This window comes from Sorangiineae bacterium MSr12523 (assembly GCA_037157775.1).
Taxonomy (GTDB): domain Bacteria; phylum Myxococcota_A; class Polyangia; order Polyangiales; family Polyangiaceae; genus Pendulispora; species Pendulispora brunnea.
Window position 1 is genome coordinate 1 of record CP089982.1, and the last position, 115343, is coordinate 115343.

The 115343-nt window shown below is 63.9% G+C and carries 92 protein-coding genes; 42 read left to right on the forward strand and 50 right to left on the reverse strand.

Annotation, left to right across the window (positions count from 1 at the left end; all coding sequences use genetic code 11):
* Window positions 1–1440, forward strand: a complete 1440-nt coding sequence (gene dnaA / locus LZC95_00005; GenBank protein ID WXA95221.1) for a chromosomal replication initiator protein DnaA — start codon at window positions 1–3, stop codon at window positions 1438–1440.
* Window positions 1441–1521: 81 nt separating this feature from the next.
* Here dnaA and LZC95_00010 read toward each other — a convergent pair whose 3' ends face one another.
* From LZC95_00010 to cysS, 4 genes are all read right to left on the reverse strand, one after another.
* Complete coding sequence (locus LZC95_00010; protein ID WXA95222.1) at window positions 1522–2289, reverse strand: ABC transporter permease; 768 nt, start codon at window positions 2287–2289, stop codon at window positions 1522–1524.
* A complete protein-coding gene (locus tag LZC95_00015) occupies window positions 2286–3215 on the reverse strand; it encodes an ABC transporter ATP-binding protein (protein WXA95223.1) in 930 nt (309 codons plus the stop codon). The genes LZC95_00010 and LZC95_00015 overlap by 4 nt, the downstream gene beginning before the upstream one ends.
* Window positions 3216–3218: 3 nt before the next feature.
* Window positions 3219–3827, reverse strand: a complete 609-nt coding sequence (locus tag LZC95_00020; protein WXA95224.1) for a glutathione S-transferase family protein — start codon at window positions 3825–3827, stop codon at window positions 3219–3221.
* Between the two features lie 80 nt (window positions 3828–3907).
* A complete protein-coding gene (gene cysS, locus LZC95_00025; GenBank protein WXA95225.1) occupies window positions 3908–5443 on the reverse strand; it encodes a cysteine--tRNA ligase in 1536 nt (511 codons plus the stop codon).
* Window positions 5444–5506: 63 nt separating this feature from the next.
* Between cysS and LZC95_00030 the strand changes: the two genes are divergently transcribed.
* The 6 genes from LZC95_00030 to LZC95_00055 are packed head-to-tail and all read left to right on the forward strand — an operon-like array spanning window position 5507 to window position 9059.
* Entirely contained in the window at window positions 5507–6055 is a 549-nt protein-coding gene (locus LZC95_00030; GenBank protein ID WXA95226.1) for a hypothetical protein, read from the forward strand.
* Window positions 6052–6948, forward strand: coding sequence for an ABC transporter permease (locus LZC95_00035; protein WXA95227.1), 897 nt, complete (start codon window positions 6052–6054; stop codon window positions 6946–6948). The genes LZC95_00030 and LZC95_00035 overlap by 4 nt, the downstream gene beginning before the upstream one ends.
* Before the next feature lie 15 nt (window positions 6949–6963).
* Window positions 6964–7437 carry a DUF2203 domain-containing protein gene (locus LZC95_00040; protein WXA95228.1) on the forward strand — a complete coding sequence of 158 codons (474 nt, stop codon included), beginning with the start codon at window positions 6964–6966 and terminating at the stop codon, window positions 7435–7437.
* Window positions 7438–7450: 13 nt separating this feature from the next.
* The gene (locus LZC95_00045; GenBank protein ID WXA95229.1) at window positions 7451–8032 is read left to right on the forward strand and encodes a GTP cyclohydrolase I; all 582 of its coding nucleotides are present in this window, start codon (window positions 7451–7453) and stop codon (window positions 8030–8032) included.
* Entirely contained in the window at window positions 8029–8721 is a 693-nt protein-coding gene (locus tag LZC95_00050; protein ID WXA95230.1) for an LON peptidase substrate-binding domain-containing protein, read from the forward strand. Before LZC95_00045 ends, LZC95_00050 begins: the two co-directional genes overlap by 4 nt.
* Window positions 8718–9059: a Rieske 2Fe-2S domain-containing protein gene (locus LZC95_00055; protein ID WXA95231.1), complete on the forward strand. Its 342-nt coding sequence runs from the start codon at window positions 8718–8720 to the stop codon at window positions 9057–9059. Before LZC95_00050 ends, LZC95_00055 begins: the two co-directional genes overlap by 4 nt.
* A 145-nt stretch (window positions 9060–9204) precedes the next feature.
* Here the strand turns inward: LZC95_00055 and LZC95_00060 are convergent, their stop codons facing one another.
* Both LZC95_00060 and pdxH read right to left on the reverse strand, forming a co-directional pair.
* Window positions 9205–12432, reverse strand: a complete 3228-nt coding sequence (locus tag LZC95_00060) for a hypothetical protein (protein ID WXA95232.1) — start codon at window positions 12430–12432, stop codon at window positions 9205–9207.
* Window positions 12405–13061, reverse strand: coding sequence for a pyridoxamine 5'-phosphate oxidase (pdxH, locus tag LZC95_00065; GenBank protein ID WXA95233.1), 657 nt, complete (start codon window positions 13059–13061; stop codon window positions 12405–12407). The genes LZC95_00060 and pdxH overlap by 28 nt, the downstream gene beginning before the upstream one ends.
* Window positions 13062–13200: 139 nt before the next feature.
* Between pdxH and LZC95_00070 the strand changes: the two genes are divergently transcribed.
* The gene (locus tag LZC95_00070; protein ID WXA95234.1) at window positions 13201–14145 is read left to right on the forward strand and encodes an aspartate-semialdehyde dehydrogenase; all 945 of its coding nucleotides are present in this window, start codon (window positions 13201–13203) and stop codon (window positions 14143–14145) included.
* Window positions 14146–14480: 335 nt separating this feature from the next.
* Window positions 14481–14768 carry a hypothetical protein gene (locus tag LZC95_00075; protein ID WXA95235.1) on the forward strand — a complete coding sequence of 96 codons (288 nt, stop codon included), beginning with the start codon at window positions 14481–14483 and terminating at the stop codon, window positions 14766–14768.
* An 82-nt stretch (window positions 14769–14850) separates the two neighbouring features.
* Here LZC95_00075 and LZC95_00080 read toward each other — a convergent pair whose 3' ends face one another.
* On the reverse strand, window positions 14851–15690 hold the full coding sequence (locus LZC95_00080) for a hypothetical protein (protein ID WXA95236.1): 840 nt from the start codon (window positions 15688–15690) through the stop codon (window positions 14851–14853).
* Between the two features lie 60 nt (window positions 15691–15750).
* Between LZC95_00080 and LZC95_00085 the strand changes: the two genes are divergently transcribed.
* The 5 genes from LZC95_00085 to LZC95_00105 all read left to right on the forward strand — a co-directional run bounded on the left by LZC95_00085 (window position 15751) and on the right by LZC95_00105 (window position 25590).
* Window positions 15751–17298, forward strand: coding sequence for a prolipoprotein diacylglyceryl transferase (locus LZC95_00085; protein WXA95237.1), 1548 nt, complete (start codon window positions 15751–15753; stop codon window positions 17296–17298).
* A gap of 3 nt (window positions 17299–17301) precedes the next feature.
* Entirely contained in the window at window positions 17302–18384 is a 1083-nt protein-coding gene (locus LZC95_00090; GenBank protein ID WXA95238.1) for a hypothetical protein, read from the forward strand.
* The gene (tsaE, locus tag LZC95_00095; GenBank protein WXA95239.1) at window positions 18381–18851 is read left to right on the forward strand and encodes a tRNA (adenosine(37)-N6)-threonylcarbamoyltransferase complex ATPase subunit type 1 TsaE; all 471 of its coding nucleotides are present in this window, start codon (window positions 18381–18383) and stop codon (window positions 18849–18851) included. Before LZC95_00090 ends, tsaE begins: the two co-directional genes overlap by 4 nt.
* Entirely contained in the window at window positions 18848–21442 is a 2595-nt protein-coding gene (locus tag LZC95_00100; GenBank protein ID WXA95240.1) for a CehA/McbA family metallohydrolase, read from the forward strand. The genes tsaE and LZC95_00100 overlap by 4 nt, the downstream gene beginning before the upstream one ends.
* Before the next feature lie 95 nt (window positions 21443–21537).
* Window positions 21538–25590, forward strand: a complete 4053-nt coding sequence (locus LZC95_00105; GenBank protein ID WXA95241.1) for a protein kinase — start codon at window positions 21538–21540, stop codon at window positions 25588–25590.
* Window positions 25591–25761: 171 nt separating this feature from the next.
* On the opposite strand, the gene LZC95_00110 is transcribed toward LZC95_00105, so the two are convergent.
* The 4 genes from LZC95_00110 to LZC95_00125 form a co-directional block, all read right to left on the reverse strand.
* Entirely contained in the window at window positions 25762–27201 is a 1440-nt protein-coding gene (locus tag LZC95_00110; GenBank protein WXA95242.1) for a hypothetical protein, read from the reverse strand.
* A gap of 72 nt (window positions 27202–27273) precedes the next feature.
* The gene (locus LZC95_00115; protein ID WXA95243.1) at window positions 27274–28119 is read right to left on the reverse strand and encodes a metallophosphoesterase; all 846 of its coding nucleotides are present in this window, start codon (window positions 28117–28119) and stop codon (window positions 27274–27276) included.
* A 66-nt stretch (window positions 28120–28185) separates the two neighbouring features.
* Window positions 28186–29847 carry a transglutaminase-like domain-containing protein gene (locus LZC95_00120; protein WXA95244.1) on the reverse strand — a complete coding sequence of 554 codons (1662 nt, stop codon included), beginning with the start codon at window positions 29845–29847 and terminating at the stop codon, window positions 28186–28188.
* A 13-nt stretch (window positions 29848–29860) separates the two neighbouring features.
* Window positions 29861–30190, reverse strand: coding sequence for a hypothetical protein (locus tag LZC95_00125; protein ID WXA95245.1), 330 nt, complete (start codon window positions 30188–30190; stop codon window positions 29861–29863).
* Between the two features lie 63 nt (window positions 30191–30253).
* Here LZC95_00125 and LZC95_00130 point away from each other — a divergent pair, with 63 nt between their 5' ends.
* From LZC95_00130 to LZC95_00140, 3 genes are read left to right on the forward strand one after another with little or no spacing between them, the layout of a single operon-like run.
* Window positions 30254–31432, forward strand: a complete 1179-nt coding sequence (locus LZC95_00130; protein WXA95246.1) for a UTP--glucose-1-phosphate uridylyltransferase — start codon at window positions 30254–30256, stop codon at window positions 31430–31432.
* A gap of 18 nt (window positions 31433–31450) precedes the next feature.
* Window positions 31451–32473, forward strand: a complete 1023-nt coding sequence (locus LZC95_00135; GenBank protein ID WXA95247.1) for a PhoH family protein — start codon at window positions 31451–31453, stop codon at window positions 32471–32473.
* A gap of 10 nt (window positions 32474–32483) precedes the next feature.
* A complete protein-coding gene (locus LZC95_00140; GenBank protein WXA95248.1) occupies window positions 32484–34493 on the forward strand; it encodes a GAF domain-containing protein in 2010 nt (669 codons plus the stop codon).
* A 21-nt stretch (window positions 34494–34514) separates the two neighbouring features.
* On the opposite strand, the gene LZC95_00145 is transcribed toward LZC95_00140, so the two are convergent.
* Window positions 34515–35117, reverse strand: coding sequence for a hypothetical protein (locus LZC95_00145; GenBank protein ID WXA95249.1), 603 nt, complete (start codon window positions 35115–35117; stop codon window positions 34515–34517).
* Between the two features lie 382 nt (window positions 35118–35499).
* On the opposite strand from LZC95_00145, the gene LZC95_00150 reads away from it, so the two are divergent.
* A complete protein-coding gene (locus tag LZC95_00150) occupies window positions 35500–36960 on the forward strand; it encodes an OprO/OprP family phosphate-selective porin (protein WXA95250.1) in 1461 nt (486 codons plus the stop codon).
* A gap of 161 nt (window positions 36961–37121) precedes the next feature.
* On the opposite strand, the gene LZC95_00155 is transcribed toward LZC95_00150, so the two are convergent.
* The 4 genes from LZC95_00155 to LZC95_00170 all read right to left on the reverse strand — a co-directional run bounded on the left by LZC95_00155 (window position 37122) and on the right by LZC95_00170 (window position 43915).
* Window positions 37122–38810, reverse strand: a complete 1689-nt coding sequence (locus LZC95_00155) for an NPCBM/NEW2 domain-containing protein (GenBank protein ID WXA95251.1) — start codon at window positions 38808–38810, stop codon at window positions 37122–37124.
* A 36-nt stretch (window positions 38811–38846) separates the two neighbouring features.
* On the reverse strand, window positions 38847–42188 hold the full coding sequence (locus LZC95_00160) for a DUF2961 domain-containing protein (protein WXA95252.1): 3342 nt from the start codon (window positions 42186–42188) through the stop codon (window positions 38847–38849).
* Between the two features lie 56 nt (window positions 42189–42244).
* Window positions 42245–42874 (reverse strand): hypothetical protein, encoded by a 630-nt coding sequence (locus tag LZC95_00165; protein ID WXA95253.1) that lies wholly within the window; start codon window positions 42872–42874, stop codon window positions 42245–42247.
* A gap of 195 nt (window positions 42875–43069) precedes the next feature.
* Window positions 43070–43915: a hypothetical protein gene (locus LZC95_00170; protein WXA95254.1), complete on the reverse strand. Its 846-nt coding sequence runs from the start codon at window positions 43913–43915 to the stop codon at window positions 43070–43072.
* A gap of 81 nt (window positions 43916–43996) precedes the next feature.
* Here LZC95_00170 and LZC95_00175 point away from each other — a divergent pair, with 81 nt between their 5' ends.
* From LZC95_00175 to LZC95_00200, 6 genes are all read left to right on the forward strand, one after another.
* Window positions 43997–45412 (forward strand): M20/M25/M40 family metallo-hydrolase, encoded by a 1416-nt coding sequence (locus LZC95_00175; protein ID WXA95255.1) that lies wholly within the window; start codon window positions 43997–43999, stop codon window positions 45410–45412.
* A 309-nt stretch (window positions 45413–45721) separates the two neighbouring features.
* Entirely contained in the window at window positions 45722–46204 is a 483-nt protein-coding gene (locus LZC95_00180; GenBank protein ID WXA95256.1) for a roadblock/LC7 domain-containing protein, read from the forward strand.
* A 66-nt stretch (window positions 46205–46270) separates the two neighbouring features.
* Window positions 46271–46858, forward strand: a complete 588-nt coding sequence (locus tag LZC95_00185) for an ADP-ribosylation factor-like protein (protein ID WXA95257.1) — start codon at window positions 46271–46273, stop codon at window positions 46856–46858.
* 70 nt (window positions 46859–46928) lie between these two features.
* Window positions 46929–47738: a metallophosphoesterase gene (locus LZC95_00190; protein WXA95258.1), complete on the forward strand. Its 810-nt coding sequence runs from the start codon at window positions 46929–46931 to the stop codon at window positions 47736–47738.
* A gap of 524 nt (window positions 47739–48262) precedes the next feature.
* Window positions 48263–50395: a hypothetical protein gene (locus LZC95_00195; GenBank protein WXA95259.1), complete on the forward strand. Its 2133-nt coding sequence runs from the start codon at window positions 48263–48265 to the stop codon at window positions 50393–50395.
* 46 nt (window positions 50396–50441) lie between these two features.
* Complete coding sequence (locus tag LZC95_00200) at window positions 50442–50738, forward strand: (2Fe-2S)-binding protein (GenBank protein ID WXA95260.1); 297 nt, start codon at window positions 50442–50444, stop codon at window positions 50736–50738.
* Window positions 50739–50746: 8 nt separating this feature from the next.
* Here the strand turns inward: LZC95_00200 and LZC95_00205 are convergent, their stop codons facing one another.
* The 3 genes from LZC95_00205 to LZC95_00215 all read right to left on the reverse strand — a co-directional run bounded on the left by LZC95_00205 (window position 50747) and on the right by LZC95_00215 (window position 52973).
* Window positions 50747–50950, reverse strand: a complete 204-nt coding sequence (locus LZC95_00205) for a hypothetical protein (protein WXA95261.1) — start codon at window positions 50948–50950, stop codon at window positions 50747–50749.
* Between the two features lie 108 nt (window positions 50951–51058).
* On the reverse strand, window positions 51059–52015 hold the full coding sequence (locus LZC95_00210) for a COX15/CtaA family protein (protein ID WXA95262.1): 957 nt from the start codon (window positions 52013–52015) through the stop codon (window positions 51059–51061).
* 31 nt (window positions 52016–52046) lie between these two features.
* Window positions 52047–52973, reverse strand: a complete 927-nt coding sequence (locus LZC95_00215) for a GGDEF domain-containing protein (GenBank protein WXA95263.1) — start codon at window positions 52971–52973, stop codon at window positions 52047–52049.
* A gap of 148 nt (window positions 52974–53121) precedes the next feature.
* On the opposite strand from LZC95_00215, the gene LZC95_00220 reads away from it, so the two are divergent.
* Together LZC95_00220 and LZC95_00225 are read left to right on the forward strand one after the other, a co-directional pair.
* A complete protein-coding gene (locus tag LZC95_00220; GenBank protein ID WXA95264.1) occupies window positions 53122–54564 on the forward strand; it encodes an MHS family MFS transporter in 1443 nt (480 codons plus the stop codon).
* Between the two features lie 64 nt (window positions 54565–54628).
* Entirely contained in the window at window positions 54629–58645 is a 4017-nt protein-coding gene (locus LZC95_00225; GenBank protein ID WXA95265.1) for a DUF3857 domain-containing protein, read from the forward strand.
* Between the two features lie 13 nt (window positions 58646–58658).
* Here LZC95_00225 and LZC95_00230 read toward each other — a convergent pair whose 3' ends face one another.
* A complete protein-coding gene (locus LZC95_00230) occupies window positions 58659–60194 on the reverse strand; it encodes a HEAT repeat domain-containing protein (protein ID WXA95266.1) in 1536 nt (511 codons plus the stop codon).
* Window positions 60195–60325: 131 nt separating this feature from the next.
* Here LZC95_00230 and LZC95_00235 point away from each other — a divergent pair, with 131 nt between their 5' ends.
* Window positions 60326–61042 carry an E3 ubiquitin ligase family protein gene (locus tag LZC95_00235; protein ID WXA95267.1) on the forward strand — a complete coding sequence of 239 codons (717 nt, stop codon included), beginning with the start codon at window positions 60326–60328 and terminating at the stop codon, window positions 61040–61042.
* Between the two features lies 1 nt (window position 61043).
* On the opposite strand, the gene LZC95_00240 is transcribed toward LZC95_00235, so the two are convergent.
* Entirely contained in the window at window positions 61044–61856 is an 813-nt protein-coding gene (locus tag LZC95_00240; protein WXA95268.1) for a helix-turn-helix transcriptional regulator, read from the reverse strand.
* A 137-nt stretch (window positions 61857–61993) separates the two neighbouring features.
* Between LZC95_00240 and LZC95_00245 the strand changes: the two genes are divergently transcribed.
* From LZC95_00245 to LZC95_00255, 3 genes are all read left to right on the forward strand, one after another.
* Window positions 61994–62758, forward strand: coding sequence for an SDR family oxidoreductase (locus LZC95_00245; protein ID WXA95269.1), 765 nt, complete (start codon window positions 61994–61996; stop codon window positions 62756–62758).
* A gap of 37 nt (window positions 62759–62795) precedes the next feature.
* Entirely contained in the window at window positions 62796–64517 is a 1722-nt protein-coding gene (locus LZC95_00250; GenBank protein ID WXA95270.1) for a hypothetical protein, read from the forward strand.
* An 84-nt stretch (window positions 64518–64601) separates the two neighbouring features.
* The gene (locus LZC95_00255; GenBank protein ID WXA95271.1) at window positions 64602–66467 is read left to right on the forward strand and encodes a PhoX family phosphatase; all 1866 of its coding nucleotides are present in this window, start codon (window positions 64602–64604) and stop codon (window positions 66465–66467) included.
* A gap of 69 nt (window positions 66468–66536) precedes the next feature.
* Here LZC95_00255 and nagE read toward each other — a convergent pair whose 3' ends face one another.
* From nagE to LZC95_00280, 5 genes are all read right to left on the reverse strand, one after another.
* Window positions 66537–68261: an N-acetylglucosamine-specific PTS transporter subunit IIBC gene (nagE, locus tag LZC95_00260; protein WXA95272.1), complete on the reverse strand. Its 1725-nt coding sequence runs from the start codon at window positions 68259–68261 to the stop codon at window positions 66537–66539.
* 19 nt (window positions 68262–68280) lie between these two features.
* Window positions 68281–70869 carry a phosphoenolpyruvate--protein phosphotransferase gene (gene ptsP, locus LZC95_00265; GenBank protein ID WXA95273.1) on the reverse strand — a complete coding sequence of 863 codons (2589 nt, stop codon included), beginning with the start codon at window positions 70867–70869 and terminating at the stop codon, window positions 68281–68283.
* A gap of 81 nt (window positions 70870–70950) precedes the next feature.
* The gene (locus tag LZC95_00270) at window positions 70951–71973 is read right to left on the reverse strand and encodes an SIS domain-containing protein (protein WXA95274.1); all 1023 of its coding nucleotides are present in this window, start codon (window positions 71971–71973) and stop codon (window positions 70951–70953) included.
* A complete protein-coding gene (nagA, locus tag LZC95_00275) occupies window positions 71961–73106 on the reverse strand; it encodes an N-acetylglucosamine-6-phosphate deacetylase (protein WXA95275.1) in 1146 nt (381 codons plus the stop codon). The genes LZC95_00270 and nagA overlap by 13 nt, the downstream gene beginning before the upstream one ends.
* On the reverse strand, window positions 73103–73837 hold the full coding sequence (locus tag LZC95_00280; GenBank protein WXA95276.1) for a GntR family transcriptional regulator: 735 nt from the start codon (window positions 73835–73837) through the stop codon (window positions 73103–73105). Before LZC95_00280 ends, nagA begins: the two co-directional genes overlap by 4 nt.
* A 411-nt stretch (window positions 73838–74248) precedes the next feature.
* On the opposite strand from LZC95_00280, the gene LZC95_00285 reads away from it, so the two are divergent.
* A complete protein-coding gene (locus tag LZC95_00285; GenBank protein WXA95277.1) occupies window positions 74249–75727 on the forward strand; it encodes a carbohydrate porin in 1479 nt (492 codons plus the stop codon).
* A gap of 93 nt (window positions 75728–75820) precedes the next feature.
* Here LZC95_00285 and LZC95_00290 read toward each other — a convergent pair whose 3' ends face one another.
* Window positions 75821–76300, reverse strand: coding sequence for a hypothetical protein (locus LZC95_00290; protein ID WXA95278.1), 480 nt, complete (start codon window positions 76298–76300; stop codon window positions 75821–75823).
* Between the two features lie 278 nt (window positions 76301–76578).
* On the opposite strand from LZC95_00290, the gene LZC95_00295 reads away from it, so the two are divergent.
* From LZC95_00295 to LZC95_00305, 3 genes are read left to right on the forward strand one after another with little or no spacing between them, the layout of a single operon-like run.
* A complete protein-coding gene (locus LZC95_00295; protein WXA95279.1) occupies window positions 76579–77565 on the forward strand; it encodes a chitinase in 987 nt (328 codons plus the stop codon).
* Between the two features lie 60 nt (window positions 77566–77625).
* Window positions 77626–78165 (forward strand): hypothetical protein, encoded by a 540-nt coding sequence (locus tag LZC95_00300; protein WXA95280.1) that lies wholly within the window; start codon window positions 77626–77628, stop codon window positions 78163–78165.
* Between the two features lie 35 nt (window positions 78166–78200).
* On the forward strand, window positions 78201–78974 hold the full coding sequence (locus LZC95_00305; protein ID WXA95281.1) for a DUF1223 domain-containing protein: 774 nt from the start codon (window positions 78201–78203) through the stop codon (window positions 78972–78974).
* A gap of 6 nt (window positions 78975–78980) precedes the next feature.
* Here the strand turns inward: LZC95_00305 and LZC95_00310 are convergent, their stop codons facing one another.
* Complete coding sequence (locus LZC95_00310) at window positions 78981–79922, reverse strand: MBL fold metallo-hydrolase (GenBank protein WXA95282.1); 942 nt, start codon at window positions 79920–79922, stop codon at window positions 78981–78983.
* A gap of 2 nt (window positions 79923–79924) precedes the next feature.
* Window positions 79925–80494, reverse strand: a complete 570-nt coding sequence (locus LZC95_00315) for a hypothetical protein (protein WXA95283.1) — start codon at window positions 80492–80494, stop codon at window positions 79925–79927.
* Window positions 80495–80626: 132 nt separating this feature from the next.
* Between LZC95_00315 and LZC95_00320 the strand changes: the two genes are divergently transcribed.
* The 3 genes from LZC95_00320 (at window position 80627) to LZC95_00330 (ending at window position 82398) form a co-directional block, all read left to right on the forward strand.
* Window positions 80627–81361 (forward strand): MBL fold metallo-hydrolase, encoded by a 735-nt coding sequence (locus tag LZC95_00320; GenBank protein ID WXA95284.1) that lies wholly within the window; start codon window positions 80627–80629, stop codon window positions 81359–81361.
* Window positions 81358–81660, forward strand: coding sequence for an EthD family reductase (locus LZC95_00325; GenBank protein ID WXA95285.1), 303 nt, complete (start codon window positions 81358–81360; stop codon window positions 81658–81660). Before LZC95_00320 ends, LZC95_00325 begins: the two co-directional genes overlap by 4 nt.
* Window positions 81661–81780: 120 nt before the next feature.
* The gene (locus LZC95_00330) at window positions 81781–82398 is read left to right on the forward strand and encodes a hypothetical protein (GenBank protein WXA95286.1); all 618 of its coding nucleotides are present in this window, start codon (window positions 81781–81783) and stop codon (window positions 82396–82398) included.
* On the opposite strand, the gene LZC95_00335 is transcribed toward LZC95_00330, so the two are convergent.
* The 5 genes from LZC95_00335 to LZC95_00355 all read right to left on the reverse strand — a co-directional run bounded on the left by LZC95_00335 (window position 82395) and on the right by LZC95_00355 (window position 86273).
* Window positions 82395–83015: a hypothetical protein gene (locus LZC95_00335; protein WXA95287.1), complete on the reverse strand. Its 621-nt coding sequence runs from the start codon at window positions 83013–83015 to the stop codon at window positions 82395–82397. The genes LZC95_00330 and LZC95_00335 overlap by 4 nt on opposite strands.
* 49 nt (window positions 83016–83064) lie before the next feature.
* Window positions 83065–83817: a DUF4142 domain-containing protein gene (locus LZC95_00340; GenBank protein WXA95288.1), complete on the reverse strand. Its 753-nt coding sequence runs from the start codon at window positions 83815–83817 to the stop codon at window positions 83065–83067.
* A gap of 320 nt (window positions 83818–84137) precedes the next feature.
* Complete coding sequence (locus LZC95_00345; GenBank protein WXA95289.1) at window positions 84138–85151, reverse strand: hypothetical protein; 1014 nt, start codon at window positions 85149–85151, stop codon at window positions 84138–84140.
* A complete protein-coding gene (locus LZC95_00350) occupies window positions 85148–85582 on the reverse strand; it encodes a DoxX family protein (GenBank protein ID WXA95290.1) in 435 nt (144 codons plus the stop codon). Before LZC95_00350 ends, LZC95_00345 begins: the two co-directional genes overlap by 4 nt.
* A 76-nt stretch (window positions 85583–85658) precedes the next feature.
* Complete coding sequence (locus LZC95_00355; protein WXA95291.1) at window positions 85659–86273, reverse strand: hypothetical protein; 615 nt, start codon at window positions 86271–86273, stop codon at window positions 85659–85661.
* Window positions 86274–86349: 76 nt separating this feature from the next.
* On the opposite strand from LZC95_00355, the gene LZC95_00360 reads away from it, so the two are divergent.
* The gene (locus tag LZC95_00360) at window positions 86350–87678 is read left to right on the forward strand and encodes a hypothetical protein (protein ID WXA95292.1); all 1329 of its coding nucleotides are present in this window, start codon (window positions 86350–86352) and stop codon (window positions 87676–87678) included.
* Between the two features lie 10 nt (window positions 87679–87688).
* Here the strand turns inward: LZC95_00360 and LZC95_00365 are convergent, their stop codons facing one another.
* The 6 genes from LZC95_00365 to vgrG all read right to left on the reverse strand — a co-directional run bounded on the left by LZC95_00365 (window position 87689) and on the right by vgrG (window position 97064).
* Window positions 87689–88150, reverse strand: coding sequence for a hypothetical protein (locus tag LZC95_00365; protein WXA95293.1), 462 nt, complete (start codon window positions 88148–88150; stop codon window positions 87689–87691).
* Window positions 88147–88461, reverse strand: coding sequence for a hypothetical protein (locus tag LZC95_00370; GenBank protein WXA95294.1), 315 nt, complete (start codon window positions 88459–88461; stop codon window positions 88147–88149). Before LZC95_00370 ends, LZC95_00365 begins: the two co-directional genes overlap by 4 nt.
* 481 nt (window positions 88462–88942) lie before the next feature.
* Complete coding sequence (locus tag LZC95_00375; GenBank protein ID WXA95295.1) at window positions 88943–92566, reverse strand: DUF6531 domain-containing protein; 3624 nt, start codon at window positions 92564–92566, stop codon at window positions 88943–88945.
* Window positions 92557–93534: a PAAR domain-containing protein gene (locus LZC95_00380; GenBank protein ID WXB00291.1), complete on the reverse strand. Its 978-nt coding sequence runs from the start codon at window positions 93532–93534 to the stop codon at window positions 92557–92559. Before LZC95_00380 ends, LZC95_00375 begins: the two co-directional genes overlap by 10 nt.
* 5 nt (window positions 93535–93539) lie before the next feature.
* On the reverse strand, window positions 93540–94784 hold the full coding sequence (locus LZC95_00385; protein ID WXA95296.1) for a hypothetical protein: 1245 nt from the start codon (window positions 94782–94784) through the stop codon (window positions 93540–93542).
* Window positions 94785–94793: 9 nt separating this feature from the next.
* Window positions 94794–97064, reverse strand: a complete 2271-nt coding sequence (gene vgrG / locus LZC95_00390; GenBank protein ID WXA95297.1) for a type VI secretion system tip protein VgrG — start codon at window positions 97062–97064, stop codon at window positions 94794–94796.
* Window positions 97065–97266: 202 nt separating this feature from the next.
* Between vgrG and LZC95_00395 the strand changes: the two genes are divergently transcribed.
* The gene (locus LZC95_00395; GenBank protein ID WXA95298.1) at window positions 97267–97779 is read left to right on the forward strand and encodes a hypothetical protein; all 513 of its coding nucleotides are present in this window, start codon (window positions 97267–97269) and stop codon (window positions 97777–97779) included.
* A 16-nt stretch (window positions 97780–97795) separates the two neighbouring features.
* Here the strand turns inward: LZC95_00395 and LZC95_00400 are convergent, their stop codons facing one another.
* The 4 genes from LZC95_00400 to LZC95_00415 form a co-directional block, all read right to left on the reverse strand.
* The gene (locus tag LZC95_00400) at window positions 97796–98773 is read right to left on the reverse strand and encodes a hypothetical protein (GenBank protein ID WXA95299.1); all 978 of its coding nucleotides are present in this window, start codon (window positions 98771–98773) and stop codon (window positions 97796–97798) included.
* Window positions 98770–99963 (reverse strand): hypothetical protein, encoded by a 1194-nt coding sequence (locus LZC95_00405; protein ID WXA95300.1) that lies wholly within the window; start codon window positions 99961–99963, stop codon window positions 98770–98772. Before LZC95_00405 ends, LZC95_00400 begins: the two co-directional genes overlap by 4 nt.
* Window positions 99964–100045: 82 nt before the next feature.
* Window positions 100046–100561 (reverse strand): peptidoglycan-binding protein, encoded by a 516-nt coding sequence (locus tag LZC95_00410; GenBank protein WXA95301.1) that lies wholly within the window; start codon window positions 100559–100561, stop codon window positions 100046–100048.
* 21 nt (window positions 100562–100582) lie between these two features.
* On the reverse strand, window positions 100583–101224 hold the full coding sequence (locus LZC95_00415; protein WXA95302.1) for a peptidoglycan-binding protein: 642 nt from the start codon (window positions 101222–101224) through the stop codon (window positions 100583–100585).
* A 405-nt stretch (window positions 101225–101629) separates the two neighbouring features.
* Between LZC95_00415 and LZC95_00420 the strand changes: the two genes are divergently transcribed.
* On the forward strand, window positions 101630–102946 hold the full coding sequence (locus LZC95_00420) for an FG-GAP-like repeat-containing protein (protein WXA95303.1): 1317 nt from the start codon (window positions 101630–101632) through the stop codon (window positions 102944–102946).
* A gap of 78 nt (window positions 102947–103024) precedes the next feature.
* Here LZC95_00420 and LZC95_00425 read toward each other — a convergent pair whose 3' ends face one another.
* Window positions 103025–103549 carry a hypothetical protein gene (locus LZC95_00425; protein ID WXA95304.1) on the reverse strand — a complete coding sequence of 175 codons (525 nt, stop codon included), beginning with the start codon at window positions 103547–103549 and terminating at the stop codon, window positions 103025–103027.
* A gap of 160 nt (window positions 103550–103709) precedes the next feature.
* Window positions 103710–106304 carry a hypothetical protein gene (locus tag LZC95_00430; protein WXA95305.1) on the reverse strand — a complete coding sequence of 865 codons (2595 nt, stop codon included), beginning with the start codon at window positions 106302–106304 and terminating at the stop codon, window positions 103710–103712.
* A 188-nt stretch (window positions 106305–106492) separates the two neighbouring features.
* Between LZC95_00430 and LZC95_00435 the strand changes: the two genes are divergently transcribed.
* Window positions 106493–107734 carry an outer membrane protein assembly factor gene (locus LZC95_00435; GenBank protein WXA95306.1) on the forward strand — a complete coding sequence of 414 codons (1242 nt, stop codon included), beginning with the start codon at window positions 106493–106495 and terminating at the stop codon, window positions 107732–107734.
* Here LZC95_00435 and LZC95_00440 read toward each other — a convergent pair.
* Window positions 107707–109818: a peptidylprolyl isomerase gene (locus LZC95_00440; protein WXA95307.1), complete on the reverse strand. Its 2112-nt coding sequence runs from the start codon at window positions 109816–109818 to the stop codon at window positions 107707–107709. The two genes, LZC95_00435 and LZC95_00440, sit on opposite strands and share 28 nt — an antisense overlap.
* A 127-nt stretch (window positions 109819–109945) precedes the next feature.
* Between LZC95_00440 and LZC95_00445 the strand changes: the two genes are divergently transcribed.
* Window positions 109946–111880, forward strand: coding sequence for an ATP-binding protein (locus LZC95_00445; protein WXA95308.1), 1935 nt, complete (start codon window positions 109946–109948; stop codon window positions 111878–111880).
* On the opposite strand, the gene LZC95_00450 is transcribed toward LZC95_00445, so the two are convergent.
* The 3 genes from LZC95_00450 to LZC95_00460 all read right to left on the reverse strand — a co-directional run bounded on the left by LZC95_00450 (window position 111867) and on the right by LZC95_00460 (window position 115311).
* Complete coding sequence (locus tag LZC95_00450; protein ID WXA95309.1) at window positions 111867–112952, reverse strand: MFS transporter; 1086 nt, start codon at window positions 112950–112952, stop codon at window positions 111867–111869. The two genes, LZC95_00445 and LZC95_00450, sit on opposite strands and share 14 nt — an antisense overlap.
* A gap of 215 nt (window positions 112953–113167) precedes the next feature.
* Complete coding sequence (locus LZC95_00455; GenBank protein ID WXA95310.1) at window positions 113168–114007, reverse strand: siderophore-interacting protein; 840 nt, start codon at window positions 114005–114007, stop codon at window positions 113168–113170.
* A gap of 101 nt (window positions 114008–114108) precedes the next feature.
* Entirely contained in the window at window positions 114109–115311 is a 1203-nt protein-coding gene (locus LZC95_00460; protein ID WXA95311.1) for a lytic transglycosylase domain-containing protein, read from the reverse strand.
* Window positions 115312–115343: the final 32 nt, after the last annotated feature.

Genomic DNA, 115343 nt, shown 5'->3' on the forward strand with positions numbered 1-115343 from the left:
ATGGAGACGAATCCGACCGAGAAGCAACTTTGGGACGAGGCTGTCGCCTTCACGCGCGACAAGTCGCCCGGAAGCTTCGATCAGTGGTTCTGCGGAGTTCAGTTCGATGGTCTGACGGACGGGGTTCTTTGTCTTCGGGCTCGCAACGAATTCGTGCGCGACTGGGTCGATCAGTTCTTCATGCCGACGCTGACCGATCACATTCGCAGTCGCACTGGGTGGAGCATTCAGGTGGCCTGGACCGTGGGGGGAGAATTGGACCGACCTGCTATCAATCCGCCTCCGGAGCGGAGCGTTCGTGAAGATGCGAGCCGCATCACCGGACCGAACTGGCCGTCGGCGAACGAAGAAGCTCCGTGGAGCGAGCGCCGCGTGGCACGGCCGGCTCCTGTCCAAGCCGTCGCACCGCCGCTCGAAGGTCTGAACCCGAAGTACACGTTCTCCAACTTCGTCATCGGCCCGTCCAACCAGCTCGCGCACGCCGCGGCCATCGGTGCGGCGGGTGGTGGTGGACCGCGCCACAATCCGCTCTTTTTGTGCGGTGGCACCGGGCTCGGGAAGACGCACTTGGTGCACGCGGTAGCCCATCGGGTCCGCGCCGAGCGCCCGTCCACGCGCATCGTGTACGTGTCGGCGGAGAAGTTCCTGAACGAGTTCCTGCAGGCCTTGCAGGAGCAGCGCATGAACGAGTTCCGCGCGCGCTTCCGCGACCGGTGCGATCTGCTCCTGGTCGACGACATCCAGTTCCTCGCCTCGAAGACGCAGACGCAGGAAGAGTTCTTCCACGTCTTCAACACGCTCCACCAAGCGGACAAGCAGATCATCGTCACGAGCGACAAGTACCCGCAGCAACTCGAGCGCATGGAGGAGCGCCTCATCTCGCGCTTCACGTGGGGCCTCGTGGCCGACATCCAGGTGCCCGAGCTCGAGACGCGCGTGGCCATCGTGCGCAAGAAGGCGCAGATCGAAGGCATCGAAATCGCCGACGACGTGCTCCTCTACATCGCGCAAGTCGTCCGGAGCAACGTGCGCGAGCTCGAGGGCACGCTCATCCGCCTCGCGGCGAAAGCCTCGCTCACCTCGCGCATCATCGATCTGGACTTCGCGCGCGCCGAGATAGCGCTTTCCTCGAACGCCCGCGCCAACGAGGCCAGCGTCGAGGACGTGCAGCGCGTCGTCTGCCACCACTTCAAACTGAAGAGCGGCGATCTGCTCTCGAAGGATCGCCACAAGAGCGTGGCCTTCGCCCGCCACGTGGCCATGTACTTGTGCCGCGAGCGCCTCAAGTGCAGCCTCCCCGAACTGGGCCGCGCCTTCGGCAACCGCGATCACACCACGGTCATGAGCGCCGTGCGCAAGGTCAAAGCCCTCCGCGGCGCCGACCCCGAGGTCCGCGCCCACCTCGAAGCCCTCGAGCGCAAACTCGGCACCGCCGATTGAGTTTGAACCGCCAAGACGCCAAGAACGCCAAGGATTTTTGTATAAATCCTTCTTGGCGTCCTTGGCGCCTTGGCGGTTCGATTAGTTTTTCAGCTTGTAGCCCGTTTTGAAGATCCAGCGGACGACGACGATACAGGCGGCCATGAAGACGAGGGGCATGAGGATGCTCACCTCGACGCTCACGTCGGAGATGCCGTAGAAGCTCCAGCGAAAGCCGCTGATCAGGTAGACCACCGGGTTGAACAAGGTGAGCTTCTGCCAGATCGGCGGCAGCATGTGGATCGAGTAGAAGCTGCCTCCGAGAAAGGTCAGCGGCGTCACGATCATCAGCGGAACGATTTGCAGCTTCTCGAAGCCGTCGGCCCAGATGCCGATGATGAAGCCGAAAAGGCTGAAGGTGGCTGCCGTGAGCAAGAGGAAAAAGATCATCCACACCGGGTGCGCGATCTCGTAGTCCACGAAAAGCCGCGCGGTGAGCAAGATCAACGAGCCCAAAATGACCGACTTGGAGGCCGCCGCGCCCACGTAGCCGATGACCACCTCGAGGTACGAAATGGGCGCGGAGAGCACCTCGTAGATCGTGCCGGACCACTTCGGCATGTAGATCCCGAACGACGCGTTGGAGATGCTCTCGCTCAAGAGCGACAGCATGACCAGGCCCGGAATGATGAACGCCGCGTAGCTCACGCCGCCGATGTCCCCCACGCGTGAGCCGATGGCGCTGCCGAACACCACGAAGTACAGCGATGTCGAGAGCACGGGCGAGGCGATGCTCTGCATCAACGTGCGCCCGGTGCGGGCCATCTCGAAGCGGTAGATCGCCTTGATGGCGTGGAGATTCACGATCACGGCCGCGCTCCTTTCACGAGGCTGACGAAAATCTCCTCCAGGGAGCTCTGCGAGGACTCGAGACCCTTGAAGTCGATCCCGTGCTCGCCCAGCTTGCGCAGCAACTGCGCGATGCCCGTCTCGTCGCCGCGCGTGTCGAAGGTGTAGACGAGCTCACACTTGTCGGCGGAGAGCTCCAGCGGGTAGCCGGAAAGCTCGCTGGGAATGGCCTCCAGCGGGCTTTTGAGGTGCAGCTTCAACTGCTTTCGGCCGAGCTTCTCCATGAGCACGGCCTTGTCCTCGACCAAAATGATTTCGCCTTTGTTGATCACGCCGATGCGGTCGGCCATCTCCTCGGCCTCTTCGATGTAGTGCGTCGTCAGGATGATGGTCACCCCGCTTTCGCGCAGCCCGCGAACCATCGCCCACATGTCGCGGCGCAGCTCGACGTCGACGCCCGCGGTGGGCTCGTCGAGGAACAGGATCTGTGGCTCGTGGGAGAGCGCCTTCGCGATCATCACGCGCCGCTTCATGCCGCCGGACAGCGTCATGATCTTCGAATCGCGCTTGTCCCAGAGCGACAGATCGCGCAGCAGCTTCTCGAGCAGCGCCGCGTCCGGTGGCTTGCCGAACAGGCCGCGGCTGAATCGCACCGTGGCCATCACGCTCTCGAAGGCGTCGGTGGTCAGCTCCTGGGGGACCAGCCCGATCTTCGTGCGCGCCGCGCGGTAGTCCCGCACGATGTCGTGCCCATCGGCGCGCACGGTGCCCGACGTCGGGTTGACGATGCCGCAGACGATGTTGATCAGCGTGGTCTTGCCCGCGCCATTCGGTCCCAAGAGCGCCAGAATTTCCCCGCGGCGAATCTCGAGGTCGACCTTTTTCAGCGCATGGAAGCCGGACGCGTATGTCTTGGTGAGGCCCTGGATGGAGATGATCGATTGCACGTGTTAGGCATTGAAGCTAGGGCGCTCGCGGAGCCGGTCAATCCAGCGGCGAACGTGGGGCAGGTCCGGGATGGGGATCTTGAACGCGTCCGCCGCCCCACAGGCCACCATGCCCGTGATGTCGGCAACGGAAAAAGCCTTGCCCGCAACGAAGGGGCGCCCGTCCGCGAGCTCGCCGTCGAGCCATGCCCATTTCTCGGGGTTGTCCAGCTTTGCCGCCTCCGCCATGGCGGGAACTTGGCGGATGCTGTCCTTGAAGAACGGATCGGAGTGGAACACACACGTGCTGATGGTGTTGAAGATTTGAAGCTCCATGCGGCGGTTCCACATCTCGACCTGGGCCCGTTCGACCGCCGTGCTGCCGAACAGCGCGGGCGTGGGGTGGAGCTCCTCGAGGTAGCGGCAGATGGCGATGCTTTCGGTGATGATCGTGCCATCGTCGAGTTCGAGCGCCGGGACCTTCTGGAGCGAGTTGATCTTGGTGTAGGCCGCGCTCAGGTGCTCTTTCTCCATGAGGTTCACGTGCACACGCGGCACATCGATGCCCTTTTCCGCCAGGAAGATACGCACGCGCCGCGGGTTGGGGGCGTAGGGGAATTCGTAGAGCTTCATCGCAGGATCTCCTTTGTGAACAGTGTCCACAATGGCACGCGCACCGACCCCTGTCGATGTGAAGATCGCGCCGTTTCGGATTAGACGAGGATGCGCCAGCGGCTCGTGTCGCCGGCGTCGAGGATTTCGACGCCCAGTGCGGCGAGCTCCGTGCGGATTTCGTCCGCGCGCTTCCAGTCCTTGGCCAGGCGCGCCTCGGTGCGCAGGGCCACCTTCGCGTCGATGTCGGGGGCCGAGAGGCCGCGAAGGCGCAGCCGGCGGGTCAAGGTGCGCTGTTCGTACTCGGCGCCCGTCGTCCGCAGAAGGCCGAGCGGCGCGCACGCGGATTCCAGCGCGGCCAGCGCCTTTCGCACGAGCCCATAGGCTTGCGCCTGCGCCGCCGGATCTTTTTTCAGCTTGGCGAGCTGCTTCACCAGCTCGTTGCTCACCTTGCAGAGCTCTCCCACCTCGGCGAGGGCCACCGTCGTGTTCAAGTCTTTGTCGAGCGCCGCGAGCACCTTCTCGGGCGCCTCGTCGATGACCTTCGCCTCGTTCTTGAAGCGCGACCCCGCCGCGGCCTCTTCTGCGGGCGCCGACGCCAACGCGGCTTGCAGTGCATCCCGTGTATTGTACAAATAATCCACGCGGCGTTCGCCTTCGTCGATGCCCGGGAAGATGACCCGGCCGTCGTCCTTCTTCTCGACGTCGAACGACAGCGGCCCGCGGTAGTGCGTGCCGAGCAAATAATAGCGGAAGGCTTCGGGATCGTTTCGCTCGAGGACGTCACGAATGGTGACGAAGTTGCCGAGCGACTTGCTCATCTTCTCGCTGTCCACGTTGAGAAAGCCCGCGTGCAGCCAGTAGCGTGCGAAGGGCGCGCCCCACACGGCCTCCGCTTGCGCGATCTCGTTCTCGTGGTGCGGGAAGATCAGATCCATCCCGCCGCAGTGGATGTCGAAGTGCGCACCCAAGTAACGCTGGGCCATGGCCGAGCACTCGATGTGCCAGCCGGGGCGACCTTTGCCCCACGGGCTGGGCCAGCCCCACGCGTCCTCGGGCTCGCCCTTCCAGAGCGCAAAGTCCAAGGGATCGCGCTTGATGTCTCCCAGCTCGACGCGCTCGCTCGCACCGGCGAGCAAATCCTCGAGGTGGCGGTGCGAGAGCTTGCCGTAGTCCGGAAAGCTTCGAACGGCGAAGTACACATCCTTGCCCTTCGGCGTCGTCGCGACATAGGCCGCGCCCTTCTCGATGAGCGCTTCGATGAGCGCAATGATCTCCGGGATGTGCCCCGAGACGCGCGGCTCTTCATCGGGCGGCACGCATCCGATGGCCTCCAGATCGGCATTGGCCAGCTTCGACATCTCCGCGGAGAAGGCCGTCGGCTCCACGTTGCGCTCCTGCGCGCGTTTGAGAATCTTGTCGTCCACGTCCGTGACGTTGCGCACGTGGGTCACCTCGTAACCGCGCGCTTTCAGAAAACGCACCAAGACGTCGAACGTCGTGTAGGTGCGCCCGTGGCCGGCGTGGGCCAGGTCGTACGTGGTCATCCCGCAGACGTAGACGCGCGCCCTTTTGGGCTCCAGCGGTTCGAAAGTCTCGAGCTTCTGCGTCAGGGTGTTGTAAAGCCGTATCGTCATCCCACATCGCGATATAGCGGAAGACGCGCCAGAGCGCGCTTGTGTTATCAACGTCCCACGCGAATGCGCGCCCCTACCGTTCTGCCTTCGTTGGCCTCGTTGGCCTGCCTAGCCCTGACCTGCAGCGCCCTCGGCTGCGGGGGCTCGCAGAAATCTTTCGACGGTTCCGTTTATCGAAGCGGCCAGGTCGCCTTTCGGGTCGAGTCGCCCCCCGCCGGATGGCGGCAAATTCAGCTCGATGACGCTGCGCTCGCCTACCGAGACGACGCCCACGATGCCGTCATCCTCGTAAACGGGCGCTGTGGCGGCAAGGACGACGACACCCCACTTCCTGCACTCACAGGGCACCTCATCATGGGGACAACCGAGCGCGAGTTCCTCAAAGAGGAAACCATCCCCTTCGACGGCCGCGAAGCGCGTCATACGGTCCTCCGCGCTAAGCTCGACGGCGTGCCGAGGGTCTACGACATCTACGTCGCGAAGAAAGACGGCTGCGTGTACGACTTCGTCCACGTCGCGCCTTCTCGTGACAGAGGCGAGGGGCGCGAGGCCGACGCCGACTTCGCGCGCTTCGTCGGCGGCTTCCGCACCATCGGTTCGGGGGCGCTATGAGCGGGGGCAGCGGGACGGAGCTCTCGCCGCCGTCCCAATCGGGACCGGGTGGAGGCCCGCCGAGCACCTCACGGGTCTCGCTTCCGTCCATCGCGCCGCCCCCGCCGCAGCCCTCGTTTTTCGCGCACCACCAAGAGCGCGTTCTTCACCTGATCGAGCACCTCGGTGAGGTGTCGCTGCTCATCGTGCGCATGTTCCGCGCTCTCTTGCGGCGCCCGCTCGAGTGGAAAGCCACGCTCCATCAGATGGAATCGCTGGGCGTGCGCTCGATGGGCATCGTCACCGTGACCAGCATCTTCATCGGCATGGTCATGACCATCCAGTTTGCCTTCGGCCTGCGCCGCTTCGGTGGATTGGAGTACATCCCGCGCGTCATCGTGCTCTCGTTCGCGCGCGAGCTCGCGCCCACGCTCACCGCGGTCATCGTGGGCGGGCGCATCGGCAGCGGTATGGCCGCCGAGGTGGGCGCCATGAACGTCACCGAGCAGGTGGATGCCATCCGCGCCCTCGGGGCCGATCCCGCGAAGAAACTCGTGCTTCCGCGCACCGTGGCGGCGGTGATCGTCATGCCGCTGCTCAGCATCTTCGCCTTCTCGCTGGGCACGTTGGGCGCCATCCTCATCTGCTACTCGCAGTTCGACATCAGCCCCTCGTTCTTCATGCAGTCGTCGCTCGAGTCGGTGCAGATGGGCGACTTCCTCAGCGGATTGTTCAAGACGCCGATCTTCGGCTTCATCATCGCCATCGTGGGCTGCCACTTCGGTCTGCGCACGCGCGGCGGCACCGAGGGCGTCGGTCTCAGCACCACGCGAACCGTGGTCGTCGTCTCGATTTCCATCCTCATTGCCGACTTTTTTCTCACCAAGATTTTCATCGGCATCATGGGCTCGTGAAGCCTTAGAGTACCGATGCGAGGGCCGCACCACATGAAGAATGGCGAGCGCGAACGCGAACGAGAGGTATTCACGATCGAGGCGGCCAACGCGCTCCTGCCTACGCTCAGCGCGCTGGTGACGCGCCAATTCGGCCGTCGCACCGAAATCGAGGACCGGCTCAAGTCGCTGAGCGCCCTGGTGGGCGAGGTGCCGAGCGATCTCACGCCGCAAGACACCGACGCCGAACACGTGCGCGAAGTGAAGCGCGACCTCGTGCAGCGCATCAACGAATACCAAGAGGGCTGGCGTGACGTGGAAGCGCTCGGCGCCGTGGTGAAGGATCCGCGCATCGGCCTTCTCGACTTCTTCGGCGAGGTGGACGGTCGCGCAGTTTGGCTTTGCTGGAAATATGGGGAGCCCGAGGTGGGTCATTACCACGCGCTCGACGAGGGCTTTGCCGGTCGCCGTGCCATCCGCACGAGCCTTCGCCAGCGCATGCTCAACTAGCTAGCGGGAAAACATGGCTGATCTCAAAGCGGCTGCGGCCGCCATCGATGCCTTTCTCCGTGCCCTCGGGCGCGATGCTGCGCGCGAGCCCGAGCTGGTCGGTACACCGGATCGCGTGGCCGAAATGTTCGCGCGCGATCTCTGCGAGGGCTACGACACCGATCCGGCCGCGCTCTTGGCGGGCGAAGCGCTCGCTGCGGAGACGAGCTCGCGCGGCGGGGACGTGGTGGTCGTTCGCGACCTGGCGGTGGCCACCACCTGCCCGCACCACTTGATGCCCGCCACGGGCCTGGCCACGGTGGCCTTCGCGCCGCGCGAGCGCCTGGTCGGAATTGGGGCCTTGGGGCGAGCGCTGGATGCCCTTTCCCGAAGGCTGACCCTGCAGGAAGAGATTGGCGAAAAGATGGCTCGAGCGATCTTCGACGGGCTTTCCCCCGCCTGGGCCGGCTGTCGCCTGGTGATGACGCACACATGCATGACCGCACGTGGGCATCGCCGCCACGGAGCTCGAGTGGAAACGGTGAGCATCCTGCCCGTCAGCGAGCGCCCGGTGGCGTATCATGTGCTCCTGTCGCCGAACCCGGGGTCGCCATGAGTCAGACGCACGACAAGAAGCTGCTCGCCGCGCTCGAGGAGTTGCCGCTCTTTCCATTGCCCAAAGTGGTGCTGTTCCCGCGCGCCCTTCTGCCGCTTCACGTCTTCGAGCCGCGCTACCAGACGATGCTGCGCGATTGCTTGGAGACGCATCGGGCGATGGCGGTCGTGCTCATGGCAGGAGCGGCCTCGCAAGCTCGGCCTGGGGCCGAGCCCCACGCGACGGACATCCACGGCCACCCGCCGATTTCCACGGTGGCGAGCGTGGGAACGGTGGTGGAGCACCAGCCGCTGGAAGACGGCCGCTCGAACATCTTGCTGAGCGGCATCGCCCGCGTGCGCCTCGAGGAGCTGCCTTTCGTTCCGCCGTATCGCCGCGCGCGCGCGACCATTTTGGAGGAGCACGGCGAGGAGGTGTCCTCCACGGATCGCACGGCGCTGGTGGGGCAGGCCACGGCCTTTGCCGCCGAGGTGAAGAAGGCCGATCCCATGTTTCATTTCCGCCTGCCGCCGGATGCGCAAATCGGCACCATCGCCGATTTGTGCGCGCACCACTTGGTGGTGGACGCGTCAGCGCGGCAAGCCATCCTCGAGGAACTCGACATCGCGGCGCGCGTCCAGCGCGTCATTCGCGAGCTCGCCCTTCAGCAGCGCCTGCTCGGCACGCCCCATGGAGGTGTCACGAATTGATCGTCGCGCGCATCCCGCGCACGCAGATCGCGGAGGGGGAGCTTCTTCGCGTGCCGTACCCACCTTATGACGTTCTCGTCACGCTGATCGACGGCAAGCCCTACGCCGTGGAGGACGCGTGCAACCATTCGGGCGCGAGCCTCGCCGAGGGTTGGCTCGAGGGCAAGGACCGCATCGTGTGCCCGATGCACGGATACGTCTTCTGCATGAAAACCGGCGCACTCCTCGCCCCCCGCGGTGTCTGCGACGCCCAGCGCACCTACCGCGCCGAAATCGAGGGCGAAGAGATCGTCGTGCACGACGACTTCGCGGTGAGCATCATCGGTTTGAACCGCTAGATTTTCATCCAAAGAAGAAGGAAACCGCCAAGGCGCCAAGGCCGCCAGGATCGCCAGCGGAAACGGCAATAAACCCAAAATGAGGGTTTATTGTTGGTTCACCAGGCGATCCTGGCGCCTCTTTTTTGGCGTCCTGGCGGTTTTCTCATTTCTTCGTGCAACGAAGCGGAAATCGCGTGCGCGCGTTGTAGGCGGCGACGTCGATGGATGCGCCGGCGTCCTTGGGGCCCGCCGGCCGAACTGGCGGTGCTTTGCCACCGCGGGTGAGTGCGTCGGGCGTGCCGTCGAGTGAGCCGGACATGCGCTCGATGCAGAGGCGGTCGCTCGAGATGCGCACCCGCGCGGTCGCACTGCGAAGCTGCGAGCCGAGGCCCGAGGTCATCTGCACGTGCACCGTGCTCGTCACCGGTACGTCGACGAGCCAGCCGGGTTCGTCGCCGCTGCACGCGGTGATGGCATCGCGATCGGCGAAATCGGTCGAGCCCAATGGCTCCAGCTCCCCGATGGCACCGCTCGAAAGATCGATGGGCAAAAGCCACCGAAGCGGCACGCTGCGATCCGGATCCGGCTGCCCATCGACCACCAGCCCGATGCTGCGCCCATCGGGCCGCCGCGCCAGACGCACCGGCGGCACCGAGCTGTCCGCCGCGCGCGGAACGCGCACCAGCTCGCGGGCCGTTCCGCCCTCCACCTCCCACACCACGGTGGCCGGCAGCTCGGACCCGCTTTGCGGGCCGGCGAGAATCCAGCGCCCGCCCACGCGCTCCGCGGCGTCGATCACGCCGAAGGCTTCCCCGTCGTTGCGGCGGATCTCCAGCGGCGGCTTGTCCGCCTCCAGCTCGATGGGCACCGCCTCCACCGGAGAATGCCGTCGCGCCACCAGCAGCGCGTGTGCGCCGTCGTCCGCCGATGCGAACTGCCATGATGACACCGGCCGCGGAATACCGCCGCCCGTGGCAAAGCGCGACGAGTCGATGACCACACGCGGCGTGGGCGTCGGCAGCGTCGTCAGGATCTCCTGCGAGCCCGCGTAGGGCGACGTGAAGCGCACCATCCAGCGGCTCGTGCGCTCCCACTCCGAGCCTTTCGCGCCCCACGCATAAAGCCGGAGCAGCGGTCCCGTTCGCGGTGTGCGATCCAGCGCCTCGCTCGTCTCGATGCTCAGGCCGAGCTCCTCGGCGGGCAGCTTGGGCGCGGGCATCGCAAAGAAGGGCGACCAATCCAAGTTGGACAGCGGCAGGGGCCGCGCACCCGTCGCCGTGCCGGGGTTCCACGTGACCGAGTGCGGCAGCACCACCTCGGGCATCACGATGGGCCCGCGCGGGGGCGGCGACGTCGGTGCGGTGGGCGCCGTGTGGCGCGTGGCCTCGCACGAAAGCTCCAGAATGGGCACCGGACGGCGCACCGTGCGCGACGTCGGAGACTGCTCCATCGACGCCATCTTGGGTGGCCCCCACCCGACGCGCACCCATCCCGCGGCAAGGCAGCCCGCGGGCCCGCACGCGCGCGACGTTGGATTGCGCGTGAGCGCCGAGCTGCCCTGCGCGATGGGCTCGGGAAGATCGATGGGCTCCCAGGTCATGCCCCCGTCGGTCGTCTCGTAGCCACGTCGCGCGGCCGACCAGCCGAGGCCATAGCGCCCCGACACGATGGGCGAACCCGCATCGCGCACGAAGGCGCCCGCGCGCGCCTGGCCATCGAGCTGGATCTGCACGCCGACGAACGTGCCGCCTGCCTCCACCCAGCCGCCGACCACGTTGCGCCCGCGCTCCTCGAAGCCGTCGAGCCACAGCCCCGCGCGCAGCACGCGCAGTGCCTCCGGCGACGCCGTCGAGAACACGATGGGAACGGTGCTCACCTTCTTCGACGCGTCGAGCACGGTCAACCGCGCCGCCGCCATGTTTCCGTGCGGCGGCGAGATGACCACGACGCGCCCGTCCGCGAGCGCCACCACGCGATCGCCGGAAAGGCGTCCGTGGATCTGCACCTCGCGCCAGGGGCCGCCCTCGGGCCGGATGCAGTAGCCCACCTGGATCTCGTTGCCCGGCGAGGGCGAGCTCCGCACCGGTGGCATCGTGTTCTCGTCGTCCGAGGGCGCGTCCTCCGCGCACCCGCCGCGCACGGCGATGGCACCGGTCCCCGAGGCGAGTACCACGCGCGGGCGCTCGAAGTGCCGCAGCTCCACGAGCCGCCCGTGCGCCGCATCGTAGGCGTAAATCACCGTCTTTCCGCGCGGCTCGCCGCAGACGAAGCCGAACTCGCCCCGGCTGGAGAGCGCAATCGGATGGCACCGCGACGGCTTCAGCGCGTACGCATCCGGCGCGAAATCGACCAGCGCCCCGTCTTGAAGGCGCACCCGCGCCAGCGCCCCATCGCGGGCCAACACCGCGGTTTGATCCGCCATGGGCCAGCCATCCTCGATGGCCGCCACGAGCGGGCGCTTGCCCAACGATTTGGCAATGGCGCCGTTCATGCTGGCCTTGGCCCCAGCCTGCGCGGTGGAGCCCGAGAAATCCGTGAGCGCCGTTTGGCTCGAGACCGTTTGCCAGCTTTGGTTGCCGTCGCGCCGTTCGGGCTTGTTGGCCAGCTTGGAGACTTGTCCGTCGGGGTGCACCAGGTACCACGACGAGGTGCGCGAGGCGTCCGCCCCGCCCACGGCAATGCCGTCTTCGACGGGGATCACCTCCTTGGCATCGATGGGTAGACCGAGCGGCTTCCACGAGGCGCCCGCGTCGAAGGTGGCCATGGCGCCGCGCAGATCGGTCACCGCCACCGCGCGCCAGCCATCGAGCGCGCCGAAGGCGCCCACGTACGGCGCGCCGGGGAAGGCGCCCGCATCGACGGGGGTGCCGGTGCGCGGATCGATGGCGCGGTAAGCACCGTTCGAGCCCTTCAAGTACACGCGGTCGAGCCCCACCACGACGCGCGAGATGGCCGACCACGGCGCGGCGTAAATCGGCTTGGCCCGGTCGAGCCATTTGGTCGCGCGCCAGACCGCGTTGTCGATCACGAAGAGAAAGCCGCCGCCCATGCGCTCGGGAACCCCGATGGTGAACGTGGGGCCCTTGGGAAGCCGATCGTCGGCGGCGAGCAATGCGCCATTGGCCTGGCTGACCACGCGCACGCCGGAGACGATGGCGCGCACCCCTCCGCCGGGTTCGACCCCGAACGAGCGCTCGTCCTCGACGACCTCCGGGATGAGGCGGGCCCCCAACACCGTGGGATCGCTCTTGGTGGGGGCGGTCGCGGCTCGGAGATTCCCGCGCGGTTCAGCGACCGACAATCCGCCGTGCCGGCCGCACGCGCCCAGCAAGGCCATTGCGGCCCCTACACCGGCAAATAGGCCTAGGGCGCGAGGCGCACGCGACGCCATGTGCCCTCCGCCGCATCCTCACGCTCGTAGACGAGTCGATCGTGCATGCGACTCGACCGGCCCTGCCAGAACTCGATGGTCGACGGCACCACCCGATAGCCGCCCCACGTCTCGGGCAGCGGCACCTCCTGGCCCTCGTACCGCGCGCGCAGCTCTTCGTAGCGCGCATCGAGCCACTCGCGCGAAGCGACCACTTGGCTCTGCGGCGAGGCGAGCGCGCCGAGCTGGCTCCCGCGCGGACGGGAGTGGAAGTACGCCTCCGATTCCTCGCGCGTGATCTTGGCAGCCGTCCCGCGGATGCGCACCTGCCGCTCGAGCTCCTTCCAGAAGAACAGAAGCGCCACGTGCGGGTTGTTCGCGATGTCGTTGCCCTTCGCACTCGCGTAGTTCGTGAAGAAAACGAACCCGTCGTGGTCGACCCTGCGGAGCAATACGATGCGGGCCGAAGGGTGTCCGTTGGCATCCACCGTCGCCAGGCTCATCGCGTGGGGTTCGAGGAGTGCGGCGGACACGGCAGCAGCTAGCCACGTCTCGAATTGGAGGATCGGATCCGGAAGGACGTCGGCCTCGTCGAGCGTTGCCTGCGTGTAGTCGGCGCGAAGCGATTCAATGGACGGAAGTTTGGACAAGACTTTTCCTTGTTGTGCAGTATGTCAAAGCAGTCCTAGCCAGACAAACTGGCCATTGAATTAGGACGATACGAGAGAGAGGACAATTATGGCGTTTGTGGTCGCAGTCGTCGGTGCAACAGGGGCAGTGGGTCGGGAAATGGTGCGCACACTGGAGCAGCGTCGTTTTCCGGTGAAGAAGCTCGTCCTGCTCGCGAGCAAGCGCAGCGCCGGCCAAACGACCACGTTCAACGGCAAGACGGTGACCATCGAAGAGCTCACGCCCGCGTCATTTGCCGGCGTCGACATCGCCCTCTTCAGCGCCGGCGGCAGCGTCTCCAAGGAGTACGCCCCCATTGCGGCCGCCGCCGGGGCCACGGTCATCGACAACTCGAGCGCATGGCGCATGGACCCGGACGTCCCGCTGGTGGTGCCCGAGGTGAACATGGAGCACGCGGCCAACCGCCCCAAGGGCATCATCGCCAACCCGAATTGCTCCACCATTCAAATGGTGGTCGCGCTCAAGCCGCTCCACGACGCCGCCCGCATCAAGCACATCGTCGTCTCGACGTACCAGGCTACCTCCGGAAAGGGCCACGCCGCCGTGACGGAGCTGGAGGAGCAGTCCCGGGCCCAGCTCGCGGGCAAGGACTACCCGGCCAAGGTCTTCCCGTCCCCCATCGCCTTCAATGTGGTGTGCGACTGGAAGGCGGGCGAGATGGATTACAGCGAAGAAGAGTGGAAGATGGTCCACGAGACGCGAAAGATCCTGGGCGACCAGAGCATCCTCGTCTCTCCGACCACCGTGCGCGTGCCCGTCGTGAACGGCCACTCCGAGGCGGTCTACGTCTCGTTCCACCGCCCGCTCCACGCGGCCGAGGCGAAGGAGCTGCTGCGCACGGCCGAGGGCGTCGAGCTGACCGAGGGGCCCTACGCTCCGGGCAAGCACCCGCAGCCCATCGACGCCGCGGGCAAAGATGCCGTCTACGTCGGCCGCGTCCGCGACGACATTGGCGTGCCGGGCACCATCCATCTCTTCGTCGTCGCCGACAACCTCCGCAAGGGAGCCGCATTGAACGCGGTCCAGATCGCGGAGCGGCTGTAGGACGGCTAGAAGATCGTGCACGAGCGCGTGCGCGTGCACGATCACGGAAGACGAACACGAACACGATCACGTGAGACGAACACGAGCACGCCTCGTGTTCGTGCACGTTTCGGGTGATCGTGGGCGTGATCGTGCACGCGCACGCGCTCGTGCACGTCCTTTCGCCGCCACCGCCAGGCGCCCACCTAACCATCGGTTCAGTTGTGTGTCTGCTTTGCGTCACCGATTCTTGACCGGATCGTTTACCCCGGTTATCCGTTGGGGGAATCGGGCGCGGACTGAAGGGCGAGCGCCTTTTTCAATTCAAGGAACTCGGGGGTATGAGGTTGGAATCGATGGGCAGTCGATTGACGTGGCTGCAAATACGCGAGCGACGGGAATTCAAAGGACGGTGGGTGGCACTCGACGAGTGTCGCTACGACACCAAGACGGCTCAGCCTGTGGAAGGCTCGGTCGTCGACTCCGATGAGGACCTCGTCACGTTGTGCAACCGCATGCAGGAGAGCGACAATCGCTACTGCGCGATTCTCTTCTGCGACGATGGCGAAACCGAGCCGCCGCCGACCGTCCGTCGAGCCGCCTCCTCATTCACTCCTGCCCCGGGGCGCTCCTACACGCACTGAATCACGCACCCAGACAATACGCACGAGCTAACCCGGGTGTTCCCGCCCGGGCCCGCCCGCAGGCCGTTTCCGCGGGGCTCTCCTACAAAGGCGTAACCTTCACGTTATCGAAGCAGACTTTGGCCTCCCAATCGTTGAAGCCAAAGTACTCGTGGCCCGGCCCGGCGAGCGGAGACTCGTCGGGAAACGAGGCCATCTCGAGGTTGTCGACGAACCAGCGCACGGTCTTGCCGTCGGTTCGCTCGATCTTGAAGTGGTAAATCTGTCCCGCGAACACCGGCTTTTCCCGCGGATCGTCCGAGGTCTTGTCGACCTTGACCTCCTTGCGGTCGTTGCCGTGCTCGTTGATGCGGGCCAGCGCGTGGAACTTGTTCTTCCAGCCGCCGAAGATCGTCAGGTAGCTCGTGGCGTTCGTGTAGGAGATGGCCGTCGCCGACGATTGGCCGTCGCCCCAGACCTCGGCCTTCAAGTCGCCGTCGGGTGAATCGCTCAGCGCGTCGAACTCGATGCGGGCATTCACCGGGATTGCGCGGGTCATCCACACGCCGTGGTTGCGGGCCCCCTGGCCACAGAGCTTTCCATTTTCGATGTGCCAAACATCCGTGTTGGCCTGACGCCAATTGGGCCCCAAGTCCGATGATGCGCTCGACGCCGCGTCATTGCGGCCCGCTTCCGACTGGCCGGCGCCGCCCGCGTCGGAGACCGTGGCCGTGGGCTTGAGAACCGTGCGCTCGAAATTGTCTTCGAAGGTGCTGGTCAGCACATTCGCCGCGGCCGGCCGCGGTGGCCGAGCTGAAGGCGTCGGGGAGACGGCCGACGTGCTTCCGGCATCCGACGGGGTGCTGTTTCCCGGAGGAACACAGCCGAAAAGCCCGCCGAGAAGCCCCACACCCCAAATCCGCATCATCTCCTTCTTCGTCATTCTTTTTCCGTGCGTAGCACGATTCGGCGCAGGGATTTGGTGTAGAAACCATTTCCACCCATGCATCCCATTCTGTTTCGCATTCCTCTGCCCCACATGCCGCTCAAGCTCTGGTGGGGTCTCGTGGCGGTGGTCGTCTTCGCGGCCATTTACGCGTTCCTCGCGTATCGTCGCAAGGAACGGGACGGGCTCCTGTTGGGCGCGTTGTTCGCCGTGGTCGCTGGTGCGTCCGCGTACTTCTTCCGCGGTGTGCAATTCGAATCGCCGAACCTGCCCATCTACTCCTACGGAGTCATGCTCGGCCTCTCGCTGGTCGTGGGGTGGTACCTCACGCTGACCTTGGCGGAGCGCGACGGCCTGCCAAAAGAGACGATGGCCAACTGCTACGTCTTCACGGCCATCGCGGCACTCATTGGTGCGCGCCTCCTCTATGTCGTGACCAACTTGGAGGAGTTCGAGAACGACACGACCCACACCTTCGAGTTCGCGAAGATCTTCGCGCTGCGCAGCGGCGGACTCGTGGCCTACGGTGGCTTCATCGGCGGCTACCTCGGGAGCTGGGCGTACCTCGCGCGCCACAAAATTCGCTTGATGCCGTGGGCCGACGTGGCCGTGCCCAGCTTGGCCTCGGGCCTCTTCATCACCCGCATCGGTTGCTACCTCTTCGGCTGCGACTTCGGCACGCGCCTCTCGGACACGGCGCCCGGCTGGTTGAAGAAGATGGGCACCTTCCCGCACTGGGCGGCGGGCACCCTCAGCGCGGATGGCGGCGGCTCGCCGGCGTATTCGCGCCACCTGAAGCTCTTTCAAGGCACCGATCTCGGCAGCATCGTCACCAAGACGAACGCCTCGCTGCCGGTGCACCCCACGCAGATCTACGAGTCGCTCATCGGCCTCGGACTGCTCGGCCTTCTGCTTTGGCAGCGAAAGACCCAGCGATTCCGCGGCCAGATCTTTTTCACCTTCGTCTTTGCCTACGGCACCATCCGCTTCTTGCTGGAGATGATCCGCGACGACGACGAGCGCGGCAACTACGGCCCGGTCATGGGGGAACACATCCTCATCCCGGCGTCGCTCTTCATCCTGGCCCTCGGCTTCGTCTTCGGTTTGGCGCTCGGCATCAAGAACACGACGGCGCGTCTCGTGGCGCGCGTGGCCGCGTTCGTGCCGGCCATCGTGGCGTACATCAAGCTGCGACCTGCGTCGTTCGGCGGGCAGGTGAACATGCAGCTGTCGACCAGCCAGCTCATCGGCCTCATCACCGGCATCCTCGTTTGCTACTTCTACGCCCGCTATTGGGAGAACGCGCGGCGCAATCCAAAGATGGCCATGGCCATTGGCACCTTCGAAGAGGTGGCACCGCCCAAGCGGAAGAAAGCTCGCGCCCCCGTGGTTGAAGACGACGAGGACGAGGAGGACGAGGAGAGCGGCCGGGAGAGCGTGACCGAGGGCGACGAGGAGACGGGCCCCACGATCGCGGCATCGCCCACGGGCAAGAAGAAGAAGCCCAAGAAGGCCGCTTCGGAGGACGCACAGAAGGGGCCGGAAGAAGAAGGAAAGCTCGCCCCGCAGGGCGAAGGGGCCGGAGAACCCGCGCCGGAGACTTAACGTATGTTCACAGCACGCACCGCGGCATGCCGCCCCACGCTTGCCGCGGGGGCGGGGCTCGCGTTGTTTCTTACGAGCGCACAGGCGCTCGCGGACAAAGTCGCGGTGCTCCCGTTTTCAGGGACCAACAGCGCGGCTAGCAAAGCCGATTTGGATGCGGCGCGCAGTGCGACGCAGAACGCCGTCGCCAAGGGGGGGCACACGCAGCCGGCCCCCTCGGAGATGCTCACCGCCGAAATGGCGGTGAAGGACGGCGTCGCCGACACGAGCGAGGAACTTCGCGCCGCGGGGCGGGCGTCGAGCTCCCAGTGGACGATGTCGGCCCGGGTCGAGCCGCACGGGCCAGGGCGCTACCGCATCGAGATCGAGGTTTGCCAGGTGAAGAGCGGGCGCGTGGAGTCCCTCGCGCGCGAGATCGATGCGGCGCAGGCGGTGCCGCAAATTGGCGAGATGCTCGCGCTGCTGTTGCGGCCCGAGGGCATCGCGAACGCGCCCATTCCTTGGGAGCGCGCCTCGCCGGAGCTTCCCCCGGCGCAGGAGCCGCCGGCGCAGCAGCTTCCTCCTCCGAGTCCCACGACGGTGGAGACGGCGCCGCCGCAACCGGCGAAGCAAGAGACGGCGAAGTCGTATGGCGAAGGGCGCCCCGTGGCGGTGGGCGCGGGGCTCGGGTTTCTCTCGGCCTTCGTGCGGCCCGACAATGCGCAGGGCACGGCGACCTCGCTGTTCTTGAGCGGCAGCATCGGCTATGCGCTCGAGCAGGTGCTTCCGGGGCTCGAACTGCGCGCGGACTTCGGCGGTGCGCTCGCCGGCCCGAAGGCGCTCATGCTCGAAGGGGGCGCGCGCTACATGCGCACGGTGGTGCCTTCGCTGCGCATCTACGCGGGGCCCGAGGCGGAGATTGGCGCCTTTTTCACCTTGGGGGGCAACAAGACGACGCGCTTCCTCGCGCGAGGGGCCGGTGTGCTGGGCATGGCGCTCAGCGAGCAAGCGGCCGTCGAGCTGTCGGCCGATCTGGCCGTGGCACCGGGCGGAGGTGGCACCTTGGCCTTCGCCGGGGCGAGCGCGCGGGGAGTACTTCGCTTTTGATCGAGCTCGAGCTCCACACGCGCAAGGAGACGCAGCGCCTCGGCCGCGCCCTCGCCGCGGTTCTCGAGCCGGGCGACCTTCTCATTTTGAGCGGCGATCTCGGGGCCGGGAAGACCTTCCTCGTGCGCGCCATGGCCCGCGCCCTCGGCGTGCCGAGCGACGTGGCCATTTCCAGCCCCACCTTCAACCTGGTGCAGGAGTACGAGATTTCGCGCGGCACCTTGCTGCACGCGGATCTTTACCGACTGCTCGATGCGCCCGAGCGGTTGCCGCTCGAGATCGCGCGCCTCGGTCTGGCGGAGCGCCGCGCCGAGGGTGCCATCCTCGCCGTCGAGTGGGGTGAGGATGCCATCCGCGCCTTGGGCGATCGCGTCGCGGTGTCCGTGCGCCTCACGCTGGACGGGAGCACGCGCAAGGTCACCCTCGCCGGCGCGCGCGCGGAGGCCGTCGTCGCGGCCTTGCGATGAAGCGCGGCGATTGGATCGCCACGGCGATCCTCGCGGGGTTGCTCGGTTTTGCCGTGACCCGCGGCCCCGGGCGCGCCGTACCTCGGACCCCGCGCGGCACGGCGATCGCGAAGAATGCACCGCGTCTCGGGCCCTTTGCCATCGAGCCCGCCCGCATCACCGCCGTCTTTGCGGCCGATGCCCACGCCATTCCGATGGACCTCGCGCTCGGCGTCGATGGCAGCTTGCATCCGCTGTCGCTGTCCGACGTCGCCCCGTTGCCCGACGGCAGCGTGCGCGGAACCTTCGAGGTCGATCTGGAGCGGGAGGCCATCACCGGGGCCGTTACGTTTCGCCTCGATGCTTCGAAGCCGGCCAGCCCCGTGCTCGCGGCGGAGCTCTCCCTGGCGGACCCCATCGCCGCCAATGCCCACGCGCTTGCGCTTGCCCTGGAGCTGGAAGGTGCCGCGCCTGCATTCGTCACCGGGGTAGGAGAGATCTCCGACACGGCCCGCGTATCAGGACGAGTGGCCGTACGCGAAGACGACGTGCATCCGTTCGGCGCCGTCTCCGCCCAAGGCCCGCTCGACGTGCGAAGGCACCCCACGCATGGCCCGGACGACGAGCACGGCGACGGCCCCATGGATCTCATTTTGTCGAGCCCGCCCGCGCACGATGCCGTCGCCGATCTCCGCATCGCCGTCGCGCCCACCATGGGCGAACTCTGGGGAACGCTCTTCGCGCAGGGCCAAATCCCGACCGAGCACGTCCATGGCGTGGTCACCGGCACGCGTCGCGGGCGCGCGCAGGTCTTCGGGCTCGATGCATCGGGCGCACCGTCCGTGCGCTCCTCCGTGGACAACGAAGGCCGCTTCGCGCTCGACGTGCCGCGCACCGTCAACAAATGGTACGCGGCCGAGAGCCTCGATCGCACGAGCGCGCCCATCGTCTTCGAACCGGGCACGCCGTGGGATCTGCGCCTCGACGTCTCGCCGGGTGGCGAGCTGCGTGTGCGCATCGTGGATCCCGACACGCACGCACCGCTCACGGCACGCCTCATCGTCCATGGGATCGACGGCACACTCGATCCGAGTTTCGGGCCGGACTACCGCGCATCGGGGGCGGGCCCTATTGTCGATGCCTTGCGCGGTGAGGTCGCAACACCGCTTCCCGCCGGGCGCTACCGCGTGTCCGCCACCAAAGGAATCGAATACACCGTGGACGCCAAGACCATCGAGCTCGCTGGGGATCGCACCGTGTCCCTCGAGCTCCATCTGCGTCACGTGGTGCCCACGCCCGGCGTGCTGGGATGCGATCTCCATGTTCATGCGCGTCCGAGCTTCGACACGCCCGTCTCGGTCGAAGACCGCGTCCTGTCTCTCGCCGCGGCCGGTGTCGACTTTGCCGTTCCCAGTGAGCACAACGTGGTCGGCAACTACGCGCCTGCGCTGGAATCCTTGGAGCTGTCCCGCGAAATGAGCAGCGTCCCGGGCGTGGAGATCACCACGTTCAATCCGTACTTTGGTCACTTCGGTCTGTTTCCCTATCCGCTCGATGCGACCGTGCCGCCTTTTCGGCACACGAACCCCAGTGCCATCTTCGACGCCGCGCGGCGCGGCGATCCGAACCGCATCCTCCAAGTGAACCATCCGCGGCTCTCGAGGGAGATTGGTTATTTCGATGCCATGGGCTTCGACCCACACGGCCGACCTCCGCCGCGCATGCGCACCGATTTCGACAGCATCGAGGTCTACAACGGCTACGAGATGCAATCGCAGGAGCGCGTCGACCTCGTGCTTCGCGACTATTTCGGCTTTCTCAACCAAGGGCGCCATATCACCGCCACCGGAAGCAGCGACTCGCACAGTATCCAGTACCAGTGGGCGGGCTATCCGCGCACGATGGTCAACGTAGGCCAAGGCGCGGATGGCGATCTCACCGCACTGAATCCATTGGACGTCGTGGCCCACCTCAAGCGGGGGAATGCCGTGGTCACGAGTGGTCCGATCGTCGAGGTCGAAGCGCGATCGGGAGCCAAAAACGAGGAGCGCGCGCTTCCAGGCGACGAATTAGTGTTGAGGTCGGACGGTGCCAGCATTGCCCACATCCGCGTGCGTGCCGCACCGTGGGTCGATGTCACGTCGGTGGAGATCGTCGTGGATGGTGTCGCGTCTTCAAGGTTCGATGTTGTGTCCCAACCGACGAAAATGGGAGATGAAGCCGGCACGTTGGACGAGGTGATCGCGCGCATGGTCCGTTTCGAGCGCGACTTGCAACTCCCGCTTTCGCGTGTGTCGCGTGATTCCCAATTGTCCACAACTAATCCAGATTCGCATTCGTCCGCGAACAATCAGGGTTCCCCAGCGCACCCAAACGATCCAAAGTGGCAAGTTGCCGACACGCGGCGTCATTGGTTCGTGGTTATCGTTCGGGGAACAAGAAAGATCGACGACGTGTTGCCTTTTATGCCTGTGTCACCCATGGCCATCACGAACCCCATTTGGTACCAAACGAGTACGATAGGTGCCGACAACAACGCCAAATCGGCGCCGGCTTCAGGAATGGCCGCGGGGCCTGAGCACAAAACGTCGAACGGAGGACGAACGCAGTAAACGCGTTTGAGGATCGGGTTCACGATGGTGTCGTGTGCTATAGCCGCGCTCGTGCGCGCGACGGGGAGGCTCTCCGCCATGGCGGGGATTGAATCATGAACACTACATTCGGCCGCTACCGCTTACTCGAGCGTCTCGGGCAAGGAGGCATGGCCGAAGTCTTCAAAGCGAAGAGTTTCGGGGTCGAGGGCTTCGAGAAAGTCCTCGTGATCAAGCGCATCCTGCCCGAGCTCGCACGCAGCCAAGAGTTCGTGGACATGTTCATCCACGAGGCCAAGCTCGCGGTGCGCCTTTCGCACGCCAACATCGTTCAGGTGTTCGACCTCGGCATTGCACCGCTGCCGTCGTCGTCTCCGCCGTCGTCGCGACCCTCGTCGGATGGTGGCGCTGCAGCCGAACCAGCCTCCGCCCGCGACCGTGAGCGCGAACCTGCAGTCGGCGCTTACTTCATGGCCATGGAGTTCGTGCACGGGTTCGACCTGGCCACGCTCCTGGCGCGATGCCGCCGTCAGCAGATCGCGTTGCCCATCGACATGTGTGCGTACATGGCGGCCGAAATCGCCAAAGGGCTCGACCACGCGCACCGCCGGCGGGACGAGGACATGCGCCCGCTCGGTATCGTCCACCGCGACGTGTCGCCGCAGAACGTTCTCATCTCCCTCGAGGGCGAGGTGAAGGTGACCGACTTCGGCATCGCCAAAGCGCGCATTGCCGTTGGGGCGAACCTCGAAGAAGACACGCGCATGCGCAAGCTGCAGGGCAAGTTCGGCTACATGAGCCCCGAGCAGGCCCGCGGCGAAAATGTCGATGCGCGGAGCGATCTCTTTTCGCTGGGCGTCGTTCTTTACGAATGCGTCACCGGCGTGAATCCCTTCAGCGCGCCGACCACGTTCGAAACATTGCGCCGCGTGCAGGCGGGCGAGTATCCGCCGGTCGAGCTTTTGCGCTCGGATGCGCCGGCGGAGCTGATTGCCATTCTGAATACTGCATTGGCGAAAGACCCCGCCGACCGATTCGCCGATGCGGGGCGCATGTACGAGGCTCTGCTTGCGTTCTTGTACGCGCAGCAAAGCCGCTACGGTGCGCACGATTTGTCGGAGTTTTTCGCGCGCTTCCGCTCGGAGGACTCGGGCGCCACCCCGGTGTTCTCGGGGCGCATCCTGGAGGGTGCGGGCAGCGAGGCCGCGATGGCCAGCGACCAAACCCCGGTGGAGGTGCCGCACCGAAGCAGCGTGTCCATCACGCCCCCGGTGGAGACCGGTGTGCGCATCGTGGGCTCGGGCGACGTGGGCGAGCGGCGCGAAGTGACGGCGCTGGTCATCGAGTTTCCCCAGCGCGACTCGCACGAGCAGGCCGACCGGGCCATCACCGTGGTGAAGCGCTATGGCGGGCGCATCGTGCGGCAAACGCCGGAGCACCTCGCCGCGCTCTTCGGCCTCGACGAGCCGGATGGGCGCGACACCGAGGTGGCCACACGCTGCGCGCTCGTCGCACTCCGCGCCATGGGCGCGCGTCCGGGCGATGCGCTGGCACCCAGCGCCGGTGTCCACGCCGCACGGATTCACGTCACCGTGCGCAAGGCTGGCGAGCATGGCGGCGAGGAGACGGCGGAAATCCGCGAGGACGAGCGCCTCGTGACCCTTCTCACCACGGCGCGCGAGTTCGCGCGCACGCGCCCCGGCCGTGCCGCCCTTTCCTCGGCGGCGACGCGCCAGGTGAAAGGCTTCTTCGGGCTCGACCCGCTGCTCGACGACGACGACGGTCCGCGCCGAGGTCTCAGTGGCTTCGTGGTGAAAGAGGTGCGCGGCACCGCGGAGACCTTCGGCCGATTCGTCGGTCGCAAAGGTGCGTTGCGTTTCCTCGGCGAATCCCTCGCCCTGGCCACGCGCCGGCGGGCGCGCATCGTCACCTTGCGCGGCGACCACGGGGTTGGAAAGACGCGCCTCCTTTACGAGGTCGAACGACGGCTGCGCAAAGGCGGATACAACGTCGCCTTTTACATGGCCACCTGCCCGCCGCGCGGTCGCGACATTCCGCTTTCCGGCATTGCGTGCATGTTGCAGGTACTCTGCGGCCTCTCGGAGGCGGATCCTCCGGAGCGGGTGCTTTCGGTGCAGCCGCGGTTGCGTGCCCTCGGTCTTTCCGAGCCGGAGGTGGTGACGCTCCTGAATACATTGGGGGCCAGTCTTCCCACCCTGGGCGCCAACGCGAAAAACTCGCTCAAGCAAGCGCTTTCCCGGATGCTCGCGCGGCTTTGCGAGGACAAGCCGTATGCGCTGGCGTGGGATTCGGCGCACACGATGGACCAGGATAGCTTCGACGTGCTGGACGCCGCCGTGGGCAAGCTCGCGCGCTCGCGTTTGGTGCTCCTGTTCGCGGCGCGCGCGGGGTTTTCGCACTCGCTGGAAAAAAGGCCGGAGCACGCGGCGCTCGAGTTGACCGATCTTACGGCGGAGGACGCGTCGAAGCTCGTGGCCACGCGCCTGGGGATCGATGTGGTGCCCGACGAGCTCGCGCGCTTCGTGCGCGATCGCGCGGGCGGGCATCCGCTCTTCATCGAGGAGTTGCTCAAGGCCTTGCTCGATGGGCAAGCGGTGTCCGTGGTCGACCGAAAGGTCACCGCCATGCGCCTCGTGGGGCAAGATCTCGCGCTGCCGAAGACGCTGCGCGGGCTCGTCGCCTCGCGGGTGGCAAGGCTGCCGGCGGCGGAGAAAACCGTGCTGCAGGCCGCGGCCATCCTGGGCGATCGGGTCGACGTTACCGTTCTATCGGAGATGCTGGAGGAGCCGGTCTCGGTGCTCGAGGGCGCGCTGGCGGAGCTCGATCGGCGGGAGCTGATGGTGCACGTGGGCGCTGCCGAGCTTCGTTTCGTCTCGCCGATTCTGCGCGAGGTGGTGCTCGACGCGCTGCCTCCCGAGGTCGTGCGCAACATGCACGCGGTGGCTGCGCGCGCGTTGGAGCACGTGCAGGGCGACCAAATCTGGGAGCAATCGGCCCGGGTGGCTTCGCATTACTACGAGGCCGGCAAGAGCGGGCTCGCGGCGGGGTACTTCGCCAAGAGCGCCGATCTGCGGCTGGCCGCACGCCAGCTCGAGGCCGCGGTGCGCGACTACGCGCGGGCGATCGCGCTGGCCGATCTCGCGGCGCACGAGCCCGAGGAGCTGGTGCGCTGGCTTGGTGGCCTCGCCCAGGCGGCGCGCATGGTGCGCTCGTGCCCGGAGGCCGGGGACCTGTGCGCGCGCGTCGTGGGCCGCGTTGACAACGATGCCAATCTCGCACACCGCGTGCAGGCACGCGTGCACGCGGGAACCATGCTGACGTCGCTGCACGACTTCGAGAGCGCGCGCATGCACTTTGCGGACGCGGAGCGGCTCGTCGAAAACGACGAGGCATTGGCCAAGGCCGTGCTTCTCGCCTACGCGGACATGGCGACGCGGCAGGGCGATTTCAAGCGGGTCGTGTCGATGCTCGAGCGGGTCGAGCGCATCGTCACCGGGGAGGGCGACAAGGCCGAGGAGCACCGCGTGCTCTTGTACCGCGCGCAGGCCCACGCCGGTCTGGGCGATCGCCGCAGTGCGCTTTCCGTGCTGGCGCGTGCGGAGCAGGTCTCGTGGGACGACGCCGCCGCGACGTGCGAGCGCCAAAAGGTGCGCGCGCTGATCGACTATTTCACGCGCGACTTCCGCGGCGCTGCGGCGGGCGCGGAGACGGCGATCGACATGGCGCGCTCGCTGGGCCTCACGTACGAGGTGGCCGCGAACCTGCACAACCTGGGCGACTTCCTCGTCCGCCTCGACGATTTGCCGCGCGCCTACGGTGCGTTCCGGCAGTCGCTCGAGTTGTGCGTCGAGGGCAGCTTCGCCCGCCTGGCGAGCCAAAATCGCATGTTCTTGGCCTTCCTCGACGGCATCAACGGCGACACCTCCGCCGAAGATCAACTGCGCCAAGGCATCGCCTACGCCGAGAGCAACGACTACACCTGGGACGCCGTCAACGGCCGCACCCTCCTCGGCCAACTCCTACAGCGCAGCGGCCACTCCTCCCGCGCCCGCATCGAACTAGAAAAAGCCCGCACCCTCGCCCGCAAAGTCGGCAATCGCCTCTTGGCCGACGACTGCGAGACGGCGCTCCGCAGCTTGGCCAGCTAAATACCACTTTGCGAAAATGAAGAAGGAACCGCCAAGAACGCCAAAAAAGAGTCGCCAGGATCGCCAGCGGAATCAGCAATAAACCCCAAAAAAAGAAGGGTTTATTGTTGGTTCACCTGGCGATCCTGGCGACTCTTTTTGGCGTTCTTGGCGGTTTCTTCTTCTTGGAGTCTATTCGGCCACGCGGAGAAGGCTGTTCAAGACGTCCGCTTGTTCGTGGATGGCCGGGTCTTTCGTGTCGCGCGCGAGCAGGGTCATCGATCTAGCGTGCAACTCTGCGAGGGCGCGGATGCCGCCGGCGTTGGTGACGCCGTCGCCGAAGAAGGCGGAGTCGAGGCGGCGCAAGGTGGCCAGTGCCGATGCGTAGGCGATGACGTCGCCGTGGCGGGACTTGGCGATGCGCTCGATGTTGTCGTCGTAGATGCAGGGGAGGCGGGCCGTGAGATCGCGCTCGTTGCCGGTGCCGGGTTCTTTGTAGTGTGCAATCACCGTGAAATAGAACGGCTCGTTCGGCACCCAGGCGGGGACGCTGACGCGGAGCACCTCCGTGCGCGCTTCGCCGGCGCGGATGTTCCCTAGAATGACCTCGCCCGCGTCGAGCTTCCACAGAACGTCGCCGCCCGAGGCCTCGATGACGTGGGATGGCGAAGGGCTCCCTTCGAAGTGCAGCGACAGCTCCTCGAAGCGCAGATCGCCCGACGGCGGAATGGCCGTGCGCACTGCGTTTTGCCGCGCGTCGAGCGCTTTGTCGATGCCTACGAAGCCCATGCCGGCCATGCCGATGTCGGCGACCGCACCGGTCTTCGCCTTTTCCGAGGACGAGATCGCGCTCACGATGACGCCGCCCGCGACCATCTTCTCGAGCTCCACGCGCGCAGCGTCGGTCAGACGCGGCGCATCCCCACCGTCGCTGAGCACCACCACGCGCTTCGTGCCTTTGCCTTCCACCGCGGCGGTTGCAAGCCGCAGCGCCCCCGCGAGATCGCGCGGACGACGTTCCCGCCCCTCGGACGAGAGGCGCTTGGCCACGGCGGCATTGCCGATGGCCTGGTGCGAGCCCGGAATGGCCGGCAGCACCAGCCGCGGGCCGCGCGCATCGATCACCGCGAAGCGGTCGCGCGACGCCATCTGACCGAGTGCCGTCTCCACCAGCACACGCGTGTCCGGCCCCTCGCCGTCGAGCACCAGCGCGATCTGCTCGCCCATGCGCGCCGTGCCCTCGGCCGCGGGCGCAATCACGTCGACCCGCACGAGCACCTCGCCACCCCACGAGGGCACCCGCGTATCGCTCGGGCGCATGGCGATGCCCAGCCCTTGCGTCGCCAGCAATGTGGGGCTGCTCGTCAGCGTGAATCGCCCATTTCGTGGAACAATGAAGCCAATCGGCGCGCGCCACGGATCGTCGGGCGACCGTGAGACGACGCGCCGCGGGATGTCGCCGTTGTCGTGGATCTCGAGCCCGTTGGGCGTGACCACGGCAGCACCGCCGGCGCCCTTCTGCCCGACGATGACGGTTCCATCTTTGGCCAGCATCGGCCCGCCGCACGCTGGGAGGAGCACCGCGGCGATGCCCATCCCGACCAACGCGGTAATACCTCGGCTGAGCGACATCGAGGTACTAGCTATGACGTAGACCGCGGATTTCTGCCAGCCTGATGGGAGCCGGCAGGACTTACATTGGCCTCAAGCCGCCAGTCCGATGCTCTCCAGGCTGCCGTCGCGGACCTCGTACAGCCGAACGCGGGGGCGGGAAGGGGCGTCGTCCACCGTGGCTGAGGCGCCGAAAACTCGGTTTTTTCCGCCCCCGACGATGCGATCCACGATGCGGTGCCGGTGGCCGTGGAGCACGTGAAGCTGGGGATGCTTCACCAACAGGGTCAGCAGCCGGTCGTGCCCGCGGAGCCCGTCGATGAAATGCCAGGGGTTCCGGTCGTTGCCGAACGGCGGGTGATGCACGACGACAATGGTCGCCTTCGCGCGCAGGGCGGGATCCTCGATGCGCCTCTGAAGAGCCTCGGCGGTGCTTTCCGTGAGCTCCCCGCCGGAGCGCGCAATCGATTGATGCCGCGAAGCGTCGACCGGCAGAATCGCGAAGGTCGCGCGGTCGATGGTCCGGCCGGGCTCGGTCGCGCTGCAGGAGGCATACGCGCGCAGAGGTCCGGCCATCGCATTTTTCCATCCGTGGCTCGAGTCGTAGGCATCGTGATTTCCTGGAACGAGGGTGACGCAGTCGGCGTCGAGGTTGGAGTCGTGAAGGACCTCGGCGAAGCGCTCGAATTGCTTCGGCGTTCCGAGTTCCGTCAAATCGCCGGAAATCACGATATGGTCCGCGCGTGCGCGTTTGGCGCTCTCGAGCGCGGCCTTCATCTTCAAGGCGCGCGCGTTGTCGTCGAGCCGGCGGTGAACGCTCACCATGCGGGTGGAAAAGCTGTAGGAGCCGTCGTTGGCCCCTCGGCGTTCCAAGATGTGCACGTCGGACAGATGCGCGATGCGCTGCAGGGTCGGGACGTATGGACCGCCTTCACTCATTGACGTGCTCATGGACTTGGATGCACGACTAGAGATAACGGTCGACGAACAATCGACTTTTGCGCGCTACGGACTACGGCCGCATCGCATGTTGCCGGTGGTGCGTGCGACGACGTCGTAGTCGCCCGTCGGGATGTTCGATGGAACGACCAAGGTGCCCTCGAAGCTTCCCCGTGCGTCGGTGGCCAGGGAGCCGACGCGCAACTCGCTGCTGCGGCCCGATGACTTTCCTGCCTCACGCAAAACGACATCCACCACGACATTGGGGCAGGCCTCGCCGTCCGCGCGTACGTTGCCACTTACGCGCATCGGGCCTCCGCGCCGTGTGTCCAGGTTGGCCGCGGCGAGCGCTACCGACGAGCGCGGGCGGTCGTCCTTCTTCTCGTCCGCGGGATTGCTCGCGGAATCGTTCGGCGGCGTGGTGGGACTCGAAGACGACGTGCGTGCGCCCGCGCTCGAGCTGGGTGGGGTGCTCGAACCGCCGCCTGTGCTTCCGCCACTGGAGCCCGTCGAGCCGCCGCTGCGCGGGTTGCCCGATGCGGGGCTCGTCGCGTTGGTGGGGGCCAGCGAATCTCCGGGGGTTGCGCCGCTCGGCCACTGGAAAGGGTCCGGCGGTGGATCGTAGGCGGGGCCCTCGCGGATGGGATCGCCCACGGTGCGTCCGGCGCCGCCGAGATCCGTGCGGCGCCATAGCTTGCCGTCGTGGATTTCGACCCACGCATGGGCCTCGTTCATGACCATGCGGGTCGGCAGGCCAAGGCTCAGCGCGGTGATCAAGAAGGAGAAGGCGCGGTGGCGGCACACCCCCTTCTGCGAAAGCGCCAGATCCAGGTACACGTTGTTGTGCTCGCGCGGCGGATCGTCGGCCTCGACGAAGCTGCGATGGTACGAGACGAGCCGCCGCACCACCTCGCGCGGGGACATCGCGCGGCTCACGCCGATGTGCGCGGTCACCTGCCGGGCGGCCGCCGCGACCTTCTCGGGAAGCTTGTCCACGGGAGGCAGGTCATTCCACGACGGCGTGCCAAACTCGCCCCCGAAAGCCTCGCGCGGGGCGCTCACCTCCATCACGAGCCGCGCCTTGCCCGGCGCCGCCGCGATGAACCAATTGTCCGCGCCGTCGTGGAACAGCGAAAACGCCAGATCGCGCGGGCCCGCCGCAAGGTGCGCGCGGATCACACGCGCCCCCGGCGCCACGCTGGGGATCCGCACCGTGGTATCGGCGCGCGCATTGACCACGATGTCCGCGAAGAAGTGCTCCTCCGGTGCATCGAGCCCCCCGGAATCGCCGCCCGACTTCAACGGCTCCGGTCGCGCCTTCTGCACGTACAACTGGTACGACTCGTCGACCGCATCGTAGGCCCAGAGCCGCTTGAACGGCGCCGTGGCCGGCCGAAATGGCTCGTCGTAGTGCGACACGTCGGGCCGGCGCGTGTTGCGATCCGGCGTGTACACCGCATGATCGGGCCCCGCGCCCTCGGGCTGCGTGTTTTCGTACGTGGTATCGCCCGACGCGGGCGGCTTGCGCGCATCGGGTGAGCGCACGAGGCCATTGCGCGTTTCCACCGCGGCGGGAAGATCACCCGCCCCCGTCGCACCGAGTGACCAGTCGTCCTCGATGTCCGCCGGAATGGGCACGTGCAAAACGGGGCCTGGGCCCGTGGCCGTGGCAGGCTCCGTGATCGCGAGCACCAGCGGAAGAAGAACGATGGATCTCAGCGCACGCATCGATGGGTCGAGCTTAGCGCGCCCGCGCCGAGGCTTTCCATCCGCCAGGCTGATAAAAGAACGTGCCCTCCGACGAACCGTACCGCGGCCCGTACCAAGTTTGTCCCGGCGGGGCATGCTCCCAGTGACCCGGAATCCATGTGTATTGCGCGCCGGTCCAGTGCCAATAGCCATTGACCCAAACCGCGGTGGCGCTTGGTGGTGCAGGGCGATCTTCCTGCAGCGGCGCCGGCGGCGGGCCATTCACGACGACCCCGCGCGGCGTTGGGTTGGAGGCCGTTGCAACGCATCCCGCGATGCAAAGGGTGAAGACGGCGTAAGCGCTAAGCCATGTCGCTCTCATCTCTTACCTCCGTAGGGCACGTGACCCGCACGAAAGAACAAAACAGAATAGCATGTGCACGCTATGAGTCCGCACCCCTCTCACGACTTGCAGGAAGAGCTCGATACGATCGACCCCGACCTTCACGCGCGGCTTACGCGTGCCGGCTTCGATGCAGCGCGCCTTTTGCACCTGGCCAAGGACCTGGGGCAGGGAACCGCTGCCGAGCGACGCGATAAGCGCAACCGTGTCCCTGGACCGGTCGAGCCTCCATCCGAGGACGAGATATGGTCGATTCCGCAGCCTGGATCGGAGCGGCACCGCCAACTCGAGGCGCTCGGCCTCGAGGCCCTGCAAAAGGGAGAGCTCGCATTCGCGGTGCTCGCGGGCGGCATGGCCACGCGCATGGGCGGCGTCGTCAAAGCGCTGGTCGAGGTCACGCCGGGGCACACGTTCCTCGACGTGCGTCTGCGTGAAAATCGCCTCTGGTCGGAGCGCGCGGGCAAGCCGGTGCCGCTCTGGCTGATGACCAGCGATGCCACGGACGAGCCCACGCGCAGTGCGCTCTCGAAGGCGGGTGTTGGCGCGCACGTGAAGACCTTCCTGCAGGATCTCGGCCCGAGACTCACGCCCGATGGGCACCTGTTTCGCGGCGCCGATGGTCGGCCGAGCCTCTACTCACCGGGACACGGCGATCTCGTGGACGCGGTGCGGCGATCCGGGCTGCTACGCGATTTCCTGGCCGCCGGTGGGCGATACGTCTGGATCGCCAACCTCGACAACTTGGGCGCGACCATCGATCCGGTTTTGCTGGGCCTGTTCATCGAGAACCACACGAAGGGCCAGCGCGTCGACGTCATGTGCGAAGTGACCGACAAGGATCCGGGCGACCGGGGCGGCATTCCGGTGCATGCGCTCGGCAAGCTGCAAGTCCTGGAAGAATTTCGCCTTCCTCGCGATTTCGATGCGACCAAAGTCTCCGTATTCAATACGAACACCTTCGTCGTGGGGGCCGAGGCGCTGCAAACCGCCGACATTGCGTGGAATTGGTTCGAGGTCGAAAAAAATGTCGACGGCAAGCCGGCCATTCAGTTCGAACGGCTGCTTCAGGAGCTTACCGGCGCCATGCGTGCGGCCTATGTTCGTGTACCGCGGCGCGGAGCCGCATCGCGGTTCCTTCCGGTCAAAGACCGCGAGGAGCTCGAGGCGCGCCGAAACACGATCCTCGAAGTCGCTCGAAGCCGCGGTATCCTTCTCCCCTAACGTCCGATTCGAAACCCAATGACGAGCATTACCTCCGAACTCGAAATTGCCGACATGGGCACGCTCCTCACATTGAGCGGCCCGCAGAATGAAAAACTTCGCGCCATCGAGCGCGAAGCGGACGTCCAAGTCGGTTTGCGTGGCAATACCATCTTCATTCAAGGGGAGCCCGACGCCGTCGCGTTGGTCGAGCGTTTCCTCTCGGAATCGGCGAATCTGCTCACCACGCGCGGCATCCGCGTCGATACCGTCGACATGCGCCGCGCCCTGCGCATGCTGCGCGAAGACCCCGAACGGCGCCTCTCGGATATCTTCGCGTTCGACCGCGATGGCGGTGAGGACGTGGTCACCCTGGGCTCCGCGCGGCGTCCCATTGGGCCGCGTGGCATGGCGCAAAAGCGGTACGTGGAGTCCATTCGCAGCCACGATCTCACCTTTGGCATCGGTCCGGCGGGGACGGGCAAGACGTATTTGGCCATGGCGTGCGCCGTGGCCGCGCTCAAATCGGGCGCGGCCAAGCGCATCGTGCTTACGCGTCCCGCCGTGGAAGCTGGTGAAAAGCTTGGCTTTTTGCCCGGCGATTTGGCCGAAAAGGTGAATCCGTATCTGCGCCCGCTCTACGATGCGCTCAACGACATGATGGACTTCGACAAAGCCCAGGGGCTCATCACCCGCGGCGCGATCGAGGTGGCGCCGCTCGCGTTCATGCGCGGGCGCACCCTGAACGACTCGTTCGTCATCCTGGACGAAGCGCAGAATACGACGTCGGATCAAATGCGCATGTTCCTCACCCGATTGGGATACAATTCCAAAGCCGTGGTGACGGGAGACGTGACACAGGTCGACCTGCCCGAGGGCCGCTCCAGCGGATTGGCCGAGGCGCGCGACCTGCTCGGGAAGGTACCCGGCATTGCCTTCTGCCATTTCACGGACGTGGACGTGGTGCGGCATCCCCTCGTTCAAAAGATCATCTTGGCTTACGAGTCGCGCGATTCGACGCGGAGGGCGGGAACGGCCCCGCAGTCTTCCGAAACACGATGATGGAGCAGCCATGTCCTACGGCGATGATGGGGGCCCCGCGACGGAGCGCATGACGGGGGGAGCGGCGGATATGGGCGCACTCGTGGCTCGCCTCGCGCGGGCGGGGGATGCTCTTCGCCACGATGGCCGCCTTCCGCCGCACTGGGTGAGCAGCCCGCACCCGTTGCTCTTGATGGTCGCGCAGAACAGTCACATCGTGCTGGTGGCGCCGGCCATCGTGTGGGACCGCGGGCGCGAGCTCCTCAAGCCGTTCTCGGACCGATTCGCCCAAGAGGGGGCGATGCTCGTGCTCATGGGCCACCCGCGCGAGGGCGACTTTGCGCAGGCCATGAACAAGGGCCTGGCGAGCATCGTTTCCGAGGAGCCCTCGCCCGACGAGCTCCACGTGGCCGTCTTCCGCGCGCTCGAGCTCCTCGAGGCCAAGGTGCACGCCGAAAGCCGCGCCCGCTCGCTGCGTCGCTACCGCTACGAGGTGGCCGAGCTCGTCGACATCGCCCGCGCGATGACCACCGAGCGCGACGTGAACAAGCTTCTCTCGGTCGTCCTGGAGAAGAGCCGCTTCATCACCGGCGCCGATGCGGGGAGCATTTACGTCGTCGAGGGCGAGGAGAAAAACCGGCGCCTGCGCTTCAAGCTCACGCAGAACGACTCGGTGCATTTCGATGCGCGCGAGTTCGTGATTCCGCTGTCCAACCGCAGCATCGCCGGCAGCGCGGCTCGCAGCAAAAAGCCCATCAACATTGCCGACGTTTACGAATTACCGCCGGGGTCGCCGTACGGATTCGACAAAAGCTTCGACCAGAAAATCGGATATTTGACCAAATCGATGCTCACCTATCCGCTGATTTCCCAGCGCGACGAGGTCATCGGGGTCATTTCGCTCATCAACAAGAAGAAAGAGCCGCACAAGCTCCTGCTCTCGCCGGAGGACTTCGAGGAGCAGGTCATCCCCTTCGACGAACGAAGCGAAGAGCTGCTCGGCATGCTCGCGGCGCAAGCCGGCGTTTCGCTGGAGAATACGCTGCTCTACGACGAAATTCGGATGCTCTTCGAGGGCTTCGTCAAGGCCAGCGTGGAGGCCATCGAGTCGCGCGATCCGACGACGAGCGGTCACTCGCGCCGCGTGGCCGATCTCACCGTGGAGCTGGCGAAGGCCGTCGACAAGGAGAGCACCGGACCGTATGCGGATGCGTTTTTCAGCCGCGAGGACATTCGCGAACTCGAATACGCGAGCCTGCTTCACGACTTCGGAAAAATCGGGGTTCGCGAACGCGTTCTGGTGAAGGCCAAAAAGCTCTTCGACGAGCAGCTCGACCTGATTCGCGCGCGCTTCGATTTCGTGGGCAAGTCCATCGAGGCGGACGTGCTACGGCGCAAGGTGCGCGCGCTGGAGCGCGGCGCGAAGTCGTCGGAGCTCGCGGATCTGGACCGGGAGCTTTCGTCGCGACTTGGCGAGCTCGAGGCTTCGTTTCAATCGATCGTCAACGCGAACGAGCCCACGGTTCTGGCAGCGGGCGACTTCGAAAAAATCGAGCAGCTGGCCCACGAGACGTACACGGATCTACGCGGCGACGTGCGGCGCCTGCTCGCGGACGACGAGGTGATTTCGCTTTCAGTGAAGCGCGGTTCGCTCACGCCGGCGGAATACGACGAGATCAAATCGCACGTGACGCACACCTTCAATTTTCTTTCCCAGATCCCGTGGGGAAAGATGTTTCGCCGCGTTCCTCTGATTGCGGGCGCGCACCACGAGCGGCTCAACGGTACGGGATATCCGAATCGCCTGCGCGCGGAAGAGATTCCAGTGCAATCGAAGATGATGAGTATTGCGGATATCTACGATGCGCTCACGGCGGCCGACCGACCTTACAAGAAGGCCATTCCGATCGACCGCGCGATCGACATCCTCGAATACGGCGTAAAAGATGGGCATCTCGACGCCGTGTTGGTGCGTGTGTTCAGGGAAGCGCGGATATGGGAACTCTGCGATCCCGTGCCGGCTTCGTTGATTTTCCGCTGACCGCTAGCGGAGCTGCGAGACTCACTGCGGCGCTGGCGGCGGTGCCGGTTTCAGCGGCTTGCGCACTTGTGCACTGAAGCGCGCGGAGATTTTGACGGAAGCGCCCTTGTCGTTGACGAGCGTGACGTTTTTGATCGTGCCCTTGACCGACGATGTGTCGCTGGCTTCGATTTTCAACGTGCACGAAGCCGACGGGTCCTTCTTTTTCGCGTTGTCGACCGAGTACGAGCCGTCGCCGTCGAAGGTCATGCTGATGCCTTCGCAGCCGTAATCACCAGGCGCCAAGACTGGAACCTGGACGGCGGAACTGCCCGGTATTTTCAGGCGAAGATCGCCCACGTTCGGGTCCGAAGACTGCGACGCGTTGACCCAGCTTTCCGTGCCTTTCCGGCGCGCTGCTGCGTCTCCGTACTGGATTTGCGAGTCGTTCACCATGGCATTGACGCCCCACTTGCCCGCCGGTACTTCGGGAAGTTGGACATCGTTGTTGTTGTTTTGCTCTTGTGGCGCGCCGCCCGCCGGAGCATTCCCGTCATCGCTCGATCCGCACCCTGGGAGTGCGAGAACGAGGATCACCCCAAGCGCCGCCGCGAGGGCCGCGCCCGATTTTGCTTCGATTGCCATTTTCCTCCTCCCAATGAAAAAGGGGGCGTTTTTTCCCAAGCGCAAGCGCCGCGTACACGACGCGAATTGCGCGCTACGAGGATCCTTATAGCGGTCGACGGCGATGCGCAACCCGCGATTCCGTCGGAAAGGGAAAAAGAAAATGCGAGTCATCGCTCGCATTTGCGACGACTCCGAAGAGCGCGTTACATGAGGGTTTGTCGAAATCTTAACTGTCGTTCAGGGAGGCCTCGCGGATGTCGAACTGCCGCGCTTCACAGGATGGCCAAAACGCGGGTGAAAAGGTGAGGCTTCGTGGACGTGCGTCACACGTCCGTCACTCATGTGCCTCAGCAACGCGACATTTGGGCAAAAAACCGCGTGTTATGAGCGCGGCAACATCATGAAGCTCATGTTTGCCTATCGCCGCTGCGCGCAACGGCGCGCGCTTTCTCTACTTCTTTCCGCGGTGTCGCTGACGGCAGCTTACGAGGCGACCGCACAGGAGTCCACGCAGACGGCTCCCCCCAATTCCCAATGGTCGAACGCTCCCACGTCGTCGAGCGGTTCGGATCTCGGTGCGCAGTCGGCGCGTCCGGCGGGCGAGGGCAGTGCCTCGGCCGCAGCGGGCTCCGACGTGGATGCGCGCATGCGCGCGCTCGAAACCAAGGTCGCTGCGATGACCGAGAAGGAAGAAAAGCGCAGCAAGGCCCTCGAGTGGCTCGAGAAGATCAAGTTCAGCGGCTACGTTCAGCCGCAGTTGATCTGGCAGTGGTACAACGACGCGGCCTCGCCCAACGTCGGCGCCGGTGGCGCGAGCGGGCTTCCGCAAGGGGTCTCGGCCAATCAGACGATCGCGCGTTCGGACGGCTACACGACGAACCCCGACACGTTTCGCATCCGTCGCGCGCGCCTCAAGGTGGAGGCTACGCCGACCGAGTACGCGAAGGTCATCTTCGAAATCGATCCGTTCCCCGCCGGTGGAACGGCCTCGGGCACGGGAACCATCGCGCGTCAGATCGAGGCCGTCGCCGTGATTCCGTGGTCGAAAGACGTGAAAACGGAAATCGGGCTGGGCATCTTCAAGATTCCCTTCGGCTGGGAGGTCCTTCAATCCGACTCGGATCGGCCGTTCATCGAGCGGAGCTGGTCCGAGCAGAACCTGATACCAGGCGAGTTCGACACCGGTGTGCGCGCGTACACGACCGCGCTGGACAAGAAGCTCGATATCCGCGCCGCGGTGGTGAACGGCGCGACGGAGTCGGAGCGGAACTTCGTCATCGTGCCCGATCTGGATCACGGCAAGGATCTGGTGGGGCGCGTGAACTACAATTTCGGTCCCTTCGACGTGGGCACGAGCGGCTACTACGGCCATGGCTCGCTGGTCGACGGGGCGGCGCTCAAGTTCAAGACGTACAAGCGCTGGGCGTGGAATGCCGAGGCAGCGATTCATCACAAGTTCTTCAAGAGCCTGGGCAATACGAAGCTCTTTTCGGAGGTTACCCTCGCACAAAACCTGGATCGTGGTCTTCGCTACTCTGCGGCCATTGCGCTGCCGAACATGCCGGCGAACATCAACGATGACGTGGGCAACAAAGACGAGCGCGGTTTCTTCGTGCGCCTCGAGCAAGACTTCAGCGAGTGGGCCACGCTCGGTCTCCGCTACGACAACTACACGCCCGATTCCGCGCAAAAGAACAACGCGCGCGACACCTACAGCTTCCTCGCCGTGGGCCACTTCACCAAGGCGCTGCAGTTGATGCTGGAATACGACTTCGCCATCGACAACGTGCACCGCCCGGGCACCGACGCGCCGTCGAAGAACATTCACACCTTCTCGACCGTCATGCAGGCACGTTTCTAGGGATTCGCTAAGAGCTAAGAGAGGCTAGAAGACGTGCACGAGCGCGTGCGCGTGCAGGAGCACGATCACGCCCACGAGAACGTGCACGTGATCGTGCTCGTCGTTCGTGCACGTGATCGTGCACGCGCACGCGCTCGTGCACGATCCTTTCGCCGCAGACGCTAATTGCAGACGATTTCGGCCCCCGCCCAGTCGGCGTGATCGTAATCCTTGTTGTCCCGCGCATCGGTGACACGAAGTTCGAGTGCGGTGACGCCGGTGATGGCGATGTCCAAGGCGCTCGCGGCTTGGCCGCCGCGTTTCACGTCGGTGTACGAGAGCAATTTGCCGTCGCCGTAGACTTGGAAGCGCACGCTGCCCCGGGTGCCCGATTCACCATCGATTCCGACTTGGGCCCGGAACCGCGAGCACGCTTTGCCCAGGTACACGTGGACGGCGGAGTTCGCGTGGACGCCGATGCCCTTGGCGTACGAGGTGCCGCCGATGCTCAGGCCGCGGCCGTCGTTGGCGGCGGTTTCGCCGTTGCTCTTGTTTCGCTCGACGGGGCCCCAGCCATTGCTCGAGGTGAGCCACGTGGCGTCGCCCAGTGCGTACGTTCCCGGTGCGGGCGGGGTTGCCAGCGTGCCTTCGCGGCGCACGATGTACATGGCCACGCCGTGGCTGGGCACCGACGCGGAAATGCTGCCGCTCGTGGTGCTCTCGGCCTTGCTCCAGAGATCCTTCAGCCGGTACGAGCTCGACCCTCCCAACCCGATTTCGGCGGCCGACGTCGTGATGGTGCTGGTGCTGCCGTTACGGTTGAACAGCACGATGGCGACGGAGCCGTCGGACATCGGCTTGCCCCACACCTGCGTGCCGTTGCCCAGATCGCGAAGCACGCGACCCTGCGAGCCGCCCCAGTCTTGATCCACCGCGATGATGTCGCGATTCGTGAGGATCGCCTTGGTGTCTGCGCTCATCGCGCTCAAGTCATTGCCCGCGAGCAGCGGCGCGTTGAGCAGCGCCCATAGGCTGAAATGCGCGCGGTATTCCGTGGTGGTCATGCCGCCGTTTCCGACTTCGAGCATGTCCGGATCGTTCCACCCGCTCTGCCGCGCGAAGGGCTCGAGGCCATTCTGCTGGTCGAGAAGACTCAGCACGCTGTTCCAGTTGTCGCTGATGTCCCCGGTGGTGCGCCACAGATCGCCACCCACCTGCGGGCCGAAGATCCACGGCTCCTCCTCGCCCCAATTGCAGATGCTGTAGACGATGCTGCGGCCCGATTGCGCGAGCGCGGTTCCCATGGCTTGGTAGCGCTGCTTCGCGGGCGTGCCGTCGTGGTTGCAGTTGTCGTATTTGAGGTAGTCGACGCCCCACGACGCGAAGCTGTTCGCGTCTTGTTGCTCGTGCCCCAACGCGCCGGGCATGGTGCGCGCACAGGTTTGGCTGCCCGCGCTGGTGTAGATGCCGAGCTTGAGGCCTTTGCCGTGCACGTAGTCCGCGAGCGCCTTGATGCCGCCGGGAAACCGTGTGCGATGTGGAACGAGGTTGCCGCTGGCATCGCGGTTCAACTCGGCCCAGCAATCGTCGATGTTCACGTATTGGTAGCCCGCGTCCTTCATCCCCGAGGAGACCAGGGCATCGGCCGCCGCCTTGATCTTCGCCTCGTTGATGTCGCAGCCGTACTTGTTCCAACTGTTCCAACCGAGCGGCGGCTTCGGTGCGAGGCTCCCGAAATCGGCGTGGACAGCGCTCGATTGTGACGAGGCCTCCTCGCTGGAGGGCGCGCTCGAACACGCGATCGCGAGGAGGCTCGTGGTGGTGATGAGGCTGCGCAGTGCGGCGCGGCGAATGGTATTCCGGTGGCTCATGGTCACCTGCCCTTTCGGGCGCCGCACTATACGGAACTAGAGTGGGGAGAGGGCACTCGGTTGCGGCCACTCGGTGCCGGTCGCAAAGTGATCGTGCCATTTGTTGGCATTGCCCACGAACGCGCTACCGTTCGAGAGGGACACGAACACGTCAGCCGCAGTGCCGCGGGTGAAGGTCACGATATCGGCACGGCCATCGCCGTCGAAGTCACCGACGCCGGGGATTTCGCTGCCGGCTGCGAAGTTGTCGTGCCATTTCCAACCATCTTGTACGAAGCGTGTCCCGTTCGAGAGCGACACGTACACGTCTGCCGAGGTGCCGCGGGTGAAGGTCACGATGTCATCCCGACCGTCGCCGTCGAAATCGCCCACCGCGGGCATCTCGTTGCCGAGGCAGAAGTGTTCGTGCCACTTGGAGCCATCCCCAAGGAAGGCGCCGCCGTTGGAGAGCGCGACATACACGTCGGCTGCGTCTCCGCGCAAGAAGGTGACGATGTCGTCGCGACCATCGCCGTCGAAGTCACCCACGGCCGGCCACTCGGTGCCAATGGCAAAGCGGTCGTGCCATTTGATGCCATTGCCAATGAAGGCGCTCCCATTCGAGAGCGCGACGTAGACGTCGCCCGCGTCCCCGCGCGTGAAGGTCACGATGTCGTCCAAACCATCGCCGTTGAAGTCGCCCACCGCGGGGATCTCCGTGCCGACCGCGAAGTAGTCGTTCCATTTGACGCTGCGCCCCACGAAGCCATTGCCATCCGAGAGCGCGACGTAGACGTCGGCCGCGTCCCCGCGGGTGAAGGTCACGATGTCCGTTTTGCCATCGCCGTTGAAGTCGCCCGTCAACGGGATCTCCGTGCCGGTGGCGAAAAAGTCGTGCCATTTGACGCCGTCGCCGACGAAGCTCGTCCCATTGGAGAGCGCGGCGTAGACGTCGCCTGCATCGCCGCGCGTGAACGTTGCGATGTCGTCGCGGTCGTCGCCATTGAAGTCGCTCCGGATGGGAAGAACGGTGGTGCCGGAGATGACGCCGGACGCCGGGCTTGCGTTGCCGGCTCCGTCGACGGCGACGACGCGGTAGTAACGCGTCTCACGGGCGCGAAGCGGGCCGTGGGCAAACGAGGGAAAGCGTGAGACGCCGACCAGCGCGCTCGGGTCGATGGGCACGTTCGACGTCGTGGCCGCGTAGATGCGGTACTCCGCCACGCCGACGTTGTCGGCTGGCTCGTTCCACGAGAGGCGCAGCGCGTGGGTGACTCCGTTCACCGCGAGTCCGTCCACCGCGGCGGGGGCCGCCGTGTCGGCGAATGGGGCAACCAGGTTGTCCACCACGTAGCGCGATGCCGAGAAGGCCGGCGATCCCGCCGTGGGCTGCAAGGTGATGGTCACCTGCGAGCGGTTGCGCGTGGCGGATGCAGGAAGCCGGAACACGTCGTCGAGCCAGCGCGAGGTTCCATTGCCCAGCGGCTCGATCCACGTGCCCGCGGCGACGCCGTCCACGAGCACCTGCGCCGACTGGTACGCCTGCTGCTGATCGCTGGTACGGCGCAAAAGCACGCCATCATTCGCCGGATCGAGCGCGACGCGGAACGACAGCGACGCCGACGTGGAGCGCACCTGGTCGCGGATGGACACGTTGTCGAAATCGCCTTCGTAGCCCGACACCACGTCGTACTGGTTGGCCGCACCCGTCTCGGCGTACCCGTGCGCGCTGCGGCTCTTTGGATCGCCCACGTCGATGGCATCCGTGCGCGAGGTCGAGTACGTGCCACGCTGCGTGTACATGAACGGCGTCGAGCCGTACACCGCGGCGATGTCGTCTTGCGGGCCGTGCTCGATGCTGAAATGCAGCGCGGAGTGGTAGGTGACCGCGTCGGTCAGCAGCAGGCGGTACATCGTATCGCACCGCTCGGCGCAGCCATTGTTGCCCTGTTCCATCGCCGTCAGGCCGTTGGCCCAATTGCTGAACACACCGCGGTTGAAGTACCAGCCCGACTCGTAGAAGTCCTCGGTGCCGGTGCCGTGCCACTGCGGCGAGTCCTGCCCGTCGACGTACACGCGCTCGTCGCCTTCCAAATAGAGGCGAGAGTTGGGGCCTTCCTTCGTTTCGGAGACGCCCACGAATTTGCCGCGTCCGACGGTGCTGGCGATGGCCCAGTCCTCGCCGTTCAAGGTATTTCCGCGGCGTGCGAGCGCGGTGAAGTAGCCTGCGCTGCCGCCTGGCGCGAGCGCATTGGTCCACTGTTGATCGAAGGCCGTCGTGACCTCCCACGTCACGCCATTGATGTCGTGCGTGGTGCGGTTCTCCAGGCTGATGGTGGCCGTGTTCCGGTACGGCATGGGCCACCACGTCGAGTACCAACCGCCCGCCGCGTTATCCATGGCGAAAAAGAGCGCGCGCACCGCGTATTCTCCGGCGCCCGAGCCGAAGAACTCCCCGATGGGCGCATCCACGGTGGTCACGTTGTCGAAGGCGATCTTGAGGCGCACGTTCTTCAGCACGTCGTCCGTGGCGGCGGCATCCGGCACGCGCAGGCGCAGCGCGCGGATGGAACCCGGCCCGGTGACGTTGGTGACCAAACTGTTCTGACCCGCCGGCAAAGGAACACCGCCCGACGAGGTGAGCGCATTGCTCACGGGGGGCTTCGGATCGCGCGTGCCCGATGCACGCAAGGTGGCCAGCACGTCCTCCGCGCGATCGGCGGGATCGAACGTGTTCACGCCGGTGGCATCGACGAAGTGGCGGTAGCCGACGTGGTAAAAGATCGGATTGTTCTGCACCGTGACCCGCATCGAGTCGCGGTAGGGCATCGGCACCTTGATGTACACGCCTCCCGAGGTCTGATCCGCATTGGCCACCAGAGGAAAGACGAAGGGCGCACCCAGTGCGCCGTTCACCACGTCCTGCAGCGAGGCTGCGAGCACCGTGCGGCCATCCAGCTCGATGGTGATCCGCCCCGTTGCGGCGACGTTGCCTTCGTCGCGCGTGAACCAAATGGATTCGATTTCGCCCGCACCGCGTTCTTCGGCAATGACGCAGCCCGTCGAACCCGTGCGCAAACACGAATATTGACCAGAGAATCCATCATTGTTGCTTCCGTCGCGCGCAAAACTCGAAAATTGGCGCGAGTCTGCACCGGCATTTAGATAGGGCAACAAATCCAACCGACGAAACGTGTCCCAACCCACCGGACCTTTGTCGGAGGCGGCCAGCGTTCCTGTCGGATCGGATTCGGATAACGGCGTCGAAATGCCGTCTTTTTCCTCGATGGTATCGATACCATTTTGCGACGCAGAACACGCCGGCAATGCACCTGCCAGCACCGCGACAGCCGAACCGGCGATATATGGAAATAGGCGCCACGCCAATCGGGAAATCATCCTTCCCCTGATGATGCGGAAAGATGAATGTGTCAAGGACCGTTTGTGATTGGCGATTATCGATTCGTTCGATCTTCGGCGTTCTGCTCGAAATATTGAAGATCGATGAAAAGCCCCGCGGCGAGTAAGAGGGCGCGTTCGTCGGGGGTTAGTTCGGCGCCGTAATCGATGCGAAAGGTGTCGGCATCGGTGAACAGCTCACGCAAGACACCGCCCCACTTTTTGGCGATGACCGCGACCTGCCGGCCCGCGCGCTCGAAGGGGAACGTCCACACACGCCAAAAGGGGGAGCTCACGCTGAACAGCACTTGGCCGGATGCATCGACCACGTCGAAGCGTTTGCTGAAAAACGCAAAGCGCTGTTGCATGGCGCCGATGTAGCGGTTCGCGGCGTCGTACACCTCGAGGCGCTGGAAGAAGAAGCGAAACGGATGCACCGCCCGCATGATGGGGTTGCGGTACATGTCGAAGACGTGGAGCTCGAACGAGCGCCAGTGGCCGAGGAACTGACGCAGCAACATCGCGCCGATGCTTTTTCCCTGCTCGGCCGCATACAGGATGGGCTGCCCTTCGGTGGTGAGGATCTCGTACTTGTTGCGTGACTCGTAGCCGAAGAACTCCGCCAGCTCGCGCCGTTGGCGAATGAAGAGTGACGAATACGCGGACAACGGCGCCAGGTTCGACATGGTTGGCAATGTGTATCGCCTGACGGCGAACGCAATGGATGCTCTGCTGCCCCTCTTCCCCCGTGCCCGTGCCCGTGCCCGTGCCCGTGCCCGTGCCCGTGCCCGAAGAGCCAGGGACCTGGCTCGCGGCCCTAGCCGATGAGCGGGCACGGGCACGGGCACGGGCACGGGCACGGGGGAAGAGGGGAGACAGCCCTAACGCAATGCTGCTGCGATGACTTCGGCGAGGGTGGTGGGGGAGCGCACGCCGACGAGGGCGACGTCGGGCACCATGAAGGCCGACTCGACGCATTGCTGGACGACGTCCATCGTGATGGGCCGCGTTGCGCATTGCTCGGCGAGCGCGCGCTCGAGGTTCTCCACGGCATCGCGCGAGGCGAGAAAGTCGCCGCCGATGCGGAAGGTGCCCTGCGCATCGGGGCCCGCGCCGATTTCGCCGATGGCCTCTTCGGCGATCGCGGTCCACGGAGGATCGAGCGGTGCCGGCTCCCAGCGTGGTGCGGTGCGCGGAAGGATCGCGAGCGCGTCGCCGTAGGCCTCGGCGTACGCGCGCTCGATCGCGCGGGCGAGTGCGACCAGCTCGATGGGGCGAGCGTGCACCTCTTCGAGCGTCGCGGGGGCCTTGTCTTGAAACGAGGAGCGCGATGCGCGTGCTCCCGTCGCGAACGGTGTCGAGACGGCGACGAAGGCTTCGAAGGCGGCGCGTCCCGTGCTCGCTTCGTGCGCGAAGCCCACGTGCGCAACCGGCCGTTTGGCCATGCTGATCCAATCGCGCCCGAAGTAGTTCGCCTTTTTCCCGAGGGTCGTCAGCGCAGCAAGCAGCGGCCGCACGTAGCGATTCACCAAGCGCAGTGCATCGCACGGAACGAGCGCCGCCGGATGCGCGAGCGTGAGCAGCACGTGAAGCGTGCCGGCCCCGACCTCGACCGCGGCACCCCCCGACGTGCGCCGAACGCAGCGCAGGTTCGCGTCGGTGCGTCGCTGAAAGGCACCGAGCACGAGCAGGTCTTCGTCGAACATCGACACGGAAAGCGTATTCAAGGGTTTAGGGGTCAGGGTCTAGGGTTTAGGGTAGGAGAGCCGGCTCCAATCCTAAACCCTCGACCCTAAACCCTAAACCCCATGGACATTGACTGGAACGCGGAAGGCGATCGCTGCGTGGCCTTGCTTGCATCGCTGCTGCGCATCCCGACGGTGAATCGCGGTACCGGCGAGGAAGGCGACGGCGGTGAGACACCCGCGGCCGAGCTCCTCGCGGACTTTCTGCGCGAGTCCAACGTCGAGCCGCGCCTCTTTACGCGTACCAAGGGACGTTCGTGCCTCGTGGCCCGCGTGAAGGGCACCGGCGAGAAGCCGCCCATCCTTCTCAATGCGCACCTCGATGTCGTGGAGGCCGATGCCTCGCGCTGGGAGCATCCGCCGTTCGCGGGTGAAATCCACGACGGCTATCTCTGGGGGCGCGGCGCCATCGACATGAAGCACATGGCCGCGATGAGTGCGTGCGTGCTCTCCCTGCTCGCGCGAGGTGCGCAACACCAGCATGGCAAGCTCGATCGCGACGTCATCTTCGCGGCGGTCGCCGACGAAGAGGCGGGATGCGCCGACGGTAGCCTCTTTCTCGTGGACGAGCACCCCGACGAAGTCCGTGCAGAGTACACGCTCGGCGAGGTGGGCGGCTTCTCGCTGCACTTGTTCGGGCGCACCTTCTACCCGATTCAAGTCGCCGAAAAGGGCGTCTGCTGGGTGCGCGCCACCTTCGAGGGCAACCCAGGCCATGGCTCCTTGCCCGATCCGAACAGCGCCGTCGTGCGCATGGCCGAGGCCATCGCCAAGCTCGCGCACACGCGCCTGCCGATGCATCCGACGCCGGCCGTCACCTCGTTTTTGCGTGCGCTCGCGGAGCGGCTTCCGCTTCCTCAGCGCGGCGCGCTCTCGCTGCTCGCCGTGCCGGCGGTGGCGGGCGCCATCCTCGATCACTTGGTGGCAGACCCCGATCAGCGGCGGACCTTCGGGGCGCTCCTCTCGAACACCGCCACCCCCACCATCGTTCGAGCGGGCTCCAAGGTGAACGTCATTCCGGGGCGCGCTTCCGTCGACATCGACGGGCGCCTCCTGCCCGGTCAGAGCGAGGCCGCTTTTCTGGATGAGCTGCGCTCCGTCCTCGGGAAAGATGCGACCTTGGAAGTGTTGAGATCGCTTCCGCCCGTGGAAACGACATCCATCAGCCCACTTTTTGACCACCTCGGTAAAACGATCCGGCGCCACGCGCCCGAGGCGGTTCCGATCCCCTTCGTCATCCCGGGGTTCACGGATGCCAAAGCTTATGCCCGACTAGGCTCGACGTGTTACGGTTTCGCCCCTGTTCGCTTCGATCCAGCACACAAGGATGTCGTCTTTTCCCGTATGTATCATGGACACAACGAGCGCATCCCGGTGGCGGGCCTGCGGTGGGGGCTGCAGGTTATATATGAGGCCGTCGCGGGCTTCGCGTCCAGCGTGGCCAGAACGGCGTGGACGCGGGCTGAGGCGATCGGATAGAACCGAGGCATGCGCCGTGTGCCACACTGGGCGGCGTCTCCGGCTCTGGAGGCGAACCAACGTTTCGCCGGCCCACTCCCTCAAGCCTGGCAGTCCTGGCAGTCCTGGCAGGCAGGTTGCGCACGTGAAGCCCCTGAATCGATGGATTCATGGCATTCAGGTAAGACGGGGGTGGTCGCTCGGGCGGATCGAGAGTATCTACGCGCAGCTAGTCTCGTTTTTGGTCTCGTTCCCGTGCGATTTTAAGTCCGCGTTCCCAAAATTTGGTCCCGTTTTTCGAAGTAGGCATTCTGTCAGCCGAGGCTCCTAATGGTCAACCCGCAGATGGTGATGTACGAAGAGGAGTTCAATCAGATCCAAGCGGTGGTCGATCGCTTGGTTCGCGACGCGAACGCCAAGGTCGTCTTCATCGTCGATAAGAACGGCCAACTGATCGCCGCAAGCGGCGATATCGACAACGTCGACACGACGAGCCTGGCCTCGCTCACCGCTGGCAACATCGCCGCCACGGGGGGCATGGCCAAACTGCTCAAAGAGCAGGAGTTCGCCACCCAGTTCCACGAGGGTGAGAAGGCGAACATTCACATTCAGCTCGTCGGCAACCGCGTCATCTTGGTCGTCATTTTCGACTCACGATCGAGCCTCGGCCTGGTTCGCTTGAGGGTGAAGAAGGCAAGCGAGGAGCTCAATCACATCTTCGAGTCCCTCCTGAAGAAGGTTCAGGAGCCGGGCGCCGATTCACCTTTTGCCGAGATCACCGATGAAGATATCGACAACCTCTTCAACGACTGAGCAAGAAGAGCAGCGCGACCTGGTGAAGGCGAGGCGGAACTCGGAGGGGTACGAGGGCCAGACACGATGAGCTTCATCAATTACATGGCTCGGGAGATCAACTGCAAGTTGGTCTACTACGGTCCCGGGCTCTGCGGAAAGACGACGAACCTTCAGTACATCTACGAGCGCACCAACCCGGAAGCGAAGGGCAAGATGATCAGCCTCGCCACCGAGACGGAGCGAACGCTCTTCTTCGACTTCTTGCCGCTGGCCTTGGGGGAGATTCGAGGCTTCAAGACCCGGTTCCACCTCTACACGGTGCCCGGGCAGGTCTTCTACGATGCGTCGCGCAAGTTGATCCTCAAGGGGGTCGACGGCGTCATCTTCGTGGCGGACTCGCAGATCGAGCGTACCGAGGCCAACCTGGAGTCCGTGGAGAACCTCCGGACCAACCTCGCCGAGCAAGGCTATTCGCTCGACAAGCTGCCGTACGTCATTCAGTACAACAAGCGTGACCTTCCCAACATCGCCTCGGTGGAGGAACTCCGCCAGATGCTGAACCCCACCAACGTGCCCGAGTTCGAAGCGGTCGCGCGCACGGGGGCGGGTGTGTTCGAGACACTGAAGTCCATTGCCAAGCTGGTGCTGACCGAGCTCCGCAAGGGTGGATAACCCAAGGACTTTCCAGCGTTTGCTTGTCGATACAAGCATTTGACTCCAAGGTCCGTCTCACCCAAGCATCATGCATCTTCTGGCCCTGAGTGATCTGCACGTAGCCGACCGCACGAACCGCGATTCCATCGCGCAGATTGCGGACCACAAGAACGACTGGCTGATTCTCGCGGGGGACATCGGTGAGACGGAGGAGCACCTCGCCTGGACGTTCGAGACGCTGGGCAAGAAGTTTGCGCGCCTGCTGTGGGTCCCTGGCAACCACGAGCTATGGACGACCCCGAAGGCGCCCGAGCTCCGCGGCGAGCTCAAATACCGCCGCCTGATCGACATCTGCCGCGCGTACGACGTGAGCTCGCCGGAGGATCCTTACCCGGTGTGGGAGGGCAGCCCGGAGGGGCCGTGCATCGTCGCGCCGCTCTTTACGCTGTACGACTACTCGTTCCGCCCGGACCACGTGACGCGGGCGGACGCCTTGGAGTGGGCCAAGGAGCACGATTTGGTATGCGCCGACGAGTTCCTGCTCGACCCGTACCCGTACCCCACACGCGATGCCTGGTGCGCCGCACGCTGCGCCGCCACCGAGGAGCGCTTCACGTCGATTGATTCGTCGCTGCCGACGGTGCTGGTGAATCACTTTCCGCTGCGCGCCGAGCACGCATGGCTCCCGGCCATCCCGCGCTTCTCCATCTGGTGCGGTACGCGCCGCACGCACGATTGGCACCAACGCTTCCGCGCCCGCGTCGTCGTCACCGGGCATCTTCACGTGCGAACCACGCGCTACCTCGACGGGGTGCGCTTCGAAGAGGTGTCCCTCGGGTACTCCCGCCAGTGGACCCAATCGCGCGGCGCCGAGAGCTACCTGCGCACGATCCTCTAGTCGGGTTCACGCTGGTTGAGCGAACCGCCAAGACGCCAAGGATCTTGTGTGTAGGAGCACGGCTCCTGCGCGCACGCCAATCAAAACTTGGCGTCCTTGGCGTCTTGGCGGTTCGACCCGATTCTTCCGAGACCGCGCAGACGCCTTAAAGACGAACAGCTCGATGCAAGGCGGGGCCTCGCTCGAGCTTGAAGTACGTCTAGGAAGAACGAATCAGACCCGGAAAATCAGGCCAAAAAATCAGGCCAAAAATCAGGGACGATTCAGGCGCGACCGGCGGCCGGCGTTCTTCGACTTGAGCTTGGCGCGGTAGCGCTTGCTCTTCGTGCGGTTGGTCTTGCGCGGCTTCTTGGAAATAACGAGGTACATGGCGGGGGGCCGTTACTAGTCGAGGTGCGGCATCGAGGCAAGAGGCTGTGAAAGATGCCCCTCGCAGGCGGGCACGGAGTGGGATGCGGGAGATCACGTGTGGTCTCGGGTAGAGCGGGGTAGTCTGGCCACTTCCTTAAAAGGAGGGATACCCGATGGCCCGAAATCGACTGATTTTTCCCCTCGAGTTCGCTGGTTTGCTGCTGCTGGCGGGCTGTTCGTCGGACGATGCCCAAGCACCCCCGAACGAGGCGCCGGAGAACGCGTGCGATGCCGCGGAGGTGCTCCAGTTTCAGGAGACCGATGGCGATGGCGAGACGGCCATCGAAAACCATTTCTATCGGCAAGGCCCGATGGCGGCGCACATGCTCGCGCGGGCGGGCCGCTCGCTGCGGCTCTTGTTCGCGTTTCCCGCGAGCAACCAAGGGGCGGGCATTTGGTTCGAGGACGTCGCCTCACCCGCGCAGTTCGGTGTGACGGGTGACAGCAAGCTCGGTTGCGTGAAGCGCGGCGATGGGATGCGCGGGCTCTCGGCGCACCTGCGAAGCAATGCGACGTCGCTCAAGGTGCATGGCTCGGTGCTCGGCAATGTGCGCTCGCTGCGCGACTACGGGTACAACAACCTGAAATTCAAGGAGCCCATTCCGGTGGGCATGATCCCGGAGATGAGCACGACGCCGCCACCCGGCTCCACCAGCTCTCCGAGCTTGCTGCTGCGCCGCACGATGACCGACGGAAGGCACCACGTCGAGCTGAGCATCGTGCCCGAGGATGGAACGACCATCACGATGCAGGGCAGCGACGTCACCTTCGCTGCGGGGGCGCACGGCGAGATCCGCATCTTCGCGACCGCGCTGGCCGACGACGCGCCCGTCACTCCGTACGCGCACTCGGAGCTGGTGAAGGACGAAGAGACCGCGAAACGCGACAACCCGCGCGCGCTGCAGGCGCTTTCGTTCCTGGCCTACAAGGAGAAATTCATGGCCGGCTCGTGGCGCTTCCTCACGTACTTCGGGCGCGACACGATGCTCTCGCTGGGCATGTTGATGCCCGTCCTGCAGGCGCCGCTCATCGAGTCGGGCATCGGCTCGGTGCTGGATCGGCTCGGAACAGCGGGCGCCGAGTCCGGGGACGTCGCGCACGAGGAGGCAATTGGCGACTATGCCGCCCTGACCAACGTGACGGCGACGCCGCGCCCGGCCGATCTGGAGCAGCCGCTTCTCGACTACAAGATGATCGACGACGACTTCGAGCTTGCGCCCATCGCCGCGGCCTACTTCGATACCCCAGAGGGTTCCGCGCGGGCCGCTGCGTTTCTGAGCAAGAGAACACCGTCGGGTGCGACGTACGCAGAGGCGCTGAAGCGAAATCTCGCGCTGGTGCTGCAGCACGCGCAGCCCTACGCCGATCAGCCGTCGGCGACCACGTTGGTGAAGATCCGCGACACCGTGAATGGGCAGAAGAACAACGTGGGCAATTGGCGGGACTCCGACAACGGGCTCGGGCTCGGCCGATTTGCCTTCGACGTGAACGCTGCGCTGGTTCCGGCGGCGCTGGCGGCGGCGAAGAAGCTGTACGCGCGCCCGGAGATCGCCGACGCGGCGGCGGCGGCCAAGGCCGAACAGCTCGGCGTAGCCTGGAAGGGCGTGGAGAAGTACTTCAAGGTGACGCTGCCCGCGGCGAACGCGAAGCAGCGCGTCGACGACTACGCGCGCCTCGCGCAGATCGATCCCAAGGCACCCACCGACTCGGTGAAGGGCGACGTCACCTACTACGCGCTGTCGCTCGGTGCGGATGGCAAGCCGGTGGAGGTCATGCACTCCGATTCGTCGTTCATGTTCTTCTTCACCGATCCCTCGGCGGAGTACCTGGAGTCGGCGGCCGACGATCTGCTGCGGCCTTTCCCGGCGGGCCTCCTCACGCCGGTGGGCGTCGTCGTGGCGAACGCCGCGCTGGCCACGGATCCGGCGCTGCAGGCGATCTTCACGCCGCGCGACTACCACGGCACGGTGATCTGGTCGTGGCAGCAGGCCATGCTGGCCGCAGGCCTCCGGCGTCAGCTTGCGCGGGCCGATCTCGGTGCGCCGACCAAAGAGAAGCTGCGCGCCGCGGAGGCGGCCTTGTGGGCGGCCATTGCGGTGCGGCGGGGCACGACCGGGGAGCTCTGGTCCTTTGCCGCCAAGAACGGCGCCATCGAGTATGCGCCCTTCGTCATCCCGGGTGTCGACGAGTCGAACGCGGTGCAACTCTGGAGCACGGTATACCTGGCGGTGAAGCCGCCGAGGTAACAGGATTGAATTTCAGCGCGAATGAGCGCATGGTGACCGCGCTGCGATGGGCAAAATTCTCGTATGCCGCTGTGAAGACGTCACGCTCCACGAGCTGGAACAAGCCATCGAGCGCGGCCACGACGACCTCGAATCGCTGAAACGCTACACGGGCTTCGGCACGGGGTGGTGCCAAGGCAAGTCGTGCGTCGCCTTGTGTGCTCACCTTCTGCGGCAACACGGCGGCTCCGCCGAGCTTCCCATCACCCCGCGCCCGCCGCTGCATCCCCTGCCGCTGCGCGATCTCGCGGGCCTTGCGGAGGTTGCCGAGGATGACGTGGCCAAAGGCCGCCCGCCTCAGTAACAGGAGTCTTACTGCTGCGGTTTGCCGAGTACCTGGCGAAGCACCCGAGCGTCCGCACGATCACGCTCGCGCATGCCTTCCTTCGTCAGGAGCAGGCCTTCGAGGCTGAGTACGCGGATCTTCACGCCGTCGAGATCAACGTCCGTGACGTATTTCTCGAGTTCCTGCCAAGGGTGTCCGTCACTTTGCTTCCGAGGAGACGGAGCGAGCACGCATTGCCTCGATCAGCCAGGCTTCGCGACCTGCGTTCGCAGCTTCGTGGCTAGGGTAAATGAACGAGTATGAGCCCTCGTGCGACGAGTACGCCCTGAGGGCCTTCCTTAGGACGGCACCGCGGTCGGAGCGACCAGCGACGCGTTCTTGGCTTCGCTCGGGTCGGGGGCGCGCAAGGCGCTCGCGGTCAGTAGGACGAGGGCGATCCACACGGCGTCGGCCAGGAGCAGGTGCACGAGCTGCATCGGCACGGGGGCGAGCAAGGTCACGTTCACCACCCCGGCGACCATCTGCGCCAGGACCAACATCGAGACGGAGCGCGCAAGGGAACGCACTTGCGGCGAAGGACGCAGGATGCGCGCGAAGGTCGATGCCGCGAGCACGAGGGCGGCCACCGCCGTGGCGATGACCGGGTGCAGCACGCGCAGGCGCACGAAAAGGTGCGCGCCGTGCGAGAGATCCGCGGCGAGGCCCTCGGAGAGCGTGTGCACGGGAAAGAGCGTGTCACCCAGCGCGGTGACCGCACCGCTCGCACCGAGGAGCAGCATGCCCGCGATGGCCACGCCGAAGACCCACGGCAGTGCGCCCTGCCGGCGCAGCGAAACGCGGCTGCCGCCCGAGGCCCAGAAGGCCGTGAGCGCGAGGGCCGCGAGCAAGAAGAACGTGTTCGTCAGATGCAGCGCCATCGACAGGCCGCGCTTCATCGACTTGTCGTGCGCGACCAGCTCGAACAACACGAGCGCGGCGCCGATGAGCGCCTCGGCGCAGACGAAGCCGAACGCCGTCCACGCGCCACGCCGGACCAAGGACCCGCGCGGCTGAGAACGATGTGCCGCAATGGCGAGCGCAAGGCCGCCCACCAGGGCGAGCCCGCTGGTGATGCGGTGCGACAGCTCCACGAGCATCTCCACACCAGGCGCACGCGGCAGCACTTCGCCGTTGCAAAGCGGCCAGTGTGCCCCGCAGCCTGCGCCCGAGCCGCTGGCGCGCACGTAGGCGCCCCAGGCGATGACCAGCAGATTGTAAGCCAACAGGCCCCAGGCAAACTTGGCGACGCGCGACACGTCAGCCTTTTGGTCTCAAAACGAGGTCAGGTCAAGTCGCCGCGTCTCCGGCCACTTTCACGCGGTTGCGTCCGCTGCGTTTGGCGGCATAGAGCGCTTCGTCGGCCGCCGAAATGAGCTGCTCGACCTGCTCGGCCTCGACATTGGGGTAGGTGGCGACGCCCACACTGATGGTCAGCGCGATGGGCGTCTCTTCGTATTCGAACGGCGACGTTTCCACCATCTGCCGCAGCCGCTCGGCGAAGATGGATATCTTCGATGCGTCGACCCCGCGGCAGATGACGCCGAACTCCTCGCCGCCGTAGCGCGCGAACACGTCCTCCGTGCGCACTTGGGCCATGGCCAACTTGGCCAGGCGGACCAGCACGTAATCGCCTGCGAGGTGCCCGTGCGTGTCATTGATGTTCTTGAAATGATCGACGTCCAGCATCACCAGCGAAAGGGGCTGGCGGTGGCGCTTGGCGTAGGCCAGCTCGCTCTCGAGTCGGTCGAGAAAATGCTTTTTGTTGAACGCCTTGGTCAGCCCATCGCGCAGGGCCGCCTCGTACATCTTCTGCTGAAAGCTCTCCTCGAGATCGTCGTGGTAGGTGAACTTGAGGATCGTGGCCGAGCCGATGCGGATTTTGTCCCCGTCGTGCAGCTCCCGCGAAATCGACAGCTTCTCGTCGTTCACGGCGGTGCCGTTGGCGCTCTGCAGGTCCTCGATGAACACCTCCGTGCCATTTTGGACGATGCGGGCGTGGCGCCGGGAAATGCCATCGTCGGTCAGACGAATTTTTGCCGATGAGGTGCGGCCGATCAGTGTTTCCCCGTCCTCGAGACGGTACATCGAGCCGACGGCATCGCCCGCGAGCACGATGAGGTACGCGCGATCGCGCGCAGAATTGCCCAAGACAAGATCCAGTGGAGCCTTTCCGACTCGCGTTTTCTCTTCGTCATCGGGCGGAACACTGGTCATTTTCAGTCAAATGTTCGCAGATCCTCGAAACGGGGGTCAAGGACCACCATGTCGATAATGACAGCGCACCATTGCAAGCTGTTCCCGCTTATACTCTGCGGCAATATCCGCGATGTGCGCGGGCAGGGGGCCAACGAGGGGGCCGAACATGATCGAGAGTGTGGGCATGAAGGATGCTATTTCAGCAGTGAGTGCCAGCGATCCGGGTGCAACGGGAGAGCCGTTGGCCGACGCATCGACGCTTCGTCGCGTCATCTTCGCGGCGTCTCTCGGTACGTTGTTCGAATGGTATGACTTCTATCTGTACGGAAGCTTGGCCGTTTTCTTTGGCGGGTTGTTCTTTCCAAAGGGAAATGACACCGCAGCCTTGCTCGCCAGTCTTGCGACATTTGGCGCCGGATTTGGCGTGCGCCCGCTGGGTGCGCTGGTATTTGGCCACGTCGGGGACCTTGTCGGGCGCAAGTACACATTCCTCATCACCATGGCAACGATGGGTTTGGGGACGGCGCTCATCGGGTTGCTTCCGACGTACGCGAGCATGGGGCTCGTCGCGACCGGTCTTCTCGTCTTCTTGCGCTTGCTCCAAGGCCTCGCGCTCGGTGGCGAATACGGCGGTGCTGCGACCTACGTGGCCGAGCACGTGCCCGACGACCAACGCGGCTTCTATACGAGCTTCATCCAGACGACGGCCACGCTCGGCTTCTTCGTCAGCATGGGCGTCATCGGCCTCACACGCACCACGGTGGGCGAGGCGGCTTTCAAAGATTGGGGCTGGCGCGTTCCCTTTCTGATTTCGTTCTTGCTCCTCGCGGTGTCGCTTTACGTGCGCCTCAAGATGAGTGAATCGCCGCTTTTCAAGAAGATGAAGGCCGCCGGTAAAGTCTCCAAGAATCCCCTCAAGGAGAGCTTTACCAATCCGGTCAATTTGAAATACGTGCTCATTGCATTGTTCGGAGCGACGGCCGGACAAGGCGTCGTTTGGTATACGGGTCAGTTTTATGCGCTGACGTTTTTGCAGGCGACGCTGAAGATCGATTGGAAAACGGCGTATACGCTGGTGTCGATTGCACTGGCCATCACCACGCCGCTCTTCATCGTATTCGGGCGCCTCTCCGACAAAATCGGGCGCAAGAAGCTCATTCTGGCCGGGTGCCTATTCGGCGCTCTGACCTATTATCCCATCTTCGCGGGGCTGAAGTATTTCTCCAATCCGGATGGGTTGCCCAAGGCCGACCCGGCGCAGATCAATTACGTGGCCATGGTGATCTTGCTCTCGCTGCAGATGGTCTACGTCTGCCTGGTCTACGGGCCGATTGCCGCGTTCTTGGTCGAGTTGTTCCCGACGAAGATTCGATATACGTCGATGTCCTTGCCCTACCACCTCGGCAATGGCTGGTTCGGCGGGTTCCTCCCGCTCATCGCCACCTGGGTGACCGCGACGGATTGGGCGAAGAATACCTTCGGCAGCGGTGCGATTTACACGGGGCTTCTGTACCCCATCGGCGTATGCATCGTGACGCTCATCGTCGGGGGGCTCTTCATCCGGGAAACGAAGGGGCACCACATCGACGCCGACGTGCACGTGACGTAGCCGACGTTTTTTGACGCAACTTCAGGTCGGAGTGGGCCGAACCTACCGTGGGGGCCACTCCGACATGAAATCGCTCGCTGTTCGTACGTTCGCGTTGTTTGCGCTGATTTCGTTGACTGTGCTGCCGGCGGCCTGCCAAACGGCTACGCCGGCGAAGGCGCCTGCTCCGGCGCCGGCGGTCTCACGCCAGGCCTCGGACGACGAGCCGCCGATTCGCGTGCTCGAGCTCTCGAACGAATACGTGTTCGACGCGGCGGGCAACTACACGAGGACGAAGGTCCACCGCTACCGCGTGCTCACCGCGGACGGTCTCGACGAGGCGAGCGACTTCGAAGCGGAGTGGCAACCTTGGTACATGGCTCGCCCCGAGGTGAGCGTTCGCGTGGTGGATCCGCGGGGCGGCGTGCATCCGGTCGAGGCGGCATCCTTGGTGGAGAGCAATGTCGACCAGTCGTCGCCCGGCGTGCTGTCGGACAAGCGGGTGCTGCGGGCTCCCTTGCCCGGCCTGGAAGTCGGGTCGACGGTGGAGGAGCGCGTGGTGTGGAGGACGACGAAGCCGTATTCGCCGGCGGGCATCGTTCACTCCTATTTCTTCGGCGGGCCGGTGCCCGTCGATGCGACCCGGCTGGTAATCGACGCACCCGAGAGCCTACCCCTTCGTCACCGTGTGTTGGACGCCAAGGTCTCCTTCAAGGAAGAGAAGACGAACGGCCGGCGTCGGCTGACGTTTGCCGGCGGGCCATATGACGCGCTCGAATCGCTGGAGCCCTTGCAGGTGCCCGAGGTGGCACCGTGGCCGGAGGTGGCGTTCAGCACCGGCAAAAGCTGGCAAGACGTGGCCCGTGTCTACGATGCCACGGTGAATCGCGCGCTCGAAGGCGCCGATCTCACGGCCACGGCGCAATCGGTCGTGTCGAGTGCTGACTTACCGCGAACCAAGGCGCAGAAGCTTCTGGCCTGGGCGCGATCGCACGTGCGCTACGCCGACGTCGAGCTGGGCGACGCCTCGTACGAGCCGGCGAAACCGAGCGAAACGCTGCGGCGTGGTTATGGCGATTGCAAAGACCAGGCGGTGCTTCTCACGGGCCTGTTGCGCGCGAGCGGACTCGATGCGCACGTGGTCCTGGTCCGCACGGGCCCCGGCGAGGATGTGCGGGAAGATCTTCCCGGCTTCGGGTCGTTCGATCATGCCATCGTGATGGTGGCCGGCAAAGAGCCCATCTACATGGATCCGACGGCCAGTTACTACCCGGCGGGTGTCCTGCCCTCGGGCGAGCAAGGGCGGCTTGCGCTCATCGTTGCTCCTGCGACCGAGGCGCTCTCGCGCATGCCGGAGCTTCCCGCATCGGCCAATGCCTACATCGAAGAACGAGAGATTTACTTTTCCGATTTCGAAGGGGGACGCGTGGTGGAAACGACCACCGCCGCCGGTATCCAGGAGGCGATCCTTCGCGCGTCGTATTCGGGCTCGCGCGATTCGATTCAGTCGCAGTTGGATGGCTATACGACGCAAGAATACGGCGCCAGCGCCGGCACTAAGGTGGACTTCGGCGCGGTGACCGAGCTCGAAAAACCACTGCGCGTTCGCCTGGAGGTCCCCAAGGCTTCGCGTGTCGTCACCGATCTCGACCAGGCCGCGGTGATGTTCCTCACGAGCACGCTGCTCTCGCCCTTGCCCAGGTCCCTCTTGTCGACCGAGACGCGCCGCACGCCGGCACGATTGCCCTCTGCCTTTCGGTCCGAGGTGCGTTACCACGTCGTTCCGCCAAAGGGTTTCGTCCTGGCGGAGCAGCCCAAATTCGAACCCATCGACGTGGGACCCGCGAAGCTTTCGCGAACGGTCGCGCAGAACCGAGACGGTTCGCTGTCCGCCGTGTTTCGATTCGAGATCGCGAAGACCCGTCTCGAGGCCAAGGAGGTCGAGGCCCTGCGCGTAGGTGTGCGCTCTCTCGACGAGCAAGCGAGCACCCTCGTGCGCTTCATGCACGAGGGGGCGAAGCTCGTGGCCGAGGGCAAGCTGCGCGAGGGCATGGATGTGTATCGGCGCTCGCTCGGCACGCCGATGGGGCGCATACGATTTGCGTCGGCGCTTCTCGATGCAGGCTTGGTGGAGGACGCGCGCCGGGAAGCGCGAAAGGCCGTCGAACTCGGGCCGAATATGGCGGTCACCCATCGGCAACTCGGCTTCATTCTCCTTCACGATACCGTCGGGCGGCAGCTCGTCGCCGGCTTCGATCGCGAGGGGGCCATGGCCGAATTCCGCAAGGCCATGGAACTCGACCCGAAAGACGTGACGGCAAGGGTCAACTTGGCGATCGCGCTCGAACGCGATGCGAACGGGGTCAAGTCGCGCAACGCGGCCGACTTGCGCCGGGCGCTCGAGTTGTACGATGCCATCGATCCCGTGCAGATTACGGATATCTCGGGGGTCGACTATTCGAACAACGTCATCGAGGTGCTTTTTCAACTTGGACGCTTCGATGAAGCCCTGCAACGGCTCGGCAAGCGCCCCCCGGAACGCGCCGCGCACAATTACCGCGCAGTGGCCGTGGCGGCGACACGAGGCGCTCCTGCTGCCATCGACGAAGTCGTCCGTGTCGCGTTGAACGACGAATCGCGCGCGCAAGTGCTCGCATCGGCGGCGGCGTACCTTTACATGTTGCGAAGGTATCCCGAGGCCGCAGCGCTCTACGAAGCGGCCGCGCGGACGGGCAAAGAGGCCGCGACGTACCGGGAGAGCGCGAGGCAACTGCGGCTAGCGCGGAAGTACGAGACGCTGACGTTCAGTGACAAGAATCCCGAGGACTTCGTGAAGCTCGCCATGCTTCGTGTGGTCTTGGGAACGGGCAGCGGCCCGCTTTATGCGGAGGCGAGCGATCTCTCGGCGGCCGAGGCCGAGCGGCAAATATGGAGTCTGCGGCGAGAGTTCATTCGCCAATTGAAGGGCGTCCCCGCGGACTCGGTGGTCGACGTGCTGATCGCGTCATGGAAGCTGACGCGCGAGACGAAAGGGCCGATCGAGATCGTGCACGCGGAGATGGGCACGGGGAAGATGACCTTCACCCTCGTGCGCGAGGGCGGCGTCTATCGGCTCCTGTCCGTGTCCGACGACGTCGCGTATGGTGTTTGCGCCGGCGCGCTGCACGCGGTCAAGGAACTGAAGGACGCCGAGGCAAAGCCCTGGTTGGATCTTGGAAAGAAGATGGCCACGTCGGTGTCGGCCGCCGACGAGCTGGATGCACCGCTCATGCAACGGGCGTGGGGTCGCGGCGGGGACATTCGGGCGGCGACGGGGTGCTTGTGCATAGGCCACGCGGATGCGCGCCGGCTGGTGAACCTTTTGGTGGAATCGCGCGATCGGGTCAAGGACCCCGAGCAGCAGCGCGCGGTGGACCAGGCGCTCACCTTGGCCGCTCTTCGAGCGGAAGATGGTGCGCGTGCGCTGGAGGCGTCGGGCCGGTTGCTCGCGGTGTTCCCCAAGTCGACCACGGCACTTCACCTGCGGTTCGATGTGTTGAGCCTGACGAATCGGCACGACGAGCTGCGCGCGGCGCTGAAGAAGGCGCTTGCGAGTGCACCCGGTGATCCGTACCTGCTGGCGCTCAAGGCGCAGCTGGAGGACCGCACGGGCCATTTCGACGAGGCGGGGAAGACGTGGCGAAAGCTGCTCGATGCGGGACGGGCGAGCGAGTTGGTCTACAACAATGCTGCGTGGAGCGGGCTATTTCAGGGTAAGCCCACCGAGCAGGCGGACATCGACGTGGTGTTGCAAGGCACGAAAACGCCGTGGGGCAACACCGTGAATGCACTGCACACGCTGGCCATGCTGTACGCGGATGCGGGGCGAGCCAACGAGGCGCGGCAGACGTTGCAGCTCGTGGTCGATAAGCAGGAGAGCCACGTGCTGGAGCCGAAGGATTACCTCGTCCTTGGCCGCATCGCGGAGCTCTATGGGCTCGAGGATCTCGCGCGCGATGCGTACGACCGCGTGACCAAGTCGCCGGGCGGCTCGCTTTCCACGTCCTGGGACCTTGCGCAGAAGCGGCGCGCGGGGCTGGGCAAGGCGCTGGAGCGGAAGTAACGCGTCAGCGCGCTCAGCTCATGGCCTCGCGGGCGGCGTCGGCGATGTCGGGGTAGGGGAGCTGGCCCATGTGCGTGAGCAGTCGCTTGACCTCGGCGTGTTCGGCGTGGGCGCGCAGGCCGTTCACGATGGGCCAGAGATCGTCTTCGCTTTTGGCCTGGGCGAAAAGCTGGCTGTAGAAGGCTGCTGCCTGCTGCGGCCGCATCAGGCCCGACATGGATCCAAGGGCCTGGCGGCGCACCTCCAGCGAGGGATCGTGCTGCGCCATGTACTGCGCGATGGGAAGCAGCTGCGGCATCTCCGTGAGGTTGCAGAACTGGAAGGCCATCGCATCGCGCACGCCCTCGTCGGGATCTTGCGCCAGCCGCTGCACGATGCCGCCAATGCGCTGCACGGCCTCGGGCGGCATGAAACTCAGGCACTGCGGCAGCTGCCTTCGCACCTCGGTGCTCGGGTTCTGCAAGTGCCGCTCGTAGACCGCCAAGGTGAAGTCGAGCATGCCGTGGTGGTGCCCGAACTGCAGCGACGAAAGGCTCTCGGCTTGTACCTCGGGGTTTGCATCGGCATCTGCGATTTGCGCGAGCCACTGCAAGATGCCCTGCTCGTCGACGTACGCCGACAGTGCGCTCACGGCGCCTTTGCGCACCTCCGGGGAAGAATCTTGTGCCAATTGGATCAAGAGCTCGCGCTTGCCGTTGAACTTCTCGGCGGCGTTGAAGCGCAGGTTGATCGATACGTCCGCACGGACTTTGGCGCTGGGATGGCGGGCGAGCTCCTGGACCAGTGGAAGCGCACCCTCCTCGGCGAACTTGGTGGCGGCGATGACCACCTCGGTGAACGTCTCCTCGTCGAGCCCCGGCGCGTTGGCCAGCGCATGGAGCGTCTGCAGGTGCTGCGGCTGAACGCGGTTGTCGACCAAGTTGGCCCACGCTTTGAGCGCTTCACGGCGAATCGTCACACTCGTGCCGTGGGTCATGTGGTGCGCGACGATGGGCTCGGCCTCGACGAGCTGCGCCCCCTCGCTGTAACAGGCGAGGAAAAAGTCGTAGAGCGCTTTGCACAGGCGCCCTTCTTCCTGGCTCTGCAGATCGGGAAAGCGCTCCAGGATCTCGTGAAAAGGCAAGCGCCGCTCGGTGTCCTCGCTGGCCTCGACGATGGTGACCTTCACGTCGTCAGTCGGATCTTTCACCCCCGGAATGTCGGCCGAGGCCACGACCTTGTAGGTGCGATTGAAGGCGGTGAGCGGCACGTCGTAGGGAACGGTGAGGCGGAACGTGAACGGATTTTCGGACCGGGGTGCGAGCTCGATGCCGCCGGCGACGACCTGTTTGGCCATCTCCGCAAGGTCGATCTCGGGCATCGCGCTGCCTTCGCGTGCGCGCACGTTCACGCTGAAAAGCTTCACGGTCAGCTCGGTGAGGCGCAGGGCCTTCTTTCCACCGCCAAGAACGATCCGCCCGCCGATGACGGCGCCCGGAGAAGCCGTGTCGTTGTCGAGTGAAAGTTGGAGCGAGGTTCCGCCGCCGAACATCGAGTGAAGCAATCCCATGGTCATCTCCTCGGACGAAGGACGCATCTCGACGGCGCGGGTTGCGCCAATCGCCGCGTTGTCGAAAAAGAAATAGGGGGCGTGCAACCTCGGCCAGCGATTCGCGTCCCTTTGGCCGAGGAGAAGGGATCATGCACACGTTGGGTCTCGTTGTCGTGGCCGCGGGCCTCGTTGGCGTCATCTGGGGAATTTTTCAACGCCTCAAAGCGGGCCGCCTCTCCGGCGCTCCCTTGGTGCGGACGGGCGATGCCGCAGCGCGAGGCGCTCACGTCGCCTCGTCGGACGGCGCCATCAGCGTGCAGGGCAACGTGATCTGCCAGCGCCCGCTGGTCTCCCCGGTTACGGGAACGGCGTGCCTCTATTACAGCCTCAAGACGGTAGCGTCGTGGAAGGAAGGCGAAACCGAGAAGAGCAAAGTGCTCGAGGACCGCAAAATGGCGGCGCGCTTTGCCATCGACGATGGCTCGGGGCCCGTGTGGATCGACGCGTCGAACGGAGGCGACTTCGAGCCCGAGCAACGCAAGAGCGAGAGCAAAGGAGCAGGGCTCCTCGGCGGAATCACCGGCGCGGATCTCGCGTTCGGCAATTACAAATTGTCCACGGGATCGCTGTCGCTGGGGACGAAGTACGAAGTGACCGAGACATTGCTCCCGGTGGTGCCGCGGCTCTATGCCTGCGGTCGCACCGTGGAGCATGGCATCGCGGAGCCGGGGTGGAGGAGCTTGATCCTATCGGCGAAATCGCGCGACGAGCTGCTCGCGTCGGCGGCGCGCGGTGCGAAGTTGTTCGTCGCCGGCGGCGTGGCGGCGCTGGGCGCGGGCGCCGTGATGACGTTTTTGGGACAATGATCTACAGCTCGGCGAGGCGGTGCTCTTCGCCGGGGCGCGCGACGTAGTAGACGAGCATCTGCTTCGTCGTCGTGGGCGAGTTGAGGCCGAACCACTGCAGAACCAGCGGCGCACCCCGCGTGCGGAAGGTCTTCGTGCCCCGGGTTTTGGCGCGCACCTCGTGGCGCGCCCAGATCATGCGAAAGGCCTCGCTCGTCTCGAGAAGCTCCGTGATGAGCGCATCGAAATGCGGATCGCCGACGAAGGAGCTGGCGCTCAAGCGAAAGCTGGCAACCACGTCTCGTTGCATGGTTGGGACATCGACGTAGCGCTCACCCATCTCGGCGTGATGAAACGTGAGCCAAAGGATGTTGCGGCGCTCGCGCGGCACCGCATCGAAGGGGATCAGCACGCGGCATGCGCCCGCATTCCATGCGAGAACGTCGAAGCGCGGGCTCATGACGAACGCCGGTGCGGTCATGGCCGAGAGCGCGTGCAGCATCGCGGGCTCGGCTTTCTCCTGGCGCGTGGAAGCCGGCTGCGGGGCCACCTGTTCGGGCCGTGCGAGGTAAAAAAGATGACCGCGCTCGTCGTCGTCGAGGTCGAGCACGCGCGCAATGGCCTGCAACGTCTCGCGCGACGGATTGACATCGCGTCCCTGTTCGAGGCGTGTGTACCAATCGACGCTGAGTCCCGCGAGCTGGGCCAATTCTTCCCGCCGCAGGCCGGGCGTTCGGCGGCGGCGTCCTGCGGGCAAGCCGTTGGCGAGAGGCGAAGCGCGCGTTCGACGCCCGCGCAAGAAATCCGCCAACTCGCTTCGCCTATCGGTCGCCATCACCATGGATTTTACCATGGCGCGCGCGCGGATCGTTATCCAGGGACTGCGAGTCCTAGGTTAGGCGCTCGTCTTCCTAGCCCCGAAGGGCCGCCCCAGACTTCGCGGCGTACCTCACACAGGAAAGCTAGGAAATCATGTCTCAATCTTCTTCTCTGAAAGACCGCGTCGCCGTCGTTACCGGAGCCTCCAGCGGCATTGGTGAAGCCACCGCGCGCAAGCTTGCCCGCGAAGGCGCCGCCGTGGCCTTGTTCGCGCGGCGCAAGGATCGGCTCGAGTCGCTTGCGAAAACCATCCGCGAGGAGGGAGGGCACGCACGGGTTTTCGCCGTCGACGCCAAAGATCGCCCGGGTCTAGCCGAGGCGGCGCGAGTGATTGCCGGTGAGCTCGGCGTGGTCGATCTGGTCGTCAACAACGCCGGCGTCATGCTTCCGGCACCCTTCGAAGCGCACCACCTGGACGACTTCGAACAGATGATCGACGTCAACATCACCGGTGCCGTGCGCATCGTGGACGCCTTCGTGGATCCGCTGGTTGCGGCGGCCGCGAAAGGTGGTCGCGCGGACCTCGTGAACATTTCCTCGATGGGCGCGAATGGCGTCTATACGAACTTCGCGGTCTATTGTGCGACCAAGGCGGCCATTACCCATCTGTCCCGAAATTTGCGCGCGGAGCTGGGCCCGAAGTACGTGCGCGTGGCCGTCGTGGAGCCGGGGCTCGTGGAAACGGAGCTGCAAGGCCATGCGACCGACGCCTCGGCCCAGGAGTGGATCGCCCAGGCGCGCAAAGCCATGACGTGGCTCAAGGCCGACGACATCGCAGAGACCATTGCCTATGTCGCCGGCCTACCGCGTCACGTGAATCTCGAGCGCGTCACGGTGGTGCCGACGCAGCAGGTGTGACAGGCTTCCCTCTCCTTTTCGAGAGGGGACCAAGGGCATGAATCCTAGGCACGTCGTAGCGGTGGGTTCTCTGTTGGCCATGTGCGCGTGCTCCGGGGGCGAGGCCTCGGAAAGAACGCGGCAAACGCCATCGTCTCTCGTGGGCACGTGGATCGACGATCCGGCGCTGCCACTCGTTTACAATGCGAGTGGCGCGTCGGATGCGCGGGCCCTCGCATTGACCAAAGCCGCGTTGACGGGCCTGGGATTCTCCGGTCCGGAGGCGCCCAACCACGATGATCGCGTGTTCGTGGGCAAGCGGTACCTCGCCTGGATTGACCAGACCGGGTTTTACGGCAAGATGAACGGGCTCTGGGTGCTCGATGGCGCGGGCGGAGATTCGCTCGATTTCGTGGTGAAAGATCCCGACGGTCGCCCGGTGAACGTGTTCATCCCGGGCGAAGACGGCGAGGGCCATTTCGCCGGCGGGTACAAAGGCGCCGAGCACGTCGAGTTTCCCAATCGCGTGCCCGAGGCCAACGACGACCCGGCCTGCGCGCAAAACGACTGGTGCAATCAATATGGATTGAACGAGGCGCCGCGATTCACGAATACGCGCATTCCGTGGTGGTCGGCCTGCAATGCCGGCGCGCCATCGTTCTCGACGAAATTCGAACCCGTGGTGCTGCAGACTCTGCCCGACGGCGGATTGAAGCTCGTATACGAGGGGCCGCTCGTCAAAGAGGCCGACGGCGACAGCGTCAAGGACGGCGATGCATGCCATGCCGATTACCTCTTTCCGGACAAGGTGCGGCGCCGCGTTTATTTGCGTGTCGGCTACGAGCTGCACCCCGATTCGAACGATGTGGATCGCACGATGCAAATCGTGAATCCGGCGGGCAATCCCTCGTTCGCCGGCGATATGAGCCTCATTGGAGGCTTCGTGATGACCGCGTGGCCGACTCCGAATTACCTCAAACGGATCAACCGCTTTTGGCGGCCGGAGGTGCGGGAAACGACCATCAATTGGGCCGGCGAGGGCATTCGCCTGCCCGGCGGTGCATGGACGGATTTGCATGCGCGGCCCGTGCCGACGAGCGACGTGGTCGTCGGGTGGATCGATCAGCCTTTCACCTTGGGCGTGACCAACGAGTACGCGGCAGGGCGCACGGCCACGGTTTCGCATGTGGGGCCGAGTGACAATCAGGACGTGGGCGGCTGCCTCTGCGCGGTGCACGGTGCCATCGAAATGGGCGGCGGGCTCATTCACGCGGGCATTTCGCTGCCCATCGCGGGCGGGCAAAGCACCATCGAGGCGCGGCGGCGTCTCACCTTGCCGAATGCTCTTCGCCGGGGCGATGTGCGCGGTCGCACGTACGACGTGGTGAACGGGCTCGCGCACGGCATCGGTCGTGCCGATCCGGATGGCTGGTACGCGACCACGGCGAATGACGGGCGCGGTCACATGATTTACGGACCGTACGCAACCGATTGGGGCGGCGGGGCTGCGCAGGCGGTCGTCCAGCTCAAGGTCGACAACAACAGTGCCGACGACGGCGTCGTGGTGACCTTGGAATTCAACGACTTCACCACCAATACGGTGTTTGCATCCCGCCCGATTCGCCGGCGCGAGTTCCGAGCGCCGCACACGTTCCAGCGATTCACGCTGCAAGGCAACCTCGACGGTCGCGCAGGGCACAAGTTGGAGATGCGCGTGTATTGGCACGACATATCCTACGTAAAGGTGGGGAGCGTGGCCGTGCACACCAGCGATTTCTGACGCAGAACCGACACGAAAGCGTCACCGACGCGCCGGATCGACATCGTTATCGTCGCGCTTTTCTTCCATCCCGACGAGGTTGTCATGTCGCATTCCAAACAGGGTGAGTCCATCAAGGGCGAAACGTTCGACGAGGTGATCGCACGCGCATCCGTGTCACGTCGCATGGTGCTGCGCGGCGGTCTGGGCGCATCGCTCACCGCGGTGTTCGGTAGCTCCGTGCTCGCCGCATGCAGCGACGACTCGACGTTGGTCCACACGCCGCCGGGGTCCGATGCCGGGCCGGACGTGCAGGTGGATGCGGGGGCGGGAGATGCAGGGCCGAATTATTCGATTCAATTCAAGCCGATCGCGCGCAACGTGCTCGATCAGGTCACCGTGCCCGAGGGATACACCGCGGAGGTGATGTTCTCCGCGGGGGATGCCGTCGTTGCGGGCGCGGTGGCGTACACCGGGACGTTTCTGACGTCGGCCGAGACGGAGAAGATCGCGGGCGGCGGGCACGATGGAATGAAGCTGTTCGAGCTGCCCGGTGTCGACCCGAACAAGGGCGGGCTCTTGGCGGTCAATCACGAGGCCGCCGATTTCAAAATCTTGATGAGCGGTACGTACGATGCCTCCACCGCGACGCCCGAACAAAAGAAGATTGCGCTCTCGGCCGTCGGTGTTTCCGTGATTGAAATCGAGCGAAAGAACGACGGCAAATGGGCCGTGAAGGCCGGCTCGCCGTACAACAAGCGGTACACCGGCAATACGGTTTACAAGGTCCGCGGGCCGGCAGCGTCGGTCGTCGGCGAGACGGTGATCGGTACGTTGAACAACTGCTCGAGCGGGATGACGCCGTGGGGTACGTACCTCACCTGTGAAGAGACGAGGAACAATTACCTCGACCCGACGCAGCCCGACAATGGCTACGGCTGGGTGGTGGAGATCGATCCGCGCGGTGAGCTCGCGGATCTTCCGGTGAAGCGCACGGCGCTCGGGCGCTTCGACCACGAAAATAGCGCGTACCTGCTCGGGGGCGACAATTCGCTGGCCTTTTATCTTGGTGACGATTCGACGCCGGGCTGCATTTACAAGTTCGTGCCGAGCGGCAAATTCGACCCGCAGAATCGCGCGGCGAATGCCAACTTGCTCGACAGCGGGACGCTTTACGTTGCCAAGTTCAATGCCGATGGCACCGGGCAGTGGCTCGAGTTGGTGCAGGGCAAGAACGGGCTCGTGGCCGGGGCGACCGATCCCGGTGACGAGACGCAAGGACCGAAGCCCGATACGACGGTGAACTTCAACACGCAGGCCGATGTGCTCATCAATACGCAAGCCGCGGCGCGTGTAGCGGGGGCCACGCTGATGGACCGGCCGGAATGGATCACGGTCGCGCCGGACAAGAGCGTTTACTGCACGCTGTCCAACAACTCGGGGCGCGCGGTCACCGACAAGGCGAATCCGCGCACGAAGAATATGCATGGGCACATCGCCAAGTGGCGCGAGACGGGGGATGCACCCACGGCGCTGACGTTCACGTGGGAGGTGTTCCTGCTCGCGGGCGATCCGTCGCTGGCGAGCGAAAGCCTGACGGGCAACATCAACGGCGACACGTTCTCGAGCCCCGATGGCATTCACGTCGACCCGCAGGGTCGCCTCTGGGTGGAGACGGACATGAGCCTCCCCGGTAACTCGGGCGTCGAGGGAAAGAACATGACCGACGTCTTCGGCAACAATGGTCTCTACAACGTCGACCCCACGACGAAGAAGTCACAGCGCTTTCTGGTGGGCCCCACCGGTTGCGAAATCACGGGCATCACGCACACGCCGGATCTGCGGACCTTCTTCGTCAATATTCAGCATCCGACGGGCACCTGGCCGTCGAGCGTGCAGGGCAATTCCCTTCCGCCGCGCTCGTCCACCATCGTCATCCGCCGCACCGACGGCCAACCCGTGGGCGCTTAAAGAAAAAAGGGGCGACCCCGTGAGGGGCGCCCCTTTCACAGCCGGCGAGATGCCGGCGTTCCATTGCCGTTACGGCGAGATCAACGCGGCTGCGAGGTCGACGGACTTCGGGCCGACGATGACGTGGACCAAGGTGCTCGAGAAGCGTTGCACGGCTTGGGCGCCGAGGCGCTTGAGGGCGCCTTCGTCGACCTTGTCGGCGTCCACCAGCTCCGCACGGAGGCGGCTGCCGGCGACGGGCTCGGTCACGCGCAGGTTGTTCTCGCCGCCGAGGGCGGCCACCCATGCCGCGCGGTCGATGCCCGTGACGCTGCCGGCTTGTCGGATTGCCGGCTTCGGGGCGGCGGCCGGGCTGGCGGCGGCCGGGCGCGGCTCGAGGTTGGCGCCGCCCTCGGCGAGGGCTGCGCGGATCGTATCGGCGACGAGATCGGCCTCGGGGCCCAACACGACTTGCAGCGTGCGCGGACCGGGGCGGACCACACCCTTGGCGCCGAGGCGCTTCAGTGCGGGCTCGTCGATGATGTCGTTTGCGCCCACCGTGAGGCGAAGGCGCGTCGTGCATGCGTCGACCTCGACCAGGTTCTTCGCACCGCCGAGGGCGCGGATGAACGCGTAGGCGCGCTCTGCGTCGCCGACGACGAGCGGTGCTGCGCTCGCGGCAGCCTCGGGGGCTTCACGGCCTGGCGTGGCCAGGTTGAAGTAGCGGATGCACGCTGCGAACACCACGTAGTACACGGCGAAGTACGCCAAGCCCACGGGGAAGAGGAGCAGCGGATTTTCCGCGATGCCGTACGACAGCACGTAGTCGATGACGCCTGCGGAGAAGTTGAACCCGAGGCGGATGTGAAGCGCATTCACGATGACGAACGCGATGCCCGTCAGCACCGCGTGCACGGCGTACAGCGCGGGCGCGAGGAAGACGAACGCGAACTCCACCGGCTCGGTGACGCCGGTGAGGAACGACGTCAGCGCCATCGAGAAGAGCAAACCACCGACGGCCTTGCGATTTTCCGGTCGGGCGGAGCGGTACATGGCGAGGCATGCCGCCGGAAGGCCGAACATCATCACCGGGAAGAATCCGGTCATGAAGATGCCGGCGTGAGGATCCTGCGCGAAGAACCGAGGAAGGTCGCCGTGGACGACCTTTCCGGCCGCGTCCGTGAAGTCTCCGAACACCGTCCACACCATGCTGTTGATGACGTGGTGCAGGCCCGTGACCAGGAGCAGTCGATTGAGGATGCCGTAGACGAAGACGCCGAGCGCACCGGCCTCCAGCAGCCAATTCCCGAGCGCGGCGATGACGTGCTGGATTGGCAGCCAGATCAGGCCGAAGACGATTCCCGCGAAGACGCACAGGAACCCGGTCACGATGGGGACGAATCGTTTGCCGCCGAAGAAGGCGAGGTATTCGGGCAGCTTGATGTCCTTGAAGCGGTTGTAGAGCAGACCTGCCACGACACCGCAGAAGATGCCCCCGAGGACACCCATGTTGATCTTCTCTTTGGCGTTGGGGTCCTCCATCGCCTTGATGACGGCGGTCATGACGAGGTAACCCACGCTGCCGGCGAGGCCGGCGACGCCCGCGTTCTCTTTGGCGAAGCCGACCGCCACGCCGATGGCGAAGAGGAGAGGCAGGTTGCCGAAGATGGCATCGCCCGCTTGGGCGACCACCTTGATATCGAGCATGTCCGGCTGACCGAGCCGGAGCAGCAACCCCGCCAAGGGCAGGACTGCGATGGGCAGCATGAGCGCGCGCCCGAGCTGCTGGACCTTTCCGAAGTTTATCTGCGACATGGAAGTCCTCCCTGAAATTTTAGGCGTCGGGCCACAAGGCGCGCGCACGCGCGCGGATCTCTTTTGCGGACGTGAGGTTCATCAGGATGGCCGTCTGCCGGCGGCACGCTTCGTATTCGAGCGTGCGCACCTTGGCTTTGACCTCGGCCACGACCCCGGCGCTGACGGAGAGCTCCGTCACGCCGAGTCCTACCAGGATGGGGAGCGCGTCCAGATCGGAGGCGAGCGCTCCGCAGATGCCCACCCACTTCCCGTGGCGGGTCGCGCCCTCCACGGTCTTCGCGATGAGGCGCAGCACGGCGGGGTGAAGCCCATCGAGCTTCTCGGCGAAGCCTGGATGGCATCGATCCATCGCCAGCGTGTACTGCGTGAGATCGTTGGTGCCGAGCGACAGGAAGTCCGCATGACGGGCCAATTGATCGGCGAGGAGGGCCGCCGAGGGCACCTCGACCATGACGCCCAGCGACGGACGCTCGGTGAGGCCCATCTCGGAGGCGAGGGTGTCGAGGCGCTTGCGCACGAAGAGGAGCTCCTCGGCGTCGGACACCATGGGCAGCATGATCTTGCACGCCGACAGCGGCTTTACGCCCAGCAGCGCGCGCAGCTGCGTATCGAGCAGCTCCGGCTCCGCGAACCCGGAGCGGATGCCGCGAAGGCCCAGCGCCGGATTGTCTTCCTTGGGGAAGGGCAAGAAGGGGAGGGGCTTGTCACCGCCCGCATCCAAGGTGCGGATGATGGCCGAGCGGCCATCGAGCGCGTTGATCACGGCCTGGTAGGCCGCGAGCTGCTCGCCTTGGGTCGGCGGATCCTCGCGGTCGACGAAGAGCAACTCCGTGCGCAAGAGGCCCACGCCGTCGGCGCCTTGCTGAACGGACTCGCGTGCGTCGGATTCCGTGGCGATGTTGGCCGCGACCTCGATGCGATGGCCGTCGCGCGTGACCGCCGGCAAGCCGACCTTGGCGAGAGCCTCCGCGTGGCGTGCAGCGCGATCGGACATGGCCTTGCGCGCAGCCGCGAGTTGGTTCGCGCTCGGCGTCGTCTCGAGACGGCCCGCGTTCGCGTCGAGAACGACCTCGGTGCCGTGCGCGACGGAGAAGAGGGTCGGGCCCATGGCGACCAGCCCGGGGACGCCAATCGCGCGCGCCAGAATGGCCACGTGCGACGTCGCACCGCCTTTGGCCGTACAGAGGCCGACGATGCGCGACTTGTCGAGGCGCGTGAACTCGGACAGGGCGAGGTCGTCGGCCACGATGATCGATTGCTCGAAGAGCTCCGGCTCGGGCAATGCTTCACCGCTCATCGCGAGCAGGACGCGTCGCTCGAGGTCGCGCAGATCGGTGATGCGCTCGGCCAAGAGCGGGTTGCCCAGGCGCGAGAGAACGCCACACTCGGCATTCACGGCGTTTCGGTACGCGAGGCCTGCGCTCACGCCGGTGCCTACGGCGCGCTCGGTGTTGGCCACGATTTCCGGATCGTCGAGCAAGGCCTGGTGCGCGACGAACATGTCGTGCTCCTGGCGCGCATGCCGCGCTTCCGCATCGCGAATGGCCGCGGCCACTTCCGCGCGCACGGTCGCCAGCGCATTCGCGAGCCGCTCGAACTCCGCGTCCAAGTTGCCCAGCGCCGGCGGCGGCTCGACATCGACACTGCCCAGCCGCACGACCTGGCCCACGGCCAGCCCGGGCGAAGCGCAGACGCCTTCGATGGCGCCGCCGGGAAGCCTTCCCCGCGATGGCGTCGGCGCGGGAACGCCGTTCTCCTTGTGTCCGTCCTTGGCATCGGCCGTTTGCAGCGCCGCCACGACGCCGGCGAGGGCCGTGTCGGCCGAGGGGCCGCGTGCATGCACGGTCACGCGATCGCCCTCTTTGGTGCCGAGCCCCATGAGCGCCACGACGCTGCGCGCATTCACGGTGCGGCCGCCGAAGGTCACGGTCACTTCGCCGCCGAAACGGCGAGCTGCTGCCTGCACCAGCGCTGCTGGGCGCGCGTGCAAGCCGCCGTGGTGCGCGACCACGGCCTCGGTCTGTTTCTCCGCAACGGCGGCCCCGGTCGCATGGCGCGTGGCCGCGACCTCACCCGACGTGCGCGTGAGCGGCGCATCCTTGGGATCGCGCCGGCGCACGTTGATCAGCCGCGACTTGCCGGCATCCACGGCACCGGATTGTCGCCATGAAATCGCGTATTCGTCGCTGTTGGCGATTAACATCAACGTCAACAGCGAGGGCACCGCACGGGCTACCTCGTCGACATCGAAGGTGATGAGCAGATCACCCGCGGATACGCGTGCGCCCTCTTGGACGTGCGACGTGAAGCCGCGCCCCTCCAGGTGCACGGTGTCGATGCCCACGTGAATCAGCACCTCCGCGCCGTTTTCTGCGGTGATGGTCACGGCGTGTCCCGCGCGATGGCGGTGCGTGACCACGCCATCACACGGAGACAGCACGCGGTTCGACAGCGGCTCGATGGCCAATCCGTCGCCCATCATTCGCGTGGAAAAGACCGGATCGGGAACGTCCTCCAACGGCACCACGATGCCGCTGAGCGGGGAAGTCAGGGGCAGCTCGGCGAGCTTGGCCCCACTCTCTGGCCAGCGAAGCATACGGTCCATCGAGGGATCACTCCTCGGAGACTCGAGTTCTATCGGCAAACGAGGCTCGACCTTCGGCATGGTGCCCCTCCATGGGAAAACTCAACGGGTGTGGGTCACTTTGGAAAGATGGCGTGGTACGTCCGGATTCAGACCGCGCATCTCCGCCACGCGCGCGGCAATAAGATAAAAAGTTTGGATTGCCAATATCGGATCGAGAACTTCGTTTTCAGATACTGCAAGTGTTACGTCGCGCTCTTTGACGTCGGCCGGTGCCGCGAGGATCACGCGCGCACCGCGTCCGCGCATCTCGGTGGCCAATTCGAGCAGGCCTTTCTGCTCCGGGCCGCGCAGCGCGAAAATGAACAGGGGATATCCCTGTTCGATGAGGGCCATCGGGCCGTGTTTGATCTCGGCGCCGCTGAACGCCTCGGCCTGAATGGACGACGTCTCCTTCAATTTGAGCGCGGCTTCCGCGGCCACGGCAAAACCGAGCCCGCGTCCCACCACCATGGCCCGGTCGGTCACCGCCAATGCATCCACGGCGAGCGAGCCATCGATTTGCGTCGCTTGCTCCAAATGCGTCGGCAATGCGGCGAGCGCTTTGAGCAATTTGGGATCGCGCCGCCAATGGCCTACGAGCCGTGCCAGTGCGGCGAGCGCGCCGATGTAGCTCTTCGTCGCAGCCACGCTTTGCTCGGGCCCCGCACAGAGCGGCACCGTCCATTTGCATGCGTGCGCGAGCGGCGATTCGGTGCGGTTCACGAAGGCCACGGTGGTCGCACCGCGTTGGCCCAACGCCGCCATGGTCTCTACCAAATCGGGACTCTGCCCGGATTGCGATACTGCGACCGCGAGTTGCCCATTCACCGCGAGCGGCGCATGGTGCAATGTGGCCAAGGACATGGGGAGCGACACCACGGGCACGCCCACGGTGAGCATCGTCAAGTAGCCGAAGTAGTTCGCCGCATGGTCCGAGCTGCCGCGCGCCACCGTGAGGACGACCTGCGGAGGCTTCTCCACCAGGGTTCGCCCGAGCACGGCGAGGCCTTCGTCGGCTTGAAGACGCTGCGCACTCACCACCGAGGCCGAGGCCAATGCCTCTTTCAACATCAACGAGCCCACAAGCATTCTCCTTCGCCAAAAACGGTGACGACCTTCAATTCACGATCGACCACGACCACGTCTGCCCAGGCGCCCTGCTCGAGACGGCCGCGGTCTTTCAAATTCAAATATTCGGCTGGATAAAAGGACAATCGGCGCGAGGCATCTTCAATGCGCAGACCCACGGACTGCACCAGGTTGCGCAGCGCCTGATCCATCGTCAGGGCGCTACCCGCGATTGTACCATCAGAGAGGCGAACCGCGCCTAGACATTTCGTCACCGTGTTCGATCCAAGTCGATATTCGCCATCGGGCATGCCGGCGGCGGCCGTGGAATCCGTCACGGCGAACAATCGCGGGATGGTGCGGAATGCGGCGCGCATCGCACCTGGGTGCACGTGGCGCAAGTCAGGAATCAATTCTGCATATTCCGCATGAGCCAATGCGGCGCCGACGGCACCCGGTTCGCGATGGTGCAAACCCGTCATCGCATTGAACAAGTGGGTGAAACCGGCCGCACCTGCTTCGAGGGCGGCCACGCTGTCTTCGTAGCTTCCCGCGGTGTGGCCGACCTGCACACGCACGCCCATCGCCGATATCGCCCGAATGGCATCGAGGTGCCCGGTGATTTCCGGCGCCAATGTGAGCACGCGAATGGGGGCCATGGCGTGATAGCGATACAATTCGTCCATCACCGCGACGCGCACATTGCTCGGTTGCGCGCCCAGCTTGCCCGAATTGATGTACGGCCCCTCGAGGTGCACACCGAGCACTCGGGCGCCGAGTGAAATGTGCTCGCGGCAAACCGGACCGACGGCGGTGAGTGCCTTCTCGATTTCCGCCGAGGGTGCGGTCATCGTGGTGGCGAGCATCGACGTCGTGCCGTGGCGCGCGTGCATCTTCGCGATGGTGCGCGCGGCATCTCCGCCCTCCATCACGTCACGGCCGCCGCCTCCGTGCACGTGCAGGTCGATGAAGCCCGGCAGCACGTACAAGTCGCCGTTGTTCGGCAGCTGGTTTTCCTGCTGCTGCTGATCGAGCGGCTCGCCCTCGACGACCTCGATGTGGTCGTTGAAGACGATGCGCCCGCGCAGCCAACCGGACGGCGTGAGGACATTGCCCACCAGCGAATGCGATCGTGCGCTCGCCGTCATCGCCGCAGCTCCGCGACGAAGTCGTAATAGTCGTTGCGGCAATAGCTATCGGTGACTTCAATCGCCACATTGTTGGCGGTGAAGCCGATACGGGTGACCAAGAGCATCGCTTGTCCCGGGGTTACGTTGGCCAATCTTGCGATTTTCTTCGACGCGTTCACTGCGCGAAAGTGCTGCAAGGCGCGCACGATGGGATGCCCCAGCGCATCGAGGTGCGCATAGAGCGAGGTTCCCACCGCACGCGGGTCCGGCAAGTAGGTGACAGGAATGGCGGTCATCTCGATGGCCATCACCACGCCATCGGCGAGTCGCTGTCGCTCCAGCCGGGCGACCTGCGACGTGGGCGAGAGACCCAGCTTCAAGATCTCGTCGTGGTTGGGCGTGTCGATGCGGCGATCGAGCCAGACCGTCGATGGCTCGAAGCCCTTGCGCTTCAGGGTCTCGGTGAAGTGCGTCAGCCTCGAGAGGGAGTGCTCGAGGCGGGGCGCGATGAAGGTCCCGGACCCTTGGCGGCGGTGCACGAGCTGCTGTTCGACCAACACGTCGAGTGCCTTACGCGCCGTGACCCGCGACACACCCAGCTTCTCCGAGAGCACCCGTTCCGACGGCAAGGCCTCCTCTGCCTGCCACTGGCCCGAGTGGATCGCATCCGCAAGGTTGTGGGCGAGCTGCACGTAGAGCGGCGTGGGGTCGTCGCTATTCGGCTTCAGCACGTTCCACCGCTTGTTCATGGACACGCCATTGGTGACTCTCGCTCCGTTGTCCACGCCTGGTGGGATAGTACCACTATAATACCATGTCAATACCAGCCGTGGCAGGCCGAAGCAGGACTGCGATGTGTTACGTCAACAACCGGTGGTCACTTTCGCCGGCGTATTTCGCAGTGCGTCAAGGCGATCGTTCGGAGATCGAAAAGAGGTCGGATGACTTTCTGGTATTGACCTGGTCTTTAACTGGTAGTATCTCCGGCTGACCTTGCATACTTGCAAGCTACGACGTCGCTCACGTTTCATAAGCAGTTGATTCCGTCGTATCCATGCCGCGCGCGGCGTGATACGGACTGGAAACCTCGTTGTAGCGTCGTCCTCCTCAGACCTCACCGATCAACGTTCACCGTTCACGATTCAACAGGGAGCAAACGGATGATGTTATTGGGCCGGAGTATTCCATCGTTCGGCGCCGGGTCGTCCCGGTGCACTTCACCCCGCGCGCGCAGGCGCGCTGTTAAAGCATGTTTAGCGGGGTTCGCGGCACTCGCGGGACTTGGCTTGGTCGCGCCCAAAACGGCGTCCGCTGACATTACCTCGGATCGAATCGAATTTTTCCAATACGGCCGTATGGGTATTGGATGGACGAAGAGCGGGCAGGTGATTCAGGGCCAGACCATGAACCTGGCTGGCGGCGGTCAAGGCGGTCGTCTCGAGGAGGGCGACTACATCCAGCCGGGCGTCCGTTTCCACCTGAAAAAGGGCGAAAGCGCGACGGATACGACGGTCGATGTCGTCAACGACTACGAGATCTTCTCCAACGGCGCCGGCATCCTTTCCGACCTTGCGAACGGTGAAGTCGGCAAATTGAGCATTTTGCCGCAGCAATTCTATGTTCAGGCGAAGAACATCTTCACGCCGGGTCTCGAGATTTGGCTCGGATCTCGCCTGTATCGTAAAAACGACATCCACATCGCCGACTACTTCTATTTCAATCGATTGAACGGTCAGGGTGTTGGCGCGATTTATACGCACCCGAAGTTCGGTGAGATCGACGTCGCCATCCTCGAGCAGACGGGAAGCACCAATTTCTTCCGACTGGACGCGGGGCAGGTGGGCGGCACGCCGGGCACGTATCCGTTCGGGTACCGCGCCCGGACGATGTTTATCGCCCAATACAAGTATCCGCTCCCGATGCGGACGAGCTTCATCCAAGCGCTCGGTGAATTTCACGTCGTTCCGCGCTCGCAAGCGCAGGACAACGGGACCCCCGCCAACGTCAATCCGCCGGATTGGGGTGCGGTCGGCGGTCTGAAGCTCCACTTGGACTTCGGCGGTGATTCGTTTAGCGACACCTCTATCCGCTACGGCAGCCGGCTCGCGAACGGAGCCCAGAGCGGTGGTGCGACCTACAACACGTTCGGTAACCCGGCCGAAAACGGCACGTACAAGGGCGCGTACGGTGTCGAAGCGATCGAGCACTTCGTGTGGGACATCGACAAGATCGCCGGCATCAACGGGTACTTCCTCCTCAACTACAGCACGGGTTCTCGCAGCGACGGCCTCGACGCGAGCAACGCCGCCCACAATGCCAACGAGCGGTTGAACTACGCGTTCGGTATTCGCCCCATTATTTACGTGCGGGACGACTTCCACCTCGTCACCGAGGCCACGTACCAGGCGCGTAAAGACGAAAACCTGGCGATGGGCTCGGCGGTGAAGCTCTCCGTCGTGCCGACCATCGTGCCCGCCGGCGGCCGCAGCGTGTGGAGCCGTCCGCACCTCCGGGCCATCTACACCTTGGGCATTTACAATCAAGCGGCCCAAGACCAATTGATGTCACCTTTCCTTCGCACCGTGGGTGAGACCAAGCTGGCCCACTACGTCGGTGTCCGAGCCGAGTGGTGGTTCTAATCATTACGAAACATGTTTCGTAGTCGGGGAGCGGCTTTGACGATGGGATGAGCCGCTCCGCCCGCGAGAGGGCGGAGCGCCCCAGAACATCACTTATTTAACCGCGGTACCGGTTAGCTTGACGCTGCAGAAGACATTCGCCGTACCGGCGCCCTCGACGGAGAGCACGCCATTGGCGCCCAGCGCCAACGTCGCCGACGTCACGTTCACGTTGTACGTCGTCGACCCGTCGGTAAGCTTGCAACTCGTGCGCGCCTTCAATTTCGCGTGCGTCGCATCGGTGTGGACGAACGGGATCTTACATCCTTGAACGTCGGCGACGACTTCGTTCGCGTTCGCGCCGGCGGTCACTTCGGACGATTTGTTGGCGAGATCGATGGGGGTCGACAAGCACGGGGACGACGCATTGCTCCCCGCTTGGAAGGTCCACGTTCCGATGAACGCGGAGGCAAAGTCCTCTTCTTCATCCTGGTCAACGACGTCATCGGCGGCGGATGCCGTGCTTCCCACCGTCAAGCCGAAGGATGCGGTAACGAGACCGAGCACAAATGCGATGCTCCATTTTTTGAACATGGATTCCTCCAAGGCGGTCTTTTGATTTCCTGCAGATTGGCAATCTCAATCGTTCGCTAAGTGTCGAGATTGCCTGCGGATACGGCGCGCGGCCTTACGCAAAGGCCGGTCCAATGGACTTTCGGCTTCTTTCGACCAACCGATGATCGCGTTGATCGGTGTAACCCTGATCGCGAGGATCAGGGTCTTCGGTTGAGGAGTGGGACTGCGCACGGTGTCATTCGCCGAAAAAGGCGGCGATTTCCGCGGGGCATGTACGGTGCACCGGCGCCGCGACCATGTTGCGAACTACGAACTTCTTGTTCGCGGGAGCGCTTGCGCTACTCGCATGTTCGGCCGACGTGCCGGATGCCGTCGACCAAACCTCCCAGCCGGTGGCGGAGCAAGAAGCCGTTGCCGCCACGATTCGCGTCGCGCCGTACATCGATATCACGATGAACACGCCGACATTGCCCGCCGTCGCGCGTGCAACGGGGCAGAAGTACTTCACGCTCGCCTTCGTGCTCGGAAGCAGCGCTGGGTGCGATCCTCAGTGGGGCGGGACGATTCCGCTCAAGGAGCCGCGCATCATCAACCAGATCAACGAGCTGCGAAGCTTGGGAGGCGACGTCATCATCGCGTCCGGCGGCGCCATGAGCCCGTACCTGGAGAACCTATGTGGCTCGGCATCCGCCCTCGCCGCGGCCTACCGCAAGGTGCTCGACGCCACCGGGGCTACGCACCTGGACATCGACGTCGAGGCGAGCATCCCGCAGGACACGGTGAACACGGCGCTCGCCACGATCCAACGCGAACGCGGCACGGTCATCAGCTACACCTTGCGCATTCAAGGGCAGGACTACGGGCTCGATCCGTACTCGGTCACCGTCTTGAAGAGCGCCGCCGCCAAGGGCGTGAACGTCATCGTGAACCCGATGTTGATGAACTTCGGCTACTCCGGCGATTGGGGCAACGCCATGATCTCGGCGGCCAACGCCACGCTCGCCCAGATCAAACGCGAGGTCTGGCCGAACAAAACCGACGCCCAGCTGCGCGCGATGTTCGGCGTCACGCCCATGATCGGCCGCAATGACTCGGGCATGATCACGACGCAGACCCACGCGCGCAACCTCCTCTCCTGGTCGCGCACGAACAAGATTGCGTTCATCGGCTTCTGGTCGGTGGGGCGCGACAACGGCGGGTGTCCGAACGGCGGTGTGTCGCCCACCTGCAGCGGCATCTCGCAATCGACATACGAGTTTACGAATATTTTCAAGGGGTTCTGACGTGTCCGTGTATTTTGCACGCACCTTCCGTTGGCCGCCGGCCGATGGAGGGTGCGGCGCATGCTATTCGGATGGACGCGGCAGATGATGCGGGCGGACGACGTCGTACTTTACGTATTGTACGCGGACGCCGAGCATGAGGACGAAGGCGGTGCGGTGTTGCCCGGTCGGTCGATCGTGGCGACACCGCACTCCGTGTTGCTGTTCGTCGAGGAGTGGACGCTGCGCAGCGAGTTCGACGTGCGTTCCTTCGTCGACATGGTGGTCGACGCTTGGTACGACGCGCGCGATCTGCAAACGGGCCGCATGCTGCGTGACACGACGGAGCTCGATGCGAGCGAGGCCGTTACCCTCCCGCCTGCCCGCGAAGAGCGTCTTTCGGATCTGCACGATGGCGTCGCCGTCGACAGCACGGACGCGCTCAGGGCCTCTGCCCGCGCGGATTCGATCGTGGCCAAGGTCGATGGCGTCGTCGTTGCGTGCGACGGGGTCGCACTTCGAAGTGCGCGCGAGGTGCGTGTGTTCGCGCAACGCCTCGTGGCCACCTGGAGCGTGGTGGGCTACCTGCGCACGGGTGACGAGACCCCGGTGCATTTGTAGCGATACCGCCTCGGGGGACGGCCGTAGTCCCAGGCATGCGAATGCGAAGTGTGGGAATTCTCGGGGGGATTGTGGCGGCCGTTGCGGTGGTGGCGCTGGCGGCGGGGTCATCGTGGGCGGATGCGCCCGCACCGAAGGCGACGGGCCCGGCGGTTCCTGTGGTGGTGGAGCTCTTCTCGTCCGAGGGATGCAGCAGCTGCCCGCCGGCGGACAAGTTCCTCGACGAGCTGGAACGGACGCAGCCTGTCGACGGCGTGTCGATCATCGCGCTCGGAGAGCACGTCGATTACTGGGACGATCTGGGCTGGCCCGATCGATTCGCCAGCCCGCGCTTCACCGCGCGTCAGAAGCAGTATGCCGGGGTGCTGGAGGATTCGCGCACCTACACCCCGGAGCTCGTGATCGATGGCCGAACGATCCTCGATCGCGGTGACCGAGCGTCGACCGCGCGCGCCTTGCAAGCCGCGGCGCGTGAGCCGCGAGCGCGCGTGACCTTGAACCGACGCGGCGATCGCGTGGCGGTGGATGTTGCCAATGTGCCGGCGGGCAACGACACGGCGGAAGTCTGGTTGGCCATCACCGAGAGCGGACTCTCGACGAACGTGCAACGCGGGGAAAATGCGGGGCGGGTGCTGGCCCACGCGCCCGTGGTGCGTGCACTGCGCAAGCTGGGCAATGCCGAGGGCGGTGCATTCCGCGGCGACGCCGCATTGGAGCTGGATCCAAAGTGGAAAGCGAGCGCGTTGCACACGGTGGTGTTCGTGCAGCGTGCGAAGTCGCGGCGCATCGTGGGCGCGGCGCAGATTTGAGAGCGGTCACTTGGTGAGAAAGACGCGTTGCTCGCCGATGTCGAGGATGGAGACGCGGTCGTCATCGAGCCCGCGCTCGCGCATGTGGTGACGTAGGAAACGCGGGCAGTCGCCCGGCGCGTCGTCGGAGTTGATGAACGTGTCGAAGTGAATCGGCACCATGCGCGCCGCGCCCAAGAGCGTGAACGCGTCGAGGGCCTCGATGCTGTCCATGTGCGTGCGGCGCATGAAGTCGCGCGGTGCCGTGGGGCAAATCGGCAAGAGGGCGAGCGAAAGATTGGGGAAGCGCGCGCGCGTTGCCTCGAAGTGCGCGCGGTCGAAGGCGGTGTCGCCGCCGAAGTACACGGAGAGGCCGTGGTACTCGAAGACGTACCCGGTGAAGGCGCGCGGACGCCACGCCTGATCGATGCCCCAGCGTCCACCTACGTGCCGCACGGGCACCGCGGTGATGCGCACACCGCCGGCGTCGTACGACTCCCATCGATCGAGCTCGCGCGTCTCGAAGGCGTAACGCGGGACGATGGCGCGCGCGCCCGGTGGCAGCAGCGCGATCTTCGTCTTGTGCTGGATCATGTCGAGCGAGTCGTACGACAGGTGGTCGAAATGCATGTGCGAGATGACCACAGCGGCGAGCGGTGGAAGATCGCGCGCATCGAGCCCAGGTTCCACGAGCCGGGGCGACACCTCGCCCACGGAGTTGGTGAACACCGGATCGGTGAGGATGAACGCATCGTCCATCTGCACGAGCACCGTGGCATGTCCGACCCAGAGCACGGCCAGCCGTGCATCGGCCCGCCGGGGCTCGTGGATCTTGTGCTCGACCTTCCTCGGCTCGTGCGACGCGGTGAGGTTGCGGCCGATGGCGCGTGAGGCAAAGCAGCCGCCCAGCGCGAAGCACGCGGCGAAACAGGGAACGAGCGGGGCAAGGCGAAGGAGGTGTCGGCGCATCTTTAGAAGTACCGGATGTTGAACGCCGTGATGATCTCGCGTTGCACGAGCTCGGGGGAGACGGTGACGGTGAGACCCATCGTGCCGAAGAGAAAATAGGCGCCGGTCTCGATGGAGCCGCCACCGCCGCCGGCTGCGCGGTAGTACGAGCCACCGAGGGACCACGAGAGCGTCTCCCCGCGCCCGATGACCGGCAAATAGAGTCGTCCACCGGCGCGCGCGATCCATCCCGTCCGATCATCGGGCGCGCAGCAGGCCCACTCGGGCGATGCGTAGAGCTCGATCGCACCGCTATGACGTGCCACCGGATCGACGATGAACGCGCGCACGGGATGTTCGGCGACGCCGAAGGAATACACGAAGGGCGTGATCTGCCAGCGCACCCCGGCGCCTGCGCGATCCGAACCGAGAACCAGGAGCGGACTCGGTACGAGCTGCGCCACCGTCCAAGCGACGGCGGAGAACACCGGATCGGTGCGTGGGGGCGGTGGCTCGTCCTTCTCGTTCTTCTCGTCCTTCTCGGCCGCGTGCGCGGGGACGACGAGGGCTGCGATGGCGCCGGCGATTGCCATTCGGAAGAGCCGTGCCCGCATGCGGCAGAAAGGTACAGCGGTTCAAGGGAGAAATTCCACTCCCATCGAGGCGCCGTGCGCTTGCGGGGCAGGGTGGACATTCGTAGTCCGCGGCTTATGAACTAGGGTGCGATGATCACGAACGAGCAGTCCCGCACGCGCATCGACGAGGTACAGGCTGGCATTTATCGCATTAGCACACCGCTATTCGGCGTCGAGGGTGGATTCAGCTTCAACCAGTACCTCGTCGTGGACGACGAGCCGGTGCTCTTTCATACCGGTCCGCGCGGCATGTTCGCGCTGACGGCCGACGCCATTGGCAACGTATTGCCGGTAGAGAAATTGCGTTACGTCGGCTTTTCACATTACGAGAATGACGAATGCGGTGCGCTCAATGCCTTTCTCGACAAGGCGCCACACGCGCAACCGCTTTGCGGCACCATCAATGCGATGATCAACGGCGATGCGTTCGATCGCGCACCACGCGTTCTCAGTGATGGTGAATCGCTCGGAATAGGCCAACGCACGCTCGTCTGGTTCGATGCACCGCACCTGCCGCACGCCTGGGAATGTGGATATCTCTTCGAGAAAGAAAGCGCGACTCTGTTTTGCGGCGACCTTTTCACGCAAGGCGGAGCGGAGCACCCGGCGGTGACCACGGACGATATTTTGGAATCGAGCGAGGCGATGCGCAAAGGATTGGATTATTACGCGCACGCGCCGAATGGCGGGGCACTCCTCGACAAGTTGTTGGCGTGCCGCCCGGCGCTCTTGGCTTGCATGCATGGCAGTGCCTACCGAGGCGACGGTGCAGCGCTGCTTCTCGCGTTGAAAGGACGGTTGCGCCCGGCTATCGTTCCGGCATGATCCGACTCTCCGTCTTGTATCCGGCCAAGGAAGGTCAGACTTTCGACCTCGAATACTACAAAAACACGCACATGCCGCTCGCAGGCAAACTGCTCGAGCCGGTGCGTTACGAAGTCGACAAGGGCCTCTCGGGAGGCGCACCGGGAAGCCCGGCTCCTTTCGTCGCAGGGTGTCACTTCTACTTCGAAAGCTTGGAACACTACCGGGCGCGCACATCCGTGCATGGCGCGACCCTGCGAGCCGACATGGTCAATTACACGACCATCGAGCCAATCCTGCAGATTAGCGAGATCGTGTAGGACCGAGCTCCAATTGCGTGCGGCGCGCGCTCGAACGCGCGCGCAGTTGCGCGCGACGAAATGGCTTCGTTGGGGCTGGTCGGGCATCATCATTGGCTCCAACAACCAGTGACTCGTCCTATGAATCGGCCCATTATCGCGGCTGCGGCCGCCATCGTTGGTGCATGCGCTCTTGGTGCGTGCGGCGGTCATCCGAATACCGTCGAAGATCGTACCCCGTCGATGCGCAGTGATTTGGCTGCTGACCGCGCGGCCGGTTTGGCAGCGTTCGAGACGGTGCGAGGTGTGCTGCAGCATCCGCGCTGTCAGAATTGCCATGCGCCGGGCGATGCGCCGCTTTCAGGCAACGACGGCCACGTGCATGACCAACACGTGTTGCGAGGGCCTACCGGCCACGGCACGGCGGGGGCGGAGTGCTCCACGTGCCACGGGCCGAGCAATCCGCGAAGCGCATTCGGCATGGACGCGGCGCCCGGCAAACCGAGGGTCTGGCGTATGCCCCCGCCCGGTGCGTTCATCTTCGTGGGGAGGACGCCGCACGCGCTCTGCGAGCAGCTGTTGAATCCCGAGCTCAATGGTCACAAGGACATGGTGGCACTGCGCAATCACATCGAGGCGCCGCTCGTTTCATGGGGCTGGGCACCCGGCTTCGGCCTCGCACCGGTATCCACTCCGCGCGATCGCTACATCGCGGCATGGGACACCTGGATGGCCGCCGGTGCGCCGTGTCCGAATTAGCCCTCGAGCCGGCTGCGCAGGGTATCGAGATGGCGCATGTAAAAGATCCAGAACAACGGTGCGGCCACCGTAACGGCATATTGAAGCACGCCGAGGGGTGACCCCGCCGCCAACACGCCCACGAGCCCTAGAAGGGACAGGCACCCCGCGCTCAACACGAGCCCGCGCCCCGAAAGATCCGTCTCCTTTCGGAAAGGACCATAGGCGCGGGACTCGTATCGATCGCACAAGGCCAGATTCATTGCGAACATCCAAAAATAGTTGATGAATGGAATGCAAAGAAACGCCACGGCGCTGAACGGCGTTATGGGAATCGAGACTACTTTCCAATCTTCGCGCGGGAGCGCTTCCCACATGCTCGTCAGCCATCGCCCCGCGCACACCAGGCTGGCGAAGAACATGACCTGCGTGGCCGTCGAGCCCCACTGCCCGATTTCGGCAAGGACGTTCGCGACACCCGTGTCCACCTTGGGCGAAAGTGCCGTTATGGCGAACAGAACGGCAATCAGGGCAAGGCGCACGATGGTTGCCGTTACGAATGCGCGCGTCCAGAAGATGTTTTGCGCGGCTCGCTTGGGAGCTCCGACTTCCGGCGTAGGTGGGACGTAAGGATTCACGCTCCCCAGACTACATGCACGGCCGCTAGAGGAACATCGAGATGCGCACCTACTTGGAGCCGAGCGAGCTTTGGATGTCCTGTGCCTGTTTGAGGTGCCCCTCGACCTTCGCGCGCACGGTTTGAAGCATCGATCTCAGTTCCGAATTTTTTGCATTCGGGAGCAGCTTGTTGTCGATGGTGTCGAGCACCGTTCGATGGGCGTTGACCTGCGCGTCGATGTACGCGCGATCGAAGTCGCCCGTGCCCTGCTTGAGGCGTTGCACCGAGGCATCGGAGTCGCTTTTCAACATCGTGCTCGTGGAGCTCTCCGAGGGTGACAAGCTGGTCCTGCTAGCGAGCTCGGTGCCCTTCATGTCTGCGTCAGAATGGTCTTTCACCATCATGGCGGCGAACCGCTTCACCCTCGGATCTTTGGCTTTTTGCTGGGCAATTTTCCCCTGCTCGACCTCGCCCATGTTTGCCACGTGCGTGACTTGAAGGATCTGATCATCGGTCAACGCGTCGCGCGAGGTACTGCTTGTTCCGCTTCGTGCATTCATATCGGCGGCCGTACCCGTCGAGCCTGTGCCAACGCCCGTGCTGTCACCGCCCATCGAACCTGGATTGGCACCCGGCATATTGGGGGCTTGCGTACTCGTATTGGGATTGCTTGGCGTCATTGCGCTGGCGGCAGTTGCAGGTTCTGCCGTGGTTTGCGTCGGCTGAGCGGGTCGAGGTTCGCTTCCGCCGCAGGCCAGCGCAGGAAGAAAAGCGCCTCCAACGATGGCAATATGCATGAAGATACGTCGAACGCTACGCATGAGAAGACCTCCTTGATTTTCGCGGCGTGCGACGCGAGCGCGCGCGCCGGCCCTGTGGGCAGCAATCGACATACCGCCACGTGCAGAGCCGGCCGGCGCAGCGAACCTATCGAGATTCCGATGCGGACTGGTGATTATTGAAATAGGTAAATGCTCGAGCCATGCGGCCCGTCCGTGCTCTCGTGCGTCTTCGAATCCACTTTGGTGCCGTCCACCCAGATTTCGGTCGTGACCGAGCCCGGTTCGGACGTGGATAGGGTGACCGCCGCATGATCGATGCAGTTGACCGTCCGTCGAACCGCGAAGGATTCGTTCCGCGCTTAGAACTCCCGGAGCAGCCTGCCTCCTCCGACGAGCGGGCGGCGGAAGCCATTTTCTCGCAGCGCGTACCACAAGGTGACTGCGTTGATGCCCAGAATGGGAATCCCGAGCATCGGTTCCAGTCGTTCCGTCACACCGAGCAGACTCATATTGGTTCCGCATTGGACGACGGCGTCCAATCGATTCGCGCGCGTGGCCAAGAGCTCTCGAATGGCTCGCTCCTTGGCCTCGTCCGGAACGTGTGCAATGTGCAAGGCGTTGGCGCAGGCGAAGCCCACCGAAGAGACGACCTCGAAGCCCAAATCTTGGAACATGCGAATGGCATTTCGATTGCCGGTGGCATCGAACGGCGTCAAAAGGCCAATCCGCTTCGCACCGAACCGATGCAGCGCCGCCGGGGCCGCATCGTGCCACGTGGCCCACGAGAGTCCCGACTGCGTTTGCACATCGGTCATGACGGCGCGGATCTCGTCGATGCCCAGGAGAATGTGCTCCAGGCTCATGCCCATGATGAGGTATTGGGGCTGGGCGAGCAGGGCTTGCGTGATCGCCGCATTCAAGCCGGTTAGGAATTGACGTTTGTACTCGAGCAAATCGGCGGCCGTTTTGAGTTGCGGTCGCGGTGTCGAGATCGTGACCGTATGGAGTCCCACCCCATCGAGCGCATCGGGGCCTTGGTTGCGGACGACGATGCTCCACAACTCGTGCTCCATGCTCGTGTTGGTGACCGGAACGAGCAGCCCGAATTTGCGTCGAAAGCTGCGAACGTCGGGATAGCCAAACGACGGATCGATTCCGAACGCGCCGAGGGCTTTGCCATCGTGAACGACGCCGGACGGAGCAATCTGCGGCATGGGCGGTGCGTTCACGTCCGGGACCGAGACCGCCGCGCCGGAAAGCGTCGCCGGTGCTGCCGGCGGATGGCCCGTGATGGGGCGGGCAGTCGGCGTCGGTGCTGCGCACGCCGCAAGGCCGGCCGTGGCCCCCACGAGAAATTCGCGCCGTGACGTCATCGCGCACCGCCTTGGGACGGGCGAATCGCCACGAGCGAACCCGGGCCGGTGAGGACGAGCGCAATCAAGAGCACGACCATGGTCATCGGGTACTCGGCCCCGCCATGTTGCACGTCGTAGCCGTGGCGACCCGACGTCAGCGCAGCGACCAGCATGGTAAAGACGAGCGGCGCGAGCGCCCAAAAGGCGCGACCGGCGAGCAGAATGAGCGCCCCGGCGACTTCACTCGCGGCCGCGAGGCATGCTGCAACGTAGGGCAGCGGTATTTGCAAATTCTCGAGGTACGAGGCGAAACCGGACAGTCCGCCTCCCCCGAACCAGCCAAAGAGCTTTTGGCTCCCGTGATAGAAGAACGCAATGGCCGCAACGGCTCGAAGTAGGACAAGGGCCGCGTCCAATCGGCTCGCGTGCCGTTTCTCGTATTTCCCCATGCGAGCGATGTAGCGCTGGTGGCCTGGAGGGACAATCGCACCTTTCGTTGAGAAACTGTCAACGGGAGGACAACAATCACGGCACCGGCGTGGGCGGCCCGTAGAGCGTGACCGAGTTGGCCAAGGGTCCGACTTTGGCGTCGTACGTCGCGCGCGCACTTTCGGGATACGTGAGCTCGAAGCTGACGAACGCGCCCCGTGACACGATGATCTTCCGATAGAAGATCTTGTTGTCGACGCGGCCGGAGGTGACGCACCAATCCTTGCCCTTCGAGCGATATGTCACTTTGGATTTGGGCGGCCCTTCGAGTGAGGTGCAAAGCTTGTTCAGCGTGGGGCCCCATGATTCCAACCATCCGCCCCACACGCGTTCCTCGACGCTCCCGTCGCGCGAGGTGAAGCTTCGACCGTCGCCATTGTCCGCTTCTCGGCCGGGGACGAGCTCGGGAAGAAAATCGACCATGAAGCCGAATCGGCTGTTTTTGTACTGCCCCGGCGTCAGGATGGTGTCGTCTTCTTCGGCCGCCGTGGCTGGTTCGTCCGCAGGGCCGGCGTCGACGGTGATGGGCGCCGGTGTCGCTATGGAGCTCGGGCTAGGCGAGACGGTTTCGACCTTCTTCTTGCTGCATGCGGCCGCGCACGAGGCGGCGAGTGCCAGGGCTACGACGGAGATAGAAAGTCGATTCATCATGGCCGGTCCGCCATCTTTAGCTTCTCGTCGCAACCTTGTCCCGCGATCCGGACCGTTGGAGTAACCTTGGCGCGACATGAGGTATGCCCTGGCCTTTTCCATGGTGTTCGTCGCGGCGTCGGCGGGTTGCAAGTCGGGCTGTGCGTCCTCGCGCTCGGCGGTCGACACGGTTGTGGATGCAACGACGATGCAGGTGGACGCGGTGGATGCTGGGCCGCCCGAGGCACCGGTGAATCTTCTCTACCGAACACCGGCGGTGGTGGCGGTTTCGTCGAAGGTGAACAACCCCCGAGATTTCCCGGAGCATCTCATCGACGGGAAACCGTCCACCGCGTGGAACGGAAAAACGGGGGATCTCGTGGGCGGTTGGATAGCCTTTCGCGTGCCGTCCGACGCGCAGGTGATGGCCATCACGATGACCGCGGGCTTCGACGCCAAAAGTGCCAAGGGCGAAGACCTATTCAAGGCGAATCATCGCATCAAGAAGGTGCGCGTGTGGCGTGATGGGGTGGCAGGCAGCGAGGTAGCACTCGATATCGAGAAACGGGCGCCGCAACGCATCGCCGTGAATGCCGCCGGCGGCGAATACCGCATCGAGATCGTCGACGTCGTTCCCGGGACGAAAAAGGAATGGCGCGAACTCGTCGTATCGGAGTTTGCCGTATGGGGCCGCCCCGGCGCCACGCAGCTCGAACGCGCCGAGGCGCCTGCCGTGCGTGTCGGCAGCCTGGACGCACCCGCAAAGGCAAGCACGCCGCATGCGATAGCGGACAAAGGCATCGATGGCCCTTACGAGTCGCTTCCCGCCTTCTGCAAAGCGCACACGGAAAGCGCCACCGAGATGTTCAAGAACGGCGCCGACGAGTATCCAGGATTCATCGACGGCCCCTACTGCGTTGTTGACGCGCCCCTCGTACAAGGCGCAATTCCATCTCCGTTCTCCGAGGTGGGCACGGTTCGCGTTACATCCTGGAACACGAAAGAGCGCGTCGTCTGGCTAAAGACGCCCACCGGAGTCTTCGTCACGGCGGTTGCCTTGTCGAGAGAGGACCTTCGCAGCCCCGGTTGCGCAGGGGGCTGCTCCCAGGAAATGAAAGACGCCCAATTCGTGACGACCGCCAAGGGCCCGGCGTTGGTCGTGAAGTATTTCGAACACTGCTTCGACAATCCCTGGCCCAGCTCCGACCCCGACGGCGCAATCGAGGGCGCGAGCCGCTACTCGGAAAACGCGGCAGTCTGCTACATCGACAGCACCGGCGCCCCATCGTGCAAAGTGTTCGAAATCGCCACCGCCGCCACCGCGTACCGCGCCTTCGAAGATCGATTCGCCGCCGTGAAGTGGGACAAGCGGGCGAAAGAGAGCATTACGGCCGATGGCGAATTGACGTTCGATGCGCCGGAGTGAGGCAGTATCGCTACTTCCAGGTCCGCATATGATTCTTCACCTCTTTGGCGCGGAAAGCCGCCTCGAGATCCACCTCGAATCGATTCGCGATGCTGCATAGGTAAATGAGAACATCGGCAAGCTCTTCACCGATCGGCGTCGTGGTCGCCGTCTCATCGACCCCCATGTTGGTGGCATTACGCACAGCCTTGAAGAGCTCCCCGATCTCTTCACCGAGCAAGAGACATTTCTCCACCGCAGATTGATTGGCAAAGCCGCGCTCCTGTTCGAGCAAAGTGACATATGCCTGGTAGTCCGCGAGTGTGGGGCGATCTTTGAGGGTTGGCATTGGGGGGCAATGTATCATCGTCTCACCGCCGCGTTCATGCCAATCGGACACATCGTTGAGCCTCGGACAAGGACGACATCGCGACGCCAGAATTGGTTGATTGCTTTCGGAAGGCGTAACGACGCCGACGTTCTCGCGCTTCACTTGGCTGGCGATAGCCCAACGCATTCCGTCAGATACTCCTGAACGAAATCACGTTCCTTCGAGTCATTGAAATACCCTCGTGTGTATATTTGAAAATAGACAGTCTCCACGTATAAGACCGACCCATCCTTGCGTTCAAGCCAGCTTACACATTTGTCGTTGAACCAATATCCTTCGAATCCGAGATCTTGTGCCGCATTTGTTATCTGAGCCATATGGGTGCTTCGATTGCGATCAAATTCTTCTTCGTCTTCCTCCGGAAATCGCTCTAGCTGCATGGCGAACGGTTGATTCTGCGGTCGCAAGTTCATGATGCTATGGTACAATATGTGTCGAAAACTGGTTGCTAGAAGACGGTCGATGTCGCCCCATATGATCACGTCGGGTTCCTCGGATCCATGTTTCGCGGCCTCGGAATAACGTAGCATCAAGGAACCTTCAACATCGGAAATTCCAGAGATAACGACTCCTGGCGCTACAACGCCGCCCGGTAGCCTTGGGACTATTTCGGAGTAGTACTTGATTAATGGTTTTAGTTCTGTGCGGCATCCGTCTAGGCCGAATCGGAGGTGTCGAGAACTTCCGCCAAATTTGCGTAGATAGCCGACGTATAAAGGGGGTAGGGAGAAACGTGCCATTTGGCTGAACGTCTCAATGTCCTTGTCGGACGCGCCCTCGCGGTCCCGGGCAATCTTCGACCCCGCAACTTGTCGGATTAAGTCGATTGCGTCTTCAATTTCGTCGCTGCACCTTGTTGTGAACATGAACTCATCCGCTTCTTTGCAAACGTTGCTAGGGGGTTGGACGGCCGCTTGCCATATTCGCATACGTTTTTATGTTGTCTTTGTTCTGACAAGTAGCGCATGGCGCCATCAGTGACCTACCGTGACCTGGCGTGCTGAGCCCCATCGAATGGTTATTCTCTCCTGGACCGGACCATATTGTTTGATATGAGTGTGGAGGAGATGGGTTTTCCCCGACGGCCTGAGCTGCTGATGGTTCAGAGCACACTCCGGCAGGGTTGCCGCCCTCTGCTCTCTTTAGCTTTAGGGGTTTAGGCTTAACGTCCTTTTCCGCGGCTCGGTAGGTCTTCTTGTCTCGTGCGTTGGGGTTAGGGTACCGCTTGTTCATGGCATCTACGAGCTGCTGTGCGCGCTCACGGCGTCCCGGATCCGAGCCGGAGACGCCCACCGATACGGTTCCGTCTTCGTGGTGGACGACCGTAATGCTCCGACCCTTCCCGTCTGGGCCGAGAAAGAAGGGCGAGTCTTTGGCCAATTGGTGCAGCATTTTTGCTGCGCGATTCGCGTGCTCGTTGACCTTGTCGCCGCCTCGTCGGATGCCGGGGAAGGCGTCCGGATGTTCCGTGTCTGGAGCCTGGTTGCGGCCCTTTCTCTTTCGCTCGCGTATGGGCTTTCCCGTCAACGGGCAGACGCGGGTGAGGCCCTGGATGTCGACGTCGCGAAGTGGGTTGACGGTGTACTGGTAGACATTCTCGAGCCCGGAGGCGCGCCCTATGGGATCTGGCTCTAAGTAGCGACCGAGTTCCGGTGCGTACGTCCGGAATCGGTTGTACTGAAGACCTATTTCGGCATCGAAATAGTGGCCTGGCCAGCGAATGGGCTGGTGAAAGTCGCGCCCTACTTCGACATGTGCGGCACCGTACGGGGCAATTCGAGCGCGCCACACGTAGGTGCCGTCCATGTCTTGAACCGCTTCGGGGCAACCGAGGTGATTCGCAAAAACGGCGTACGCCTTCCCACTCTTCGGATCGGCGTCGACGCTTTCATAGTCGACGAAAAGAATGGGGGTCAATGCCAGGGCGTTGGCGTAGATGTAAACGCGCAGCGCTCCCGTTGGCAGCACTTCGGCGGCGAGGCGGTTATCTTCCCAGTAGAACGTCGTCGTCGCCCCGGCGGCAGATTTCTCGATTCGCCGATTCAGCGCATCGTATTTTGCCGTCCAGGTTCCGGAATGCACGTACTCGGAGCGCTGTTCACGTCGCTCCAAATTGAAATACTCGACGGCGATGAGTTGATCGCGTGAATCGCGCCGAAACCGGCGGCATCCTCCTGTCCAGGTTTCCAGGGAGACCGCGTGCCGTGCGTCGTGCTGAAATGTCCGGCCGTTCGCTTCTCCGAGAAAATTGCCTGGCCAATAGCTGAGTGTCTTCTCCCCATTCCGCAGCAGGTTGCCAGCCGCATCGTGTGCAAATTTCTGCGACGTTCCGTTGGGAAAATGCTCAACGAGCAAGCGGTGCCCAGCGTCGTGCTCGTAGCGTGTTGGCCCCCGCTCGGAGTCGTGGGAGGCCAGCAAGTTGCGCTCGCCATTGTACTCGTAACGCCGGTCCCACCGCGTCTGCGGATTGTCGGCAGAGTACACGCTCCGGAGCAGGCAATGACCATCGGGATGGTATTGTGCAGTCTCGGAGATGCCGCTCGAGAAGACGCGCTCGAAGACCCCATTTCCGAGATCGCGGACGCGATGCTCGCGTCCCGTCGGATCGGTGATGATCGTGGTCCGGTGGTTCGAGTCTTCGTGGTATCGATACCGGGTAACGAATCGCTCGAGTACGCGTACATCGATGAGATCGTCCCCCAGGAAATGACGATGCACGCCCTTTCCATCGCGTTCATCGAGAATCCGGCGACCCCCGAGATCGTACGCGAGGCTCACGTTTGCGTGCGGTGACTCTGCCTTGACGATCCGGAGGCGCGCATCGTATTCGAATCGCTCGAATCCGCCGTCGGTGAACGCGCGCTCGAGTATCTCGCCCTGAGGGCCGAGCTTCAGGGTGTAGAGCGGGTTTCCTTGGGCATCGCGCTTCGCGACCAGTCGTCCCGCGGGATCATGAACGTAGCTTTCCTTCTCGACCCCGGCTCGCCGGACACCGGTTAGATGAGATACTGCATCCCGACCAAATTCCGTCCGAACTTGCGCTGGGTCTATCGTTGCGGATATTTCTCCGTCCTTGGTTAACTCGAATCGCGTAATGAATCGGTTTGCGTCGCTCGTTTCTACGAGTTGATTCAACGACGCGAACTTGTATTCGGTTCTTCCTCCGTCGAAGTCGAGCGCCCACTGAATGTTCCCGTTTGGGTCGTATCCGTAGCGTCGCGTTCGTCCTTCTTGCTCCTCGCGCAACAGCAGACCCTGAATGTCACGGATTTCGACGAGGCGGCCGCGAGCAGGCTCCGTTGCAAATACTAACGACGAAAAAACGACATCGGGCAAATGCCCCTTGGGCGATGTCGGCTGCGAATCACCGAATACCGGGATTTCCGTGGATTCGGCGGTCCACTTGGCAGGCAATTCAAAATGTTCATCGCTCGGAACGCCAAATTCGTACTCGAGTGGACTGCTCGGTAGATCGGGTTCGTCTGCTGATTCGCGCAGCCAGCGCCCTATGCTATCGCGCTTGCCAACGAGGGACCCATTCTCGTTGTAAAGGTAGTGTATCTCGCGGCCGGCCGCGTCGATTTCGGCAGCTATCTGCCCATCTTCGGGGCGCACGACGAATTCGCGCGCTGCGCCCGTTGGCTCTTCGATTCGGGTAATCGTACCGTTCGTGTCGTAGAAGTACTTCCAGACGCCGCCTGCTTCCGTAACTTCGGTGTATCCTTCGAGTGGATAATACGCAAGGGACGTTGCGAAGAACCCGTCTTCCCCACCGCTTCGAATGCAGCGCCCGTCGTGGTCGAATTCGAAAAAGAACGAATATCCACGACGGTCTACTCGCTGAGCGATTCTCCCAGATACATCGTATACGTAACGGAGATGATGATGGTACGCATCCTCGACGTCGACGAGGTACCCCCGGTCGTAGGTATAGCGCGCCAGATCGAGCGCTTTCGCATCCCTCGCAGGTTGTGCACGTATGCCAATGATCTTCCAGCCATCGTAAACGATGCGAAGGTGATTGCCGGCACAATCCGTAAACCCGACGAGGCTTCCATCGAATGGCGAGTAGTCCACAGCGATGGCTTGCGGGGGGATCCCGATACTCTCGAGCCGAGCGTTGGCGCGGCCGGCCATTCGGAACGTGAGGATGGGCCCCTCCGGCGGTGTAAGCTCGAAGCGGTCGCCGTCTCGGTGGAGCGTGTATCCTCGCTCGGCGAGCTGGTTCGTCTCGCCGAAGAACGGAAACTTGACCTCGGTGCCCGATGGGGCCTCGTAGCGGATGCCGTCGAGGTCGAATACGAGGCGGTGATCGAAGCTATGTCGCCAGCCGGGGCCTAGGCCGCGGTCCTCCGTGCGGCGGCTGTCGTGGTAGCGGCGCCACTCCATGGGCGTCGGGGAGTCGACGATGGCGTCGCGGATGCTGTCGAAGCATGCGCCGGTGACGACGTCGACAGGGTCGCCCACCAGGCGGTGTGCGAGCTCGGGGGACGGAATGCATGTCGCGTTCACCCGCATGTTTCACACTTTGTTTGCGAGTTGGCGGCGTCGCGCTCTTTTTGGGCGCGTCGATTGGCGCGCATTTTTTTGAACTTCTCGAACAAGAGATGCAGTGGGTCGGGGATATTCACCATTGGGAACCCGCCGATTTGCACGGTGGACGAGGTGAGCGCGGTCACGAAGCCCATACCAGGCGGTACGGCGATGTCCTTTCCCATGGCCATGCGTATCGCGGTGGTGGCGAGATCGACGGCGGTTTGTGCCGCATTCATCGCGGCGGAGAGCGATTGGGCGGCGGCCATCGCGGCATCTCCCGCGGCTGCAGATTGGTCGGCGTCGGCCATGTCTGCGGCGGCGCCGGCGATGCCTGCCACCGCGCCGACGGCCATACCCACTTTCGCGAGTGCATTCAATGCGCCGGCACCCGGTGCGCATTCCATGCAGAAGTCCATGACGCGTGCGGCGCGCGCGCCTCCGATGAAGACGTTCGATGATCCCGTTTTTATTTCGAACGCGGGTACGAAGCCGCAGCAGGTGACGGCGATTCCGATGTCGCCGGCGCGCGCAGCGGGCATGCCCTCGATGAGCACGCGGATGCACGTGCCGAGTAGCACGGGGCCGATGCTCGGCAGTGGGATAGGCGCCGGAGCTGGGGGAACGAGACTCGGCGGGTGCAAGTGGCCGTGCGGCGGCCCGACATACAGAGAGCCCATCGTGGCTGCTGGCAAAGCGGGGAACATGGCGGCAATTCCACTCGTCGCCAGGGCGAATCCATCGTTGACGAGTTGCATGGGCAATCCCAGAACGGCGCCCGCCGCACCCGCGACGTCGGCCACCGCGCGAGCCGGATTCGCCGGCGGCGGGGGCTTGGTCGGATCCTGCGGCGGAGCATCGGGGTTCGTTCCCGTCGCATTCTGGATTGGCGTGACCACGGCCATGACGTCGCTCTTGAGCGCGTCGAACCCGGCGTCGGCAAAGGCGCCCATACCGCTCACGGAAGACCTCGCAGTTCATGTTCCACGGCGTGGACGCGATCGGCCATGTAGTGGGATTGATAGAGTTCGCGCAAATGCAGGAGAAGCCGTTTGCGCGTGGCATCTTCTTCCGTGCCCCGCGCAAGGGTGACGCCGTCCTGCCAAGCCTTTTGCGCGGCCCCGGGGTCTCCCATCCGCTGGTGGCAAAAGCCAATGTTCTCGAGGCAGAGAAGCTTGATGTGCACATTGAGAAGCGTCGTGGCCAGTTTCTCTGCCGACGTATAATACTCGAGCGCCTTGCTCCACCATTCGTGGGTGAGATACAAGTTCGCCAGATTCAATGTGATGTTCAGAAGTACGGCGTAACTTTTGGACTCGATGGCCGGTGTCATGGCCATTTCGAAGTGCTGGACGGCCTCGTTGCGAAAGCCGGTGGCGGCGAGCACTTCCCCGATGCCATTGAGCGTGAGCGCGAGCATGGGATCGAGTCGCAGCGTGCCAAAAAAGGTTTGAAGCAGCCGGTACTTCTCCATGGCGGGCACGTAGCGCCGATGGCCATAGTCCACCATGGCATCCATCAAGAGTGCATTCGCACGCTCCGCCAGCGGCAGATTGCGGTCGGCGGTTTCCTCTTTGAGTGACGCCTGCAATGCTGCCACGCTGAGATCGACGTCATGAACCTGGGTGCTCGGATACTGAGCTGGATCCGTCATGGCCTGAGCGTCATACGATGCTGCGAAATCGATACCGGCGCTCTCGCGCGCAATGAGGCGCATATGATGGCACCACGGCGACGCGGGGTCGTATTGGACCAATTCGCGGAGAAAGGCGCGCCACGCGAAAAGGTCGCCGATATGCAACGGGGTGAGTGCGACGACGAGGCGCGAAGTCTCGAGATCATCGATGCGTTTCCGCGCATAGAGAAACAGGATCCGAATGCGCTCGACGGGGTGCGTCTGTCGATCCAAGAGGCGAGGCGGGAGAGGCGGCCACGGGGACTCCCCATCTTCGACGAGCTTGGCGTTGAGCAGCTCCACGCGTTGGTAGAATGTCTTCGCAATGGTGTCGGCATAGGCCGTCGCTTCGTGAAACTCGTCGCCGAAGGTCCAGAATGCGTGCTCGGTGGATTCGTCGACACCCTGCAAAATTTTTGCGACATATGCGCACTGTTCGTCCGGGCAGCGTAGGACCAAGAGAAAGTCATCCCGCTGCTCGATGAACTCGCGCAGGCGCGTTTCGATGGCGCGAAAAAGTCGTTGCATCGTGGCGCCTCAATTGATCTTGACGATGGCGCCTTGAATCTTCGCCTGGCCAATGGCATTGACCTCGACCGAGGCCCCGGCCACCGCCGACTTGCTCGTATCGACGGTCACGCTACTTCCTGCTACGGAGCTGACGATCTTTTTCGACGCCATCAGCTCGATGGTGCCGTCTTGGGCGAGGGAAATGGAAGATCCGCCTACTTGAAGAACGATTTTGTTCTCTGCCAAGGTGATGCTTGCGAAGGTCGTGGAAAGCGTGGCCGATCCGGGCATGAGCAGCAACTGCTCCGCACCGTCACGGTGGACATGCATCATGGCGCCGGCTTTGGAGACGTACGTCGTCGCGACGTCTTCGCTTTTCGATTGTGCTTTCAACGAATCGGCCAGAGTGACCTTGACGTCGCGATTGAGATTGAAAATCTCGTTGCGGTCGCCCGCCTTGACCTCGACTTTGTCGTCGCCGGTTTCGACCGTGTGGGTTCGCCCTGCTTTGACCGTGACGTCTTCACCGGTGTTCACCTTCTCGGTTCGTTTGCCTTCCACCGTATTGGTTTCATCGGCGGCCACCGTCACGGAGTGAGCCGCTCCGACGTTCACCGTGCGTGCGGCACCGACGGAGATGGTTTGATTGGCGCCGACCGTGACCGTCTGATTGGCTCCAATGGTCGACGTTTGATTGGCACCCACCGTCTCGGCGTGGTTGCGGAGCACCACCGTCGTCCGGTCCTTCTGGGCATGCATGAAAAGGTTCTCGCGGCCGGCCGTATTGTCCTGCGTAATCTCGTTGAACCCGGCATTGCCTGGAATGCTCTTGGTCTTCCACGTGCTCTTGGCCACCTGCGCGGGCAGAGGATGCGGCTGCGCCTGCACCGTATTGTAGACGGCACCCATGATGAGTGGCCGATCGATATCGTCGTCGATGAACCCGACGATGACCTCCGACCCGACCTTGTGCGCCTGCCAGAAGCCCTCGTCGGCATGTGCGACGGGTGTCATCATGCGAATCCAGCAAGAGCTCTTCTCATCGAATTTGCCGTCGCGATCCCAGAAGAATTGCACCTTCACGCGACCGCTATCATCGACGAAGGGATCACCATCCTTCGGTCCCACGACGCGCGCACTCTGGATGCGACTCGGTGGTTTGGAGACTCGTGCCGGACGAATGGGGACTTCCGCTGGAACGGCCACGAAGGACGTGAGGCCCAACGATCCGCGAAACCCACCCGCGTCGTGAATGGCACCTTGCACCGAGCCTTCCAGCTCGACGCGGGTCAGTAGAAGGGCGCGATTGAATCCGTCTTCGCGATGTCCGCTCAATGCAAATGTGCTGCCCGCGACGAATCGAACCGAATACGCCGTTCCGGTCATCATGGATGCATCCGAGCGCACCTCATCCAGCCGCTGTTGTGCCAACGGTTTTCCGACACCGTCTTTGTCGACGAATCGGCCTGGGTAGTCTCGCCATTCGCGCTTGTGCGAATTGCCCGTCGTTTCTTTGCCGGCTGTTTCGGCGCGCGCGACGAGGGATTTGCCAGGCTCGAGGAAATTGTAGTCGCGGTGCTCGAAGGCACCAATACGAATTCGCTGCGAGCGCTGAATGCTACGCACGTGCTCGTCGCTGACTGCACCCTGCGTCTCGTTGAACGATATCGAAAGATCAGGCTCGATTTCCTCGTACCCCTTTGGCTCGTTCACGAACACGAGTGAGGTCTTCTGTTCCTCGTGCTTGAAGAAGAAATGCATGCCTTCTTCGCTGGCCAGGCGCGCGATGAACTCGTAATCACTTTCGTCGAATTGGGTGCAATAGGTTCGCTTTTGAGGGACCGGTCGCACGTACCAAAGGCACTCGATTTGTTCGGGCTTGCACAGTTCCTCGATGATCTCGTGCACGGCCTTGTCTTGAAAGATTCGGAACCCACCGCCATATCGCAAATTGGCCATACGCGGCTCGAGGGTGAAGACGACACGCGCCTGACTTTTTCCGATGAACGCACCGTCGGGGCTCACGTCCGTCACGATGCCGTTCACGCGGCGCACGGGCTTTCCGTCACGCTCGATGACGAACGTCGCATCGCGCCCGAGGGCCTCTTCGAGCTGCGGGACGGCTTCGGGATCGGTTCCGACCACGACGGTGTATCGGAAGAGCGTCGATAGCTCCTCGACCGCGCGAAATGAAGCGACCCGCAGCAGATTGGCGTCCAGATCCGTGACCGTGAGTTGGAACGCAAGGTCTTCGTGGATGGTGCCAAAGATGTTCGCGACGTTGCCAGAGTTGGCCATGAGGTAGCATCACCGGAGCGCGGCCGGGGATGCAAAAAATCAGCGCGGATCTTGCTCGGGCGCCGAGGATGCCGATACCCTCGCGCGCGTGCGGTGGGGAATTGACCAATGGCTGATCACCGATGCATTCGGCCGGGAATGGCGGTTCTGGATAGCCAGACCGGATGACCGAGAGACAGCAACGCGCATTTCGCGCTGGGATTTGGCTGAAGAGCCGCTGTTTCATCTCATTCCGCAGGCCTTCTCGGACTGGGGCGCCCGCGACGATGAGACAGCGGCGGATCTGCTCGCCATCTACGATGCGCTCACGGGTTCGCACCTGCACGAGGCGCTCCCCCGGCCGACCGCAGACCATCGTCGCCGCCTACGCCGCTTCGCCCCCGAGCTGAGCCGCGTGCTGTACGCCGCGCTGGAAGCAGGGCTTCTTCGGTTCGAGCGCCACGAGGTGCCGTGGCCGTTTCCGGAAATTGAGGAGAAGCCCGAGGATCGACGGCCTCAGGATGGCGGCGGCGAGAAGGGGGATTGGGTCGAGATCGTGGCCGTCGATGAAGAGGGCGTGCCCGTGTCGGGTGTGCGGTACCGGGTCACTCTTTCGAATGGCGCCGTGCGCGAGGGGATGGTCAATGAGAAGGGGAAAGTGCGGCTCACGGACGTGCCGCCGGGGTCGTGTGAAATCGAGTTTCCGGAGCTGGATGCGAAGTCGTGGTCGAAGTGACCGAGCGTCGCTGGCGTTAATCGGGTAATGCGCTGAGCGCGGCGTACATGTCGCGCAGTACGAGGGGGTAGTAGTGCGCGAGGCCGGTGAGCGGGTAGTTTAGGGTCACGCCGAGTCGGTAGGCGGTCCACACGGCAACGTCGCAGACTTGGGTGTCCACTCGTGGGCAGAAATGACTGTGGCAGTCGTTGATATCCGTCGTGTTGCTGAGCCACGGTAAGAGCGACTTTGCCATGCGCTTATCGTTCAACAAAATAAGCTGTTTGGAGACATTCATGACATTGCGATCCTCCACTCGCGGCCTACCAATGTCCTCGGGAAGTGGACGCAACACCGCTGCAATGCGAGCGGCGAATGTCCTGCGTTCTTCTTCCCCGCCGAATGCAATGGCGGCAAGCTCTCCGTGTTCGCGGGCCCAGTCATCGCTCTTGTTTTCCTTTGCTACGAGCTTGCGGACCGTTTCAAGGCGTGTTGCGTCGGGCCGTTTGAGTAAAATGTCGTACAGCATGGCGTGCATTCCTTGAATACGAGGAAATGCGGCGATGATTGCATCCACCGACGGTAGTTTCTCGTGTTCGAGAAGGCAGTTTACGGCTTCGATTTCAACGTTGTATGTTTCATCGGCTGCCATTTTCAGAAGCACGTCGTTGCTCTCGAGCGTATCGACCTCGCACAAGAAGCCAGCTGCACTCCACCGCGCTTTAGCGCTCATGGTTTTGCTTGCGGCATCGAGCGCTTGCGGAAGATCCCTTGGCGCGTACTTTGCGTTCTTTCTCATGGAATCATCGTTCGCCCGCGCCGCCCGAACGAAGTCGTCCGTGGTGAACGTTGGGGCGCTTGCTACCGTTTCTGCGGATGATGGCGCCGTTACGGGTACCGATGAGTGTACGGCCGAGGGAACGCCGGGCGCCGCGGTCTTTTCGTCGCGTGAGCAAGAAAAGCCGCCCAGGCAAATGAGAACGAGGATCAACGTACCGAAGCGTTGCTGAGTCATGGTAGCAGTGGCGCGAAGGTCTTTGCGGCGGCCGCTTTCCGCAACGTGGTTATCTCAAAACTCGTCTCCAATTTGGGTCGAAGTTTGCTCATGAGAAGTTGCCCGGGCGAGATCATTCCTGGACTGAATTGCCCATAACCAACTTGTCGACTCGCACTCGAACGCTTTTGACCGAGCAAGGGAGGCGCCTCCAGCGACTCCCAAGATGCATGAACGTGCATCAAGCAGCGATCGGCCCAGATATCTTCCTGCTCGAACGGAGTGTCTCTTTTGTTGTAATGTTCCAGGGTCAACATGTGAGCAATTTCGTGGGCGGCCAGGTGCGCGAACGAGCCAATCGTTACCCAATCCTTGTCCTCGTTCTGTAGGGCGGCAACGAGGCCCACTTGGCCGCCAGGGAATGGCAGAGGAGTACGACTGGGATCGGGTGCGAATTTTCTCGCTTTGTCGCGACTTTGTCCGAAGCCTCCGACCCCAACAGCCGCAGCAACGCCCGATGATGCGATGATGTTTACCAGGTATGCATTGAGCTTGTCGGGTACCGGATTCTGACTCATGACGGTCTGGGTTTCCACGTCGTCGTCAGGCGTAAGTCCCTGGATCGTGAGCCTGCCTCTTCGCTCACAATGGTGAACCGTCTCGTGCATCAGTTCTTTCGCGAGCGCGAAGTGGATACCGGCTTGCGCATAGATCTGATTCACAAGAGCGAAGCCTTGTTCGACCCGCTTGGATGTAAGCTTTGGCCCGGCGGGCCAGTCGTTCCTGGGATTGTCGTCGAAAAGATCGACGACATGTGCTTGCACGTTGATGGAAATGAGCTTGTAAACGCGCACCGCCAGTTCCGCGATGATCGGGCCATCCTTCGCGCCGAAGTGCAGCTGCACGACCGTTTCTGCCGCGTCGCCACCGTGTGAAACTCCGTGAATGTACACACAATCACCATGCCGCGTGCCATTGTCGTCGGGCGACAGAGGCGTGCCGTCCTCCGGGAATTCCACCTTGGCAACGGCGGGGTTGACCGCCACGGGGAAAAGCTTGGCCTCCTTCGACAACCGGTCGCGCACCACGCGTACGCGGATGGTTCGCCCGGCGATGACGCCAACTGTGGGACCGCGCGCTGGGCCATTCGTGGTCTTCGTGAACCCATGGTCGTCGATATCCGGCGCGCTCGCATCGGCGAAGCCGGTCACGGCCCGCGCGAAACGCACCGGCACGACGCGGTGAGGGACGGGACTGGCCAGTCCCTGCGGGCCAAGCGGTGCGAGGCGAAAGTCAGCCATGGGACTTCTTTCCCTTCCCTTGAAAGGCCTCGTCGATCGCGTTCAGCGTTTCGTTCGAGAGAAATCCGTTCATGACGAACTCATGATCCGACTGAAAATTCAGTATCGCCTGCTGCGTCCGTGCTCCATCCACTCCGTCGGCCGGCTCGGCATCGCCGATGGGTACGAGCTGATACCCGGTCATGTACCCCAATGCATCGAGCCGCTTCTGCACGCCGGCGAGCGTCTTGATGGACGCAAGCTCGGAATGCAGATGCACCTCGTAGCGCGTCCCCAGAATCTCGATGATGGGCGTCCCCACCCAGAACGCCGCCAAAAGCACGGGGACCTGGCCCGTGGCATCCGTCTTTCCTTGCGCGAGCGGCGGCTCGCCTTCGAGCCCCACGGTGTAATCTGCATTCGCAATGCCCAAGTTTGGGCCCGTCCCCGGTGCCAGTTGAAAGCGCACCGGAATCGTCGTTGGGAGCCTCACCGTGTTGTAGCTCGCCGAGCCAGGCATCGTCCGCATGACCACGATTTCCATCGAATCTTACCCCTCGTATGCGCGCTTCAAGTTGTCCCGTGTCTTCTCGTCCACGACACCCGTTTCGTCTAGCCCCTGGTCGCGTTGAAAATCACGCAACGCCATTGCCAATTGGTCGTTGTCCTCTTTATCCGGCGGCGGGCCCGCCAAATAGCCCAAGTTGGAAAGCCGCCCCTGCACGCCCGAAGTCTCTTCGAGTGGATCGAGATGACCGAGCCGGAGCGGCAATCGAATCACCTCCGCATCGCTGAGGAAGACCTTCAGATCGGCGGTCATCGCGTCCACCGGGATGTCTTCGTCGAGCATGCCATTGCCGTCGGTCGTCTTGGCCGACGTCACGCCCGACACCACGAGTTCGTACTTCGTGTTCTTCAGAACCTTGCCCTCGGGATCGAGCAGCCGGATCCGGAGCTTCACGCGCGGCCGCTTGATCGTGAAGGTGTGCGCAGCGCCCGTGCTCACACTGACGCGTTTCGGTGTGCGTTCCGGGATGGTGACTTCATCGCCTTCGAGCAGCGTATTCGGGTTCGGGCGCTTGCGCCGAAAGTCTTCGCTCTGCGCATCCCAGATGCGTTGCCAATCGGAGAAGCCGTACTTCCACGCGATGCTCGCGATGCATTCACCTTGTCGAACCGTGTGCAGGGCCATCGATGCTCGTCCTCGCGAGGAGGATACGTGAAACTCCCTTGGCAAGAGAAACGGTTCGCTTCAGCTTGTCCGCCGAATGATGTGACTTTTTCACGCAACTCGTGAACACGAGCGGCCGAAGTACGAGTATCTCGAGAGCGGCAACAGACGAACCAACCGGCCAGGGTGTGCGCTTCACGGTCTGGCCCTTCACGAGGAGCCTGGTGCGGCGACGCCCGGAGTTCGATAGCGATGCGAAAGACGACTTTTTCGAGGGCGGGGTGGTGGCAACTGGCTGGCGTGGTGGTCGCGGCCACGGGGGCAACGCTGCTCGTTCCCGCGTGTGGGAGCGACTCGTCGAGCGACAACAACGCGCAACGAGACGCCGGTGGTGACAGGTCGATCTTGCCGACGCCTTCACCTTACATGACGGTCACCATCGACCCACCAAGCGTCCCCGCCGACGCAACATCGGTGGCGACGGTCACCGTCAAGTTCAGGAATCCGGAGAACGGTCAGCCATGGAAGGGGCAGCAAGTGATCCTCACATCGAGTGGCAAAGGCACTCGAATCGTGATCCCCAACAGCGTGACCAACGATGACGGTGTGGTGACCGCGACGATCTCGTCGACGTTTGTCGAGAAAAAGACAATCAAGGCTCAAGTCGGGGACTACTACAACTCTGCGGATATCAATTTTTCGGGCTGCACGTCGGCGCTTTTTGCGCCGCTCGCGCCCGTCGCATTGAATGCGAAGGTTGGCGCCCTGATCGCCTCGGATTTCAATCGCGACGGCAACGCTGATGTCGTGTTCACAGATGACTTGCGGCATCCGTCTGTTTGGCTTGGAAATGGCGACGGAACATTCCGAAACGTTCCGGGAGATGCGCTCGATACTAGGGTCTCTTCGTTTAATACGGGCGATGTGAACAATGACGGAAAAGTCGATATCGTTGTCACGACCAATGAAAGTGGTTCAGCTGGAGTAAGTATTCTGCTGGGCAAAGGTGACGGAACATTCGAGCGTGGTGCAACCTTCTCGACTGGCAATGCATTCTGCAAGAGCGCGCCACAGGACTACAGTGGTGACGGCAAACTGGATCTCGTCGTCTCGGATGAAACAGGCAATCTGAGTGTCCTGCTGGGAAATGGAGACGGGACGTTCCAGTCTGGTATCAATACGGCGATTTCGCAGTCCCCCAACGGTGTTTTGTCAGGCGACTACAATGGGGATGGTAAGCGAGATATTGGGCTGTACACACAGCGCGATCACACGATGAGCATCCTGTTGGGAAATGGAAGCGGTGCCTTTCAGAAAGCTTTTGGATATGATCTAGGAGAAGCGCCGTACCCATCGACCGTCGGGGACTTCAACGGCGATGGGAAATCGGACTTGGCTGTCGGATTTTATGACAATAACCTGAAGGTTCTTCTTGCGACTGGAAACGGTGCGCTCTCGTCTGCTGTCCCGTATTCTGTTGGAACGGGCCCCGTTCCAACGACCGGAGACCTCGATGGTGACGGGAAACCCGATCTGCTTACGGCGAATTCCGAGGAAACCAGCATCAGCTTGCTAATCGGAAATGGGGACGGTACGTTCCAGTCTCAAATTCCGTATGGTAATCTGATTGGGCCAAGTAATCCAAACGTGGGCGACTTCAACGGCGACGGTAAGATTGACTTCGCCGTGACGAACTACCCTGGTGCGCTGAACGTTTTCCTGCGAACAGGGTGCAGTCGCTGAGATCGGGCCAGGCCGGTTGCAATCGTTAGTGCATCGTGCGAGCGGCGTCGACGCCGCTCGCGCGATTTGAAAAGGTCGTCAGTTATCCTTGGCTCCGTTCTCTATCCACGAATCGATCAACTCAACTTCCGAGTCAGAGAGCGCGGGCTTGTTCAATGGCATCTGCCCGCCGCAGGGCGGGTTCGGACGAATCTTCTTGGAGAGAAGGCTGTTTTCAGAATCGTTGGGGGCAACGAGCTTGATGTTTGCTGTCCCGGCGTCGCCGGTTTTGCAGGCGCCTCCCGGTGCCGTCTTATCAACCAAGTTCTGGTGTGCGGTGGCCTTCGGTTTCAGGAGCAGGCCCCCGGCGGGCGTCCTTGGACCGCCGTCGGGAAACGTCTCGGCGTGGCAGCTCGTGCACTTTTGAGAGATGACCTGATCATAGACCTGCGTAAACGTCGCGCCGCTGTTGCCGCCCGAGTCGTTCCCAGGGGGGGAGGTGTCTTTGCCGGCGTCGTTCCCGCCGCCGTTGTTCGAGTCGTCGTCGCTGCTGCAGGCGGCGAGGGATGTGCCCATTCCGGCGATGGCCGTGATGAGGGCGATGAGAAGCAAGCGCGTTTTCATAGCGGCTCCCTAGTTAGGCTGAGGTGGTTCCAATGTCGGGAATATCTGCCCGAGGGCACAGTGCGCCCAAAGCCGCCGGAGCATGCACAAAAAAATGGTGGGGAGTGATCTTGTATTCTTTTCATAAGATTACACCCGCGCGCGCAAATGCGCGCGCATGCTATTCGGCGCCTTGGAGGAGTCGGATGACCGATTGTTTTTCCTTCTGAAGCCAGTCATCGAGCTCGAAGAGATGGACGTATGCACCATCGTTGCCGAGCCCGACACCCGCGGAAAATGGCCCTTTTTCGACGATGAATGCGCCATGGCGTTCCTTTTCCCTGGTCACATAAAATCCATGGATCGCTAGATCACCACCACGAGCGTCGACGTTGCGGAAAGCGAGGTGGTCGGGGGTGGCGGAAAACTGGGACGATCCCCAAAGGTGCGGCATATGGGTGAGGCCGGCGAACAACTTCGGTAAGGAGTCGCGTAGAACGATGGCCAGCAAAGGGCTAGCGTCACGGGCATCGAGGGAGAATTGGCCCTCGAATCCAGGCTTTTGGCCCAGTCGAACGAGGGCCTCCTGAAACAGGGCGTCACCCGACCAGTGTGACGTCTCTGTCGTGGCGTGGGTGACTTCGACGTTGCGCATATGGATGCGCGTGCCGGTCAAGTCGATATGGCGTTCCGGGACATAGCGTTGAATCTGCGCAGTGATGTCATAGTCACCGGTGAGGCGCGTTTCGTGGAAGCGAATACCCGCACGTGAAAGCTGGAGATGGATCTGACCTTGCCCAGGCAGCTCGCCTTCGCGAAGATCCATATCTCCAGACAGCAAGGCCCGTCCCGATTCGATGGCCAACATGTTTCCGGTCGGAAGGACCGCATTGAATGTGCGCAGGTCGGGGATCTCCGCGCCGTCCACGTGCAGGCGCGCATCCATCGCATCCAGGGACGGCTCATTCCAATCCAGCCTTGGCACCTGCGCCTGGATGGCGACGCGATTGGCGCGAAAGTCCGACCGATTGCGACGAAAGCCGCCCTCCACATCCGAAACCGTTGCCTTGGCCGCATCCACGCGCATGGTATTCCGCACGAGATTCCACTGGCTCACGTCGGCGCTGGCCGTGACGTTGCCTCGAACGTGGAACGCTTTGTCATCGAGACGCGCCTGCGACAGCGACGCGCCGATCACGTCAACCTGGGCGCGTGCCTTGGCCAGCCTGCGGCCGTCCAGGGAAAAGGCGGGCACGGTCACCCGGGCATGCACGCGGCCGTTCATCTCGAGATCGCGGTATGACGCTGCCAATCGCGCCGCCTCCACATCGAGCGTCCCATGGGCCGCCCCGCGCTCGATGCCGGCGTCGGTGGTGAGGGCCGGCGAACCGCGAAGGCGCAAGTTGGGCGCGTAGACGTCGACGTCGGCCGTGCGGATCTTCGCCCGCACCGTTGCCTTGGCAGCGGCCAGCCATCCCTCGGCGTGTGCGCTGGCCTGGACGCGGCCGCCATGAATGACGAATTGCGATCGCTTTGGCAAATAGTCCGCCAACGCCCGCACGTCCGGCAGCGCAACGTCGGGGGCCTCCACCGCGATGTGCGCATCGGTCAAGGGGTGCGTCAGATCGAGCTCGCCCGAGTCGCCCGTCACCACCAGCCTTTTCGCGTGACCGAATCCCGGTTTGCCTTTCGCCGGAATGTGCTTCCCGCGTGACACCTCGAGCCGCGGCACGTCGATTCGTAGGCGCAATCGATCTCGGACCTCGCCCGTGATGGCCATATCCCCGGTGAAATGATGATTCTCTTTCGTCACCACGGCGGGCTGCGTGTGCACGTCGATGCGGCTTCCCTCCTTCATGACACCGCGTTGCACATGCAATGAAAACGCGTTCAGCTCGCCGACGCCGTGGATACTCACGCCCCCGGGTGAACCAAACGGCAGCCGCGAAAGATCCGGGCAGTGCCCGCGCGCGTCGATATCGGCATCGACGGCGTGGACGATGTCATCACCGGTCGCGGTGCGCGGGTCGAATCGTGCGACGGTCACCGTGGCGGTGCTTCCGTCGAGGCCCTCCAAAGTGGGAATCGTCCGGCCGCGCATGGCCCTTCCCTCGTGAACGGCGACCTGCACCGGCCCGATATCCACCGAGCGAATGGGAATCAAGTGAAAGCGCCCGGTGATCCGCGAGAGCCCCTCGAAGCGGTGGCTATCGATCCAGACCTCCCGCACGTCCTCGGCGATGACGTCCTCCAGGTGCGGCTGCCACAAATGGTACTGCGCGTCGTCCCACACATCGGGGCTCTCCACCTTGGGCGGCCGCACGGAGTACGCGAGAAAGCCTGGAATGGGCGGCAGGTCGGCGACCTCCTCGGGCGTCTTTGGAGGCGCGTCGAGGCGCTGTCGCAGGCGAAACGAAATGCCCCGACCGTGCGCATACGAGACATCGAAGCGTTGTTTCGTCAGGCCCCAAAACGAGACACCGAATTCGACCCGATCGAGCCGCAGGATCCATTCGACGTTGCTGTCCTTGCCGCGAATCGACAGATCGCGCGCGTGAATGTGCCCCGGCCAGAACGACCACCCCCGGCGATAGTGAATGTCGATGCTTTCGGGGTCCTGGTTGATGACCTTATCGAACAGCGACGTCGAGAGGAACACGTTCATGGCGACGGCGTAAAGCACCCACAGCGACGCGGCGAGGGTGAGTCCTCCGCGTAGGAGACGCCGCCAAAGGGGCCGGTGTTTCTTGGGGTTCGCTGCTTCACGTCGTTTCACGCCCAGCGATATGCATTTCCCTGGCCCAGCGATGGATCGCGCGGAAAAGGGCCGTGAAATGCACGTCGCCGCAGCCATGGGGGCAAAATGCCCAACATCGCACGATTGCCACACACGGCCGTTACTTGCCTCATCATTTTCGCGCATCGCGCGCATTGGCCGGAGCCTTGCGATGGTGCCGGCCATCCATGCGTCGACGGTACGCTATCGTCCTATTGCTCCTTCTCGTTACCATGCTCGTTGCGCGGCGCGCGCCCGCGCAGGAGGCCGTCGAGGAATCCAAAACGGACTTCAATGCCGCGCCCATCATCGGCGGCAGCAGCGACATTGGGATCGTCGGCGGTGCGCTCGCCGCGGTGACCCGGCTGGCCCCGCACCGCGCGCCGTATCTATGGAGGCTCGAAGCCAATGTCCTCGCGACCTTCAAGGTCGACCCGCGCGAATCCGCCGTAGAATTGCCCTATCAGGACTACTATGCCAAGTTGACCTTGCCTCATCTCTTCGGGGAGGCCCTCCGCCTGGAGATCCGGCCATCGTTCACCCGGGAGATGGTGCAGCGCTATTACGGAATCGGCAATGCTTCGCTGGCGCCCGCGCCGGGCGGACCCGACGATGCCGGCTCCGATTATTACCAATATGGGCGCATGCACCCCACCATGCTCGTGCGCGCGAGGTTGCGGCTCGGCGGGGGATTCTTCCTTTTGCTGGGGAACTCTCTCACCTACAACGAATTGGAGGTCTCACCCGATTCCAAGCTTTCCGCGGACATGGCGCGCGGCTCCGCCGACGTGCGCCAGATCCTCCGGGACACGCGCTCGCATGCGGTGGATCTCTTCGAATACGGCGTCATCCTCGATACGCGCGATCACGAGATCCACACCACGCGGGGCATGTTTCATCAGATCAAGCTGCGACTCAGCCCCGGTGGAATCGAAAGTATGCCGTATCGTTATGGCCAGGTGAATCTCACCGCGCGCGGATATTTGCCCATTGGTTCGCGCATCGTCGTGGCCTCGCGGCTCGTGGGCGACGTTCAATTCGGCGACGTGCCTTTTTACGAGCTTGCGCGTTTCGAGGATACGTTCGCCCTCGGCGGCTCGAACGGCGTGCGCGGTGTGCCGGGGCAGCGCTATTACGGAAAGGTCAAAGTCTTCGGCAATTTCGAAGTCCGCGCGAAGCTTTTCGACTTTCGGCTCTTCAAGAAGCCCTTTGCCTTCGGCGTGGCCGCCTTTTTCGATGCGGGGCGCGTCTGGACCGAGCTCGGTCGCTCGCACCCCGAGCTCGATGGCACCGGCCTAGGCCTAAAATATGGCGCAGGTGGGGGGCTGCGCCTTCGGCAGGGCAAGAACTTCGTGCTGCGCGCCGACGTCGCGTGGTCGCCCGACGCGACGCCGGTGGGCGGCTACTTCACGATGGGCGAGATATTCTGACCAAACGGCAGCCCGGGGAGCACCCACGTGCGGATGATGGTGTCGCCCACTTCGAGCCGATCGGCCGCGTCCATGCCGAAGATGACCTCGGCAAAAACGGTGTAGCGCCCATCGAGGCCTACGTTCCAACCGTGGTTGATGAAGAACTGCGACGAGGCCGTGTCCTTGCCCTGCGTGGCCATGCCCACGGTGCCGCGGCGGTGCGGGACGCGGGAAATCTCCTCGCGCACCAGATCTTCCGAGCCGCCGAAGCCGTCGCCCCGTGGATCGCCGCCCTGGGCGACGAAGTTGGGCACCACGCGGTGGTACGACAATCCATCGTAAAAGCCCGAGCGCGCAAGCCGCACGAAGTTGGTCGCGCTGAGCGGTGCCTCGCGCAGCATGCGCATCACGATGGGGCCGCGCGTGGTCTCCATGTACACGAACGACGAGACGGCCCGCTCCATCTCCCACGCCGACGGCGTCGCCGTGCGGACCATGCTGGCTTTGCGCACGCGGTCGCTCGCATCCACGCCGGTGATGGCCTTGTATGCGTCGGCGGCCGTTTGCGAGACGAGTTGCTCGTCGTCGCGCAATCCCCGCTCGAACAAGGGAACGTCGGACGTGTCGCCAATTTTCCCGAGCGCGTACAGAACGGCCATGCGGCCATTCAAATTGGCGCCGCCGGGAAATGCGTCGTAAAGCCCGCGAAAATCGTTGGCGAAGTCGGTCCAATTCAATACGACGACGGCGTCGGCCACCGCGGAAATCGTTTCGAAATCGGGATTCGCCAGCACCCCGCGCAATCGCTCTTTCATCTCGGGCGTCGAGCGCGAGGGATCCAACGTGGCAATGGCCTCGATGGCCGCGTACGCCGAGCGCTTGTCCGACTCGCCCGCGATGCGAACGAGCTGCGCGACATCGTCGTCGGAGCTCAACGTCGCCAGAGCCGGAATGGCGGCGAGACGCACCGGCCACGCGTCGGAGAGCCCTGACTCGACCCGGCTGCGCGCGCTCGCCGGATCGAGCGCCACCAAGGTCGTGAGCATCGTGCTGCGCACCCAATCGGAGTGCGAGCCATCGTACAGCGCGGTCAGCGCCGGCAGGAGCGACGCCGCGGCCGACCCCAAGGTCGCGATCGCCGTGGCCGATGCAACCACGACCTCGGGCGAAGGATCGCGAAGCGCGGCACCGAGCGCATCCAGCACGGCGGGGGTGGCCCCTGCGCGGGCAATCCAGCGGCAATCGTCGCTTCGCACGTGCGCATCCTCGTCGTGGGCGATGCCGTGTGCCAGCGCATCGAGGGCGGCTTGCGATCCGATCACCGACAGCACGCGTGCCAAGAACGCACGCGCACTCGCCGAGGGCGAGGCGGCGAAGGCCGACAACACATCCGACTCCGGCAACACCACCCTTTGCCCAGCAAGCCCGGAGAGCGCATACGCCGAGGCGGTCGCTCGCGCGAACGGGTGCGTTCCCGCGAATTGAATCAACCGCGCAACGACCGCGTCGTTCTTCCCGAACGCCACACCCGAACGCACGAGCACGCCCAATGCCTCGGCCGCGGCAGCCTGAACTTCGGACTCTTCGACACCCGTGAGCGCCGCGGTCAACGTGGCCAGCGACGCCGAGGTGCCTTTTCGGCCCAGGGCCAAGAGCATCTGTGCCTTTGCCTTGCCGTCGTATTCGTTGGCCAGGTGGTCGACCAGCGCCGCCTCCACGCCCGCGCCCCCGAGCAGCCCCAACGCCGTGCCCGCCGCAGCCCGCACGCGTGCATCGCCCGCATCGAGGAGCGCCAGCACCGCAGGCGTGTACGCCGCATCGCCAATGCGCCCCGCAGCAATGGCCGCCGCCTCCGCCACGGATGCGGTTGTACTCTGCAAGTAAGTGCGGAGCTCCGCGTTGTCCAAAAGACGATGGTCCTCGATTTCCCGCACGCGCTGGATTGCCGCGCGCGCATCGCCGAACGACAGAGAGCTCGTCGCGATGCCTTGCCTCGAAGCGGCTTGGGTCGCATCGTCCGGCGCACCGCTACAGGCTGCGAGCGCCATACAGGCCACGAGACCAGAAAGCGCGGGCGCGAACGAAAAACGGGATCGAATCATGAAGGCTATCTCCTAGTAAGCTCTGCCGAGTCTCTGCTTATGGATCGTCAATGTGTCGCTGACAAGGCAGACCTGAGGCGGACAAATTCTTGACCCCCGAGGTCCCCTGACCAAAGTTTCGTTGGCAATGACCGTACGTGCATCGGGGGGCAAGTTCGAGCTCGATGGTGGAGTCCCGCGCTCGTTGCTTTCGTTCGACGATGGGCGAGCCGCGTTTCTGACGAACGGGGCCGGTTTCGGACACGTCGTTCAGTTTTACGACCAGGATGAATTCCTCAATGACACCATGCTCCAGTTCTTGGGCGGTGGTCTTTCGGAGGGGGATTCGCTCATCGTCGTTGCCGTTCCGACGCATCGCGACGCATTCCAGCGAAGCCTCGCCGCCCGGGGTTTCGACGTGCAGCTCCTTTGCGAGAGCAACCAGCTGACGCTGCTCGATGCGCACGAGCTGCTCTCGCGTTTCATGGTCGGGTCGATGCCCGACAAGGATCTTTTCGAAAACGAGGTGGGCCGACTCATCGAAACGACGCTCTGCCGACGCAAGGACGCGAAGCTTCGCATCTTTGGCGAAATGGTCGACGTGTTGTGCCAGGCAGGTAATCCACTGGGGGCCGTACGGCTCGAAGAAATGTGGAATGAGTTGGCCGCGGTGCACTCGTTTTCGCTGCTGTGCGGTTACTCCATGTCGAGTTTTCAGAAGGTCGCGGATGTCACGGCCTTCGAGGACGTGTGCAGTCGCCACTCGCACGTGTTTCCCACGGAGAGTTATTCCGGTCTCGATGGTTCCGAGGCGCGGTTGCGCGAGATTGGCATGTTGCAGCAACGGGCGCGCGCCCTCGAAAGCGAAATCGAACGGCGGAAGGACCTGGAAAAGCGCTTGCGGGAAGCGCTCGAACGCGAGGTGTCGCAGAGCCGCATGAAGGACGAGTTCCTGGCCACGGTGTCGCACGAATTGCGCACACCGCTCAACGCCATCCTGGGCTGGGCCTCCATGATGCGGGTGGATCCCAGCCTCGACGTGGCCAAGGCCCTCGATACCATCGAGCGCAATGCGCGCTCGCAGGGGCGCCTCATCGAGGATGTCCTCGACATGTCGCGCATCATCACCGGAAAGCTGAAAATCGAGCGCCACCCGATCGATCTCGCGAGCGTGATCCGCTCGGCGCTGGAGGTGGTCGCGCCGACGGCACAGGCCAAAGACATCCGCATCGAAACACGCATTGGCGTCGACCCATGCCCGTTCTACGGGGATGCGGATCGGCTGCAGCAGATTCTCTGGAATCTGCTTTCCAATGCACTGAAGTTCACGCCAAACGAAGGCTCCATCCAAGTGCGGCTCGAGCAGCATGGCTCGTCGTTCGAGGTGCAGGTCATCGACACCGGGCGCGGAATCGAACCGGCGTTCTTGCCGCATATCTTCGAGCGGTTTCGTCAGGCCGATACGTCGACCACGCGGGCGGAGCGCGGGCTGGGGTTGGGGCTCGCCATCGTTCGGTACCTCGTCGAGCTGCACGGCGGCACCATTCGCGCGCACAGCGAGGGTGAGGGGACGGGATCGCGCTTCGTGATGCATCTGCCCGTGCCGGCCGTACGCGACACGGGCGCGAAGACGCCCGCGACCGATGCCGTGCCGCCGCGTTCGACGCCTGCAGGAGCAGGCACGAAGAAGGTGCTCGAGGGCCTCCGAGTCGTGGCCTGCGAGGACGATCAAGATGCGCGCGATTTGCTGTTTCACGTGATGAAGGCAGCCGGAGCGCTCGTGCGCGTTGCAGGATCGGCGCACGAGGCGCTCGAGCACGTGAAGGAGTTTCGCCCCGACGTGGTGGTCAGCGATATCGGACTACCCGAGGTCGATGGATATGCCTTCATGCGGCAACTGCGTGCGTTGCCCGAGGACAAGGGCGGGCGCACACCGGCCATTGCGCTGACGGCGTATGCCCGCGGGCAGGATGCGCGGAAAGCCTTTTTCGCGGGCTATCAATTGCATTTGGCCAAGCCCGTGGAGCCGGGAGAGCTGGTGATGATGGTGGCCAACTTGGCCGGCCGCCTCACCGATTCGTAGCGACGCGTTTTCCCAACGAGGTGACCGCACCAAAGACGAGCAGCGCCAAGAGGCCAAGCGCCCCGCCGGCCAGGGAAACACTGGTCCAGCCGCCGTGCGTCCATGCATACGAGCCAAGCAGCGAGCCGGCTGCGCCACCCGCGAAATACGTGGACATGTACACGGTGTTGAGGCGATTGCGCAGATTCGGATCGAGAGCGTAAATCCGTGCCTGATTGGATATTTGATTCGCCTGCACGCCGACGTCGAGCAAAATGACGCCCAGGCCAATGCCAAGAAGGGAGTGCCCGAGGAAACCAAAGACGACGAACGCCAATACGATGACGACCATGGCGATGGCATTCATGATGCGCGGATCATGGCGATCGGCGAAGCGCCCCGCGACGTTCGCCGCCAGCGCACCCGCCACGCCGACGATGCTGAAGAGCCCCACGACGTCGCTTCCCAAGTGATGCGGCGGAGCGGCGAGGTGAAAGGAGAGGGTCGTCCAGAAGATGCTGAATGAACCGAAGGTGAGCGCCCCGATGACCGCGTGCAGGCGCAACACCGGCTGCGTGCGCACGATGGTGGCGAGCGACGTGTACACGGTGGCCAGCGGCACCGGGTTCTCCGGTGCTTGCTTGGGCAGGCGCGCGCGCAGAACCACCGCGAGCACGGCCATGATGGCCGCGGCGAGGCCGTACATGGCACGCCAGCCATAGTGTCCGCCCACGAAGCCGCTCACGGCGCGCGAAAGCAGGATACCGACGATCAGCCCGGCCATCACCGTACCGACGGCGCGCCCGCGTTGCGAGGCGGGGCCCGCACCCGCGGCATAAGGGACGATGAGCTGCGGCGCCATCGACGCAAGCCCGAGCACCAGGCACCCCAAGGTGAGCCAAAAGAGATTCGGCGCGAGCGCCACGCCAATCAATGCGAAAGACGCCACCGCGGTCATGCCGACGATGAGGCGACTGCGCTCGAAGCGATCGCCCAGCGGCACGAGCAGCAGCATCCCCAGGCCGTAGCCGAGTTGTGTGAGGGTAGGGATGCCTGCAACGGCGCGCGGCGTGACCTGAAACGAGTCCGCCATGCCGGCGAGAAGCGGCTGATTGTAATAAAGATTCGCTGCGATCAGTCCTGCTGAGACCGCAAGGAGCGCAAACAGGGATGGCTCATTGCGAGCGGACTCGACCGCTTCGTCGACGGTCGCAGCGGATACACGGGATGACACCCGATTGAAGATAGGTGGAGATTTCCCCGCGGGAAGTGGGAATCGCGGATCCGGTCGGGCAAGCTTAACTCGCGTTAACCTTTGGCTTGGGCGGCGCGCTGCGCTTCATCGTAGGCGTCGTCCTCGCTTTGCCCGCGCTCCCAATAGCCAACCCACTTGACGCGATCGTTGGGAATGCCCCGCACCTCGGTCAGGTGATGTCGTAGCGAGCGCGCAACGGACATTTCGCACGCCACCCATGCCGCGACCTTGCCCGCGGGAAGCGTGGTGTTGCGCACGGCATCGAGGAGGACATCGCTTTCGCCGGGCGGGACGCCGTGGCGGTAAACCCAAACGACATTGACGTTCGCGCGGGTGTTCAGCGGCTGCTCTTCGCGCACGTTGTCGACTTCGAAAAAGGCTTGCGCATACACGCCAGGGGGCAGCGTTTCCAGAATGGCAAATGCGGCGGGCAACCCCGTTTCATCGGCCACGAGCCAGAGCGCATCGAGCTGGCGATCGACCTGGTACGCTCCGCGCGGCCCGGCGAAGGTCAAACTGTCGCCCAATTTGGCATTTCTCGCCCAATGGGACGCGGGCCCGGCGTCTTCGTGAAGGACGAAGTCGATGTCGATTTCACCTTCCGCGGGCCGGTGTTCGCGAATCGTGTACGTACGCAACGTGGGCCGCTGGCTGCGGGGCAGGGCCATGAACGTCTCGGACGTGAAAGGCTCCGGCAGCTTGACGCCGGGCCTCTGGAAATAAAGTTTGATGTGCTGGTCGTTCCCGTACGTGACGAGATCGGAAATCGCTTCACCGCCCAGCGTGATGCGCAACATGTGCGGCGTCATCGTCTGAATGCGCCGAACGCGCACCGTGCGAAAGCGGACCGTGGGGGGCCGGGGCGAAGGCTGCGACGACAAGGTTTGCGTCATGCCAGTGGTCTGCCATGGCGTTGATGAAAATGCAAATCGTTTTCATTTAGACAGAAAAAGAAAACCGCCAGGGCAGGAGAGGCCCCTGGCGGTTTCTGCGTTTACTCCGACGCGGTCCACTTCCCGTCGTGGAACTCGTAGAAGCCTCCGTCGCGCGTGAACCAATCGCCAACGAAGTAGACCTGACCATCCTTCGCGTCCCTGGGCAGGTCCGACGTCTTGGCCACGTGCTCGCCGTCGAAGGCCAGCTCGGCGCCGGGTTCGTCGGCGGTGAGCGCGCCGGCCTTCACCGAGGCCTCCCACGCACGGTATCCATTGTAGCCGCCCACGAATCGCTCGATGTGATTGCCCGTCACCACCATATGCCAGCGGTTCGCCGACGATCGCCGCAGCGAGCCCGCGTTGTAGGCGGCCGCGATCTTCGGCGGATCGTGTTTGTGCTGGTTCACTTGGTACGAGGAGGCCATGTAGCGCACGCCCACCTCGAAGGAGAAATCCGGGTTGCTATGCATGCGCGTGCGGCACGTCGCCTTCGACAGGCCGGTGATCGATGCACACGTCGACGCGGTGACCTGCATCGGGCCCGAGGAAAGCCCGTCGCTCGAGCCCGCGGGGTTGGTGCAGTTCGATTCGGTGATGGCCGTGGCCACGATGCTGCCGCGCGAAATCTTGTACTTGTCGCCCCACTTACGAACCGAGGCGCCATACTTGGCCATGCAATTCTTCGCCGCGGTGGTGGCATTCCCCGGCGGGCTGCCCACCACGACCTTCTGGCCCTTCACACTCCACTTCACCCCGCCGAAAATGTTGTGCGACGCCTTGTCCGGATCGAGGTACCCGCGTCCTGCGGCGGCGGCCGCAAGGGCATCCTCCGAGGTGTCCACATCGGAGATCTCCGGCTCCGGGGTCAGCGTTTCGACGATGTCGACGACCTGCGAGGCGCTCACCTGGCCGCCGGGCCCCTCGTACGTCGCACCGATGGTGTGCTTGCCTGGCTCCTTGAAAATCGTGGTGAAGCGAAACAGATTTCCAAGCCTGCAATCGTCTTCTTTGTCCGCGGCGTCGCAGACATCGAGTTCTTTGCCATCGAGGCTGAAGCGAACGCGCTGCACATTGGGATCTTTGGCCACCACGGCCAATTGAATCGGCTCGTTGATGGGCATCTGACGGTCTTCGCTGGCAAGGCCGAACGAGAGCGGTGCCTGCTCTTCTTCGTCCACCGCGTTGTCATCGTCGCGCTCGGAGGAACCCGCGCACCCTGCGGCAAGCAGAGGAAGGAGGGCAAGACAAGAAAAGATTCCCAAAGCCGACAATCTTTTGCGGTGTGTCATGTAAG

What these genes read in the sequence shown, in the direction of transcription:
- dnaA (WXA95221.1), top strand. Translation starts at nt 1, where the DNA reads ATGGAGACGAATCCGACCGAGAAGCAACTTTGGGACGAGGCTGTCGCC.
- LZC95_00020 (WXA95224.1), bottom strand. Translation starts at nt 3,827, where the DNA reads ATGAAGCTCTACGAATTCCCCTACGCCCCCAACCCGCGGCGCGTGCGT.
- cysS (WXA95225.1), bottom strand. Translation starts at nt 5,443, where the DNA reads ATGACGATACGGCTTTACAACACCCTGACGCAGAAGCTCGAGACTTTC.
- LZC95_00030 (WXA95226.1), top strand. Translation starts at nt 5,507, where the DNA reads ATGCGCGCCCCTACCGTTCTGCCTTCGTTGGCCTCGTTGGCCTGCCTA.
- LZC95_00035 (WXA95227.1), top strand. Translation starts at nt 6,052, where the DNA reads ATGAGCGGGGGCAGCGGGACGGAGCTCTCGCCGCCGTCCCAATCGGGA.
- LZC95_00040 (WXA95228.1), top strand. Translation starts at nt 6,964, where the DNA reads ATGCGAGGGCCGCACCACATGAAGAATGGCGAGCGCGAACGCGAACGA.
- LZC95_00045 (WXA95229.1), top strand. Translation starts at nt 7,451, where the DNA reads ATGGCTGATCTCAAAGCGGCTGCGGCCGCCATCGATGCCTTTCTCCGT.
- LZC95_00050 (WXA95230.1), top strand. Translation starts at nt 8,029, where the DNA reads ATGAGTCAGACGCACGACAAGAAGCTGCTCGCCGCGCTCGAGGAGTTG.
- LZC95_00060 (WXA95232.1), bottom strand. Translation starts at nt 12,432, where the DNA reads ATGGCGTCGCGTGCGCCTCGCGCCCTAGGCCTATTTGCCGGTGTAGGG.
- LZC95_00070 (WXA95234.1), top strand. Translation starts at nt 13,201, where the DNA reads ATGGTGCGCACACTGGAGCAGCGTCGTTTTCCGGTGAAGAAGCTCGTC.
- LZC95_00075 (WXA95235.1), top strand. Translation starts at nt 14,481, where the DNA reads ATGGGCAGTCGATTGACGTGGCTGCAAATACGCGAGCGACGGGAATTC.
- LZC95_00080 (WXA95236.1), bottom strand. Translation starts at nt 15,690, where the DNA reads ATGACGAAGAAGGAGATGATGCGGATTTGGGGTGTGGGGCTTCTCGGC.
- LZC95_00085 (WXA95237.1), top strand. Translation starts at nt 15,751, where the DNA reads ATGCATCCCATTCTGTTTCGCATTCCTCTGCCCCACATGCCGCTCAAG.
- LZC95_00090 (WXA95238.1), top strand. Translation starts at nt 17,302, where the DNA reads ATGTTCACAGCACGCACCGCGGCATGCCGCCCCACGCTTGCCGCGGGG.
- LZC95_00100 (WXA95240.1), top strand. Translation starts at nt 18,848, where the DNA reads ATGAAGCGCGGCGATTGGATCGCCACGGCGATCCTCGCGGGGTTGCTC.
- LZC95_00105 (WXA95241.1), top strand. Translation starts at nt 21,538, where the DNA reads ATGAACACTACATTCGGCCGCTACCGCTTACTCGAGCGTCTCGGGCAA.
- LZC95_00110 (WXA95242.1), bottom strand. Translation starts at nt 27,201, where the DNA reads ATGTCGCTCAGCCGAGGTATTACCGCGTTGGTCGGGATGGGCATCGCC.
- LZC95_00115 (WXA95243.1), bottom strand. Translation starts at nt 28,119, where the DNA reads ATGAGTGAAGGCGGTCCATACGTCCCGACCCTGCAGCGCATCGCGCAT.
- LZC95_00120 (WXA95244.1), bottom strand. Translation starts at nt 29,847, where the DNA reads ATGCGTGCGCTGAGATCCATCGTTCTTCTTCCGCTGGTGCTCGCGATC.
- LZC95_00125 (WXA95245.1), bottom strand. Translation starts at nt 30,190, where the DNA reads ATGAGAGCGACATGGCTTAGCGCTTACGCCGTCTTCACCCTTTGCATC.
- LZC95_00130 (WXA95246.1), top strand. Translation starts at nt 30,254, where the DNA reads ATGAGTCCGCACCCCTCTCACGACTTGCAGGAAGAGCTCGATACGATC.
- LZC95_00135 (WXA95247.1), top strand. Translation starts at nt 31,451, where the DNA reads ATGACGAGCATTACCTCCGAACTCGAAATTGCCGACATGGGCACGCTC.
- LZC95_00140 (WXA95248.1), top strand. Translation starts at nt 32,484, where the DNA reads ATGTCCTACGGCGATGATGGGGGCCCCGCGACGGAGCGCATGACGGGG.
- LZC95_00145 (WXA95249.1), bottom strand. Translation starts at nt 35,117, where the DNA reads ATGGCAATCGAAGCAAAATCGGGCGCGGCCCTCGCGGCGGCGCTTGGG.
- LZC95_00150 (WXA95250.1), top strand. Translation starts at nt 35,500, where the DNA reads ATGAAGCTCATGTTTGCCTATCGCCGCTGCGCGCAACGGCGCGCGCTT.
- LZC95_00155 (WXA95251.1), bottom strand. Translation starts at nt 38,810, where the DNA reads ATGAGCCACCGGAATACCATTCGCCGCGCCGCACTGCGCAGCCTCATC.
- LZC95_00160 (WXA95252.1), bottom strand. Translation starts at nt 42,188, where the DNA reads ATGATTTCCCGATTGGCGTGGCGCCTATTTCCATATATCGCCGGTTCG.
- LZC95_00165 (WXA95253.1), bottom strand. Translation starts at nt 42,874, where the DNA reads ATGTCGAACCTGGCGCCGTTGTCCGCGTATTCGTCACTCTTCATTCGC.
- LZC95_00175 (WXA95255.1), top strand. Translation starts at nt 43,997, where the DNA reads ATGGACATTGACTGGAACGCGGAAGGCGATCGCTGCGTGGCCTTGCTT.
- LZC95_00180 (WXA95256.1), top strand. Translation starts at nt 45,722, where the DNA reads ATGGTCAACCCGCAGATGGTGATGTACGAAGAGGAGTTCAATCAGATC.
- LZC95_00185 (WXA95257.1), top strand. Translation starts at nt 46,271, where the DNA reads ATGAGCTTCATCAATTACATGGCTCGGGAGATCAACTGCAAGTTGGTC.
- LZC95_00190 (WXA95258.1), top strand. Translation starts at nt 46,929, where the DNA reads ATGCATCTTCTGGCCCTGAGTGATCTGCACGTAGCCGACCGCACGAAC.
- LZC95_00195 (WXA95259.1), top strand. Translation starts at nt 48,263, where the DNA reads ATGGCCCGAAATCGACTGATTTTTCCCCTCGAGTTCGCTGGTTTGCTG.
- LZC95_00200 (WXA95260.1), top strand. Translation starts at nt 50,442, where the DNA reads ATGGGCAAAATTCTCGTATGCCGCTGTGAAGACGTCACGCTCCACGAG.
- LZC95_00215 (WXA95263.1), bottom strand. Translation starts at nt 52,973, where the DNA reads ATGACCAGTGTTCCGCCCGATGACGAAGAGAAAACGCGAGTCGGAAAG.
- LZC95_00220 (WXA95264.1), top strand. Translation starts at nt 53,122, where the DNA reads ATGATCGAGAGTGTGGGCATGAAGGATGCTATTTCAGCAGTGAGTGCC.
- LZC95_00225 (WXA95265.1), top strand. Translation starts at nt 54,629, where the DNA reads ATGAAATCGCTCGCTGTTCGTACGTTCGCGTTGTTTGCGCTGATTTCG.
- LZC95_00230 (WXA95266.1), bottom strand. Translation starts at nt 60,194, where the DNA reads ATGGGATTGCTTCACTCGATGTTCGGCGGCGGAACCTCGCTCCAACTT.
- LZC95_00235 (WXA95267.1), top strand. Translation starts at nt 60,326, where the DNA reads ATGCACACGTTGGGTCTCGTTGTCGTGGCCGCGGGCCTCGTTGGCGTC.
- LZC95_00240 (WXA95268.1), bottom strand. Translation starts at nt 61,856, where the DNA reads ATGGCGACCGATAGGCGAAGCGAGTTGGCGGATTTCTTGCGCGGGCGT.
- LZC95_00245 (WXA95269.1), top strand. Translation starts at nt 61,994, where the DNA reads ATGTCTCAATCTTCTTCTCTGAAAGACCGCGTCGCCGTCGTTACCGGA.
- LZC95_00250 (WXA95270.1), top strand. Translation starts at nt 62,796, where the DNA reads ATGAATCCTAGGCACGTCGTAGCGGTGGGTTCTCTGTTGGCCATGTGC.
- LZC95_00255 (WXA95271.1), top strand. Translation starts at nt 64,602, where the DNA reads ATGTCGCATTCCAAACAGGGTGAGTCCATCAAGGGCGAAACGTTCGAC.
- nagE (WXA95272.1), bottom strand. Translation starts at nt 68,261, where the DNA reads ATGTCGCAGATAAACTTCGGAAAGGTCCAGCAGCTCGGGCGCGCGCTC.
- ptsP (WXA95273.1), bottom strand. Translation starts at nt 70,869, where the DNA reads ATGGACCGTATGCTTCGCTGGCCAGAGAGTGGGGCCAAGCTCGCCGAG.
- nagA (WXA95275.1), bottom strand. Translation starts at nt 73,106, where the DNA reads ATGACGGCGAGCGCACGATCGCATTCGCTGGTGGGCAATGTCCTCACG.
- LZC95_00280 (WXA95276.1), bottom strand. Translation starts at nt 73,837, where the DNA reads ATGAACAAGCGGTGGAACGTGCTGAAGCCGAATAGCGACGACCCCACG.
- LZC95_00285 (WXA95277.1), top strand. Translation starts at nt 74,249, where the DNA reads ATGATGTTATTGGGCCGGAGTATTCCATCGTTCGGCGCCGGGTCGTCC.
- LZC95_00290 (WXA95278.1), bottom strand. Translation starts at nt 76,300, where the DNA reads ATGTTCAAAAAATGGAGCATCGCATTTGTGCTCGGTCTCGTTACCGCA.
- LZC95_00295 (WXA95279.1), top strand. Translation starts at nt 76,579, where the DNA reads ATGTTGCGAACTACGAACTTCTTGTTCGCGGGAGCGCTTGCGCTACTC.
- LZC95_00300 (WXA95280.1), top strand. Translation starts at nt 77,626, where the DNA reads ATGCTATTCGGATGGACGCGGCAGATGATGCGGGCGGACGACGTCGTA.
- LZC95_00305 (WXA95281.1), top strand. Translation starts at nt 78,201, where the DNA reads ATGCGAATGCGAAGTGTGGGAATTCTCGGGGGGATTGTGGCGGCCGTT.
- LZC95_00310 (WXA95282.1), bottom strand. Translation starts at nt 79,922, where the DNA reads ATGCGCCGACACCTCCTTCGCCTTGCCCCGCTCGTTCCCTGTTTCGCC.
- LZC95_00315 (WXA95283.1), bottom strand. Translation starts at nt 80,494, where the DNA reads ATGGCAATCGCCGGCGCCATCGCAGCCCTCGTCGTCCCCGCGCACGCG.
- LZC95_00320 (WXA95284.1), top strand. Translation starts at nt 80,627, where the DNA reads ATGATCACGAACGAGCAGTCCCGCACGCGCATCGACGAGGTACAGGCT.
- LZC95_00325 (WXA95285.1), top strand. Translation starts at nt 81,358, where the DNA reads ATGATCCGACTCTCCGTCTTGTATCCGGCCAAGGAAGGTCAGACTTTC.
- LZC95_00330 (WXA95286.1), top strand. Translation starts at nt 81,781, where the DNA reads ATGAATCGGCCCATTATCGCGGCTGCGGCCGCCATCGTTGGTGCATGC.
- LZC95_00340 (WXA95288.1), bottom strand. Translation starts at nt 83,817, where the DNA reads ATGCGTAGCGTTCGACGTATCTTCATGCATATTGCCATCGTTGGAGGC.
- LZC95_00345 (WXA95289.1), bottom strand. Translation starts at nt 85,151, where the DNA reads ATGACGTCACGGCGCGAATTTCTCGTGGGGGCCACGGCCGGCCTTGCG.
- LZC95_00350 (WXA95290.1), bottom strand. Translation starts at nt 85,582, where the DNA reads ATGGGGAAATACGAGAAACGGCACGCGAGCCGATTGGACGCGGCCCTT.
- LZC95_00355 (WXA95291.1), bottom strand. Translation starts at nt 86,273, where the DNA reads ATGATGAATCGACTTTCTATCTCCGTCGTAGCCCTGGCACTCGCCGCC.
- LZC95_00360 (WXA95292.1), top strand. Translation starts at nt 86,350, where the DNA reads ATGAGGTATGCCCTGGCCTTTTCCATGGTGTTCGTCGCGGCGTCGGCG.
- LZC95_00370 (WXA95294.1), bottom strand. Translation starts at nt 88,461, where the DNA reads ATGAACTTGCGACCGCAGAATCAACCGTTCGCCATGCAGCTAGAGCGA.
- LZC95_00375 (WXA95295.1), bottom strand. Translation starts at nt 92,566, where the DNA reads ATGCGGGTGAACGCGACATGCATTCCGTCCCCCGAGCTCGCACACCGC.
- LZC95_00380 (WXB00291.1), bottom strand. Translation starts at nt 93,534, where the DNA reads ATGGGCGCCTTTGCCGACGCCGGGTTCGACGCGCTCAAGAGCGACGTC.
- LZC95_00385 (WXA95296.1), bottom strand. Translation starts at nt 94,784, where the DNA reads ATGCAACGACTTTTTCGCGCCATCGAAACGCGCCTGCGCGAGTTCATC.
- vgrG (WXA95297.1), bottom strand. Translation starts at nt 97,064, where the DNA reads ATGGCCAACTCTGGCAACGTCGCGAACATCTTTGGCACCATCCACGAA.
- LZC95_00400 (WXA95299.1), bottom strand. Translation starts at nt 98,773, where the DNA reads ATGACTCAGCAACGCTTCGGTACGTTGATCCTCGTTCTCATTTGCCTG.
- LZC95_00410 (WXA95301.1), bottom strand. Translation starts at nt 100,561, where the DNA reads ATGCGGACGATGCCTGGCTCGGCGAGCTACAACACGGTGAGGCTCCCA.
- LZC95_00415 (WXA95302.1), bottom strand. Translation starts at nt 101,224, where the DNA reads ATGGCCCTGCACACGGTTCGACAAGGTGAATGCATCGCGAGCATCGCG.
- LZC95_00420 (WXA95303.1), top strand. Translation starts at nt 101,630, where the DNA reads ATGACGGTCACCATCGACCCACCAAGCGTCCCCGCCGACGCAACATCG.
- LZC95_00425 (WXA95304.1), bottom strand. Translation starts at nt 103,549, where the DNA reads ATGAAAACGCGCTTGCTTCTCATCGCCCTCATCACGGCCATCGCCGGA.
- LZC95_00435 (WXA95306.1), top strand. Translation starts at nt 106,493, where the DNA reads ATGCGTCGACGGTACGCTATCGTCCTATTGCTCCTTCTCGTTACCATG.
- LZC95_00440 (WXA95307.1), bottom strand. Translation starts at nt 109,818, where the DNA reads ATGATTCGATCCCGTTTTTCGTTCGCGCCCGCGCTTTCTGGTCTCGTG.
- LZC95_00445 (WXA95308.1), top strand. Translation starts at nt 109,946, where the DNA reads ATGACCGTACGTGCATCGGGGGGCAAGTTCGAGCTCGATGGTGGAGTC.
- LZC95_00450 (WXA95309.1), bottom strand. Translation starts at nt 112,952, where the DNA reads ATGGCGGACTCGTTTCAGGTCACGCCGCGCGCCGTTGCAGGCATCCCT.
- LZC95_00455 (WXA95310.1), bottom strand. Translation starts at nt 114,007, where the DNA reads ATGACGCAAACCTTGTCGTCGCAGCCTTCGCCCCGGCCCCCCACGGTC.